The organism is Sorangium sp. So ce296, assembly GCF_051529605.1.
Classification (GTDB): Bacteria; Myxococcota_A; Polyangia; order Polyangiales; family Polyangiaceae; genus Sorangium; species Sorangium cellulosum_D.
Window position 1 is genome coordinate 402,605 of the sequence record NZ_CP150325.1, and the last position, 115,343, is coordinate 517,947.

Here is a 115,343-nt window from a genome sequence, read left to right on the forward strand (position 1 = left end):
CGCCCTGCGCGCCGGCGGCGACGACTTCCTGACGAAGCCCGTCCGCCCGTCGGAGCTCCTCGCGCGCGTGCAGGCCGCGCTGCGGCTGCGCCGGCTCGGCGCGGAGCTGCGCGAGCACGTCGAGCTCGTCCGCCAGCAGCGGGACGCGCTCATGCGCCTCCAGCTCCAGAAAGAGCAGCTCACGGCCTTCGTCGTCCACGACCTGAAGAACCCCGTGAGCAGCATGGACCTGCACGCGCAGTTCCTGCTCCGGGACCGCGCGCTCCCGGAGCCGGCGCGCGACTCCGCGCGGCAGATCCGCGATCAGGCGCGCTCCCTGCTGCGGCTCATCTACGACCTGCTCGACATCAGCAAGAGCGAGGAAGGGCGGCTCGCCCCCGAGCGCGCGCGCGTCGACCTCCGCGCGCTCGTCCACGAGGCGTTCGCCGCGCTCGACCTGCGCGCGAGCGCCGGGTCGATCGCGCTGCGCGAGACCATCGAGGCGCCCGCCGTCCAGGCCGACCCGGACCTGCTCCGCCGCACGCTCGAGAACCTCCTCGAGAACGCCATCCACCACGCCCCGGCCGGCACCGCGGTGACCGTGAGCGCCGCGAAGGACGGCGCCGCGGTGGAGATCCGCGTGGCGGACGCGGGGCCGGGCGTCCCCGCCGAGATGCGCGCGCGGGTGTTCGATCGCTTCGTCCAGCTCGGCGGCGGCGACGAGGCCGTCCACCGCTCCGGCCGCGGCCTCGGGCTCGCCTTCTGCAAGATGGCCGTCGAGGCGCACGGCGGGACCATCCGGATCGAGGACAACGCGCCCGGCGCCGTCTTCTGCGTGAGGCTCCCCGATGACCCGTGAACTCTCCTCCAGCGAACGCCCGTCTCCGCCCGACCAGGCGCACGGCGGGCCCGGCGCCCCAGCGCTCGACGACGGCACGTTCCGCCTGCTCATCGACGCGGCGCCCGACGCCATGGTGGTCGTCGACGAGCATGGGCGGATCGTGTTCGTCAACGTCCAGACCGAGCGGATGTTCGGCCATGCGCGCGGCGAGCTCGTCGGGCAGCCCATCGAGCTCCTCCTCCCGGAGCGATTCCGGGGGGCGCACGTGGGGAACCGCGCGGCGTTCACCGCCGCGCCCAGGGCCCGCCCGATGGGGTCGGGGCTGGAGCTGTTCGGGCGCCGGAGGGACGGCAGCGAGTTCCCGGTCGAGATCAGCCTCAGCCCGCTGACGACCGAGCGGGGCACGCTCGTCTCGAGCGCCATCCGCGACATCAGCGACCGCAAGCGGGTCGACCTCGCGATGCGGCGGCTGGCCGCGATCGTCGACTCGTCCGAGGACGCCATCATCGGCGAGGCGCTCGACGGGCGCGTCGTCAGCTGGAACCGGGGCGCGCAGGCGATCTTCGGCTACACCGCCGAGGAGATGATCGACCGGCCCCTCACCGTGCTCGCCCCGCCGGGGCGGGAGGGCGAGGTGCTGCGGACGCTCGAGCGGCTCAAGCGGGGCGAGCACATCGAGCACTTCGAGACGGTGCGCCGGCGCAAGGACGGCAGGGACATCGACGTCGCGATCACCGCCTCTCCGATCCACGACGCCCAGGGCAAGCTCGTCGGCACCTCGAAGGTGGCCCGCGACATCAGCGAGCGGAAGCGCCTGGAGGCCGAGGCGAAGCGCACGAGCGACCTCCTCAGGAGCGCGGTGGAGAGCTTCCAGGGCGCGTTCGCCGTGTTCGACGCGCAGGATCGGCTCGCGCTCTGCAACAGCGCGTACCGGCACTGGCTCGGCGCGCGGGTGAGCGGCCCGATCGTCGGCCGGAGCTACGGTGAGCTCATCGACGAGGGCATCGCCGCGGGGCTGTTCTCCCTCGGCGGCGAGCCGCCGGCCGCCTTCCGCGCGCGGCTCCTCGCCTATCACGCCGAGCCGGGCGGCACGCTGGATCTCTGCACGAGCGACGGGCGCAGCCTGCGCGCGACCGAGCGCCGGACGGCCGAGGGCGGGACCGTGTGCACCCTCTGGGACATGACCGGCGACGTGCAGCGCGCGGAGGAGCTCCGCAAGGCGCGGGCCCAGGCCGAGGCGGCCAGCTCCGCGAAGAGCGAGTTCCTCGCCTCGATGAGCCACGAGCTCCGCACGCCGCTCAACGCGGTCCTCGGCTTCGCGCAGCTCCTCCACCGCGACCGGAAGACGCCGCTCACCGACCGCCAGAAGGAGCGGATCGAGCATGTCCTGAAGGGCGGCGAGCACCTGCTCAAGCTGATCGACGACATCCTGGACCTCTCGCGCATCGAGGCCGGCCGCGTGACGGTGTCGATCGAGCCGGTGAACGTCCCCGAGGTGCTGGACGAGGTGAAGACGACGCTCGACCCGATGGCCCAGCGCGCCGGCATCGAGATCGCCCTCGCGCCCTTGCCCGCGGAGCTCCCGAAGATCACCGCGGATCGCACCCGCTTCGCGCAGATCCTCATGAACTACGGCTCGAACGCGATCAAGTACGGCCGGCGGGGGGGCCGCGCCACGATCGCGGTGTCGATGCCGGAGGGCGGCGTCGTGAGGATCTGCGTGGCGGACAACGGCATCGGCATCCCACGCGAGCAGCACGCGAAGATCTTCCAGCCCTTCCAGCGCGCCGGCCAGGAGACGGGGCCGATCGAGGGGACCGGGATCGGCCTCGCCATCACGAAGCGGCTCGCGGAGCTCATGGGCGGCGGCGTCGGCTTCAGCAGCGTGCCGGGCGAAGGCTCGGAGTTCTGGATCGAGCTCCCGGCGCACGAGGAAGCGCCGGAGAGCGCCGCCCCGGGCCAGGCGGACGCGCGCCTGGAGGCGTCGCCGCTCGCCGGGCCCGGCGGCGTCCGCCATTCGGTCCTCTACGTCGAAGACAACCCGTCGAACATCGCGTTCATGGAGGAGCTGATCTCCGAGTTCGAGCGCGTCCGCCTGATCACCGCGCCGAACGCCGAGATCGGCATCGAGCTCGCGCGGTCGCGGCGGCCCGAGGTCGTCATCATGGACATCAACCTCCCCGGGATGAGCGGCTACGAGGCCGCGCGCAAGCTCGAGGAGTGGCCGGAGACGCGCGACATCCCCGTGATCGCGCTCAGCGCGGCGGCGATGCCCCGGGACACCCGCCGCGCCGAGCAGGCGGGGTTCTACCGCTACCTGACCAAGCCGGTGCGGGTCGACGAGCTCACGGCCGTCCTCGAGGAGCTCCTCGTCCCCGGGGCGCGCTGACGGTGGCCGGATTTGAACATGAAGGCGGGAAGGCGGGAAGAACAGATCACTGTTCTTCCTGTCTTCCCGCCTTCATGTGAATCACTCCGGGGCCAACTGGGCCACCCCCCGGCGGCCGACGCCTATTTCAGGAACGCATCCCGGAGGTGCTTGTTCACATACGCCGGCTTCTCACGCATCAAGAAGTGCCCGCCATCCTGCACGTAATGGATCGTGTAGCGGCTGTACCAGGGTGTGACGAGGTCGGTCCAGGCGGAGGGGACCACGGGATCCCCCATGCCTTGCAGGAACGTCACGCGGCAGTCGGAGATGGTCCGGTCGAGCGGGGTCCAGGGCTGGCTCGTGATGGACAGGTTGGCGCGGTAGAAGTTGAAGCCGCCGTGGATGTTGCCGGGCTTCATGAAGTTGTCGACGTAGATCTCCAGCTCTTCCCCCTGGAAGAGACCCTTGTCGTGCGACCAGTGGTTCAGGAAGTGACGGAAGTAGGTGCGGCACGCGTCGCGGCTCGAGCCGACCAGCTCGACGGCCATGTCCAGCTGGTGGAACTGCGAGTACCACGACTCGGGGAAGTGGCCGGGGCTCAGGTATCGCCCCTCGAACCCCGGCGTGATGGGGTTGATGATCGCGGCCTGGATCACCTTATCGCGGTGCTTGCGCACGAATTTGTGCAGGACGAGCGCGGAGTAGTCGTGGCCCGCGAGGAGGGCCTGCTCGATGCCGAGGTGGTCGAGCAGCTGGGCGATGTCCTCCACGACGCGATCGAGGTGGAAGAGATCGATGCGCGAGAGATCCGGCTTCTCGGAGTCGCCGTAACCCCGCAGGTCGGGCACGATGACATCGAAGCTCTCGGCCAGGGGGCCGATGTTCTTGTGCCACTCCCACCAGAAGCCCGGCCAGCCGTGGAGCAGGATGAGCGGCCTCCCGCGCCCCTCGCGCACATAGTGCAGGCGGATATCCGCGAGCTGGGCGTGGTGGTGGGTGAAGTGTTCGGGGCGTCGCAACGTCATGATCCGCTCCTTTCGGGACAGGCGCGCTGGGGTCGCGCCGCAGCGTGGCAGGCGGCGGCCAGGAGACGCGAACGCGTTTCCGGGTGTCAAGGCCGCCCCGCCCGGCGCCAGCGCAGGGTCGGCTCATCGCCCCGTCCAGACGGCGAGGAGCGCGTACGCGATCGCCACGGCCTGGATGACCGTGAAGCTCAGGAGGCCGGCCGGCAGGAAGTCGAAGAAGCCGAACCGGATGGGCTTGCCGTCGAGGTCGCGCAGGTCGGCCCGCTCCGTGAGCGCCTGCGCGAGCGGGCCCGACGTCGCGGCGGTCAGGAAGAGCGAGCTGCCCGCGCAGACCGACAGGGCGAGGCCGACATAGACGGCGGGCCCGGGCACCCGCTCGGCGAGCGACTCGGCCACGTCGAGCAGCGCCGCCATGCTGGGGCCCGCCGAGAACAGCCCGGTCAGCACGCCGGCGAGGACGAGGAACGCGACGAGCTGGAGCGACGGCGCGACCGGCAGCCGCTCCAGCGAGCGCGAGACCTCCTCGAACAGGCCGGTGCGCCGCACCGCCGCCACCATCACGAAGAGCGAGAGGAGGAAGAGCACCGCCTCGATGTCGAGCCCCGCCCTCGCGAGCCGCTCGCCGAGCCTGCGCGCCATGAGCAGCGCCGCGCCGGTGCCGAGCCAGCACACGAGCTCCGGGCCGACGCCGAGCTCCGCGGGCAGGAACAGCCACGCGACCACCATCGCGGCGAGCGACGCGGCCGCCGGCACGAGGAGGCGCCGATCGGCGCGCACCCGCCGGTGCAGCGCCTCCATCGCCGCGCGCGTGAGCCGCGCCGAGACCGGATCGCGCGGCACGCCAGCGGCCGGGCGCACCACGGCGCCCACGACGAGGAGCAGGAGGGCGAGCGCGAAGAGCGTCGCCGGGGCGGCGCGCGAGAGGTAGGCCCCGAACGTCATGCTGCCCCGGCCGAGCAGCAGGATGGCCGGGAAGTCGCCGATCGGCGTGGCGGCCCCGCCGAGGTTGCAGGCGACGAGCAGGAGGCCGAGCAGCCAGGAGACGTACCGCTGCCGCGTGCCCATGAGCTTGAGCAGCACGTGCAGCACGGGCAGGACGAGCACGAGCGCCGTGAGGTTGTTGACGACGCCGCTCACGAGGTACATCGCGATCGAGAACACCAAGATGACGCGGAAGGGCTCGGCGCCGCTCAGCCGCGTCGCCGCGACGGCGAGGCGGTCGAAGAGCCGCGAGGCGGCGAGCAGCTGGGACAGGAGCCCCAGCGTCACGAGGATGACGAGCACGTCCCACGGCACCTCGGCGAGGAGGCGCTGCGTCGTCGCGACCCCCAGCAGCGTCGACGCGAGGGAGGCGAGGGCCGCGCCGCCCGTCACGATGAGCACGCGGCGCGACGGCAAGAGCGCCTGGAGCAAGAGCGCGCCGAGCAGGATGACGAGCAGCGCGGCCTGGGGCGCCGTCACGTCGCCTCGCGCGCGGGCGTGGGCGCGCGCGGGCGAGGCGACGCGACGGCCGCGGCGGCCCCGTGCCCAGGCGGCGCCGGCCGCACGAGGCACGAGAAATCGGCCGGGCTCGTCTCCACCATCCAGCGCGGGTACACCGTCATGGGCCGCCCGAGGATGTCCCAGCCGATCAGCGAGCGGAACTGGGTCCGCACGTCGGGGCCCGAGACGCGCAGCCACGAGGGGCTCACGTGCGCCGCGTGCCCGTCGGTGCCGTAGACGAAGGTGAGCAGCGCGCTCCTCCGCCCGGCCCAGCGGTGGAGCTCGGACAGCTCCACCGGCGTCATGAGCCCGTCGTAGTTCGCGAGCACCCGCCGGAAGTCGGGGTCGAGCCCGCCCCCGTCGGTGACGAGGCCCGCGTCGACGCCGGAGAGCCGCGGCACGAGCGCGTCGAGGCAGTCGGCCTCAAGCCCCACGACGAGCAACCGGGTCACGCCGCGGAGCGCGTCGAGGACGCCCGCGGGGTCGAGCGGCGCCTCGGCGCCGCCGGAGAGCCACTGCTCGGCGATGAAGTCGAGGACGGGGAACTCGCGCCCGAGCTGGTCGCGGGCCTCGCCGACGAGCGGTGCGCCGCCGGCCGCCATCAGCTCGCGCAGGAACAGCCGCGCCGCCGAGCGCATGCCCAGCTCGGCGGCCACCATCCGGAACGCCTGCCCGAGCGCCGGCGGCAGCGCCATCAGGCCGGCTCCACCCCGGCCCCGACGCGGGCGCGCCCAGCGCGCGCGAAGAGGGCGTCGAGCAGGCAGATCATGGCGGCGTTGGCGAGCGCGTGGTGCGGCGGGCCGTCGGTGAGGCAGTCGACGAGCGCGGCGAGCTCCGGCGAGCCCTTCGGGGCGAGGCGCGCCAGCGGCGCGAGCGGGATGGCCAGCGGGTAGTCGTGCTCGCTGCCGCGCGCGAGGTGCGGCGGCAGGCGGATCGGGACGGGCAGCGCCTCGCCGCGCGGCGCGCCGCCCTCGTCCGGGCCGAGCTCCTCGAGCAGGAGGCCGAGCAGGCAGAGCAGCGTGTAGCTCGCGCCGCGGTGATGGATGGGGCCCTCTCCCACGATGCACCGGACCACGAAGTCGCGCTCCTCCGCGTCGGGCATCCAGGGGGCGAGGAGCGCGTCGAGCCTGCCGGGGCGGATGAGCGCGGACACCGCAGACGAGGGCAACGGAGCGTGGCGCGGGCCATGGTCGCGAGGCGGTCGGGGCGGAGGCATGGGGGCACCTCAGCGTAGCTGCTCGGAACGGCCCGGATCCAGGCTTGATCGAGCGCGCCTCGCGCGCGAGGCGGCGCGGGCTCGACCACCGTGGCTCGCGACGGCGCCGCGAGATCGCCGTCCGGCGCGCTGCGAGGTGGATCCGGCCGCTACGCCCCGCTCGTCGGAGGCTCTCTTCACGCGGCAGGATCGCGCGGGGTCATGCGTACATCGGTGGTGTACACAACGCGCCTTCCGGGCGCGCGCCGCCCCGGCATCCAGAGATCGGGACGGCGTCCGGAGGCCGGCAGTCAACGAACGATCCCGTCGTACAACCGGCGCGACGAACGGCGTCGCCAAGTTCGCGGCCGAGCGGCCCGGGGCCGACATCGCCGACCGCTCAACACCGTGGCAGGGCCGACCTACATCGCGCCTTGAGCTCCTCCACGCGCCGTACACAGCGCGGCTTTGTCCCACGCAGAGCCCGCTCGTCGGCCGATATCCGATCTGCGGCGAGACCGATTTCACTCGACGAAACGGCGGGAGTTCAGCGTAGCGTGGCAGTATGACCCTGCGACGCGATCATGTCCTCTCCTGCACGACGCTCCTGCTCATCGCATGTGGACTGGCCGGGTGCGGCAAGGCCTCCACGAGGCCCGCGGCGGCGCCCGACGCCGCGGCCGCGCCCGACGCCGAGCCCGCGACGCTGACGCTCCGGCGCTCGGCGGACGACATCATCCTCGCGGCGAAGCTGCCGCCGGAGACGGCGCCGCGCGCGTCGCTCGAGATCCACCGCCTCGACGCCTACGCGGTGTGCAACGCGGCGCAGGCGCGCCTCTCCGCCAGCGTGAACGTGGACGCGAGCGCCAGCGCCGGGCCGAGCGCGCTCACGGTGTCGAGCCTCGTCATCGGCGGCCTGGGGCTCGCGGGCGGGATCACCACCACGGTGCTGGCCGCGGGGCTCGAGGCGCCGAAGGTCCCGGCGGGCACGCCGTCGCTCCCGGACGCGGAGCCCCCGGACGTGGAGGGCAAGACCGGCGTCATCGTGGCGGGCGTCCTCACCGGCGTCGTCGTCGTGGGCGCGGTGGTCGGCACGCTGCTGCTCGTCGGAGGCGACGACGACGACGACGACGGGCGCAAGGGCAAGCTCGACCTCGGCGCCGGCGGCCCGCGCCTGCGCGGGCTCCGCGACGCGATCCGCGATTTCGAGGTCTCGTGCCCGGACGAGCCCGCGGAGGACGCCCTCACGGCGTGCATCGACAAGGCGCGCGCCCTCCGGAGGACCTGCGCAGCGCGGTGATCCGCGGAGAGCGCGCCGCCGTCACCGGCTCCGGCGGAGCGGACGCCGCCCCGCGCGCGGGCGCGGCGGGGCTTCGGGCGCGGGGCGCGGCGGCGCGGGGCTCGGCGGCGCATCGCCCGGCGCCGCCGCGAGGCCCTCGAGGATGAGCCGCGCGCCGTAGCGGAACCGCGCGTCGAGATCGGCGTCGGCCATGTGCGGGAACGCCGCCGCGAGGTGCGGATACGCCCCGCGCGCCATCGCCTCCCGGAGGTGCGCCGGGTCGGCCTTGCCGCCGCCCGCCCCGCCGGCCGGGGTCATGGCCTGCTCTTCGAGCGTGAAGCCGATCGTGTAATAGACAAGCGTCCACGCCCCCCACGCGGCGGCGCGCGGCGACAGCCCGGCGTCGCCCAGCGCGCCGAGCAGCATGTCCGAGAACCGCAGCGTGTTCTCCTGCGTGACGTAGGTCCCCGCGAACACCCGCGCCCCGTCCCGGTGCGCGAGGAGCGCCTCACGGAGCCGCCCGGCCATCTCGGCCGCTCGCTCGCGCCACGTCGCCCCCTCCGGCGCGCGGGCAACGCAGCCCTCCAGCATCGCTTCCGCCATCGCGTCGAGCAGCTCCTGCTTGTTCTTGACGTGCCAGTACAGCGTCGCCGCCTGCACGTTCAGCTCCTGGCCGAGCCGGCGCATCGTCAGCGCGTCGAGCCCGACCTCGCCGAGCAGCCGCAGCGCCGTCGAAACCACCTGCTCGCGTGTCAGCCCCATGCCCGCACCCCGCTCTCCCCTTCCCCGGCTCCTCGGGCCCGGAAATCGGGCCAGCGCCTTGACTCTAACACCGTTCGAGTCACTCTAACAACGTTCAAGTCGTTGTTGGACGTGGAGGCTTCGATGGCGATGGATGCCGAGGTGGTGGTCGTGGGGGGAGGTCCGGTCGGCCTGATGCTGGCTTGCGAGCTCGCGCTCGCGCGGGTGCGGGTTCGGGTGCTGGAGCAGCGGCACGCGCGGATGCAGGAGTCGCGCGCGCTCACGCTGCACCCGAGGACGCTGGAGATCCTCGACCAGCGCGGGCTCGTGGATCGCTTCCTGCGCCGCGGCGCCCCGGTGCCGGCGGCGCACTTCGCGGTGCTCGAGCCGCGGCTCGATCTCTCGCGCCTCGATACGCGGCACCCGTACACGCTGTTCCTGCCGCAGGTCCAGACGGAGGAGCTCCTGGAGGAGCGGGCCCGCGAGCTCGGGGTCGAGGTCCTGCGCGGCCACGCGGTGGTCGAGGTCTCGCAGGACGAGGGGGGCGTGTCGCTAGAGGTCGAGGGCCCCGAGGGGCGCTACGGCGCGCGCGCCGGCTACGTCGCGGGCTGCGACGGGGCCGGGAGCTTGGTGCGGCGCTCGCTCGGCATCCGCTTCCCGGGCAGCGACGCGACGCGGACGGCCTTCCTCGGCGACGTCGAGCTCGCGGAGCGCCCCGCCCGGCCCGTCTCCCTCGCGGGCCCGGCCGGCGCCGTGCTCCTGGTGCCGCTCGGCGACGGGCTCCACCGCTTCGTCGTGCACGATCCGCTGCGGGCCCACGCCGACCGGTCCGAGCCGGTGACGCTGGACGAGCTGCGGGGCTCGGTGCGGCGGATCCTCGGGACGGACTTCGGCATGCGCGGCGCGCGCTGGCTGTCGCGGTTCGGCAACGCGACGCGGCTGGCCGAGCGGTACCGCCTCGGGCGCGCGCTCCTCGCGGGCGACGCCGCGCACATCCATTTTCCGATGGGCGGCCAGGGGCTCAACGTCGGTCTGCAGGACGCGATGAACCTCGGCTGGAAGCTCGCCGCCGCGGTCAAGGGCTGGGCGCCGCCCCACCTGCTCGACAGCTACCATGACGAGCGCCACCCCGTCGGCCGGGCGCTGTCGCGCAACACGGAGGCGCAAACGCAGCTCATGGATCTGTCGGATCCCGGCCTATCCCTCCGCGCGCTCATGAGCGACCTGCTCGCGATCGACGCCGTGAACCGGCGCCTCGCCGGGCAGATCAGCGCGCTCGACGTCGCGTATTCCCCCGCCGAGGGCGCGCCGGCGCACGCCTCGGTCGGCAGGCGGGCGCCCGACCGCGCCCTCGAGGCCGCGCGCGGCCCGGCGCGCCTCCACGCGCTGCTCCACGCGGGCCGTTTCGTGCTGCTCGACCTCGCCGGCGACGCCGATCTCCGGGCGGCGGGCGGGGCCTACCGCGATCGCGTCGACGTCGTCCAGGCAGCGATCGTCGATCCGCCGGGCGACCTCGCCGGCGTCGACGCCCTCCTGGTGCGGCCGGACGGGCACGTCGCCTGGGCGAGCGACGGGTCGGGGCGCGCGACGCGCCTCGACGAGCTGCGGGGCGCGCTCGCGTACTGGTGCGGCCACGCGTGAAGCGCCCTGACGCCGCGGCGCGTCTCTGCGCCTGGAAACCAGCGCAGGCCCGTCCGCGCGATCCCTCACTTCCCCGGCGCGAAGTTGAATAGACTGAAGAGACACGGATCACCCGCACGGCGGACGCGCGCGTGCCGCCCCGACGGCACCAGCGCTCGAGCCGCTCTATCGCGCGCCGCCGAGCCGCGCGCCCCCGAGGAGTGAATGAAGCGCATCCATCTGTTCGAGCTCGAAGACTTCAGCTGGTTTCCCGGGTGGATGCGGGCCTGCATGACACGCATGATCGTGACGGTGCACAAGGCGCTCGGATCGAGCGACGAGCTGGCGGAGCTGGTCGCCCGGGCGCTCCGTGAGTCGCGCTCCACGAGCATCGTCGACCTCTGCTCCGGGAGCGGGGGCCCGATGCTCGATGTCCTGGAGCGCCTGAACCAGAAGCCGGGGTTCGAGGGCGTCACGCTGACGCTCACCGATCTCTACCCCAACGCGGAGGCGGCGGCGCGCATCAACGCCCGGGAAGGCAGCAACGTGTCGTACCGGACGACCCCGCTCGACGCCACCGAGGTGGGCCGCGAGACGGCGGGGCTGAGGACCATGATCAGCAGCTTCCACCACATGAGACCGGAGAGCGCGAGAAAGATCCTGGAGACGGCCCAGAGGAGCAGACAGCCCATCTGCATCTTCGAGATCAGCGACAACAGCTATCCGGCGTTTCTCTGGTGGACCGCCCTGCCGGCCAACTTCCTGATGTGCCTCCTCATGACGCCGCTGGCGAGGCCCGTGACGGCGCGGCAGCTCGTCTTCACGTACCTCTTCCCGATCATCCCGCTGTGCTTCGCCTGGGACGGGGCGGTCTCGAACGCGAGGACCTACACGCTCGAGGACCTGGACGAGCTCTTGCGAGGGCTCGGGGACGAAGGGTACCGATGGGAAAAGGGGGTGATCGGCGGCAGGATGAAGAAGATCTACCTGCTCGGCATTCCCACCCAGGCCGCCGGCGACTGAGCCGCTCCGACGCGGACGAACCGGTATGTACCGGTCGTACGGCTAGCGGCGCTCGCTGGCGGGCGGCCAGCGGCGCCGCGTCCCTGTCGTGGAGGTCTGCGGCCGGGTTAAGGTCAGGCCCTGGTTCGCGTTCCGGATTGCCCCCTACTATCGACGTGCGGTCATCGATGTAACGTCGGATGCGCAACCGCGATTCGCCTGTCCGGTTGCGGAGGGGAGCACGATGACCGAAGCGAATGGATCGCTTGGTTCGCTGGACGATTTCATCGCCCACTCTACGGAGATGCTGTTCGTCGCGAGGGGCGACGGCGCGCTGTTGCGATGGAGCGAAGCGCTGGGCCAGGCCGTCGGACCTGCGCTCGCACAAGGGACCACGTTGACAGAGCTCTTCCACCCGGAGGACCGCCGCACGCTCACGACGCGCTGGGAGCAGGTCCGCGGGGGCGCCGCCCCCGTGGAGCTCCGCGGCCGCGTCCTGAGCGCGGAGCAGCGCTACAGGCCGCTCTCGTGCGTCGTGCGCGGCGCGCGCACGGACGGGCTGGTCTACGGCTCGTTCCGCGACGCGCCCCCCGGCGACGGCGCCCAGGGCGAGCTGGCCCGGCTGAGGGAACGGGACCGGATCCTCGGCGCGCTCATCAACGCCCTCCCGATAGCGGTGTGGGCCATCGACGCCGATGGCACGTACACCTACCACGACGGCAAGGGGCTCGCGGCCGCCGGTCATCGGCCTGGACAGCTCGTTGGACAGAACATCTTCGCGCTTTACGGCGACATGGCGGGCGGCATCGAGCGCGCGCTGGCCGGCGAGGCGGTGCACGGGCTGTCGGAGGTCCACGGCTGCGTGTGGGAGAGCTGGATGGTCCCGCTCTCCGAGGCCCCGGGGCGCGTCCGCTCCGTCGTCGGGTTCTCGCTCGACGTGACGGAGGGCCAGCGCGCGCACGAGGCCCTCCAGACGAAGCTCGACGTGATCGAGGCGCAGCAGCGGGTCATCCGGGAGCTCGCCGCGCCGATCATCGAGGTCTGGGACGGCGTGCTGGCGCTGCCCATGATCGGCGTCGTCGACAGCGCGAGGACGGCCGAGGCGATGGAGAGCCTGCTCGAGGCGATCTCGAATCGCTCGGCGCGCTTCGCGGTCCTGGATCTCACCGGCGTGCAGGTCGTGGACACGAAGGTGGCCGATCACCTGATCAAGCTCGTGAGGGCCATCCAGCTGCTCGGCGCCGAGGGGATCATCTGCGGCATTCGCCCGAACGTGGCGCAAACGATGGTGGCGCTGGGGCTCGACCTCAGCGCCATCGTGACCAAGGCCAACCTGCGGGCCGGCCTCACGCACTGCATGCAGCGGCTGAGCCGGCGCCCGTCGGCGCCGCGATCGAGCCCGTGACCTGCGCGCCGCCCCGCGGCGCCGCGTAGGGAGCGACACCAGCCCTGGCGCCGCGCGGACGCCCGGCGCCGCGGACGGCCGGGCGCCTGGGCTCAGAACAGCTCGATGTCGTCGAGCTCGAGGGACGCCGCCTGCCCCGCGGGCGTGCGCCAGATCAGGGCCATGACGTTCCCCGGGTCGAGCGCCGCCGGCGTGCCCCACCCCCGTTGCAGCAGCTCCGACCAGCGCACTTCCACGGTGATCCAATCGGATCCGGACCAGAGCTCGGTTCCATGGTAATCGAGGCAATTCGAGCAGTATCCGCCCTCGGGCACGGTGAGGACCGAGCTGACCTCGAAGCGGATCGGGTAGGACAGGGAGCGCATCTTGAAGCGGATGCCCTGGAAGCTCGCCACGTTGACCGACCACGGGTCGAAGTCGAGCATGACGCCGGCGCCCCACTCGGTGGGGATCGCCGGGGAGTAAACGCCGAGCGCCGTCCCGGTGCCGGGCCCTGCCGACGGGACCAGCTCGACGTACGGGATGGTCGCGTCGAGAATCGCCACCCACGGCCCGGTGAACGGCGGCGAGATGCCGGCGTACGGCGCGCCGCTTATGAAGTCTCCGTCATCGAAGCTCTCGATGAGGATGGCCGGCGTCGCGCAGAAGGGCAGCCACTGGCAGTCCGGATCGCTGCAATCCGCGAGCCCGTCCCCGTCGTCGTCGTAGCCGTTGCTGCACGCCGCGTCGGTGCTCTCGCCCCAAACCGTGCAGGCGGGCTGCCCCTGGCACTCCGGATCGCTGCAGTCCGCGTACCCGTCCCCGTCGTCGTCGTAGCCGTTGCTGCACGCCGCGTCGTTGTCCTCGCGCACCGGCTGGCAGTAGGGCTGCCACTGGCACTCCGGATCGCTGCAGTCCGCGTATCCGTCCCCGTCGTCGTCGTAGCCGTTGCTGCACGCCACGTCGGTGTTCTCGGGATAGGGCACGCAGACGGGCAGCCACTGGCAGTCCCAATCGCTGCAGTCCGTGTACCCGTCCCCGTCGTCGTCGTAGCCGTTGCTGCACGCCGCGTCGTTGTCCTCGCGCCATGACGCGCAGAAGGGCTGCCACTGGCAGTCCCAATCGCTGCAGTCCGTGTACCCGTCCCCGTCGTCGTCGTAGCCGTTGCTGCATGCCACGTCGGTGTCCTCGCGCAATGGCGCGCAGAAGGGCTGCCACTGGCAGTCCCAATCGTTGCAGTCCGTGTACCCGTCCCCGTCGTCGTCGTAGCCGTTGCTGCACGCCACGTCGGTGTCCTCGCTGAGCGCCGGCGTGTCGTCGACCCCGATGGCGATGTCGAGCGTCCCCTGGCCGACGGAGATGACATCGCCGTCCGACCGGAACTGAAACACGACCGTCGACGCCGCGCCTTCGTAGATATAGACCGGCGTCGGGTTCGGCGACGTCAGCGCCGCCTCGACCTGCTGGTAGCCGCCGCCGGTCCACCGCTCGAGGATCCAGCCGGGCTCGAGGTAGACGTCGTAGCGGCCGACCGGCAGCACCTCCGTGAGCACCGCCGTGTCGCCGTCTCCATGGACGAGCCGGTGCGTCGGACCGTAGAGGTTGAACCACGCCTGGGATAGGCGGTAGGTCGCGCCCGTGGCGCTCGTCCCGACCAGGGCGAGGCTGATCGAGCCAACGTCGGAAACCTGCTCGGCGACGTCCGGCGCCTCCGGTCCGCAGCCGACCGGGATCGTGAGCGCCGAAAGAACCGAGCAGACGAAGAGTTGTCGCAAGTATCTCATGATGACTTCGTATCAGAGACGCTCGCGCACGAAAAGCGCGTTCGGCGGACGCGCGACGACGGCGCGCGGCCGTCTCTCGTGCCGCGTGTCTCGTGCCGCGTGCCGCGCGAGCGATACGCTTCACGACCGGGGGAGAGCCTTCGCGACCGGGGAGAGCCGCTCCGTGTCGGAAAATGTCGCAAGACGTACGCCTCCACGTGGTCGGCCGCCGTCGCGCGAGGCCCCCCCCCCCGAGCGCGCAAGTCACGAGCTGCTTGGTCGCCCACGGCGGCCCGACCGTACACGCGCGGCCTCCAGGGCTGGCCGGAGCGCGGCGCGGCGCACCGGTCGCGGCACCAGGGACCCGCGGCCGCGCTACTTGACCGCCTGGTCGATGTAATAGCCCGCGTGCCCGCTCGGCACGCTCACCGACCCGCGCACCGGCACGAACGTCCCGGAAGGCACGATGTTCTTCGGGACGCCGTCGGCGAGGATCTGGTACCACGTGAGCCGGGTGAGGCCGCTCTGGTTCTTGGTGATCCGGAGGTAAACGTTGTCCTTTCGGTAAAGGGCTCCGCCGCTCACCGGGTCCGTCTGGAAGGTCTCCCAGGGCACCTCCCTGGGCAGCGCAAAGCTCTGCGGGCCGCGCTGCGAGGGCGGGTAGCTGTCGCCGCCGCTGTGGGTGAAGACGATGTTCTTGGTTCCGAGCGCCGAGAGGGCCGCCGGATCCACGTACCAATATTCGGTGTTCGCCGTGTAATTGCCCATGTTCGCGCCGCCGATGGCCAGCGCCCTCGCGAACGGGACCCCGCCGACGCTCAGCTTGAAGAGCCGCCAGGCCCTGCCGTCCGGATCCAGCTGCGGCGAGGCGACCTCGCCGACCTCCTCGGAGGCGCCCTCGTCCCCGAGGTAACAGCCGGGCGTGAAGAGGGAAGAACACGCGATGACGCTGAGCAGAACCGACCGCAGTTGCATAAACTGGTCTCCCCGGAGTGTTGCTGGCGCTTTCGCCGGCGCTCTGGCCGCCGCTTCGATCAACGCTCGTCGAAGCGCTGCGCGCAGCTCGCCTTTCGGCGCCAGCCGAGGAGCTCGATATAGAGGATGCCGGATCCGCGCTCAAAGCCAAAGCAGGAATGCCACCCCATGCCGCACCAGCTCCCGTGACGACGCGCTGCGCCGGCCGGCGCGATGCCCGGCCGCGGCCCCGGGCGGCTCGCCCCGGGGCCGCGCGCCGCCGTCGATCTCGTGCGGCGCGCGCAGGTCGCGGTGGATGCGTCACCCCACGGCGCGCTGGGCGCCGGCGGGGAGGCTCTCCCCGTGCCGCTGGGTCTCCCGCACGAAGCGCGCCCACTCCTCGTCGAAGGCGCGCGCCACGCTGGGGCGCGCCCGCAGGCGCGCCTGGTACGCGCGGAGCGCCGGCCAGGCCTTCAGGTCGACGGGCGTGACCGAGGACCAGTTGAGCACCGCGAAGAGGTAGGCGTCGGCGACCGAGAAGCGATCGAGCAGGAACTCCCGCCCTTCGAGCCGCCCCGCCACCCAGCCGAGGCGCGCGTCCGCCTTGGCGAGCGCGTAGCCCTTGACCTCGGCCGGGGCCGCCTTGTCGAGCAGCGGCACGTAGACCGCCTTGTGGAGCTCGGTGCCGATGAAGCAGAGCCACTGCTGGAGCCGCGCCCGGCCGAGCGGATCCCGCGGCGCGAGCCCGGCTTCCGGGGACCGGTCCGCGACGAGCTGCAGGATCGCCGCGTTCTCGGTGAGGATCTCGCCGCCCTCGATCTCGAGCGCGGGCACGAGCCCGAGCGGGTGGACGGCGCGGAAGTCCGCGCCGTCCTCGGTGCGCTTCGTCTTCGGGTCGACCTCGACGAACGAGGCCTCGACGCCGGCCTCGTAGAGCGCGATGCGCGTGGCGAGAGAGCATGCGAGCGGGGAGAAATAGAGCTTCATGAAGACCTCCTGACGGCGAGGAAGGTGCGCCTCGAGGGGCTGTGCGTCCAACGCATCGTCGTGATAGGATCTATGCGTGTCACGCATAACTTCTCTCCCCGCGCCCCCGGCCATCGGCCCGCGACCTCAGCTCGAGATCCGCGATCTGGAGCTCGCCGTCGCGCTCGCGGCCGCCGGGAGCACGGCGGGCGCGGCGTCCGCGATGCACATCACGCAGTCCGCCGTGAGCCGGGCGCTCGCCCAGGCGGAGGAGCGGGTCGGCGCGCGCCTGTTCGAGCGCACCGCGCGCGGGGTCACGCCGACCGCCGCGGGCGAGCGGCTCATCGCGGGCGCCGGGCTCATCCTCGCGCAGCTCCGGGAGCTCGAGCTGGAGGTGGCGGCGCCCGCGGCCCCGACGACGCGCGTCCGCCTCGTGTGCGAGTGCTACACGGCGTACCGCTGGCTGCCCTCGGCGATGGCGAGCCTCCGGCGCCGGCTGCCCCGCCTCGAGGTGGAGCTCGCGGTGGAGCACACCCAGGATCCGGTCGGCGCGCTGGTCCGGGGCGACATCGACGTCGCGCTGCTCACCACCGCCTCGTTGCCGGGCCCCCGCGAGGGGGGCGGCGCGCTCGCGGAGCGGCCGCTCTTCTCGGACGAGGTCGTGTTCGTGGTCTCGACCTCGCACCCGCTCGCCGGGCGGGGGTCGCTCACGCGCGACCACCTGCGGAAGGGCCCGCTCATCACGTCGAACACGCCGCCGGCCGAGGCGCGCTGGTTCATGAGCGCCGTCTTCGGGCGAAAGCGGCCCAGGCTCGAGTTCCTGCGCTTCCCGCTGACCGAGGCCGTCATCGACGCGGCGCGCGCCGGCATGGGCATCGCGGTCCTGTCGGAGTGGATGGCGCACGGCTATCTCGGGGACGGCGATCTGACGGTCAAGCGGCTCTCGTCCGGCCCGCTGCGCCGGCCATGGCGGATCGCCTGCCGGCGCGCGTCGGAGGACGCCGCCGAGCGCCTGAGCGCCGCGCTGGAGAGCTCGGCGCCGCGGCTCTACACCCGCGCCGGGTGAGCCGGCGAGCTGCTCCTCGGGACGTGCGGGGATGACGGAGTCGCCGAGCCAGGGCGCTGGGGGCCGGACGGACGGGTGAGGGCGTGCGGCGCGGGCGCCGCCGCCTCGGGCCGACGCAGAAAAAAAATCGACGGCCGTGTCGATCTCGCGTCCGCTCGTTCGTCGCGTCGACAAGGGCGAGGGCTCACGCCCGGTCGAGGCCGCGCCGAGCCCGGCTCGAGAAGGGAGACACGACGATGCGATTCATGATGCTGATGATCCCGAGGGGGTACGAGAGCGCGGCGCCGGGCACGATGCCGGACGCCAAGGCGGTCGCTGCGATGATGAGGTACAACGAATCCTTGCAGAAGGCGGGCGTGCTGCTCGCGCTCGACGGCCTCCACCCGCCCTCGATGGGCGCGCGCATCTCGTTCCCCGGAGGGAAGCCCCAGGTGGTCGACGGGCCTTTTGCCGAGGCGAAGGAGGTGCTCGGCGGCTACTGGATCATCCAGGTGAAATCGAGGGAAGAGGCGATCGCGTGGGCCTCGCGCTGCCCCGGCTCGGAAGACGCGATCATCGAGGTTCGCCAGGTCCAGGAGCTCGCGGACTTCCCCCCCGACGTCCAGGCCGTGGCCGGGCTCCCCGAGATGCTGGCGCAGCCGGCGCAGCGCATGGGGGCGTGACGCGTCGACCGCGGCGCGCCGGCGGGCGCTTGGGCGCTCGCCGGCCGACGTGACAGCGAGCGCCCAGCGCGCGGCCGGGATCAGCCGAGGCCGGTGTCCTCCGGCGTGCCCAGCATCAGATTCAGGTTCTGCACCGCCGCGCCGGAGGCGCCTTTGCCGAGGTTGTCGAGGCGCGCGACGACCAGGATCTGATCGGGCTTGCCGAACACGAAGACGTCGAGTCGGTTCGTGTCGTTGCACTCGAGGGCGCCCAGGTAGCCGTCGTCGAGCGCGCCCTGGCCGCCGAGCGGCATCATCCGGATGAACGGCTCGCCGGCATAGTACGACGCGTAGAGCTCGTGCACCGACGCGGGCGTCGCCGGTCGGCTCAGGGCGTCCACGAAGAGCGGGACCGAGACGAGCATGCCCTTGTAGAAATCGCCGACGACCGGCTGGAAGAGCGGCGCCCGCTCGAGCCCGGCGATCGCGCGCATCTCCGGCAGGTGCTTGTGCTGCAGGGTGAGCCCGTACGGGCGCGCGCTGCGGAGCTGCTCGCGGCGGGCCGGGTCGGCCTGCTCGTAGGCCTGGATCATCTTGCGCCCGCCGCCGCTGTAGCCGGTGAGCGAGTGAGCGACGACGCGGGCGTCCCTGGGCAGGAGCCCCTGGTCGACCAGCGGGACCACGAGCGCGAGGAACCCGGTCGCGTGGCACCCGGGGACGGCGACGCGCCGCGCGCGCCGGACGGCCTCGCGCTGCCCGGGGCGGAGCTCCGGAAAGCCGTACACCCAGCCGTCGGCGGTGCGGTGCGCGGTGCTCGGATCGATGACGCGCGTGCTCGGGTTCTCGATCATCCCGATGGACTCGCGGGCGGCGTCGTCGGGCAGGCACGTGATGAGCAGATCCGCCTCGTTGATCATCGCGCGGCGCGCCGCCGGGTCCTTGCGCCGCTCCGGATCGATCTCGAGCAGCTGGAGATCGCGGCGGCCCTGCAGCCGCTCGCGGATCTGGAGCCCCGTCGTCCCTTCCTGCCCGTCGATGAACACCCGATGCATGATGGGCATTTCCATACGCCGAGCGCGCCCCCGGGACCAGCGCTTCGCGCGCCCGAGGGGCGGCCGGATCGGCGCCTTTCGCGGATGCGCGCCGAGCTCCGGAGGCACCACGAGAGCTCACCCGCGCCCCGCCGGCCCTCCAGCGCACCCGCCGTCGTCGCACACCCCCTCGGGGCGCTCCCCGCGCGCCCTGGCGACGACCACCTGGATCAGCCCCACCGTCCAGCACATCGGGCATCCGCGCAGCGCCACGAGCGCGACGGGCAGCAGCGCGATCGACGCCCAGAGGAGATCCCGCGCGAGGAGCGCCGAGGCCGCGAGGGCCCCGAGGCCGATCACCCCGCGCGCGAGGTGCGCCGCGAGGCTCTTGCTCGCGAACATGCCCCTACCCTCCTCCGTTACGCGCGGGAGGCGCGGGTGGCGCGCCCTCCCGCCGGAGGACCTCCGCCCGGACGAGCTGCCGCGCCCGGTGGAGCCGGCTCTTCATGGCCGCCTCGCCGAGCCCGAGCATCCGGCACACCTCCTCGCCGGTCAGCCCCTCGACGTCGCGCAGCACGAGCACCTCGCGGTACGGCCGCTCCAGCGCGGCGATCGCCTCGTGCACCGCGCGCACGAGCCGCCAGCGCTCGAAGGCTGCCTGCGGGTCGAGCTCGCCCGAGGGCGCCGCGTCGGCGTCGTCCACCCGCTCGCCGAGCCGCGCGCGCTCCCGCGCGAACGGGCGCAGCATGCGCAGGCACGCGTTCCGGACCACCGTCATGAGCCACGAGAGGACGCCCGGGTCCCGCGCCACCTCGGGGCGGCGCGCGAGCTTCGCGAACGCCTCCTGGACGGCGTCGTCCGCGTCGAAGGCGTCGCGGCACACGCGCAGGCCGAAGCGGTACACGCGGTCGTGGTAGGCGCGCACGAGCAGCTCCAGCGCGCCGTCGTCGCCGCGCGCCGCCGCCGTGAGGACCGTATCGTGTGACGTCGACGCGTCCATCGAGCGCCTCAGCCCGGCCGGAGCCGGCAGGTGGACCTGCCGAGCAGAGCGTACCCGAGGCACGCGCCCGACAGCGCCGTGAACAGCAGGTACACGCCGATCAGACCGAGCGCGCCGAGGCGCGCCGCGAGCGGCAGCGGCGCCGCCCAGGCGCACGCCAGCAGGGCCAGCGCCGAAAGACCACGGAACAGGCGATCCATCTTTCCCACATTGCGTCTCATGCGCTCCTCCATCGTTCGCCCGGAGAAGCCCCGGCGCGGGGCGAAGGATTCAGGAAATCGTCACCGGCGCGAAGCTCGCCCCGTGGGCCGCGGGCGACGCGGTCGCCGGCGCGGCGCGTCGAGGCGGGTGGTACCATCGCGGCATGGCCGATGACCTGAGCAGGGACGTGCAGCTCCTCGATCGCGATCTCGTCGCCGTGCGGCGCGATCTGCACCGGCACCCCGAGCTCGGCTACACGGAGGTGCGCACGTCGCAGATCGTCGCGGAGCGGCTGCGCGGGCTCGGCCTGTCGGTGCGCACCGGCGTGGCCGGGACGGGCGTCATCGCCGACCTCGAGGGCGAGCGCGCCGGCGGCACCCTGCTGTTGCGCGCCGACATGGATGCGCTCCCGGTCGAGGAGCAATCGGGGCACGACTTCCCGTCCGAGACGAGGGGCGTGATGCACGCGTGCGGCCACGACGCCCACGTGAGCGCGCTGCTCGGCGCGGCCACGCTGCTCGCGGCGCGCCGGGATCGCATCGCCGGCAGGGTGCGCTTCCTCTTCCAGCCCGCGGAGGAGCTCGCGGGCGGCGCGCTGCAGATGATCGAGGCGGGGGCGCTCGACGGCGTCGATCAGGCGCTCGGCGCGCACGTGATCTCGCCCCTGCCGTTCGGGGTGGTGGCGACGCGCCCCGGGCCGTTCTTCGCGGGGATCGACACGTTCGAGATCGCCGTGGTCGGGAAGGCGGGCCACGGCGGGCTGCCGCACCTGTCGGTCGATCCGATCTACACGGCGGCGCAGGTCGTGACCGCGCTGCAGTCGATCGTCTCGCGCGAGACGAAGCCGGGCGAGCCGCTCGTCGTGAGCATCTCGGCCATCTCCGGCGGGAACGCGGCCAACGTCGTCGTGGAGCGCGTGGCGCTCCAGGGCACGGTGCGGTGGTTCTCGCAGGAGAGCCGGGAGCACGCGCTCGACCGCATCCAGGGGATCGCCTCGGGGGTGTGCTCGGCGCTGCGGGCCTCGTGCGACTTCAGGGTGCTGTCGAGCTCGCCCGTGACGGCCAACGCCGCGGCGCCCGTGGATCTGGTCGCCGCCGCGGCGCGGGCGACGCAGCGCGCGGAGGTCATGGATCCAGGGCCGCTCACGGTCAGCGAGGATTTCTCGGAGTTCACGAGCCGCGTTCCTGGATGCCTCTTCACGGTGGGAGCGGGCGGGCCGACCGCGGCGCCGCACCACCACCACGCGTTCGACCTCGATGAGCGCGCGATCGGGCTCATCGCGGAAATTTTCACCAGGGCGGCAATTTCCGCGCTCGGGCCGGAGTGACGCGGCCGGCATGCTGGCGGCCGCGATGACGAGAACGCTGCGGACCCTCCTCACGGCCCACCGCTTCACCCTCCTCCTGCTCGCCTCGATCGCCGCCGGCGCCGGGCTCGGCCTCGCGCTCGGCGAGCGCACGGCGGTGCTCAAGCCGCTCGGCGACCTCTTCCTCAACCTCCTGTTCACCCTCGTCGTGCCGCTGATCTTCTTCTCCATCTCCTCCGCGGTGGCGGGCATGGGCAGCCTGCGGCGCCTCGGGCGCATCGTGACCGCGATGCTCGGCGTCTTCGTCGCGACCGGCCTTGTCGCTTCGGCGCTGATGCTCGCCGCCGTCGCGCTCTACCCGCCCGCCGAGGGCCTGCAGGTGACGCTCCCCGGCAAGCCGGAGGTCGCGCCGGTCAGCCTCGGCGACCAGCTCGTGGGCGCGGTCAGCGTCCCCGACTTCGGCGACCTGCTCTCCCGCAGGAACGTGCTGCCGCTCATCGTGATGGCCTTCCTGGTCGGCCTCGGGACCACGGCCGCCGGCGAGCGCGGCCAGCCGGTCGCGCGCCTGCTCGCCTCGGCGAACGAGGTGATGCTCAAGCTCGTCGACTTCGTGATGTACTACGCGCCGATCGGCCTCGGCGCCTACTTCGCGCACCTCGTCGGCGCCTTCGGCCCGACGCTGCTCCAGTCGTACGTGCGCGCCGTCGGGCTCTTCTACCCGCTCGCCGCCGCGTACTTCTTCCTCGCCTTCACGCTCTACGCGTGGCTCGCCGGCCGCGGCCGCGGGGCGAGGGCGTTCTGGAAGAACATCCCCGCGCCAGCGCTCACCGCGCTCGCGACCTCGAGCAGCATGGCGGCCATCCCCGCGAACCTCGAGGCGGCGCGGCGCTCCCGGGTGCCGGACGACATCGCGGAGGTGGTCATCCCGATCGGCGCGACCATCCACATGGAGGGCTCGTGCCTCTCGGCGGTGCTCAAGACGGCGCTGCTGTTCGGCGCCTTCGGCCGCGAGCTCGGCGGAGCCGACACGTACCTGGCCGTGCTGGGGGTCGCGCTCCTGAGCGGCACCGTGATGAGCGGCGTCCCCGGCGGGGGATTCATCGGAGAGCTGGTGATCGTCTCGCTCTTCGGGTTTCCGATGGAGGCGCTGCCCATCATCTCCACCGTCGGCGCGCTCGTGGATCCGCCGGCCACGCTGGTCAACGCGGTCGGCGACAACGTGAGCAGCATGATGGTGGCCCGCCTCCTCGACGGCCCGGCCTGGCAAGAGCGGCAGGCGGACGCCGCGACGCCCGCGACGCCCGCAGGCGCCTGACCCGGTGCGCTCCGGGAGGCGCCGCTCACGCCCGAGCAGCCAGGGCGCTCTCGCGCGCGGCGCCCGAGGACCGGCGCCCCTCACCAGCCGGATTCGTCGTCCTCGCCCAGCACGCCGCCGATCAGCCCGGCGGCGCCGCCCGCGGCCGCGCCGCCGCCGCCTCCCAGCAGACCTCCGACGAGCGCGCCCTCGGCAGCCCCGCCGACGAGATCGCCCTCCGGCGACTCCTTCGCTTCCCGCTCGGCAGCCGGGGCTGGCGTCTCCTGCCGGGTTGCGGTCGTTGCGGTCTTCGCTGGCTGGTTCTTCTTCTGCGTCTTCATGGTGAGCCTGCGTGCAACCTCCGCACCAGCCGCGGCGGGCGCTCACCGGACGTGGAGGAAACGGCTCAGCCCGGTCGGTTGCGCATGAAGTCCGCCACCTCGCCGAAGCGCTGGTCGAGGAAGGCGTGGAGCGGCGCGGGCACGCCGAGCTCGGTCATCGCCGCGCGCATGCAGCGCAGCCACGCGTCGCGCATCGCCACATCGACCGGGACGCGGGCGTGGCGCATTCGCAGCCGCGGGTGGCCGTGCGCCGCGATGTAGTCCTGCGGCCCGCCCAGCCAGCCGATCAGGAAGAGCGCGAATCGGTCGCGGCTCTCCCGCGCGACCTGGCCGCGCTCATCGCACACGTGGAGGCGCGCGAGCGCCGGCTCGTCGCGGCCCATGAGGTCGTAGAAGCGCTCGACCAGCCGGCGCACCGCCGGCTCGCCGCCCAGCAGGGCGAAAGGGGTCTCGGACGCATCGACCATTCGCACGCCGTCTAGCGATCCGCCGCGGTGCCGTCAACGTGGGCCAGGTCGTCCGCTGCGACGTGGGTCGGGTCGCCCGCCCGGCCCGCGCTCGACGCGCTGGCGGCGCGCCGACGCCGGACGACGCGCGGGGGCCACTTTATGAAATGGTGGGCAGCGACATCGGCTGCCCGAGCATCGGACCGGCCATCTCGTCGAGCTCTCCCGGCCACGCGCCGAACGGGCTCGACGGCCGCGATCGGCGCGATGCTCTCGTGGCGTCGGGCCTTCCGCCCGAGGCCGCCGCGGGGAGGCGGCTGCCACCTGAGGGGTTTCGATGAACCGGGAGACTCTCGCTCCAGGGATGGTGTTCCAGGGCCGCTACGAGCTCCTCTCCGTGCTCCGGGAGAGCAGCCTCGGCACCGTCTACCGGGGGCGACGGATCGAGACCGGGCAGCCGATCGCCCTCAGGCTCATGCGCCTCGACCGCGGCGGCGACCCCGCAGATCCAGAAGACCTCGCGCGCTCCCTGCAAGAGATGTGTCGCTGCGCGCGGCTCCACCATCCCAGCATCGTCCGGCCCATCGACTGGGGGCAGGCGGACGAGGGGCACGTGTTCACGGTCAGCGAGCTCGTGCCCGGCCAGAGCCTGGCCGAGCAGCTGTCGCAGCAGGGCGCGCTCGAGCCGCAGGAGGCGCGGCACCTGATGCGGCAGGTCCTCGACGCGCTGGCCTGCGCGCACAGGCAGGGCATCGTCCACGGGGCGCTCCGGCCGACGCACGTGATGATCGTCCCCTCGACGGCGCGGCGGGACGCGCGCGTGCTCGATTTCGGCGTCGCCGCGGTCGCCGCGAGCCTGCGGAGCGGCCGGGGCGGAGGGCCCGCCTCGGGGACCGAGCCCCTGGGCTTGCTGGCGTATGCAGCCCCCGAGCAGATCTGGGGGCCCGCGCCGACGGCGCGCTCGGATCTGTACGCCTGGGCGCTCATGTTCCTCGAGTGCCTCACGGGCAGGCGCGCGGACCGGGCCAGCCCTCCGGACGGGGGCGATGTCCAGCAGCAGGGCCGTGGGCCGGTCCGGATCCCTCCTGCGCTCCTCGGGCACCCGGTCGGCGCGATCGTCCGGCGGGCGACGAACGAGGAGGCCGACGAGCGGCTCGTCACGGCCGAGGGCCTCCTGCGCGAGCTCGACGCCTGCGAGCCGGGCGGGCTCCGCCGCGCGGCCCTCGTCGACCTCGGCGTGCCCATCGGCGCGGAGACGGCGGAGAGCCCGGGCTCGGGGCCTCTGACGCGGCCTGCCGCGGGCGCGCTCCCCGAGGAGGTGGAGACGCCGGAGATGTCAGGGGCCACGCCGTCCGCGGAGGAGGCCCCGACGACGCCGGCGGATGCCCTGGCGACGCCGGCGGATGCCCTCGCGGCCTACGCGCCCCCGAACGTCGGCGACACCATCAAGCACTACGAGATCATCCGCAAGCTGGGCCAGGGCGGCATGGGGGTCGTGTTCCTGGCCCGCGACACGAGGCTCGGCCGCCTGGTCGCCATCAAGCTGCTCCGCGAGCACAGCAGGCAAGGCATCGGGCGCTTCCTCGCCGAGGCGCGCGCCACGGCGCGCTGCAGGCACGAGAACATCGTGGTCATCCATGAGGTGGACGAGATCCAGGGGCACCCCTACCTCGTGCTCGAATACGTCAAGGGCCGCACGCTGCGCGAGTGGATGTCGCAGCGCGAGCACCCGAGCGCGTCCGGATCGCCCATCGCGCACACGCCGCCCGGCCCGCTGTCGCCCAGCCTGGCCGTCGAGCTCATGATCCCGGTGGTCCGCGCGCTGGCCTGCGCGCACGAGCTCGGGATCGTGCACCGCGACCTCAAGCCGGAGAACATCCTCCTGGAGGACACCGGCTCCATCAAGGTGCTCGATTTCGGCATCGCCAAGCAGATCGAGGCCGAGCGGATCTCGATGTTCACGGGCGTGCGCATGGTGCTCGCCGGAGGGGCTCGGCCGAGCGCGCAGAGCACGATCCTGGGCACGCCCCGGTACATGTCCCCCGAGCAGCTGCGGGGCGGGGACATCGACGCCCGCTCCGACCTCTGGGCCGTGGGCATCATCCTCCACGAGCTGGTCACCGGGGCGCACCCGCTCGACCCGTTCTCGGCGGCGCGGCTCGTGGAGATCGTGAACCTCGAGCAGCCGATGCCCGCCGCCGGCGAGCGGCGCCCCGACGTCGGCCCGCTCGGCGCCCTCATCGACCGCTGCCTGAAGAAGCGCGCGGCCGAGCGCATCGGCTCGGCCAAGGAGGTCCTCGCCGAGCTCGAGGACCTCCTGCCGGGCCGAACGTCGCTCGCGCTGAGCGAGGACGAGAGCCCGTTCGCCGGCCTCGCCGCGTTCCAGGAGGCGGACGCCCCGCGCTTCTTCGGGCGCGATCGCGAGGTCGCCGCCCTGCTGACGCGGCTGCGCAACCAGCAGCTCGTCGCGGTCGCCGGGCCCTCGGGGGCGGGCAAATCGTCGTTCGTGCGCGCGGGCGTGATCCCGGCGTTGAAGCGCATGGGCGATCGCTGGGAAGCGTTCATCCTGCGCCCGGGGCACCGCCCGCTGTCCGCCCTCGTCGACGTGCTCGCGCAGGTCGCCGAGGCGGAGCCCGCCAGCGCGACGGGCTCGCCCGAGCTCCCCGACCACGACGAGCTCGTCGCCACGCTGCGCGCGCAGCCGGGCAGCCTGGGCGCCCGGCTGCGGGCGCGCTGCCGCCGGGTGGGGAAGCGGCACCGCATCCTGCTCTTCGTCGATCAGTTCGAGGAGCTCTACACGCTCGGCGCCGCCGCCGAGGCGCGGGCGGCGTTCATCGCGTGCCTCACGGGCGCGGCCGACGACGCCTCCTCGCCGCTGCGCGTCCTGCTCGCCATCCGCTCGGACTTCCTCGATCGCATCGCCGACGACCACCACTTCATGACCGAGGTGACCCGCGGGCTCTCGTTCCTCCCCTCCATGGGTCGCGACTGCCTGCGCGAGGCCCTGATGCGGCCCACCGAGGCGGCCGGCCACCGGTTCGAGACCCCGGCCATGGTCGAGCACATGCTGAGCACGCTGGAGAGCACCCGGAGCCCCTTGCCGCTCCTGCAGTTCACGGCCGCGAAGCTGTGGGAGGCGCGCGATCGGGAGCGCCGGATCTTGACGCGGGAGAGCTACGAGCGGCTCGGCGGCGTGGCCGGCGCCCTGTCCGCCCACGCGGACGCGGTGCTCTCGGCGCTGCCGCCCCACGAGCAGCGGCTGGCCCGGGCGGTGCTCCTGCGCCTGGTGACGCCCGAGCGCACGCGCGCCGTCGTGCGCCTGGAGGAGCTCCGCGAGCTCGCGCGGGACGGTCAGAGCGACGCCGCCCAGGCGATCGCGCAGGTGGTCCAGCACCTCGCCGCCGCGCGGCTGCTGCTCATCGAGCCCGGCGGCGAGCGCGAGGGCACGACCGTGGAGCTGGTGCACGAATCGCTGATCGAGCGATGGGCGAAGCTCGGGCAGTGGCTCGCCGAGAGCGAGCAGGACGCGGGGTTCCTGGCCCGGCTGCGCGCCGCGGCCGAGCCATGGGACGCGAGCGGGCAGGCCGAGGGGCTGCTCTGGCGCGATCGTGCGGCGAACGACGCCCGAGCGTGGTACGAGCGCCGCCGCGCCGAGCACGGGGCCGAGTGGCGCGCCGGGCTCGGCCGGCGCGAGGAGCGCTATCTCCTGGCCGTCGTGGCCCATTGCGAGCGGGCGCGCCGCCTGCGCCGGCGGCTCACCACGGGCGTGATCGCCGCGCTCACCGCGTTCGCGGTCACGGTGTCGTACCTGGCGGTCCGCGCCGACCAGCAGGCCGCGCGCGCCGATCGGGAGGCCCTGCGCGCGCGCAACGCCACCCGCGTGGCCGCGGCGCGCGAGCTGCAGGCCGACCCCACGAGCGTGCTCGCGATCCTGCGCGAGGTCGAGCCGCGCGACGAGCCGCGGGGGTGGGCCGTCCTCGCGCGCTGGGCGCTGTACAGCAGGCTCGCTCGCGCGGTGCTCGTCCACCCGGACGGGGTGCTGGACGCGGACTATAGCCCTGACGGCAAGCGCATCGTCACCGCGTCGGCCGACAGGGCCGCGCGGGTGTGGAACGCCGACGGCACCGGCGAGCCCATCGTCCTCCGCGGCCACACCGATCCCGTCTACTCCGCGGCGTTCAGCCCCGACGGCAAGCGCGTCGTCACCGGGGCGCAGGACCGGACCGCGCGCGTGTGGAACGCCGACGGCACCGGCGAGCCCCTCGTCCTCCACGGCCACGACGCCTGGGTCCTTTCGGCGGCGTTCAGCCCCGACGGCGAGCGCATCGTCACCGCGTCGGCCGACCGGACCGCGCGGGTGTGGCGCGCCGACGGCGCCGGCGAGCCCATCGTCCTCCGCGGCCACACCGATCAGGTCTATTCGGCGGCGTTCAGCCCCGATGGCGAGCGCATCGTCACCGGGGCGCAGGATCGGACCGCGCGCGTGTGGCGCGCCGACGGCGCCGGCGAGCCCATCGTCCTCCGCGGCCACGACGATCGGGTCTACTCCGCGGCGTTCAGCCCCGATGGCAAGCGCATCGTCACCGCGTCCTGGGACAGGACGGTGCGGGTGTGGAACGCCGACGGCACCGGCGAGCCCCTCGTCCTCCGCGGCCACACCGATCGAATCTACGGGGTGGCGTTCAGCCCCGATGGCAAGCGCATCGCCACCGCGTCGCAGGACGAGACCGCGCGGGTGTGGAACGCCGACGGCACGGGGGATCCGTTCGTCCTCCGCGGTCACGACGATCAGGTCTATTCCGTGGCGTTCAGCCCGGATGGCCATCACCTCGTCACCGCGTCGCACGACAGGACCGCGCGGGTGTGGAACGTCGACGACACCGGCGAGCCCCTCGTCCTCCGCGGCCACACGGATCGCGTCTACGGGGTGGCGTTCGGCCCCGATGGCCGGCGCGTCGCCTCCGCGTCGCTCGACAGGACGGTGCGGGTGTGGAACGCCGACGGCACGGGCGAGCCGATCGTCCTCCGGGGTCACGACGACGAGGTCAACTCGGTCGCGTTCAGCCCCGACGGCCAGCGCATCGTCAGCGGGTCCGCCGACAAGACCGTGCGGGTGTGGCGCGCCGACGGCGCCGGCGAGCCCCTCGTCCTCCGCGGTCACGGCGATCAGGTCTACGCGGCGGTGTTCAGCCCCGACGGCCAGCGCATCGTCAGCGGGTCCTGGGACCGGACCCTGCGCGTGTGGCGCGCCGACGGCGCTGGCGAGCCCCTCGTCCTCCGCGGCCACGAGGATCGGGTCTACGCGGCGGCGTTCAGCCCCGACGGCCAGCGCATCGTCTCCGGATCGTCGGACAACACCGCTCGGGTGTGGCGCGCCGACGGCGCCGGCGAGCCGACGGTCTTGCGTGGTCACGACGGCGGCATCAACGCGGTGGCGTTCAGCCCCGATGGCCGGCGCGTCGCCACCGCGTCCTGGGACCGGACCGCGCGGGTGTGGCGCGCCGACGGCGCCGGCGAGCCGCTCGTCCTCCGCGGCCACGAGCACTGGGTGCTCGGGGTGGCGTTCAGCCCCGACGGCACGCGCATCGCCACCGGATCGCAGGACGACACCGTGCGGGTGTGGCACGCCGACGGCGCGGGCGAGCCGCTGGTGCTCCGCGCCTCCGATGCGCCGATCAACGCCGTGGCGTTCAGCCCGGATGGCCAGCGCATCGTCGCCGCGGCGGACGACAGGGTGGTGCGGGTGTGGACCGACCTCGAGGAGCTCCGCAGCGTCGACGACCCGAAGCTGTGGGCCGCGACCACCTACTGCATGCCGGTCGACCGGAGGATGGAGCTATTGCGCGTGCCCGAGGCCGCCGCCAGGGCCAGCCGGGAGGCGTGCGTGCGCCGCGTCGAGGCGGCGCGCGCGGCCGCCGGGAGGCCCTGGTGACGCGATCCACGCGCTTTCCACGGGCTCGTTCACGAGCTCGAGACGAGCGTTCTGACGAGAAAGCTCGGCTCCTCTCCGCCTCCCTTCTCACGAATGAACTTGAGCGCTTTTCCGAGGGGGTTCGCTGCGGCCATCTCTCCTCGAAAGAAGCACCTGTATTTGAGCGGCAGCGTTCCTTGGCCTGCGACGTCATGGAACCATGCGCCTCCGTTCGACGCACCGACCGCGGCGCCTGCGAGCGCGCCGAGCTCCAAGACGGCGGTCCAGAAGGCCGCGACATCCTCCTCCTCTTCGGGGAACCCCGATCTGGCCATCTCCAGCTCCAGCAGCTCGAGGGCTCGAAGAGGTTCGGGCACGGGCGAGTCTTCCACGAGCTCACGGGCCACGAGCTCGCGGGCGAGCTCCTGCATCGCGCCGTTGACGAGTCGATCGACCGCGCCCTCATCGATCGCGGCCTGGGGTAGGTCCTGGTCGAGGATCGCAGGGTCATCGCCGACCCAGAGCCGGGCGCCGCACGCCGCGACGGCATCGCGGAGAAACGCAGGCGGCTCGTGCTGGCAATTGTAGAACAGCTCGAGCTCGCCATAGGCTCGACGCGGGTTGAGGCACCGGATCAGCGCAATGATGGTCGAGAGGGCTGGTCGTGCCGAGCTCTCGGCTGCCGTTCGGTGGTCGGTCTGAATCGCACGCGCACGACCGTCCTTCGGTTCGAGCTCCACGTCGATGCGATCTAGCGAGATGTACATAGGCTGGGTTCCTACGAGAAGGTTGCCTTCGGCTGGGCCGCGACAGCCTCCACGGCTCGGAAGTCGCGAACGCTCCTGCCAACAAGGGTCTCGGCGGTCGCCCGCGCGTCGATGACGCCAGGGATGTGCCGCAGCGCTGACGCGACGCGCTCGGAGAAGGCATCGAGATCCCGCGCGGCGAGGCGCACCGCACGCTGCAGGATCTCTGGCTCAACGACGAACTCTCTTGGACGAGCGGGTATGCCGTGTTCGGATTCTTCCCGAATGTGAAGCATCGGGGCGTCATACCAGGCCGTTAACCATGGGTGACCGATCCAGAGCGTCTCGGGGGTTTCGGCCGATCGATGGGCGGCTGTCCGCCAATTTTCGAGATCGCCCAGATCCCCACAACAGGTCGGTAACAAGAGGACCTCGACGTCGTGGATGAGCGCGAGGCCACCGCTGAGGGCGCCGACCTCGTCGTCAGCTGGAACGCTGTCGCCGAGGTGTGCACGCAGGACCGTGATCAGCGCGTCCTGGGACGTCAGCGCATCGATCGCGACGAACCACGAGCCGGGCACGATGGGGTCAACACCGTCCAGGCCGCCCGCACCAAGGCAGGCCCGCCAGTAGCTCTCGCTCTCTGTTGCCGTCCACGGCCCCGAGCTCGGATAGGGCGCCGAACCGAAGCGGCCGGGCTCGAGCTCCACGACGGGCATCAGACGAAGCGCGTCCGTCGTGACGCGAATGTCAGGCTGCTCCCCGGAGAGGCATCGGGCCATGTCCACCATCGTTCTCGTCCGCCCTATGACCGGGCTTCTGCCGCGGTGCGAAGTACCGCCGGCAGCAAGCCCTTATCGGATAGAATTCTCGATCCGCTCGGCAACGTCACGACCGAAGTCGTCGACGCCTGGCGAAACGGAAAGAGCGCTACACATTTCACGTTCGTCGAGCACGACTTGGAGCGCAGACGCGGGCTCATCCGCAAACAACCCCTATAGCCACATCCGTCAATCGTCAGGAGAGCACTTCGGCGGCGGTCTTCGCCCCAAGGACGTTATCGATCCAGCGGTCGAGGATCGCGATGTCCGTGCATGCCTGGATGCGCGCGCTCTCGTTCTCGCTGAGCACGATCCCTGCACGCGCGAGCAGCCGCAACAGCGTATCCCTCTTGCCCTTGAGCTCGCCCTCACGGATGCCCTCGAGCTTGCCCTCACGCATGCCCTCACGGATGCCCTCGAGCTTGCCCTCACGCATGCCCTCGAGCTTGCCGCGATCGATGAGCTTCTGCACGAACGGGGGAAACGTCGCCTCGCCTTCGATCTGCCGTTCCATGACCAACGCCTCCAGAGCCTGCCGCATCGGCTCACGCAACGCGTTCCAGATGAGCTGAAAGTAGACCATCGCGTGCTCCTGGTCGAGCGGGCCAAGGGCAGCGAGCGCCGCCAGGACCACGGCGGGTCCGTTCGGCCCGTTGCCGTGCGCCACCGCCGAGAGCACGGCGAGCTCCGCCTCCGCCTCGCCCGGATCGGTGATCTCGGGGACGACGGCCGGGCCGAGCACCAGGGGCGCGACGTGGCCGAGGCCCAGGCCGAGGTCGATGCTCTCCGCCGCCCAGGCAGCCACGCCGGCGTCCGGCGCGACCACGAGCACGACCGTGCGGCAGCGCTTCCTGGCGCGCACGACCGTGACGTACGTCGGCCACGAGAACTTCTTGTTCGCATCCATGTCGCGCTGGACCTCGACGACGATCGCCAGCACGATCGTGCCGCTCGCGTCTCGAAGCTCGAGCACCAGGTCAGCGCGGAACTCCACGGGGAGGAGCTGGTCGAGCGACGACTCGACCACCGCGGCGGCGACGTGCGGCGGCACCTCGACGTGAAAGAGCGTCGCGAGCAAGCGGGGCGCGAGCGCCGGCCGGTCACGGAACATCTCGACGAGGGCGTTGTGCTCGAGCGTCGGCATGACGCTCGGCCTCGAGCACGCGGCATGCCGACGCGAAACAGCGGGAAAACCCGGGGAGAAAGCCAGCTCGGGGGGTGACGGCGCCATGGCGGAGCTGGCGGCGACCACGCCCCCTCCACGGCACGACGGCGCAACGTCACAATCAACTGTGCTGCTCGACATACCTCGGCGTTTTCGCATGCAGGCAGCGAACCGGCCCGCACTCGGCGAGCCGTCGCCCGGAGATCAGCTGAGCACGAGGTAGGAGTCGCCGAACTCGTGGCAGAGATACCCCGCCTGCTCGGCGTACGCGTTGGCGCGGTGGAGCAGCGGGGCCGGCGCGAACGCCTCGAGGAGCCGGAAATGGCTCTCGGTCGGGTCGTGCACGCCGGTCAGGAGCCCGTCCACCACCCGCGGCCGGAAGCCAGGGTGGAGGACCAGATCGGTGACGCCCGAGCCGGCCCGGAGCTCACCGCCGTTCTGGGCGGCGCAGCCCTCCAGGGCGCGCGTCACCGTCGTGCCCACCGCGACCACCCGGCGCCCGCTCGTCTTGGCCTCGCGCACGGCCGCCACCGTCTCCTCCGGGATCTCGAAGCGCTCCGGCAACGGGAGCAGCGCGTCGAGCGCCGGCTCGCCGGTCGACGAGATCCCGGCCGCGTGCGTCAGCGAGGCGACGCGCACGCCGCGGCGGATCAGCTCGATCAAGAGCCCCCACACGAGCGGCCGTCCCGCCGACGGGAGCTCGGCGCAGAGCGGCCGGCTCGCGTAGCGCGTCTGCGTGTGCCAGAGCTCGAGCGGCGCCGCGACGTACGCGTACTGGATCGGCCGCCCCCTCCGGTAGAGCGCCGACCAGAGCGGCGCGCCCCGCTCGCGGAAGGCGATCTCGACGAGGCGCGGCGAGGCCGGCGACACCCGCTCGACCGCGGCCGACAGGTCGTCGCCGAACGTCACCGCGTCGCCCGGGCCGAGCGCGGGCGGCGGCGGGCGATCCTCGGTGCGCGTGCGCCAGTCGCCCGCGCCGAACAGGAGGGCCGCGTAGCGCCCCTCGGACAGCTCGCCGATGAGGCGCACCTCCACCGCCGCGCCGCCCCCGGTCGCGCCGTGGAGCGACGCCGGCAGCGTGGCGCCGTCGTTCACGACCAGGAGATCGCCCGGATCGAGGAGCGCGGGCAGATCCGCGATGCGCCCGTCGCGCAGGCACCCGAGGCGGGGATCCACGTGGAGGAGCCGCTCCTCGAGGGGGTTCTCGCGAGGCCAGGCGGCGGGGCTCATGGCGCCTCCTCGAAGCGCGCGGCCTCGACGCGCGCGCCGCTCGGCACCTCGCCGGCGCGGCCGATGAGGGCGACGATGCGCCTCGCCACGTCCGCGGGGTCGGCCAGCGCGCTCGGATCGGCGTCGGGGATCGCCTCGGCGTGCATCCGCGTGTTCATCTCGCCGGGATCCACCGCGTAGAAGGCGACGCCCGTGCCCTCGAGCTCGGCGGCCCAGGTGCGGCTGAGGTGATCGAGCGCCGCCTTCGAGGCGCCGTACGCGCCCCACCGCGGGTAGGCGTTCACGGCCGCGTCCGAGCTGATGTGGACGACCACCCCGCGCCGCCGCAGCGCCATCGCGCCCGCGATCACCTTGGTGAGGCGGAACGGGCCGACCACGTTGACCTCGAGCACGCGGCCGAGATCCTCGCACTCGGTGTCGAGCAGGATCGGCAGCGGCGTCCTGCCGAGCGTGCTCGCGTTGTGGACGAGCAGATCGATGGGACCGACCAGCGCCGCCGCCGCGCCGGCGATCGCGTGGGTCTGGCCCTTGTCGCCGATGTCCGCCGCGAGCGCGTGCGCCACCCCGCCCTGCGCGGCGATCTCGGCCGCCACGGCCTCGAGCGGCGCGCGCTCGCGCGCGACCAGGACCACCTTCGCGCCCCTCCGGGCGAGCTCCCGCGCGAGCGCGGCGCCCAGCCCGCGGCTCGCCCCGGTGACCAGCGCCGCGCGCGGCGCGAACGGCGCGCCCCGCGCGGCGTGGGCGTCCCGCGCGGCGTCGGCGAGAGACGGCTGGGAGATGCCTCCAGCCTGGATCAGCGACTCACTTCCGGTCGACTCGTCGTTCATGGTGCTTCCTCCTCGCCCAGAGCCTAATCTGCGCTGACCCATAATTTGGAGCCACCTCCAGTATCTTGGAATCGTGCTAATCTCCGGTCATGGATCAGGACGCGGAGCTCGCCGGACGGCTCGCGAAGAACATCAAGCAGCTGCGCGAGGCCCGCGGGCTCACGCAGCAGCAGCTGGCCAAGCTCGCCGGCGTGCCCCGGGCGACGTGGGCGCACCTCGAGTCCGGCGCGGCGAACCCGACGCTCGGCGTGCTCCACCGCGCCGCCGCCGCGCTCCAGGTCTCGATCGAGGAGATGCTCTCCGCGCCCCGCGCCACGTGCCAGCTCTACGCGCGCGACGCGCTGCCCACGCGCTCCCCCGGCCAGGCGCTCGTCCGCAAGCTCCTGCCGGATCCGATCCCGGGCATGGAGATGGATCGCATCGAGATCCCCCCGGGCGGGCGCATGACGGGCGTCCCGCACACCCCCGGCACCCGCGAGTACCTGACGTGCGAGTCGGGGGAGCTCCAGCTCGTGGTCAGCGGCGAGCGGTTCACGCTCGGCGCCGGCGACGTCGCGGTGTTCCGCGGCGATCAGCGCCACTCGTACCACAACCCCGGCAAGCAGCAGGCGGTCGGCTACTCGGTCGTGGTGCTCGCGCGGGTGCTCTGACCGGGGCGCGCCGCCCGCCGCGCTGCCGGCGGAGCGCGCGCCTTGCTACGCTGGGCGACCCGTCGCATGCGGCTCCGCGATCTCTTCCTCGTCGACCCCTGCCTCCCGCTGCCGGGCGCGGGCGCCTCGGGGCGAGGCGCGGCGCCCGCTCCGGGCGATCTCGCCGGCGTCCTCGTTCCACCCAGCCTCGGCGCGCCGCTCCTCCGCGCGCTCCGGCGGCTCACCGCGGCCCTCGACGAGGGGCGGGCGGCGCCCCTGCCCTTTCTCTGGATCGCGGGACCTCCTGGTTCGGGCAAGTCCACGCTCCTCCGGCTGCTCCTGACCGGCCTGCACAGCGCACCTCCGCCGGGCGGCCTCCTCCCCGGCGCCGCGCGCAGCCCGCGCGATCTCGCCCCCGAGCTCCGCGATGCCCTCGGCGCGCTGCGCGCGCGCATCGACGGGGCGAGCGTCGTCGTCAGCGCCGCGCGCGAAGGGGCGCGAGGCGCGTCGCTGCACGCCGTGGTCCTCCAGCAGCTGAAGGAGCGCCTCGGAGAGCCCACGGAGCGGCGCAGGGAGCTCTCCGTCAAGGATGCCGTCGAGGAGATCTTCGCCCTCCTCCGCCTGCGCGCGCCGGAGAAGACGCTGAGCCTCGGTATCGACGATGTCGACGCGCTCGCCGCCGCGGACGACGCCGGGCGGCGCAACGTCGTCTCGTTCCTCTCCCACCTCGCCCAGCGCCTCAAGTCGCGGGCCTGGCTCGTCGCGACCGCCCGCGACGACGGCCGCGAGCCCGAGGACCTCGGGCCGCTCGAGGCGCTCTTTCCAGCCGATCTCCGCCTCCGCCTCGATCGCTCCCTGCCGGACGTCCTCCGCCTCGGCGCGCTCGCCAAGCGGCCGCCCGCCGAGGCCGCCCTCCGCGATCTCTTCCGGCAGCGCGCCGCGGATCTCGTCCAGCACGCCCGCGCCTCGGCGTCGCTCACCGAGGACGAGCTCGTCGCCTCCTGGCCGCTGCTTCCCGAGGTGATCGACCTCCTCATCCGGACCGCGTCGGCCCTGCGCGCGAGCGCCGCGCCGGGCGGTGAAGCCCCGCTCTCCGTGCCCGGCTGGGTCGGCGAGATCCTCCGCGCCGAGGGCCTCCGCGACGCGCCGCTCGACCGCTGCGTCCCGCTCGACGCCGCCTTCGACGCGGCGCGCGCCGCGCTCGATCCCGCGGTCCTCGCCGCGGTGGCGCGGATCGACGACCTCCCGGAGCTCGACGGGCAGCGCCCGCTCGTCTCGCGCGTCGCGCGCGCGGTCGCCTTGCTCGAGCTCTCCGCGGACGCGGCCCCCGTCACGCCGTCCGGGATCGCGCGATCGCTCTACGGCGGCCCTCGGGAGAGCGTCCCCGTCGCGGCCGTGAGCGCCTGCCTCGCGGCGCTCGAGGCCGCGCGCCTCGCCGGGCTCACCGAGCGCCGCGGGGCCCAGCTCCTCACCGCGTCCTTCGAGCCGTGGCGCCGCGAGCGGGACGACTTCACCGTGACCTTCGAGCACACGAGCGAGCTGATACGCGAGCTGCTCGGCGAGCTCCTCCACGGCCTCGTCGTCCCCCGCCTCGAGGGGCGGTCAGCGCCGCTGCGCGCGTGGTACTCGGACGGCAAGCGCCAGCACGACACACCGCTGCTCCGGCCTCCGGGGGACGCCGCGCTCGGGCTCGACCTCCGCTACCTCCCGATGTACCGCAGATCCGACGCGGAGTGGCGCGACCGCAGCGGGCGCCCGCCGCTCGCCGGGCGGCTCATCTGGGTCGCCGCGGGCGACCCGGACTGCGCGCGCGATCTCTCGATCGATCTGCTCCGCGCGCGCCGGATGATCCGGCGGGCCGAGCGCCGCGCGCCCTCGCAGCGCGAGGATCTCCGCCTCTTGCAGCTCGAGCAGGCCCGGGACATCGACCTGGCGCGCCGGATGCGCGAGGCGGTGACTCGCGAGTTCATGGCTGGCTCCTTCTATTATCGCGGCGAGCCGTGGCCGGCGGCAGAGCTCGGCGCGGGGTGGGGAGAGGCCGCCCTCGCGGCGCTCGCGCGCGCGTCGCTCGCGCACGCGGCGCACGCGGGCCGCTCGACGGCGGCCGCCGGCGAGCGGCTCACCCAGGGAGGGGAGCCGCCGTGAATCCGTGTTGACGGTCCGGATACCGGCCGATATCGTCTGGATTTGCGGACAGGGCTCGTCCTGGCGCCGTCTTCGATCCCACGTTGGACTGCAACCACCGCGCCGGGGTGTCTGGCGCCCAGGGACCTGCGATGGCCATGAAGGATGTCGTCTCCATCAGCTCCAGCGTCCTGCCCGAGGCCGCCCGCGTGCTCGGCGTGCGAGGCACCGAGGGCATCTCGCGGCCGTATTGCTTCGAGATCTACCTCGCGCTCACCAGCGACGACAGCCGTGACATCGACATGGCCGACACGATCGGCGCCAAGGCCACGTTGACGCTCGATCGCGACGACGACGACACGCCGCCCTTCGTCTTCCACGGCATCCTGTCCACGCTCGAGCTCGTGCAGGAGACCTACAGCCGCGCGCTCTTCCGCGCCACGCTCGTCCCGCACCTCTGGCAGCTCACCCTCACCCAGCACAGCCGCATCTTCACCGATCAGACGATCCCCGACATCATCAAGGCGATCCTCGAGGACGGCGGGCTGCTGCCGGAGGACTACGAGCTCAGGCTCTACGGCGATTACAAGCCGCACGAGCACGTCTGCCAGTACCGCGAGAGCCACCTCGACTTCATCTCACGCTGGATGGAGCGCGAGGGGCTTTATTACTACTTCGAGCACGAAGGCAGCTCCGAGAAGCTCATCATCACCGACAAGTCCTCCGCCCACGGCCCCATCGAGCGGACGCCGGTCCGGTATCACCCGGTCTCGGACACCGATGTCGTCGCCGGGGCGTCGCTCTCGTCGTTCCTCTGCCGGCACACCGCGCTCCCGGCGCGGGTCAAGCTCCGCGACTACGATTACGCGCGGCCGCTGCTCGACGTCTCCGGGAGCGCGCCGGTCTCCATGACGGGCATCGGCGAGATCAACCAGCATGCCGGCCGCTTCTTCACCCCCGAGGAGGGCGCGCGGCTCGCGAAGATCCGCGCCGAGGAGCTGCTCGCGCGGCAGGTCGTGGCCCAAGGCGGCGGCACCGCCCCCTTCTTTCGCCCCGGATACCTGTTCGAGCTCGAGGACCACCCGCGCGGCGCCCTCAACGCGAAATACCTCATCACCCAGACCGAGCACGTCGCGATCGCGGCCGGCGGCGGAGCGGAGATCAAGAAGCTGCTCGGCGTCGAGTCCGACGACGTGTACCGGATGGAGTTCAAGGCCATCCCGGCCGGCGTCCAGTACCGCGCCGAGAGCCGCACCCCGTGGCCGCGCATCTACGGCTTCGAGAACGGGACCATCGACGGCGAGGCCGAGAGCGAGTACGCGCAGGTCGACGACCACGGCCGCTACGCCGTCAAGTTCGAGTTCGACGAGAGCCCCCTCAAGGACGGCAAGGCCTCCACCTGGGTCCGCATGCTCCAGCCCCACGGCGGCGGCGTCGAAGGGTGGCACTTCCCCCTCCGCAAGGGCGTCGAGGTCCTCTTCACCTTCCTCGGCGGCGACCCCGATCTCCCGGTCATCGCCGGCGTCGTCCCGAACGCGCTCAACCCGAGCCCCGTCACGTCCCAGAACCGCACGACCAACATCATCCAGACCGGCGGCCGCAACCGCCTCGAGCTCGAGGACCAGGACGGCGGCCAGCGCGTCACCCTCTCCACGCCCACGAAGAACACCTTCATCCGGATGGGCGCGCCCAACGACGACAGCAACCTGTACCTGAACACCGACGGGATGACGTACTTGTACATCGGAGAGGACCTCGATCTCTGGACCGTCGGCCACAAGAAGGAATGGGTCGACCAGAGCTCGACCGAGTGGATCGTCGGCCCCTTCAGGACGGTCGTCGACAACCTCGTCACGGAGACCTACAAGGACAAGCAGGTGACCACCGTCGCGAAGGGGCGCGAGGAGACCGTCACCACGGGCGGCTACAAGCTCACGGTCAGCGCCGGGGGCGCCACCGTCGACATCACGGACCCGAGCACGTTCAAGGTGCACGGCACCCTGCTCGAGGAGGTCGACGGGGCGCTCACCCAGACGTACAAGGCCGGCGTCACCCAGAACGTCACCGGCGCCGTCAACCAGACCATCAGCCTCGACTACAACCTCACGTGCAACAAGATGAACGTCACCAACAAGGGTGACGAGATCCTCACCACGCTGGGCTCCTTCATCGGCACCACCATCTCCGCCACCTCGGAGACCACCGTCGGCATCAAGAACGAGAACCTGATCGGCGGGAAGATCGAGTCGGTCGTCGGCCTGAAGTTCGAGGCCCTGCTCGCCGCCAACATCGAGATCCACGTCGGCCCGCACGTCGAGATCAAGACCGCCGACATCAAGGCCAAGGCCGCGGAGATCCGCACCAAGGCCCTCGAGCTCTGGGCGACCCACGGCCCCACCATCAAGCAGGCCGCGCTCGATCTCGCCATCGCGGCCGCGCACATCCGTCTATGAAGACCGTCAAGCCGATGCGGCTGGGCCTCCTGTACAAGGTCTTCGAGCTCGACCGCCGCTTCTATTTCGTCACCACCCTGCTCGTCTTCTTCCCCCTCTCGTCCCCCTCCACGCTCCTGCCAGAGATCAACCTCTGGAAGATGGTCGGCGAGGAGCTCGGGAAAGAGGGCGTGCTCGACATGTGCATGCCGAAGCCGCGCGGCGAGGTCCTCCTGAGCGCCCGGGGCTACCCGCCCGGAGGCCGCCCGGCCCCCGCGTGCTCCGCCCGCGTCAGGCTCGGCGCGATCGACAAGACCCTTTACCTGGTCGGCGAGCGGCGCTGGACGCGCGGCGTCGCGTCGGATCCGGCGCCGTTCACCGAGATGCCGATCCGGTACGAGAACGCGTTCGGCGGCGAGGGGTTCGCGAAGAACCCGGTCGGCAAGGGGTTCGCCCCGGTCCGCGGCGAGCAGGGCGAGGTCCACCTCCTGCCCAACGTCGAGGATCCGGACCGACTCGTGCGCTCGCCGAGGGACCGCCCCGATCCGGCCGGCTTCGACGCGCTCGACTTCATGTGGCCGCAGCGCTTCTCGAAGATCGGCACCTACGACGAGGCGTGGCTCAAGGACGGGTTCCCGGGGCTCGCGAAGGACACGGATCTCGGGTTCTTCAACACGGCCCCGGACGACCAGCAGATCGAGGGGTACTTCCGCGGAGACGAGCCGTTCTCGCTCGAGAACATGCACCCCACGGAGCCGCGCATCGAGTCCGCGCTCCCCGGCGTGGCCACCCGCTGCTTCATCCGGCAGAAGACCGACGCCGGCGACGAGCTCCGCGAGATCGCGACCCGCCTCGACACGGTGCGCTTCTTCCCGCACCGCGAGCGCGGCATCCTGATCTTCCGGGGCCTCACCGAGATCGCCGAAGACGACGCGTCCGACGTGCTGGAGATCATCGTCGGCTGCGAGTCGCTGGCGTCGCCGAAGCCCGCGAGCCATTACCGCGACGTGCTGGCGCGGCGCCTCGACAAGAAGGACGGCCACCTGCTCGCGCTGCGCGACGGCGACCTGATGCCGCCCGAGCCGGCCAGCAAGCCGAAGATCGCGGATGACAAGATAGGCGACGTGGGCGACCTGCTCGCGCGGGAAGACCTGCTCCAGAAGAACCAGCGCCGGCGGGCTGAGAAGGAGCTCGAGCGGCTGCGGGGGGAGCTCCGGGCGCTCGGCCTCGATCCGGACGAGCACATCCCCGCCGCGCTGCCCCCGGAGGAGCCCGCGCCCGACCTGGACGAGCTCCCAGCGTACGTCGAGCGCGCCATGGCCGACGTCGAGAAGCTGAAGAGCGAGGCCGAGGACCGGCGCAAGGCGTCCGAGGCGCAGGCCCGGGAGGCGCTGGCGGCGCAGGGGCTCGATTACGACGCGCTCGTCGAGGAGCAGAAGAAGAAGGCCGGCGGGCCGCCTCGGTTCTCGGCGAAGGCCGAGCTCGAGCGGCTCAAGGACATCCTCGTCATGGCGCGGAACGGCGGCGTCGCGCTGCCCGACGTCGAGGCCAAGCTGGCCGATCCGGAGCTCGAGCAGAAGCTCCTCCTGCAAGAGCAGAAGATGAACGAGGCCTACCGGCGTTATACGCAGCACTTCCCTCCCGCCGCGCGCCTCGACCCGGCCGGCTCCGCGCGCCTCCGCGACGCGCTGCTCGCCGGCCGCCAGGCGGGCGAGCGGTTCGACGCCCGCGACTTCACCGGGGTCGACCTCTCCGGGGTGGATCTGCGGGGCGCGGACCTCTCCGGCATCTTCCTCGAGGCCGCGAGCCTCGCGGGCGCGAACCTCGCGGGCGCGAACCTCAGCGACGCCGTCCTCGCGCGGTGCGACCTCTCCGGGGCCGACCTCACCGGCGCGAAGCTCGCGGGCGCGAACCTCGGCGAGGCCGATCTGAGCGACGCGCAGGCGGCCGGCGCGGATTGCACCGGGGCGGTCTTCGCCAGGACCAACCTCTCGCGCGCGAGCTTCCGCGGCGCCCGGCTGAAGGGCGCCGACCTCTCCGAGGCGCTCGTCGCCGGAGCCGACTTCCAGCAAGCCTCGGCGCCCGAGCTCATCTTCCTCCGGAACGACCTCACCGGGATCAACCTCCGCGGCGCGGATCTCACCAAGTGCAATTTCATCGAGGTCACCGTCGAAGGCGTGGACTTCACCGGCGCCACGCTGAAGTCCGCCCTGTTCGTCACCTCGAAGGGCAACCGCGCCAATTTCCGGGGCGCCATGCTCGAGAACCTCCGGATCGTCGTCGACTCCTGCTTCGAGGGCGCCGATCTGCGGGGCGCCAACCTGACGGCCGCCAACCTGCGCGGCACGAAGCTCGCCGGCGCCGACTTCACCGGCGCGCTCCTCAAGGGCGCGGATCTCAGCGAGTGCGACCTGCGCGGCGCCAGGCTGCACCACGCGGAGGCGCGCGAGTCGAGGCTCGTCAAGGCGGACCTGAGCCAGGCCGCCCTGACGGGCGCCAACCTCATCTACGCGCTCCTCCAGAAGGCGAACCTCCGCGGCGCCGACCTCCGGGGCGCCAACCTGTTTCGCGCCGATCTCGCGCGGGTCGAAGGCGACCGCGCGACAAACCTCGACGACGCGCACGTCAACCAGGCTCGGGTCGTGCAAGGGGGCGCCCGTGGACAGGGATGAGCTCGTCGCGCTGGTGCGGGGCGGCGAGGTCCTGGAGAAGGTCAGCCTCGCCGGCATGGACCTGACCGGCGCAGATCTCTCGGGGTGCATCTTCGAGCGCGTCGACCTGCACGGCGCGAAGCTCTCGGGGGCGCGCCTCAAGGAGTCGGTGCTGATGGAGTGCGATCTGCGCGGCGCGGATCTCACCGGCGCCAACCTGCATCACCTCGTCATGGACAAGGGCCGCCTCGCCGGGGCCGACCTCACCGGCGCCACGATGATCGCCGCGAAGCTCGTCGACGTCGACCTCACCTCGGCCGTGCTCGCCGGCGCCAACCTCGTCATCGCCGCCCTGGTCAAGCCGATCCTGGTCGGCGCCGACCTCTCCAGGACCAACCTGGATCGGGCCAGCATCGTCGACGCGAGCCTCCAGGGCACGAGCTTCGCGGGCGCGCACCTCAAGCAGACCGTCCTGATGAAGGCCGACCTCACGGGCGCCGTCCTCGCGGGCGCCCGGCTCGAGAACGCGATCTTGATGCAAAGCAAGCTCTCGGGCATGGATCTCTCGGGGATGGATCTCACGCTCACGCAGTTCATGGACGCCGATCTCGAGGCCACGAGCTTCCGGGGCGCGACGCTCGTCCAGTGCAACTTCAAGGGCGCGAACCTCACCGGCGCGGACCTCACCGGCGCGACCGCCCAGAACGCCGTCTTCGTCCAGGCGAACCTCACGCGCGCCTCCCTGCGGCGGGCCCTCCTGCGCCAGTCGCTGTTCGTCGAGGCCACGCTCTCCTCCACGAACGCGGCCTCGGCCGACCTGCAGCAGTGCGTCTTCACGCGGGCCGCGTGCGCTGGCGCCGTCTTCGCCGGCGCGGATCTCACGTACGCCGACTTCTCCTACGCCGACGTCTCGGGCGCCGATTTCTCCGGGGCGACGCTCTTCCGGGCGCGGTACCACAAGGTCGAGGAGGAGGGCGCCGTCTGGACGAGCCGCGCCGCCGCGCTCGGCGACGACGAGGCGCTGGCAGAGGCGGAAGCGTTCAAGTCCCCCCACTGAGCGTGTGACGATCGGATGAGCAGGACATCGATGCAGAATCTGGCACGGAAGCTCGAGAGCACGGAGACGTTCCAGGAGACCGGGCGGGTCGTCGGCGCGGGCGCGGGCGGCTTCGTCGTCCGCGCGGGCACGGGCGAGCACGAGGCGCAGCGCGCGGTGAGCTGCCTCGTCGAGCCCGAGGTCGGCGACGTCGTGCTCCTCGCCAGGTCCGAGCGCGGCAAGAGCTATGTCCTGGCGGTCCTGGAGCGCGCGCCGGGGGCGGCCGCGCGCGTCGTGCACGACGGCGACATCGAGCTCCAGCTGCGGCGAGGTCGCTTCCGGGTCGCCGCGCAGGAGGGCATCGATCTCGCGTCGGGCAAGGACGTCTCGGTCGCGTCCGCCGGCGTCCGGGTCAACACCGTCGAAGGCAACGTCGTCTTCCAGCGCCTCTCCTGCTTCGGGGCGGCGGTCCACGCCGAGGTGGAGAAGGCCAAGATGGTCTTCACCAGCCTTGAGACGGTGGTCGAGCGGCTCACGCAGAAGCTCAAGAGGTCGTATCGCCTCATCGAGCAGTTCGACCACGTGCGCGCCGATCGCATCGACTACGCCGCGAAGCAGACGGCGAGCCTGCGGGGCGAGAACACGCTGGTCACCGCCGAGGAGCTGGTCAAGCTCGACGGCGAGCAGATCCACCTCGGATAGGAGGCGCTGCCATGTTCGCGAACTCTCAGATGATGGGCCTGGATCTCGGGTTCCCCGACGTCTGCCTCACGCCGACGCCGGCGCCGGTCCCCATTCCTTATCCGAACATCGCGGCCGGCCCGATGGGCGTCCCCGCGGCGTACAACATCCTGTTCATGGGCACCCCGGCGCACAACATGGCGACGACGGTCCCGCTGACGAACGGCGACAACACCGGGATCAACATGGGGGTGGCGTCCGGGATGGTCATGGGCCCGAGCCGCCATCTCACGGGCGCGTTCACGTGCCTGATCGGCGGCATCCCCGCGACGAGGATGACCAGCATGAGCCTGCAAAACTCCACGAACTGCCCGGGGATGCGGCTCGTCCCGAGCCAGGTCAAGGTGCTGCTCCTGGCGCCCTGAGGAGGCCTGTCATGATCATCGCCGGCGTCCTCCTCGCGCTCCTCGGCCTGCTGTTCGGCGCGGCGTCGGTGTCCGACGGCGCGTATGCGGTCCTCTCGGCGCACCTCGGCAAGAACCGAGCGGCGCTCGGCCAGGTCGCGTTCTTCTGCCTGCTCATGGGCGCAATCCTCTTCTTCTGGGGCAAGGTCAACGCGCGGACCGCGCGCATCCGGGCGTCGGGGCTCCCTGGCAAGGCGCTCATCACGAAGTTCGACGACACGGGCGTGACGACCAACCGGGATCCGGTGGTGACGCTCCACCTGCACGTGATGCTCGAGAACCGCGAGCCGTACACGGCCGTCATCCGGCACAGCGTGCCGCGGCTGCGGGTGGGGCAGCTGACGAGCAAGGAGCCGGTCGCGGTGAAGGTGGATCCGGAGGACCCGAAGCGGATCGTGATCGAGTGGGATCAGTGAGGGCAGCGCTCCCTTCGCCGGGCCCGCGCCGCGCACGCGAGCAGCGCGAGCGCCGCTCCCCCGAGGGCCGCCGCGCCGCCCGGGCCGCGCTCGCCGGCGGCGCGGCAGCTGCAGCCGCGCACCGCGGCGTCCTCGTCGTCGTCGCCATCGCCAGCGCCCCCGCCGCCGCTGCCCGGCTCCATCCCTGAATCGCACGTTCCCCCGGGATAGACGTCCTGCTCCGTCCACTCCGGCTCGGACGGCCGCGAAGAGCTCGGCTGCGCCGTCTCCGGATCCTTCCTGTAGAAGCAAGGCCTGCAGGCGTGCACGGCCTCGCCGGCGACGTTCCCGGCCGCATCCATCGCCGTGGCCCGGAAGCAGAGCGCCGTCGGGGCGTCGACGCCGGCGAGCACGTCCACGGTCTGATGGATGGCCATGGTCACCGACGCGTCGGTCGTGAGCCGGCTCGTCGAGAACACCGGCTCCGTGAAGCTGACGTCCCGGAACGCCTCGACCGTGTAGATCACGGGGGACTCGCCGGTCCCCGCGGCCTCGCCCTCGGCCGTGACCCACCACGCGAGGTGGCTGTGCGACTCGCAGCTCCCGCTGCTCGGCGTGGCGTCGGCGTAGTCGTAGAGGTCGAACGAGAGCCCGCTCGGCGTCGGCGGCGCCTCCGTGTCCGCGGCGCCGGCCGTGAGCTCGATCCGCGTCGCCTCGCACCCCTCGTCCGGGCAGAAGCTGCCCTCGATCACGATCGCCTGCCCCTCGCCGGGCGGCGGCTCGATCCGCGCGACGAGGTCGTACCCCGCCGCGGGCACGTCCGGCGCGGCCACGAGGCGCGCCGGCTCGGCGTCGACCGTCACCGACACGGCGTCCAGCGAGAGGGCGTGGCCGGCGAAGAAGAGCGCGGCGTTCCCCGGGGTCGTCGCGCCGCTCGCCGGGAAGACCTCCGTCACGCCCGGATACGGCATGCCGCACGCGCCCGCGCTGGCCTCCATCGCGAGGAAAGAGGCCAGCGCCGCGAGGATCCCAGCAGTCCACGAACCATGGTTCATGACGCCAGGGTATCAAGGCCGCAGATGGAGGAAGATGAGAAGCACGAGCCTGGCGCAACCCGGTCGATTCCTCGAGATGGGCGCCGTCCCGCCGTCCGGCGGGGCTGCTTCCGGCGGGCCGGCTGCCCAGCACGGGCGGATGCATCGCGAGACACCGAGGAGAAGCCCGGGAACAGCCCGGCAGAGCATCCGCCGAGCTGTTCAAGGCCCCGCGAGCTGTTAGGTCCGGCAACACAGCTGGCCAAACTCAGCGCGACGCAGGCGACGAGATCGCGAGCGCAAGCGCTCCGACCTCTGCGATTCGAACGCGACCGCTACCAGTTCGTTCCCCAGCACACATCGCGAGAGCTGCCCAGGCCGCGGTCTCTGCAGTATTCTGCCGCAGTCGCAGTGCACGAGCCATACGGGATGGCGCTCTGCGATCCGACATTGTACCAGGAGCTGCCGTTGCCACACCTGGTCAAGCACCACTGATACCTCTTCGGAGCCCAGCCTTCGCAAGTCCATGCAGCCTGCTCGGCTGTGCCAACCTCCTCATCAACAGCCTCGCTGCCCATGACATCTCCAGCATCTGTCTCAGCAACACACCCCGCAGCCGCCACACACACGCAGACCATCAATCCATAAATGCATCGCATAATCAATCCTCCTCCGTTGCCCAGCACCACTCAGCGAACAGCACAGCTAGCGATCCGTATTGACATTGAATCCCCATAGCCCCGACCAAGCTCGCATCGCCCAGATGCCAGAGCATCGTTGAGCGTCAACCCGAAGGGCTCACCATGCGAGAACTCATCGCGAGCGCCCGATCGGCAACGCCGAACCTGGCGGCGCCCACACATAAAATACCGCTTGTGGTGGCACTTCGGGCGGCAGCATCTCGCGTGGCCGCCCAGCGCGACATTCCGAATCGGCTCACCTATATGGACATTCGTCCCATGTGCTACAGCACTTGGCACGTCGCCCACATCGACGAGCTGATCGGGCGTGGTCGAGGCGACGTGTACGATGCCGCAGAGCGGCATCGCTCATGTCTCCTTTCTCCCGCTTCCTGAAGGAATCTTGCTCGAAGGTGACAGAAAATCGTCAGGTGCCCCGCAGCGCCGCCCGCATCCGGCCGGGGTACCGATGGCCAGGGCCGCTCGGGCGCCGAGGGCGGGACGCTCCAGCTCGGCGATTGCCGAGGGCGGGACGCTCCAGCTCGGCGATTGTCCGTCCCTGCGCGAGCGCGAGCCTCTCGCCGAGGCTCAAGGCGCTCCGTTTCCGGCACCCCGACGAGGCGACGCGACGCTGAACTACCTCGCCAGCCTATGCCGGTGGCGAGCACAGCCTAGCCCAGGGCGCCGTCGGCCCTCGCCGGTAGCGAGCTCGAGCGCTTGACGGTGTACGCTCGTTGAATGGCATGGCACGCGCGCCGCCCTACGCCAGGAGAGTTCTGCACCGGGATACCCGGCGTGGGTCACGCGACGCGCGCTGCGGCGGCAATGGTGGGGGGCCTGCTCGGGCTTCCCACACGCGGTCGCATCTGTTACGGTACAGTTATGACCCGTGATGGGTGGAGAGCCCAATTCCCGGACACTTCGTGGGACATGGTCACCCGTGCTGGACATCCGTTCACCAAAGAGGGGATGAACGCCCTGAATGAGCTCTGTCGACGCTACAGATCGCCCATTCGCAGTTTCGTCAGAGCGTCCGGCTTCTCTGCCGAAGATGCTGAGGATATGACGCAGGGCTTCCTGCAGCAACTCTCAGCGAGCAACGATATAGCCGTTGTAGATCCCTCACGCGGCAGGTTCCGCAATTGGCTATGTAGATGCATCAAGAATTACGTAGCAAACGAGCGCGATCGAATTCGCGCTCAAAAACGCGGCGGGGGCTGCTTGCACGAGCACATCGACGCGAGTGGGCTTGAACCGATAGCTCGCTCGCTGCCTTCCAACACGCCTTCCGCGGAAGAAATCTACGAACACACGTTCACGATAAGCTTTATCGATCGGGTACTCGCTCAGCTTCAGCAATATTACCATGAAAATGGAGAAGGCAAGCTATTCGACGCGCTTAGACCGCGGCTCGTAGATGATGACGCTCCTGAGCACAAGCACGTCGCCCACACGCTAGGGATGAGCGTCGACGCAACAAAAACAGCGTTATCGCGGATGCGCTCCCGGTTCAAGCAATTCGCTCGACGAGAGGCCCGCAGCCTCGTCAATCACGAGAGCGAGGTCGACGACGAGCTCAAGTCCATGATGGCGAGCTTACAACTTGTCAAGCAATAAAAATGTAGTCGACCCATGTAGCGCCACCTGAGAAGCCATTGACGGATGTCGGCGATGCCACCCACATGTCGTTTATGCGGCAAAAACATCCCCCCCGACGCGCCAGGCGGATTGTGCCCCCATTGCATCATCAATAGATGCCTCGACGGGTCCGACGGAGTGTACGATTCTGACGATGCGCCGGACAGCATCGATCAGTACAGGTTGGAGGGTGAGCTTGGCCGCGGCGGCATGGGCATCGTATATCGCGCGCTCGATTCGCTCTCCGGCCGCGCCGTGGCGCTGAAGATAATCCGCGACCGTTCGTTCGCCAGCAGAGGCGCGCGAAAGAGGTTCGAGAACGAGATTCGTGCCCAATGCACGTTCGAGCACCCGAACATCGTCAAGGTTTATCATGTCGGTGTACATGATGGCTCTATGTACTTCACGATGCAGCTTATGGCAGCAAAGACGCTGGCCGAGCGCCGGGCAGACTTCAAGGACCCGCGAGACGCGGCGCGTCTCCTGGAAAAGTTGGCGCTCGCTGTCCATGCATGCCACGAGCGGAACATCCTGCATCGTGATCTGAAGCCATCGAACATTCTGTTCGATGAGAACGGAGAGCCACATCTCGCCGATTTCGGGATCGCCAAGCGCTTGGACACGGACAGTGGCACCGCTACGGGCATGATTGTGGGCACCCCATGCTACATGGCACCGGAGCAGGCAAATGGGCGTTCCAACCAGATCGGCGCGGCAGCGGACGTTTGGAGCCTCGGCGTGATCCTTTACGAGCTGCTCGTCGGGCGAACGCCGTTTGCAGGGGAGGCCACCGAGGTACTGCGACGCTGTAGGGACGAGGAGCCGCCTTCGCCCGTCAAAAGCCGAAAGGATCTGCCGCGAGATCTGAGCGCTATCTGCGTGACGTGCCTGCGCAACGAACCGACGCTCCGATACCCATCCGCTGCGGCGCTGGCCGCCGACCTGAGGCGCTGGCTCGATGGCAAACCGACCCTGGCGCGACCGTGCAGTCTCCCGCGACGCATACTCCGCTGGTGCGGCCGGCACCGAACAGTCCTCGGCGTCGTCGGCGCCTTCGCGCTCATGGCTTCGGCGAGGTTCAGACTAACTCACGCTCAGACACAGGAACAAGCGCGCTCGGCCGCACTGACGAACAACGCCATCATCGCAGAGGTCATGGCGGACTCGCTGCGAGCGGAGATCGCATCGCACGTCCGCATCGTTAGAGCCATCGCGAATGAGGCTCTCCCACGCTGGCTGCTGCTAGACATGGACTGGAGAGGCCTCGAGAGCTATTGCCAGGATCAGCAATCGCTGTATGGATTCAGCGCCTTATCCGTGTTGGATGAAGAGGGGACATTGAGGGCCGAGTGGCCTCCTCCACCGCCGTCGCGCAGGAGCGCGAACCACGCGTGGCGCGATTACTTCCGCGGTGCTCACGAGCTCGCCGCAGCCGAGGCGCAGGATGTGTATGTATCCAGAGCCTTCAGGCAGTTACCTGGGCGAGACTTTGTACTCGCAATTTCAGCGCCTCTTCGCCATGAGGACGGCTCGTTCCTCGGCGTCGTAGCGGCGACCATATCCGTCGAATCTAGCTTCGACATCCTCAGACGAATCCGTTATTGTAGCGCCACGCTCGTGTCGCTTCGCGACCGCGACTCGGACACCGCGGATCCTCCTTCGCCACACGACGAACACGCGTTCCTGATTCATAATGGCGTGAACCACAGCCAAGTGTTTCCTTCGGGCCAAAACGGGAAGCTGCGCATGCTGAGGTCACGACTCCACTCATCCGAAGCGCATCCAGAATTCATGGACATCGTCGAGACCGACAGTGAGTACGTGGATCCGTTGGAAGGCTCGACAGAAGATCGGTGGCTTGCGGCATTCGCGCCGGTGGGAGGTACGAATCTTATCGTGATCATTCAGACCCGCCGGGATGCGCGCGCTCATGTTGAGGAGTGACCTCGCAAACCAACGCGAGCCTGTCGGCGATGGGCTGCGCGACGTCAGCACGCTTGCCTGTAAACGACGATTCTTGCCAATGTGAACGGTCGTGCCGAGACGGAGCCAGCGGTCCCGTGGCGTTGGACCCCACCGGCATGCGAAGAGACGGTTTCTCGCGCCTCTGCCAGTGTTCACGCTGAGCGGAGAGCACGGCTGGAACGCCGGCCTACCCGGCCGCCGGCGCCGCTTCCGCCCGGTGCCTGACGTAGTGCTCGACGGCCTCGGGCAAGGTTGGCAACGTCGCGCGGCGGCGGCTGTGGAGCCCCCCCTGGCGGGGCAGATTCGCCCGGAGGCCCAGGGTGTGCGCCGGACACGCGTGCACCGCGCGCGAGGGCAGACCGAACGCGTCGCACATCATCTTCGCCCACGAGGCGAAGCTCAGGACGCCGTCGTTCGCCAGGTGCCAGATGCCCTCGGCTTGGTCGATCGCGAGATCCAGGCACGTGTGCGCCAGGTGCGGCAGGTACGTGGGCGACACGAAGAGGTCGTCCGCGGCGTGGAACGGCTCCCCGCGCTTCACCGCCGACAGCGCGAGCGCGGCGAAGCTGCGCGCCTCGAACGGACCGAACAGGCTGCCCGTGCGGACGACCAGCGCGCCCGGCAGCGCGTCGAGCACGCCCCTCTCCCCCAGCGCCTGCGCCTCGCCGAACGCGTTGATGGGCGCGACCGGATCATCCTCGACGTAGGGGTCGGGCTTGCTCCCGTCGAACACGAAGGCCGACGAGAACATCAAGAGCCGCGCGCCGTGGCGCCGGCACGCCCCCGCAAGGAGGATCGGCCCCACCACGTTGGCGCGGCGGCACGCCTCGATCTCGTCCTCGGCGTCGTGCACGCGCGTGTAGCCCGCCGCGTTGATCACGAGCCACGGGTCGACCTCGTCGATCGCGCGCTCCAGGGCCGGCGCGTCCGCGATGTCGAGCTCGCCCCGCGTCATGGCCCGGACGTGGAGGCCGCGCTCCTCGCACGCGCGCGCCACCGCCGCGCCGAGCGACCCGCCCGCGCCCGTGATCAGGATCGGGCGCTCGCGCGGCCGGCAGATGCTCCGCGTCGTCGATCGCGGCGCCCCGTAGAGCAGCCGCTCGTCGCGCCGCCACCAGCCCGGCGCCCCGGCGAGCGGGTGCTCGGTCCGGCCGGTGGACGCGAGCTCCTTCGCGACCGCCGCGAGCGCCGTGGGCCGTGGCGCGGGCCCGCGCACGTCGAAGACCCCCGGCTCGTAGTGGCCGCGCGCCTGGGTGACCAGGCTGTCCCAGTCGTACGCCCCGAAGGCGGACCACAGCGTCACCGCCCGCACGTCGGCGCCCTCCGCCCGGGCCGCGCGCGCGCCCTCCCACGCCTCGGCAAGCCAGCGGATCTGCTCCTCCGGCGTGCACCCGAGGTGGACCTCGGTGATCGCGATCGGCGTCGCGTACCGCCGCCACACGTCGCGCAACACCGCGTGGTGGCCGAAGATCCCCTCCTCCCGGACGCGCACCGCCTCCACGTCGGCGTACGCGTCGCGCCCGTTGCCGCCGTGCGTCCACGAGGGGTAGCGCTCGACGCGGTGATCGAGGAACCGATCGCTCGTCAGGTAGTAGTTCACGCCGATCACGTCCGGCGGGCACGGCTCCGCCGCGAGCCGCGCGAGCTCCTCGTCGCTCACGCCGCAGTCGCGGAGGTGCTGGCGCAGCGGGTGCGCGGCGTCGACGCGCCCGTACAGCAGATCGAGGCTCAGCCAGCGCCGGTGGTTCTCGAACTCCGCCTGGTAGGCGAGCCGGGGCGTGCTGGCGATCGCGCCGAAGTCCTCCGTCTGCACGAGCCGCGCGTCCGGGCGCACCCGCCGGATCGCGCGCATCGCGGCCGCGGTGGCGCGCGTCTCCACGAGCAGCGCGCGCATGAGGGAGGCCGAGTCCCGGCGGTGCGGGTACCAGTGCCCGTAGAGCGCGCTGAAGCGCGCGGTCGTGAGCGGCTCGTTCACCGGCGTGAAGTCGCGCACCCACGGGTAGCGCTCCGCCACGGCGCCGGCGAACTCCGCGAGGCCGCTCGCGAAGCTGTCCTCCATCAGGCTGGTCCACGGCGGCCCGCTGCCGTGGTGGACCAGCCCGACGATCACGTCGATGCCGAGCTCCCGCAGCCGGTGGAGGCGCTCGTCTGCCCAGGAAAAATCGGCGCTCCGCGGGCCGTCCGGGGCCGTGCGCTCCCAGAGGACCGGGTACCGGACGGCGGTGACCCCGAGCTCCGCGAGCAGGTCCAGGTCGGTGATGCGGCCGTGGTGGCCCGTGCGCTCCAGCTGGTCGAAGTACTGGTCGCCGACGCGGTTGACCGTGCACTCGACGCCGGCCCAGAGCGCGATCCCGGCGCGCTCGCTCACGGGGTCACCCCTCCCACCAGCACCGTCGCGTGCCGGCCCGGCGTTCGCCCGTAGGCCTCGACGACGGCCCGGCCCACCTGTGCCGCGCAGCCGCGCTTCACCAGGGCCACGATCGAGCCGCCGAAGCCGCCGCCGGTCAGCCGGGCGCCGAAGACGTCCGGCTGCGCCCGCGCGCTCTCCACCAGCGCGTCGACCGCCGGCACCGACACCTCGAAGTCGTCGCGCATCGACCGGTGCGACGCGTCGAAGAGCTCGCCCAAACGGCCGAGATCCCCGGCGCGGAGCGCGGCCACGGCGGCGAGCACCCGGGCGTTCTCGGTCACGACGTGGCGCGCGCGCCGGTCGAGCGGCGCCGGCAGCGACGCGATGCGCTGCTCGGCGGCCGCGTCGACGTCCCGGAGCTGCGGCACGCCGAGCAGGGCCGCGGCGCGCTCGCACTCCGCGCGCCGCGTCTTGTAGTCGCCGCTCGCGTGCTGGTGCGCCACCCCCGAGTTCACGACGAGCAGCTCGGCCTCGGCGGGCAGCGGGATGCGCTCGAACGCGAGGGTCCTCGTGTCGATGAACAGCGCCGTGTGCTCGTCGGCGAGGCTCGCGGCCATCTGATCCATGTTCCCGACGGGCGCGCCCACGAAGTCGTGCTCCGCCGCGTGGGCGATCCGGGCGATCTCCACGTCGTCGATGGAGAGGTCGAGCATCGCCCGCAAGGCGCGGGCGAGCGCCACGAGCAGCGAGGCGCTCGACGACAGGCCGCTGCCGAGCGGCACCGACGACGCTATCCTCGCGTCGAAGCCCGGGATCGACGCGCCCCGGCCGCAGAGGACCGCGGTGATGCCCTGCACGTAGTCGAGCCACAGGCCGCGGCGCGCCTCCTCGCCGGCGCGGAACGAGAGCGGGGCGCCGCCGTCCACGTTCTCGCTCGCGACCTGGACGAGCCCGTCGTCCCGCGGCGCGATCTCGATGCGCGTCTTCTGCGGGATCGCCGTCGGCAGCACGTACCCGCCGCTGTAATCGGTGTGCTCGCCGATCAGGTTCACGCGCCCCGGCGCCTCGGCCGCGAGCTTCGCCGGGCGGCCGAAGACGGCCTCGAAGCCCGGCCCGCGCGCGGTCATCGCGGCGCACCCATGTCCACGAGCCCGGGCATGTCCGCAAAGGCCGGCATGTCCGCGAGCCCCCCGTCGCTCAGCGTCGAGGGCGTCTCGTTCGGGCCGACGAACGGGATCCCCTGCGTCGCCGCCGCCATCTTGTGGAGCGGGAACTTCGGCGTGCGGTCGGCGTGGAGCAGGCCGTTCGCCTCCTGGTACGTGTCGGCGAACTGCGTGTAACAGAAGCCGGCGAGCAGCTCGAGGGAGTTGATCACCTTCATGAGCTTCGTGTAGCGCTCGGCGAACTCCTCCGACGTCCTGCACGCGGAGTACCCCCACGTGCCGCCGTCGCCGCCGCCGGGCGCGATCGCGATCCCGCCGAACTCCGACAGCACGATCGCGGTCTCGTGGCTGACCGACGGGTCGAGCACGAGGGCGCGTCCCCCGGGCCTCTCCCGCTTCAGCAGCTTGGGCACGACGTCGTGCGCGAAGTAGCGGCGCGCGATGCGCTCGGGCGACGGATCGTAGTCGTGGATCCCGATGATGTCGGTCGCCACGCTCTCCCACCCGTCGTTGCCGATGACCGGCCTCGTGTAGTCCATCGACCTCGTGAGGTGATAGAGCGCCTGCACGTAGTGCCGCTCGTTCGGGTTGTCCGGCAGGTTCGGGACGCCCCACGACTCGTTGAACGGCACCCACGCGACGATGCACGGGTGGCTGATGTCCCGCCGGATCGCCTCGAGCCACTGCCGCGCGAGCCGCTCGATCGACTTGCGCGTGTGCCGGTAGGCGCTCGGCATCTCCTCCCACACGAGCAGTCCGAGCCTATCGGCCCAGTAGAGGTACCGCGGATCCTCGATCTTCTGGTGCTTCCGCGCGCCGTTGAAGCCCATCTGCTTCGTGAGCTCGACGTCGCGGCGCAGCGCCTCGTCGTCGGGCGCGGTGATCCCGGTCCCCTCCCAGTAGCCCTGGTCGAGCACCATCCTGAGGACGTACGCCCGCCCGTTCAGGAGGAAGCGGTCCCCGCGGACGGCCACCGAGCGCAGCGCCGTGTAGCTCTTCACGCGGTCGATCGTCATCCCGGACTGGTCGTAGAGGACGATGTCGGCCTCGATCAGCGTCGGGCGCTCGGGGCACCACAGGAGCTCGTTGCGGAAGTCGTCGATGCCTGGGTCGGAGAGCGTGATGCGCCGGTGGACCTCCCCGGCCACGACCGTGTACTGGTCGTTCGCGATCGTCATGTCGCCGACGCGCAGCCGCACGCCGACGCGCGCGCCCTCCACCGGCGCGTTGGCGACGCGGACCTCGACCGCGATCTCCCAGCGCTCGAGGTTCGGGGTCCACCGGAGGTACTCGACGCGCATGCGCGGCACGCGCTCGATCCACACCGTCTGCCAGATCCCCGTGGTCCGCGGGTACCAGATGGAGTGAGGCTCGAGCTTCCAGTCCTGCTTGCCGCGCGGCTTCGCGAGGTCGTTCGGATCGTCGTGGGCCTGCACCACGATCGTGACGCTCTCGCGCCCCTTCACGTGCTCGGTGATGTCGAGCTCGAACGGCGTGTAGCCGCCCTCGTGCTCGCCGGCGAAGCTGCCCTCGATCCACACCCTGGCCAGGTAGTCCACGGCGCCGAAGTGCAGGATGAGCCGCTCGGCGGGGTCGAGCTCCGGCACCTTGACCTGGCGCCTGTACCAGCAGGCCTTGAAGAAGCCGGTCTCGCCGACCCCGCTCCGCGGCGTCTCCGGGGCGAACGGCACCTCGATCGTCCTGTCGAAGCGCGCGTCGGCCGGCGAGCTCCACTCGGCCCGGGGATCGAGGGCGAACTCCCACGCCCCGTTCAGCGAGGTCCAGCCCTCTCGCCGGAGCAGCGGGCGCGGGTAGCCGCGGGCAGCGCCGCTGTCGGCCGGCGGCGGCACCGAACCTGGGATACCGATCTGTGCAAGGTGCTGTCGAGGCATGGGTCCGTTAGGCGGCGACGGTCACCGCTGCTCCGTCGAGCTTGGCTTCGCGGATGTGGTCGAAGGTGGCGAGCGCCTGACCCACGACCTGGTCCATGTTGTAGTACCGGTACGTCGCGAGCCGCCCGACGAAATGCACGTTCGGCGTCGCGTCGGCGAGGGCCTTGTACTTCCGGTAGATCTCCGCGTTCTCGGGCCGCGGCACCGGGTAATAGGGGTCGCCCTCGGCCCTCGGGAACTCGTACACGATGCTCGTCTTCGGGTGCTGCTGCCCCGTGAGGTACTTGAACTCCGTGATGCGGGTATACGCGTGCTCGTTCGGGTAGTTGACGACCGCGCCCGGCTGGAAGGTCTCCTTGTCATGCGTCTCGAACTTGAACTCCAGGGAGCGGTAAGGGAGCTTCCCGTAGCGGAAGTCGAAGAAGGAGTCTACCGGGCCCGTGTAGATCATCTCCTTGAAGCTCACCTCGTTCATGATGTCGCGGTAATCTGTGTTCAGGAGAATCCGGATCTTCTTGTGATCCAGCATGTTCTCGAACATCCGCGTGTAGCCGCGCAGCGGCATGGCCTGGAACTCGTCCGTGAAGTACCGGGAGTCGTAGTTCGTGCGCGCCGGCACGCGCGAGGCGACCGAGGCGTCGAGCTCCGACGGGTCGAGCCCCCACTGCTTGCGCGTGTAGTTGCGGAAGAACTTCTCGTAGAGCTCCCGGCCCACCTTGCTGACGACCGCGTCCTCGGAGGTGCGGCAGTGCTTGATCGGCTCGGCGACGCGGGCGAAGAACGCCTCGACCTCGGCGGGCGAGTAGTTGGTCCCGTAGAGGGCGTTGACCGTATCCACGTTGATCGGGAACGGGACGAGCTTGTCGTCGACGTGCGCGAGCACGCGGTGCTCGTACGGGCGCCACTCCGTGAACTGCGACAGGTAGCGGAAGATCCGCGGCGACGCGGTGTGGAAGATGTGGGGGCCGTACTTGTGGATGAGGACCCCGGCGTCATCGTGGTAGTCGTACGCGTTGCCGCCGATGTGCGGACGCTTGTCGCACAGGAGGACCGACTTGCTCATCTGCGAGGCAAGGCGCTCGGCGAGCACGCTGCCAGCGAACCCAGCACCTACGATCAGAGTGTCGAACACGGTACGTTCCCTTCCGCCCGGACAGCCGCCGGACGCTTGGATTGGAGTGCGTCAGCGATGAGCTTCGACATCGAGCGCCACGTCTTGTCCCACGACGTCGCGCTCACCATCTCGTCCGCGATCGCGATGTGCTCCTCGCGCGGCCCCGCGAGCGCTGCGAGGGCCGCGGCGACGAACGTGGAGGCGTCGGCGATGTGCACCGCCTTCTTCTCGCCGTAGGGCGTGACCACGTCACGGATGGCGGTGGAGACGACCGGCTTGCCCGCGGCGAGGTACTCGAGCGTCTTCGTCGGGCTGATGAACCGGGTCGCCTCGTTGAGCGCGAACGGCATGAGTGCGACGTCCCAGCCGCCGAGGTAGGCCGGAAGATCCTGATATGACTTCTGGCCGAGCCAGTGGATGTTCGGCAGCCGGGGCAGCGTGGCCGGGTCGATCTTCACGACCGGCCCGAGCATGACGAGCTGGAAGTCGGGGCGCTCCTTGGCCACGCGGGCGACGAGCTCGACGTCGAGCCGCTCGTCGAGGACGCCGAAGAACCCGAGCCGCGGCCTCGGGATGTCGCGCTGGTCGTCCGGGTCCGCGGCGTGCTCGCGCGCCCTCGCGAAGTGGGCCGCGTCGACGCTGCTCGGGAAGGCGTGCACCGACGGGTGCTGGGCGCGCTTCGCCTCGTAGAGGCTCTGGCCGCCGGTGAACACGAGATCGGCGCGCGCGAAGAGCTCGCGCTCCCGCTCCCGGAGGATCGGCGGGGCGCCGCGGAAGGCGGAGAGCTCATCCATGCAGTCGTAGACGACGAGCGACGGCTCCACGTCCGCGGCGATCGGCAGCGACATCGGCGTGTAGAACCACAGGATCGGCTGCCGGATGTCCTGCTCCCGCACGAAGGAGTTGAGCAGGCGGCGCTGCTGCGCGAGGGCCTCCTCCTGCTCGGTGCCGTGGCGGAGGTGGGGGACGACGACGGTGAGATTGGCCTCGATGTGCCTCGCCTCGAGCCTCGGGGGCCCGTCCTCGAACACGGGCTCTTCGACGAAGTAAACCCGCCTCTCCTGCGCGAAGCGGCTCATCAGATGGTTCGGTCGCTGGAAGACGAAGTTCCAGCGCAGGTGCGACAAACAGATGAGATCGGGCCCGACCTGCTTCATCTTGTCTCCGATTTCTGTGAATTGAGAACGTACCGCGCCGGCTTTTAGCAATTCACGGGCCGACGACGGGATGAAGCCATTGACGGGGACATCGCGGCCGGGCCGAGCGGCCGCCGTGAAACGCGCGGCAATCCGCTACATGGGCTGGGCAGAGCGCTGAACATCGAAGTACGCTCGCCGGCGCCATGATCGCTGGACGCGAGAACCGGCGAACTTGCCACAGATGAGACAAAATGCGCCGCGTTCGGGCGTTTCCTGTGGGGCCTTCACAAAAAATGCAACCTGCGCCGCGCCCTTCGACGCGCCTCCGGGCGCGAGCGCAGGGTCGTAGATGCACGATGCTTGCCGGAGCGCTCGGGAGTGCCCCTCATGCAGCGGAGCTAAGGAGAGATCCGGATACGAGCTAGGGTATCGCCTGATCGACCACCGCAGTGCGGCCGCGTTTCGTGAGCGCGCGCGGCCGGGTCCTCGACAGGGCGGATGAGAAATGCGCTCGAGTTGAAGGAATGAACCTCGCTCCCGACTTCGCGTCGAGCGACGCGCTTACCGCTCGTCGGGCGCCATCCACTTGTGCTCGACGTTCGGGCGCCAGGCGGCGAGCAGCCCCAGGAGCGCCTCGGCGTCGCTCTCGACCTGGAGCATCGCGCGGTGGCCCGGCTTGAGGAACCGCTCGACCACCACGTGATCCAGAAAGGCGATCAGCGGCCGGTAATACCCGGCGACGTCGAGCAGCCCGACCGGCTTCTCCTGAGACCCGAGCTGCGTCCAGGTCCACACCTCGAACAGCTCCTCCAGCGTCCCGATGCCCCCCGGCAGGGCGATGAAGGCGTCGGAGAGCGCGGCCATCTTCGCCTTGCGCTCGTGCATCGTCTCGACCACGTGGAGCTCCGTCAGGCCCCGGTGCTCGATCTCGCGCTGGTTGAGGAAGTGGGGGATGACGCCGATCGCCTCCCCGCCGGCCGCGAGCACCGCGTCGGCGACCGCGCCCATGAGCCCCACGTGGCCGCCCCCGTACACGAGCCCGATCCCTCGCGCGGCCAGGAGCTCCCCGACCTGAACGGCCGCCGCGCGGTAGGCCGGCGACGCGCCGGCGCTCGACCCGCAATAGACGCAGATCCTTGAGAGTTTCCTCATCGCCCGAGCCTACGCCGGCGGGCGGGCTCGTTCCAGGGCCGCCCGCTTCGCGGCGTCGCCCACGCTGCGTAGCCTGGCCGCCCGCTGCGTAGCCTGGCCGCCCGCTGCGTAGCCTGGCCGCCCGCTGCGTAGCCTGGCCGCCCGCTGCGCGGCCAGGCACCGCGCGGGCAGCGCGGTGCCGTGGCCGGCCGCTCACTCCTTGTCGAGCTTGCCGACGAGGCTCAGCGTGAAGAACGCGCCCATGTACTTGAAGTGCGGGCGCACCTGCATGTCGACCTTGTACCAGCCGGCGTTGCCCGGCACCTCGGTCACGATGATCCTCGCCTTGCGGAGCGGCCGGCGCCCGCGGGTCGCGGCGGAGACGACGTCCTGATCGGCGACGTACTGGCCGATCCACTCGTTCAGCTCCCTCTCGAGGTCGGCGCGCTCCTTCCACGTCCCGATCTGCTCGCGCTGCAGCACCTTCAGGTAGTGCGCGATGCGGCACATGATGAACATGTACGGCAGCTGCGTCCCGAGCCGGTAGTTCATCTCGGCCGCCCTGCCCTCCTCGCTCTGCCCGTAGAACTTGGGCTTCTGCGCCGAGTTCGCCGAGAAGAAGCAGGCGTTGTCCGAGTCCTTGCGGAACGTGAGCCCGATGAAGCCCTCCTCGGACAGCTCGAACTCGCGCCGCTCGGTGAGCATGATCTCGGTCGGGATCTTGGTCTGGATCTCGCCCATCGCCTCGTACTGATGAAGCGGCAGGTTCTCCACCGCGCCGCCCGCCTGCGGGCCGATGATGTTCGGACACCAGCGGTACTTGGCGAAGCTGTCGGCGAGCCGGGTGGCGAAGGCGTACGTCGCGTTGCCCCAGCAGTACGCGTCGTGCTTGCCGACCACGTCCTCTTCGTAGTTGAACGCCTTCACCGGGACGGTGTTGGCGCCGAAGGGCAGGCGGAGCAGGAAGCGCGGCATCACGAGGCCGACGTAGCGCGAGTCCTCGGTCTCGCGGAACGCGTTCCACTTCGTGTACTGCGGCCCCTCGAAGAGCGCCTTCAGGTCCTTCAGGTTGGGCAGCCCGATGAAGTCCTTGAGCCCGAAGAACTGCGCGCCCGCCGCCGCGATGAACGGCGCGTGCGACATCGCCGCGACGGCGGCGCACTTCTGGAGCAGCGCGATGTCCTGGGGGCCGGGGCCGAACTCGTAGTTCGCGATGATCGCGCCGACCGGCTTGCCGCCGAACTGGCCGAACTCCGCCGAGTAGACGAGCTTGTACAGGCCGCTCTTCGGCACCTCGGGGGCGTCCTCGAAATCGGCGAGGAGGTCCTCCTTGGAGCAGTTGAGCATCTCGACCTTGACGTTCTCGCGAAAGTCGCAGCGGTCGATGACGAACTTGAGGCCGCGCCAGGCGGACTCGAGCTTCTGGAAGCTGGGGTGGTGGAGGATCTCGTCGATCTGCCGCGAGAGCTTGACGTCGATCTCCGCGATCAGCGCGTCGACGAAGGCCTTGTCGACCTTCTCACCCTCGCGCCGCGGGGCGACGAGCTCCGAGATGAAGGCCTGCACGCCCCGCTTGGCGATCTCGTACCCCTCGTCGCCGGGCGTCATCTTCGTCTCGGCGAGGATCTCGTCGAGCAGCGACCCTCCCTCCAGGGTCTGGACGCCTGCGCTCCCCGCGGCCTGTGTCTCCGTCGCCATCGCTCACTCCCCTTCCTTGTCGAGCCCGAGCTCGCTCACGATCTTGTTGCGCTGAGCCGGGTCGCTCAGGATCTGCTGAATCTTGTTGCGGAACGCCTTCTCGTTCCCGAGCGGCCCCTTGAGGGCCGTCAGCGCGGCGCGCAGGTCGAGGAGCTTCTTGAGCTCCGGCACCTGGGTCGCGATGGCCTCGGGCTCCATGTCGCTCAGCCGGCGGAACTTGAGGTTGACCGTGAGCTCGCTGTTCTCCTGCTCGGACAGGACGTCCTTGACGTTGAAGGTGAGCGCGAGCTTCTGCTCGCTCATGACCTTCTGGAAGTTGTCCTTGTCCACGTTGATCGGCTTGCGGTCCTCGAGGGGCCGCGGATCCGGCCGCTGCGTGTAGTCGCCGAGCATCAGCATCTTCAGCGGCAGCTCGACGTCCTCCTTCGCGTTCCCCGTGGCCGGCTTGTACGTGATGTTCACGCGCTCCTTCGGCGCGACCGATCCCTCTTTCATCGCAGGCTCCTTTCCCCGTCAGCAGCGGGCGGAGCGCCCGCAGGCCGTACGAGCATAGACCAAAACCCCGGCCCCCCGGGCAAGCTTCTCGGCGCGACGCGCATCCGCCTTCTCATCGTCCTCGGCCTCGGCCCCCTCGCCCCCGTCTCGCCCCCCCGTCAGGCCCCTCAGACCCCCAGCGAAAGTTTCAGGGCGAGCGCAGCGTCGAGCTGGCAGACGCGCTCGAAGCAGAGCACCTCCTTCGCCCTGGCCTCGGGGGTGGCGTCGTCGCGCTCGTTCAGGGCCCGGTAGCATGTATGGAGCGCGGCGTAGAGCTCCGCGCAGAGATCCGGCTGCCAGGTGGTGAGTCGGTGGTGCTCGACGATGTGCTCCAGCGCCTCGAGCTGCGCGCGCGCCACGAGGAACTGGGACAGATCGATGTTGATCTGCGCCATCGCGAGCCGCACGCGGAAGCGGTCCAGCGCCGACGGAGCGGCGGCCGCCGCCTTCTCGAGGAGGACCATCGCGTCGACGGGCTGCTCGTTCGCGACGAGCCCGCGGGCCTCGGAGAGCGGCTTGTCGAGGTAGCTCCGCGGCCTCGCGGGGGCGCCGGCGCCCCCCGAGCCGAAGGCGGCCGCCACGTCGTTCGAGAGCCAGGTCTGCGTCTCGGCGTCCGCGAACGGCGTGCCGTCGTTGAACTTGAGCGTCGCCAGGAGCGGCGCGCGGAGCATGAGGACACCCATCTCGACGAGCACGGCCCGCCGGGCGTCGGCGTAGTCGTCGCCGAGCTGCTCGAGCGCGTTCGCCGCGTACCGGTGCGGATCGAGCCAGAGGGGGTAGCTCTGCGCGTACTCGTCGACGAGCGGCAGGATGTCGGCGAACGCCCTCTGGCTCGTCAGCGCCGGGAGCGCCCGCTGCACGTGATCGGGCGGCGGCGGGACCCCGGTGGTGCTGTTCGGGGATCCGGCCCCGGGGTCGTCGAGGATGTCGATCCAGAGCCCGATGCGGAGGACGCGGTACGCGGCCGCGCGCTTCGGGTTCGTCGCCCGGAGCGCGTCGCCCGCGCGCGCGATCAGGGGCGCGCAGCGGCCGAGGACGGTGAGCGCGGAGTCCTCGTCGACGATCGCCTCCAGGCTGAGCCCCGGGCTGCTCGTGACGACGACCTGCGGCGGCGGCGGCGGCGGCGCCGGCGGCGGGGTGACGATCACCGGGGTGGCCGCCGGCGCCTGGACGATCGCCGCCTCGGCCGCCTTCGGCGGCGGCGGGGGTGGCGGCGGCGGGGGTGGCGGCGGCGGCGGCGCCTCGGCGGGGAGGCTCGCGACGACGCTGCGGATCGCGCTCCGGAGCTGGCCGAAGCCGCCGTAGGCGTCGCCGAGCCGGTTGCTGAGGTCGGCGTCGAGGGCGCGGCTCACCTGGTCGATGGCGTTCACCACGTCGCGCTCCGCGGCGGAGGGCGTCACGCCGGCGAGCGTCGAGGCCGCGATGTCGCCGAACCAGGCGCACAGGTTGCCGCGCGCCTTGGGCCGCCGGAGCGCGGGGTACATCGTGTCCCAGAACGCGTCGTTCAGCTCCTGCACGAGCACGAGCCCGTCGAGCAGGCCGGGGAGCCTGTCGAGCTGCGCCTTCGCCGCCGCGTAGTACAGTGCGACGCGGAAGTCCTTGGACTTCTCGCTCAGGATCTCGTCGGCGCCGGTCACGACGCGGGACCAGTCGACCTTGCCGCCCGCGAGCGACTGCAGCTTATCGACCTCGTTCTTGAGGGCCTCGAACGCCTCGTCGTAGGTGACGTCGGCGCCGACGCCGCCGTCGATGGGAGCGAACAGCGTCTCGATCCGCGCTTTGGATTTCTGGATGGCGTCTTCAGCGGCCATGGGGCGCGAAGGATATCAAGACGTCCCGAGCGTGGACGGCGAATCGGCGGGCATCGATGGCGGCGCGCCGGAGCGGCGGCGCACGCGGCGGATCGGGGGTCGTGGGCTCGGGCACGGGCTCAGCCGAGGGCCTCCAGGAAGCTGTCGAGCGACAGGTCGGTGCGGGCGACGAGGGCGTCGAGCTCCGGCCCGAGCGCGTGTCGGGAAACGTGCTCTTCGACCGGCGGGGGTCCGCAGAGGTCGGCGATGTGCTCGGCCTGGGTGGTGGGGGCGATCATCTCGCGGAACGAGCCCACGTGGGGGGGGCCGAGGTGGAGGAGCAGGGTGCGCTGGGGCGTCCAGAACGCGTTCATCAGCGTGCGTCCCCATTTCGACAGGCGGAGGGTCATGTCCATCCACACGGCGGCGGCGTAGGCGTCGCCTGCGCCGAGCGGCAGCCGGAGCGCGAGCCCTGTCCTGGGGAGCTCCTGGCCGCGGAACGGCATCACCGAGTCGAGGATGTTCTGCAGCACCCAGAAGCGGCTCGCGTCGGTGCCGAAGCCTGCGTCCCAGAGCGCCTTCATCGGCTGGGTCTTGAGCCAGGCGCGGTAGGCGGCGTTCGACGCGTCCGGGTCGTCGAGCGACGGCGGCGCGATCTGGGAGACGCGGTGGAGGAAGGCGTCGACGGGCATGGACCGGCCGTTCGTCGCGGCGTCGTGGGCGGCGGCGAGGAGCGGGAACAGCGTGATGGGGAGCGACGGCCCTGCGGCGAGGAGCTGGTCGTAGTCGTACGAGCCGAACACGACGATCGGGTAGAGCCGGCCGGCGTTGTCGCCGCTCGCGGCCCATGCGCCCACGAGCCCGCGGGCGGGCGGCTCGTCGCCCTTCGGGTCGCCGTGGAAGACGAAGAGGCCCAGCGCCGGCTGGTAATACGCATCGAAATGGGGGCCCATGGCGCGCCGGGCGAAATCGATGGACGCGCCCAGCCATCGGTCGAAGGCGGCGAGCTCTTCGCCTCCTGCGTTCAGCCGGATGAAGTCGCCCGTGGCGGGCAGCTTGCCGAAGCAGCCGATCTGCGGCGGAGCGGCTGGGCCCTTCTTGCGGCGCCAGAACATGACGGCCTGGGAGTGAACCACGAACTGCTCACCGAGCGCTACCACCTTCCCGGTTGGTCGTGGTCGCAGCGGGAGCGTGCGGGGAGGGGGCCGCGCGCGCGGGGGGCGGCGGGGCCCCCTCCCGCGAACTCGCGCCTTGTGGTGGCTATGGCCACACGTACGGATCCGCCGAGATCAGGAGCGATTCGCTTCGCCGCGGGCCGGCGCTCGGATTCGCGGGGCCCTACCCCGCCGCCCCCCGCGCGCGCGGCCCCCTCCCCGCACGCTCCGTTCCGGCCGGCAGGCCCAGGACGATCGCGTCAACCCCCGCGCCAGCGATCGCCGACCGCCCCTCTCTTCTCTTCCCCGCCACAAAGAGCCGGCGGGGAGGGGGTGTCGTGCGGGGGGCCGGCGGGGTAGGGCCCCGCGAATCCGAGCGCCGGCCCGCATCGCAGCGCCCACCTCACAGCCCAGCTCCCCCGTCCCCACGGCCATAGCCACCAAAAGGCGCGAGTTCGCGGGAGGGGCCCCCGCCGGCCCCCCGCACGACACCCCCTCCCCGCCGGCTCCGTTGCTGTCCGGATCACCCTTTGCCGAAGCGATCACCGATGCTGGGCGGGCAGTTGGTCGCCCGGAAGAAGCTCGCCGGGAACGGATGGTTCCCGCGGGTCGGCCGGATCTCCATGGTGACGGTCACGGGCGGAGCGGTCATCTGCCAGGTCACCGTGAAGAGCGCGTCGTTGTCTTTCTGGGCGGTCGTGGTCCCGGCCTCGAACAGCCGGAAGATCCCCCAGGGCCCTTCGCGCACGAGCTCTTCGTCGAGCCCGCCTGCGCCGCGCACCTGGATCCTCGCGCCCTTCGCGCCCTCTCCGGGCCAGTTGAAGGTGTGCCAGAACTCCTTCTCGTTGCGATAGAGCCTCTTCTGGCCGTCGACCTCGAAGACCACCTCGCTCACGATGGGGCTGACCGTCTTCATGTTGATGTGGAAGACGACCTTGGGCCCCTCGGCGCCGCCGCCCCCGAAGAGCGCGTCGGTGATCTCGTCCGAGCGCCTCAGGCAGTTGTACAGGTTCGCGTTGAACGGCGTGAACGGCTTCGCCGCCTGCGGCTGCCCCGACAGGTGCGACTTCGGGAAGTACTCGTGCCCGACCTGGTAGTGGAAGCCCTTCAGGTACGTCTCGTAGAAGCCCCAGAGCACGCCGTCCTTCGGCTTGAAGAAGGCCATCGCGTCCTCGAGCGAGGCGTCGCGGGAGGAGGCGAGGTTGAACGGGTACCGGTCCTTGATCTTGTCGCGGTAGTGCGGCCAGACCTCGACCTCCCAGATGCCGCTCGCCGCGCCGCCGGCGCGCCGCACGACCGCCTTGTACGCCTGCCGGAGGGGGTTCATGAGGAGCGGCTCCATCAGCCGCTGCCCGGTCTGGTCCATCGAGAGCAGGAGCGTCTGGGTCTCTTTCACCGCGTCCTGGAACGCCTCCGTCGCCCTCGAGGTGTCCGTGTCCGGCGGCCCGTCCTCGACGACGCTCATCTCCCCGGCGAGCCGCTCGAGGTGGCCGACGTACTGGCCCAGCTTGGGCGGAGGCGGCGGGGGCTGCCCTTCCTCCGCCGGCGCCGCCGGCACCCCGAAGCCCGCCATCGACTCGAACTTGTCGGGCACCGGGTCGTAGTGCTCGCGCCCGCCCTGCCCCGGGAGCATCGAGCCGATCTGCACGTTCGTCCGCCGCTCGACCCGCTGCGCGAACATGTCCTTGGCCCTGTCGATGATGCCGCCGTCCGCGGTGAGCACGTTCGGCTTCTCCACCGGGAACTGCGTCTCGTCGTGGAGCCGCTGGAGCAGCCGCCGGTAGGGCCAGTCGGGCGTGGAGAGGACCCGGAACTCGTGGATCGCGTCCCGGTTCGTCTTCGGGATGTCGACCTGGATGTCGCGGAAGAACGCCTCCCACTGCGCGATGTACGCGTTGTCGTAGTCCTGCCGGACGCGGTCGAGCTCCTTCTGGATCTGGTCGCCGCTCCGCTTCTCGTCGTTCGACAGCGGGAGCACCCAGAGCTCGCGCTCGAGCTTCTTCCTCCCCTCCTTGAGCGACTCGAGCACCTGCGCGTGCCCCTTGGCCGTGTAGGGCCCCTCCACCTTGAACCAGGGCCCGCCCCGGTTCTTCTGCGCGCTGTGGATGACGGTCAGCACCTCGGGCCGGTCCGCGAACATCTCGTCCAGGGACACCGGCGGGTACTTCAGGTTCTCCGGCGTGTTCGGCCCCGACTCGTCGTACTTCTGGTCGATCAGGCTCGTCACGAACTGGTCGTAGTAGCGCTTCGTCGGGTCGACCCGCAGGAGATCGGCCCGCGCCCTCGCGATGAGCGGATCGTTCAGCTCCTCGGCCTCGAGCTTGTTGCGCCTCACGAGGTCGATGTAATAGGCGACGTGCGGCGTGAGCCGCTCCTTGAGGTCGCTCTCGGGCATGTCGGTGAACGGCTTCAGGATGTCGGCCCAGACCTGGACCAGCCGGCCGGTCTGCCACCGCGCCGCCTGCTCATCCATGTGTTCCTGGAAGCCCTTGCCGAGCAGGAGGTAGCTGCGCAGGGCGTTGTAGCCGTCCAGGAACTCCCCGTCGCGCACCCGCTCGAGCTTCGCCTCGAGCTGCGCCTTCGCCGGGCCGACGAACCCCTGCTTCAGGCTCTTGATGTACTGCCCCATCGTCGGGGGGAAGAGCTTGTCGCCCTGGAACATGAACCAGCCGTGGTCGAGGGGCGTGTTCTCGACGTACTGATCGAGCTTCCCCACGTGCCCCTGCAGCCGGTCGAGCTTGTCGATGTTCGCGGGCACGTTCGGCGGGGCGCCGCTCCGCCCGGACCAGTCCACGAACGCGATCTCGTCCGAGATGCGCCTCGTCTCGGCGACGAGCGCCTTGTTGTTGAAGTACGAGATCACCGCCGGGAGCAGGAACAGGAGGGCGACGAACGCCGCCACCGCCGCCACCAGGATCCGCTGCAAGCGGCGCCGCCGGAGCTCGGCCTCGCTGCGCGCCGCGAGATCCTGATCGGGGAAGACGACGTTCGTGAAGACGTCGTGCAGGAAGAAGCTCTTCGACTCCTTCGGGAGCGCCGCCTCCTCCTCGCCCTCGCCGAGCGCCGCGCGCAGCCCGAACGCCCGACCCATCGCCCCGACCACGCGATCGAGCGGCCGCCCCTCCTGGACGCCGCTCGTGAAGTAGAACCCGCGCAGGATCGGCGCGGGGGCCGCGCCGGCCCCGGGCGCGAACGCCGCCGCGATGAAGTCCGAGAGGTTGCGCTTCACCGCCGCGAACTCGAGCGGGAACTGGTAGGCCTTCTCCTTCACGTCGCGGCTCCGCTCGCCGATGAGCCGCTTCGTCAGGCGGGCGTGGAGCCGCTCGATGAGCACGTCGAACTCGCGATCGAAGATCTTGCCGGGCTCGGACTTGCCCTCGTCGAGCCGCACGGTGGCGCCCCAGGCCTGGGCGCGCTCGCTCTTCTTCAGGTCGCCGAAGTACTCGGTGAAGCCCGCCACGAGATCGGTTTTCGTGAAGAGCACGTAGACCGGCAGGGTCATGTGCAGCGTCCGCTGCATCTCGTCGATGCGCGCGCGGATCTTCTTGCCGGTCTGGTCGATCTGGTCGTCGCTCGCGTCGAGCAGCTCGCTCATGCTCACCGCGACGATGACGCCGTTGAGCGGCTTGTGCTCGCGGTACTGGAGCAGGAGCTCGAGGAACGCCATCCACTCGTCGTGGTCGTCGCTCTCGGTCGTGTACCGGCCGGCGGTGTCGAGGAGGATCGCCTCGTTCGTGAACCACCACTCGCAGTTGCGGGTGCCGCCGACGCCGCGCACGCCGGTGCGCTCCGGGTCGATGTACGGGAACACGAGCCCCGAGTGGCGGAGCGCGGTGGTCTTGCCGGCGCCGGGCGGGCCGACCATCACGTACCAGGGCAGGACGTACAGCGCGTCGGCGCCCCGCCGGCCGCCGCCGAGCTTCGAGGCCTTCAGCGCGGCGATGCCCTCCTGCATCTGCCGGCTCAGCTCCTGGATCTCGGCGCGCCGCTCCGGCTTCGCGTTGATCACCTGCTCCTGCGCCTGCTGCGCGATCGCCTTCTCGAGCGCCCGCGCGGCGCGCGCCGCCCGGATCCGCCGGTAGATCGCGAGCCCCGCCAGCAGCAAGAGGACGGCCGCCGTCGCCGCGATCGGGATCTCGATCGGCAGCACCTCGGCCCCCTCCCCTCCCGCGGGGCGCAGCATGAACCATACTCCCCACACGGCGGCGAGGAACAGGGCGCTCAGGATCCACAGCCACATCGGAAGTCTCCCTCGGGAACAACAGAGGACGGGCGGAGTCGCCTAGGTCCCTGTGCTGATCAGCTTCTTGATCTGGTCGGCCACGCCCTCCGCGTCCGAGGCCACGACGAGCCGGAGCACGATGACCACGAGGACGGCCAGCACGAGCAGGCCGAGCGCGATCGCCAGGTAGGGCAGCTCGCGGCGCACCGCGCCGGCGCCCCCGTCCTTGCGCTCCGCGTTCGGCGCGAGGACGTCCCCGCCGCCCTCGGCGACGGCGACGTAGTTGCCCACACCCTCGATGACCGCGCCGAGGCCCTCCTGCTGCCGGAGACGATATTTCCCCTGGAAGCCGAGGGCCAAGCACAGGAAGTAGATTTGCGCGACGTGGTTTCTGCCGCGCTGGCCGTAGAGGTTGTCGAGGTTCGTGAAGAACCCGTCGCCGGCCGTGTTCAGCTGGAAGAACTGGAACTGCAGCGGGTTCTGGAGCCACTGCGTCCTGCCGGGCCAGTTCGAGTTGAAGATCACCTCGTCGGCGAAGGCCGCGAGCGCGAACTTCGCGTCGATCATGTCCTGCTCGGGGATGCGGGCCTCCCGCCCGTTCTGCATCATCGTGTCGAACAGGCCGAGGACGCGCCGCTGGAGGATGTCCGGCGCCGGCAGGTCGCGCGAGTTCCTGAGCTGCAGGATCAGCGACAGCACGTCGGAGCAAACAAAGTACATCGTCTGCGAGAGGCTCATGGGCTCCTCACCCGGATGGGGCGGCCAGGCACGATCACTTCCCCGTCGGGACCCCGATCAGCCGGAGGTCGACCTTCTGCGGTTCGATAGGCTGGTAGATGGCGATCGTGCCAGAGCCGAGGATGTCGTTCCAGTAATCGCCGGACTGGTTGACGCGGAGGTAGACGAGCCCCGGCTTGACCGGGATCGCGCCCGGCGGCCGGTACTCGATGGCGACGTTCACGCCGGGCGTCGCGGAGTGCAGGATGTGCCCGATCTGCGTCCACGAGCCGATCTTGAGCAGGCGCGGGAGCCGCTCGCGCAGCGTGGCCTCGTCCGTGCCCTTCGCCTCGAGGAACATCTCGTGGGTGCGCGGCACCTTCGGGTCATCGAACCTGCCGAGGTACATGCCGTCCTCGCGCTTCTCGAGCGGCACGATGATGAACTGGTCCGTGACGACCCCGCTGATGAGCGCGACCGCCCGATCGAACATCGGGTCGAGGACGCCCTCCAGGTCGAGGTAGTTGAACTTGGGGATCGTCGTCGGGTCGCTGTCGGCCGCCGAGAAGGTGCAGAGCTCGCCGATGAGCGAGCCGATGACGACGAAGCACTGCTCCGGGTGCGCGCGGCCGTGGTCGACGAGGTGCGACACGACCGGGATGTACGAGTTCAGGGTGTGGAGCAGCCAGAACTTCGTGAGGTCGGAGGCCTGGAAGTCGACCGACGCCGCGGTGCGCATGCGCCGCCCCTCGACGAGCGACTTCTGCTTGCCGACCAGCGCCGACAGCACCCGCCGGAGGCCGGACATGATGTGGTCGGACGAGTTGATGCGGAGGACCGACGGGATGAAGCTCTTCCGGAGGACGATCGCGCCGGAGCGGTCGCGGGTGAGCTGCGCGATGCGCACGGTCTGGTACGCGTCGCGCGGCTCGGTGCCGAAGATGAGCCGCAGGTTGGTGCGGGCCCAGGTGACCGACGTGTCGTTGCGCCCGGAGTTCACGTCCGGGACCGTCGCCTGGGACGCCACGAACCGCTGGGCCGGCCCCGCCTTCGCCGGGTCGAGGCTGATGTTCGCCGCGGTCTCGCGCAGGTTCGGGATGCCGAGGTAGACGTCGAGCTCCTGCAGCGCGGCCGGGAAGGCGCCCTCGAGCGGCCGCGCCTCGACCTGGTCCTCGCCGCGATCGCCGATGAAGAACGGCGTCCCGTCGGGGAAGACGCCGTGGCACTTGACCACCTTGAACTGCCCGGCCGAGAGCGCCCGCTCGTCGAACTGCGCGGACGTGATGCCCCAGTCGTAGCCCACGACCGCGTGGAGGCGCGCGTGGAGCAGCGTCTCGTGGTAGACGTCCGACTGCTGCAGATGCTGAGGGGTCATGAAGAGCCCCTCGGTCCAGACAGGCTTACGCGGGTGGATCATGTCGCCCGTCCAGTCTTATCAGATGTGCCGCGCAGCGCGGCGCGAAAGCTGGCCGCGCGCGTGGCGCCGCGACGCCGGACCGCGCGCGTCGCGCCATCACGCCGCGCCGCGCGCGCCGCGCCGCTCGCCGCTCCCGCGAGCGATCGAGCACCGCATCGAGGACGACCGGGGCGCACCATGGGCCGCTACCGCCTCGGCGCGGACGGCGCCTCCGGCGCGGCCGCCTTCTTCGGCAGGTTGAGCCGCCGCACGGCGGTCGCGTTGGGGAACATCGACTCGTCCATCTCGACCCCGTTGTCGATCTTTGTCGAGTCGATGAAGAACGCGACCCGCGGGTCGGCCACGGGCGGCCCCGCGTCGCTCTCGCGCCCGCCGCACTGGGCCTCTCCGGGCGGCAGCGGGAACTCGTAGAACGTCTTCCAGCTGCTCCCCTTCGGGCTGTGGAACAGGGCGGCGCCGACGAGGTGGCTCGCGTCCGGCAGGCGCTCGAATTTCACCTCGACGAGGTCGTTCGGGAAGACCTCGACCTCGTCGACCTTGGCGAGGTCGTCCTCGAGCGTCTCCTTGTCCCGGAGCAGGATCTGATCGTACGTCGCGTTCTCCATGCGCGCGCTGCTCTTCAGCTGGTAGAGCCGCACGACGACGGGCCGCGGGTTGCCGTTCTCGTTGGGGTTGATGTTGTCGGACGCGTAGATCGACAGCGTCACGATCTGGACGTCGCACGGCTCGGGGGCGGCGGGCGGCGGCGCGGGGGACGTGCAGCCCGCCACCGCGGCGGGCAGGCCGGCGAACACGGCGGCGAGCGTCGCCGCCGCGACCAGAGCGGCGGCCCTCCCCGGTGCCGCCCCGCGGAGGAGCGACGCCGGCCCGGGTCGAGGCGCCGGCCTGCGCGGCGGGCCCTCCCCCGCGGGGGAGGGCGAACGCGGCTCCCCGAGCCACATCGAACGCTGTAGGAGCTTGGCGAACGCGACCATGCTCCGCCCAATTTATGCGGAGTCTCACGGCCCGTACAACTTTCGGTGCGCGGGTGCGGTCGATTAGTCCGAGAACGACACCGTGAAGTTCTTCTCGGCGTCGACCCCGATCTGGAGCCGCTTCGGGAGCGGGCCCTCCGCCATCTTCTCGAGGACGGCGACCGAGAGCTGCGGCAGGAGCGACGCCCGGAGGATGTGATCGATGTTGCGCGCGCCCGTGTCGACCTCGGTGCAGCGCGCGGCGATCGTGTCGACGAGCGCGTCCGAGTACGACGCCTCGATCCGCTGGCTCTTGCGCAGGCGATCGACGAGCGCGTCCAGCTTGAGCCGCGTGATCTCGCCGAGCGCGTCGGGCGAGATCGGCAGGTACGGCACCGTCGTCATGCGGGCGAGCAGCGCCGGCTTGAAGTGCGCCGAGAGCGTCGGCTTGATCGCCTCGACCACCTCCTTGATGAACTCGCCGTCGGCGTCGAGCCGCCGCGCCGGGTCCTCTTCGCGCGCGGCGATCGTCATGTTCGTGATCTTGTCGGTCGCGAGGTTGCTCGTCAGGATGATGACCGTGTTCTTGAAGTCGACGAGCCGCCCCTCGCCGTCGCTCAGCATGCCCTTGTCGAACACCTGGTAGAACAGGTTCAGCACGTCGGGATCGGCCTTCTCGACCTCGTCGAGGAGCACGACCGTGTAGGGCCGCTGGCGCACGGCCTCGGTGAGCATGCCGCCCTCGCCGTAGCCGACGTAGCCGGGCGGCGAGCCGATGAGCCGGGAGACCGTGTGCTTCTCCTGGAACTCGGACATGTTGATGACGGTCATCATCCGCTCGCCGCCGAACATGAGGTCGGCGATGCCGAGCGCGGTCTCGGTCTTGCCGACGCCGCTCGGCCCGACGAGCAGGAACACGCCCTGCGGCGTGCTCAGCGGCTTCAGGCCCGCGCGCGCGCTCCGGAGCTCCTTCGAGATGGTCACGATGCCGTGCGTCTGCCCCTTGATCCGCCGGGTCAGCCGGTCCTCCATCTCGAGGAGCGCCTTCACGTCGTCCTGGACCATCTTGCCGACGGGGATGCCCGTCCACGCCGCCACGACGCTCGCCACCATGGCCTCGTCGACGTCCGGCCGGATCAGCGGCACCTCGCCCTGGCTCTGCTTGAGCTCGTCGAGGGCCTTCACCACCTCGCGGCGGGCGGCGTCGCGCTCCTCGTTCGACTTCGCCTCGTCCATCTTCTTGCGGGCGTCGATGACCTTCTGCGTGCCGGCCGTCTCCTTCGCGTAGGCGGCGCGCACCTCCTCGAGCTCGGCCTTCGCCTTGGCGAGGCGGTCCTTGAGCTCGGCGACCCGCTCGGCGTCGATGTGCACGCCCTTGTCCCGATCGCGCTCGAGCGCCTTGAGCTCGGTCTCGGTGTTCACGATGAGGATCTCGGCGTCCTCGACCGCGGCGGGGCGCTGCTGCAGCGCGACCTTCACCCGCGCCGCGCACGTGTCGAGCAGGTCGACCGCCTTGTCCGGCAGCTGCCTGCCGGTCAGGTAGCGCGCCGAGAGCCGCACGGCGGCGGTCACCGCCTCGTCCTGGATGATGACGTTGTGGGCCTGCTCGAACTTCGGCCGGAGCCCGCGGAGCATCACGACGGCGGCCGGCTCGCTCGGCTCGTCGACCTTGACGGGCTGGAAGCGCCGCTCCAGCGCCGCGTCCTTCTCGAAGTACTTCTTGTACTCGCTCCACGTCGTGGCCGCGATCGTGCGGAGCTCGCCGCGGGCGAGCGCCGGCTTGAGCAGGTTGGCCGCGTCGCCGCCGCCCTGCTGGCCGCCCGCGCCGATGAGCGTGTGCGCCTCGTCGATGAAGAGGATGATCGGCTTCGGCGACCCCTTCACCTCGGCGATCACCTGCTTCATGCGGTTCTCGAACTCGCCCTTCACGCCGGCGCCCGCCTGGAGCAGGCCCATGTCGAGCCCGAGGATGTCGACCCCTTGCAGGAGCGGCGGCACCTTCGGGTTCTCCGGCGTGCTCTCGACGATGAGCAGCGCGAGCCCCTCGACGAGCGCCGTCTTGCCGACGCCCGCGTCGCCGACGATGATCGGGTTATTCTTGCGGCGCCGCGCGAGGATGTCGATGACCTGCCGGATCTCCCGCTCGCGGCCGAAGATCGGATCGATCTGCCCCGCGCGCGCCTTGCCGGTGTAGTCGACGCAGAACTTCGCCAGGGCCGAGTCGGGCCCGGCGCTCGCCATGCCGGCCGGCAGCTTCCCCGCCCCGGGCGCGCCCGCGGACGCCGCGGCGGCCTCGGCCTCCTCCTTCGAGCCGGAGACGATCTTGGAGAGATTGGTCTTGAGATCGTCTTTCGAGATGCCCTCGAGGTAAGCGCCGATGCCGCTCACCGAGTACCGGGTCGGCTGCTGGACGAGGCGCTGGAAGAGCACGCCGCTCCGCACCCGCTGGTAGCCATACTCCATGGATCCGACGAGATAGGCGTCCTGCATCCACTCGAGCATCGTCGGAGAGAGCACCGGCCTGCCGGCGTTGCCCTTCCTCAGCTCCTCCAGGCTGCGCTGGAGCGCGGCGCGGAGGTGCGACGGGTCGAGATCATAGTGGGATACGAGAAACGCGATGTCGGAGTTCGCGTCGTCGAGCAGCGCGAGGAGCAGGTGCTCGAGCGTGACCTCGTAGTGGCGCGCGTTGACACACTGGCCAATCGCCGCCTCGAGGGCTGAAGTGCAGTTCTTGGTGAGTCGCTTGACGATGGCCTTGGTGTCGACGAGCTGCATGCGAGGCATGCTAACCGAGGCGCGCCCTCGTCCGAAAGCGCCGTCGTCAGCCGCGCCCCTTGGGCTTCTTCTCCGCGGCCTCCGGGGCGCGGCCCTCGCCCCCGCCGGCCTCTCCGCGCTCCCGCGCGGCCGGCCTCGCCCCGCCGCGGGCCGCCTCGACGCGCGGCGCGGCGCCCCGCGACGCCGCCGCCCCGTCTTGGGCCCGCTCGTCCTTCGCCTGCGCGACGGCCGCCTCGCTCGAGGCGACGCGGTCCACCATGTCGGGCCGTATCCGCAGCTTTAGCAGGGCGCCGACGCGGAGCTTCTGGTCCGCGTCAATCCCGTTATCGCGCGCGACGTCCTCGACGTCGATGACGAATTGCCGCGCCACGCCGATCAGCGTATCGCCGGGCCCGACGCGGTAGAGCATCACCTCGCGCGCAGCTCGCCCCGCGCGCGCGGTCCGCGATCGCGCCGGGGCATACGCCGCGTCGTCGTCGTCGGACGGGCTCTCCGCGCCGCCGTCGAGCGAGGCCACCGGGTCGCGCATCGAGCGCCGCTTGCCGCTCGCGGGCCGGTCGTCGCCGTCCGCCGGGTCCGCCGCCCGCCGCCGCGCGGGCTTCGGGAGCAGCGAGAGCAGGCTCTCGTCGTCGAGGCTCCTCCGCCGCGGCGCGAAGTCGCGCCCGCCGAGCAGGTCGACCGGATCGAGGATCGACGCGTCGTCCGTCGCGAGCTGCTCCGCGGAGAGCATCGCGGGCAGGGCCGCCTGCGCCCGCGCCAGCGTGTCCGACGGGATCATCACGATGAAGTCCCCCCGGCCGGGCGGCACGCGGTCCCCGAGGATGTCGGGGTTCAGCGACCGCAGCGTCGACGTCGCGACGCCCGCGGCCTTCGCCAGGGTCTTGAGCGGCGTCCCCGGGGGCGCCGCGATCTCGGCGGCGTCGAGCGGCCGGCTCACCTCGACCTGATCGAACCCGAACCGCTCCAGGTTGTTCGCCACGATCGCCGCCGCCCCGATCTTCGGCACGTAGGCGGCCGTCTCCGAGGGGATCGCCTGCTGGCGCGCCAGCTCGTTGAAGTCGGACGTGCCGTACCGATCGATGCGGTCGAGCAGCTGCTCGTAGCCCATGTTGTAGGCCGCGAGCGCGAGATCCCAGCTGCCGAAGCGCATGTAGAGATCGCGCAGGTGGTGGGCCGCGGCCTGCGTGGCGAGGCGCGGGTTCTTGCGCTGGTCGAGGTGCCGCGTCTGCTGCAGCCCGTACACCTCCCCCGTGGCGGGCATGAACTGCCAGAGCCCGACGGCGCCCGCCGGCGACTTCGCCCGCGAGTCGAAGCCGCTCTCGATCATGGCGACCCAGATGAGATCCTCCGGCAGCCGCCGATCGCGGAGCTCGGCCTGGACCATCTCCTGGTAGCGCCCGCTCCGCTTCAGCCACGTCTCGAACATCCCCCGGCCGCGGTCGGTCCGCGTGAAGAAGCGGACGTACTTCAGGGTGCGGCGCGACACGGAGAGCCGGAGGTCCGGCAGCTGCAGCTTCGAGAGCGCCTCGGCGCCGGGCGCGTCGAGGTCGTCCGCGTCGTCGGCGTAGCTGCCCTCGGCGGAGAACGCGCGCGGCGGCCGCGAGAAGCTCGGCCGATCCACCTCGCAGGACGCGCCCTCCCGCGCGTCGCGCCCCGCGGCGTCGCGCAGCCGGAGCAGCTCCCGCGACTCGCTCCCCGGCGGCAGCGCCGGCGCGTCGACCCCGCGCGCCGGCGGCGCGTCGACCCCGCGCACCGGCGCGGCGGCGAGCGCCGCGACCGGCGCCCCGGCCCGCGCTCCGCCCAGCTGGTAGGTCGACACCGCCGAGTGGACCGACGAGATCGCCGACTGGGGCGCCGCCATCCCGACCCCGTAGCCAAACGCCAGGGCGGAGACCATGGGAGGGATCTTATGGACGAGGCTCATGTGTGGTTTAAGGTCGCACCATGTAGGCAAGCCCGTCAAGAAAGCGACCGGCTTGCTTTCGCCGTGCGCTGCGGGCTGGTGGGCGGACCGCGCGTCGGCGGGATGGCGGCGCGGAGAGGCGTCAGGCACTCCCGTGCGGCGGAGCGGGTCTGCTAGTCTGCACCCATGCCGGCGGCGCTCTCGGCCCGCGTGTCCGACACCCAGGCCAACCAAAGCTTCGAAGCTTCGTTCGAGCGCTTCCCTGTCCGGATCGGCAGGAACCAGCTGAACGACCTTCACATCGACCGGCCGTACATCTCCCAGTTCCATGCGGCGGTGGACGTGCGCGATCGCCGGATCCTCGTCCGCGACCTCGGCTCGACCAACGGGACGATGTTCGCCGGGCACCGGCTGGCGCGCGACACCTCGGTGGACGTGAGCAGCCAGCCGGAGATCACGATCGGCCCGATCCAGATCCGGCTGGCGATCGTCGAGGCGCCGCTGAAGTCGGAGAGCCCGAGCGACGGCACGCTGCTCGGCACGGGCGGCGAGAACCTCTCCGCGCTGCTCCACCCGCAGAAGCGCGCCGCGCCCGGCGGCGAGGACCCGTACCTGCGCCAGGTGGTGCCGTACCTGGAGGCGTACCGGACCGCGTGGGGCGCGGTGTACCGGATGATCTGGGATCACCTCGCGCGCCTCCCGCCCGACGCGCGCCAGAGCTACCTGCGCCGGCTGGGCGAGGAGCACCCGAGCGTGCTCGCGGAGCGTGATTTCCAGAAGATCTCCCAGTACTACGGCGTGGACTACCGCACGCTCGGCGAGCTGGCGCCGGCGAACGCCGCGTTCGCTGCGCTGTCCGAGCTCGCGGGCGCCCTCGCGCCCGGCGCGAAGCCCCCGGACGACGTGGCGGGCATCGTCAACTTCGCGCGGCGGCTCCGCGACACGATGGAGGTCTTCCTGAAGTGCTTCGTGAGCTTGCGCGACGGCTACCAGGAGTTCGAGGCCGAGGTGCTGGCCCGCGATCGCTCCGCGGAGACGGACAACGTCGCGAACGCGAAGGACGCGAAGGAGCTCGGCACGGTCCTGCTCACGCCGGTCGGCGGGCCGGAGGCCGCGCGGCACCTCCACGAGATCTTCGTCGATGTCATGAGCCACCAGATCGCGCTCCTGAACGGCGTGATGGGGGGCGTGAGGTCGCTGCTCGTGAAGCTCGCGCCGAAGACGCTCGAAGAGAAGCTCGAGCGCGAGGGCAAGAAAGGCGGGCTGTTCTCCAGCAAGTACGAGGAGCTCTGGAAGCTCTACGAGCGCCGCCACGGCGACTACTCGGGGGAGGACAAGGAGACGTTTCGGGAAATATTTGGCGAGCAGTTCTCTCGGGCGTACGCTGCGACCGCCGGAGAGGACTACGGGTCAGCCGGCGAGTCGGGAGGCAGGAGCATCGTCCGCTTCCCCGTCTCTGGGAATTCGAACAAACGGTAGCGCCCCAAAACGGCGGGGCTTCGCGCGGCGCGCCGCGCCTTGAGCTCGCCGCCCTTCGCCGGTGGCGCGGCCGAACGCGAGGCGCCGTTCATGCGAATCAGGGAGAAAGTCGTAGCAGCAGGTTGTCTTTCGGTGGCCGCGTGCCTCCTCGCCCCGCGCGAGGCGGCCGCGGAGGCGGTGCGCGATAAGGGCTGGGCCACGGTCTCGGACGTGAGCCTCGCGCTGGGCTCCTCGGTCGTCTTCCTGATGCCGCGCGTTTATTACAGCGATCCCGAGGCCACGGTCGGCTGGAAGGGGCGCTGGCATTTCTCGGTCCTGGCGCCCGCGATGACGATGACCGCGCTGACGCTGCTCGTGGATCTGCCGATCAAGGACGCGATCGAGTCGACGCGCCCCGGATGCGGGATCGAGGAGACGAAGACGGCGCTGCCCGACTCGGGCTGCGAGTCCTTCGGCGGCCCTTCGACGCATGCGTTCGCCTCGTGGGGCGCGACGGGCGCGGGCACCGGCATCTTCCTGGTCGACACGTTCCGGTACTCGTCGGGTCGCTTCAACGCCGGCGGTTTCATCGGCAATGTCGCCTTCCCCCTCACCGCCTCGGTCGTGACCACGATCGCGCGCGGCGTCGCCCCGGAAGGCACGCGGCCGCACGAGAACGCCGGTCAGATCGCGATCGGCGGCGTCACCGGCTTCCTGAGCGGCCTCGCCGTCGGCACCGCCTACGCGATGTTCCAGCGTCCGAACTGCGGTTACGGCAACGCGCTGTTCTGCTGGTAGCCGCCGCAGCTCGCCGGCGAGCCCACTCGCCGGCGAGCCCTCCGCGCCGGCGGGCGCCCCTCCCCGTCACGACGGCAATTTTCCTCTCTGGCCGTCCTCCGAGCCGATCCACGCGCGGCTCGTCCGCGCCCTGCGCGTGCGAGCCGCGCGTCCTGCGAGCTCGGCGGGCCACCGCCGCCCCCCCGGCGTTCCCCCCCTGGCGCCGCCGCTGCAGTTCTAGTCCTGTCCGACGACGCGCTCCCAGAGCGGATCGTTCGACGAGAAGAGCGTATCCCGCTCCACCCGGAGGAACCGCTGGAACTCGACGCGGCGGAGCTCGCGATCGCTGTCGCGGTTGCTGTCGTCGTACTTCACGATCTTCACGCGCACCTGCTCGAGCAGCTGGATGCCGTTCGGTTTGTAGGACACGTCGGTGCGCAGCACGTAGCGCGCATAGAGCCCGCGCTCGGTGACGGAGGGCACCACGGCGGTCCGTTCCAGGTCGACGGAGGCCGCCTCGATCAGGCGTCCTCGTCGCGCCAGGTAGAAGTGGGCCCGTTGCCGGCAGTCGTCGGGATCCGGGCAGCTCTTCGTCTCGGCGACGACGAGGTTGTCGTTGCCGAGGCGCACCGGGGACAGCTTGGTCCCCTTGCCGGGCGCGCGGAAGCTGCCGACGCCGTAGACGTCGGCCCGGTCGCCCGCCGCGCGCACGAGCGCCACGAGGCCGCCCTCGTCGCCGTTCTCGAACTTGAGGACGCGCACCCAGATGGCGCGCAGCCCTTCTGGCCCGGAGCGGATCTCGACCTCGTCCGGATCGATCTTGCGCGGCCAGCCGGATTTGGAGACGCCGCCGCGCAGCGTCTCGTTGGCGAACACGTAGTGCCCGGTGCAGTCGACGTCGGTCGGCCCGAGCCCTCGCTCCTCGTTGTAAGCGGGGACGACGACCCCCAGCCACTGGTCGTGATCGAGGGTACGGACGGCCGCCTTGTTGCCCGCCGCGCGCCGCGCGGGCGGAAGCTGGGTCGTGCAGACCGGAATCGGGTTCTGCTTGCGTGTCTGCAGCTCGCCGTGCGGCTGCTCGGGGTACGCTCCGCAGCCCGAGAGGGCGGCGGCGAGCCCCAGGCCGGCGACGGAGCCGAAGCGAACGATGTTCACGCGTCCTTCGTATCATGCAAGGCGTCGCCGAGGCGAGTTCGCGACCGAACGCCCTGGCCGGCCACGCTGGCCGGCCGCTCCGGCTGGCCGGCCAGCCCTGTTGGCCGGCCAGCCCTGTTGGCCGGCCAGGCCACCTTGTTCTCCATGTCGGCGGTCGTGCCCACCGTCGGATCGAGCCGTTGCGCCGCGCATCGTCACGTCGCCCACAACCTCCGCAACGGGCTCGACACACGAGCGCCGCCCTATCGACGCGGTGGCCCAGCGGACGGAATATTGCGGCCATCGAGAACATCGAGAACCAAGAAACCTGCAAGCGTCGGCTGCCCTGGGACACAAAAGTCTTGACGCTCCCATATAGGGAGTTACCTTCTGGGCTCCCTGGGATGAACAGGGATAGAGATACGATGAGAGTCGTATCTCTCAGGCTCTTACTCCCGATGGGACGAACCGTCTGCCAGCGCGCAATGGGGCGTAGACTGAGCCCAGGCGGCGAGACCTTGAAGGAAGAGGCAATTGACCATGGCGTTGCAAGCTCATCTCACCTTGGAGGGTGTCACGCAGGGCCCGATTCACGGCTCGGTCACCCAGGCTAAGCGCGAGAACACGATCGCCGTCATCTCCGTGCAGCATCAGGTCGTGAGCCCGCGCGATCCGGCGACCGGGTTGCCCAGCGGCAAGCGGCAGCACAAGCCCTTCGTGATCACGAAGGAGCTCGATAAGGCGACCCCGCTCCTCTACAACGCCCTGGTCAACAACGAGAGCATCAAGACGTGGGAGCTCAAGTTCTACACGCCGGGCGCGAAGGCGATCAACAACGACGGTAAGGAGAAGAACCACTACACCGTCAAGCTCACGAACGCGACGGTCGCGAGCATCGACTTCCACATGGAGAACACCCGGCGGGACGCGCAGACGCCGGAGTACGAGAAGGTCGCCTTCACGTACCAGAAGATCGAGTGGTCGTACGACGACGGCAGCGGCGCCCGCCAGGCGGACGACGACTGGGAGACGCCGAACCAGTAGCCCCTAGCCTCCGGCTTCGGGTCTCGTCGCGCCGGGCGGCCTTCGGGTCGCCCGGTCGCGTTTGTGGTCCTGGAGATCGAGCCGGCCGGGAGGCCGCTCGAATTCAGGCATGGCGATACGGCGTCCTCGGATCAGAATGTTGGCATGCCCCTCAACGCCTACCTCAGACTCGTCGGCGCAAAACAAGGGGAAGTCAGGGGTTCCGTCACCCAGAAGGGGCGAGAAGGTAGCATCCTGGTCACGGAGGTGTTCCACTCGCTGGTGGGACCGCGCGACCCGGTGACCGGCCGCCCGACGGGCAAGCGGATGCACAAGCCCTTCATCGTCACGAAGGACCTCGACCGGTCCACCCCGCTCCTCCTCAGCATGCTCAGCCACAACGAGAGCATCCCCCGCTGGGAGCTCCAGTTCTACCGGTCGGTCGCGATCGGCATCGAGAAGCCGGTCTTCACGGTCCAGCTCACGAACGCGACCATCTCGAGCATCCAGTTCCACATGCTCAACGTGCGGCACCCGTCGCAAGCGCGCGTGCCCGAGCAGGAGGAGGTCGCGTTCACGTACCAGAAGGTGCTCTGGACCTGGAACGACGGCGGCCTCTCGGCCGAGGACGACTGGCTCACCCCGCGCTGAAACGCCGGGCTTCCGCTCGAGGCGCGAGCTGATCTACGATCCGCGCCGTGGCCGGCCCATCGCTCCTCACCCGCATCCAGCACGCGGCCGACCCGCACTCGACGGAGCGGCACACCTACCGGGATCACGACCTCGAGTCGGCCATCCTGACGCACCTCGGGCACATGCTGAACACCCGCCAGGGCAGCTCGCTGACCTGCCCGGACTACGGCCTCATGGAGGTCTCCGAGGTGCTGCACGAGTTCCCCGAGGCGATCGGCCTGGTGCAGCGCTCGCTCAAGAACTGCATCCAGGCCTACGAGCCGCGGCTGAAGAACGTGCAGGTCCGGCACCTGCGCAGCGACTCGGTGCTGCAGTCGATGATCCTCGAGTTCGAGATCACCGCGCAGATCCAGTTCCCCGACGGCCGGCGCCAGGCGCTCCGGCTCGGCGCCGCGGTGGACCAGAGCGGCAACGTCCGGATGACGTAGCTTCTGTCCGGCGGCCGAGCTCACGGCGGTTGACACGCTTCGGCCCAGGCGGTCGACTGGCGGTGGCGAGAGGATGTTCAACAAGTACTACCAGGACGAGCTCACCTACCTGAGGGACCTGGGGCGGGAGTTCGCCGCGGCCTACCCCGGGATCGCGCCCATGCTCGCGGAGCGCGGCGGCGACCCCGACGTCGAGCGCCTGCTCGAGGGCGTCGCCTTCCTGACGGGCAAGATCCGCCAGAAGCTCGACGACGAGCTCCCCGAGGTGATCCACTCGGTCGCGTCGCTGCTCTTTCCGCACTACCTCCGTCAGATCCCGGCGACGTCGATCATCGAGTTCACGCCGCTGCCGAACGTCGTGCGCGAGAGGCTCGTCGTGGCCCGGCACGCGGAGGTCGGGTCGGTGCCGGTCGACGGCGTCTCGTGCCGGTTCCGCACCACGCAGGACGTCGAGCTCGTCCCGCTCGCGGTGGAGGACGTGCGCGTCGACACGGGCGCGCAGCTCGCGCAGACGCTCCGCATCGAGCTCCGCCTGACCGGCGGCGCCGCGCTCGCGGGCCTGTCGCTCTCGTCGCTCCGCTTCTACATCCACGGCGAGCGCCGGCTCCAGGACGACCTCCGCCTCTGGGTCGGCGCGCACGTCGACACCGTCGCGCTCGCCGCCGTCGACGCGTCCGGGCGCGACACGACGATCGCGTCGCTCCCGGGGCGCGCCGTGCGGCTCACCGGCTTCACCGACGAAGAGGCGCTGATCCCGTATCCCAAGACGGTCTACCCGGGCTTCCGGCTCTTGCAGGAGTTCTTCACGCTCCCGCAGAAGTTCGCGTTCTTCGAGGTGACCGGCCTCCAGGCGCTCTCGGCGGAGCGGATCTCCGACCGGTTCGCGATCTTGCTGCAGTTCAGGGACGGGCTCCCGCCGGGGACCCGCGTCAGCCGGGAGAACCTCCGGCTGTTCTGCTCGCCGGTCGTGAACCTGTTCGAACACACGAGCGATCCGATCAAGCCCGAGGCCACCAAGCACGAGTACCTGTGCCGCCCGGCCGGCGCGACGCCCGCGGCCTTCGAGATCCACAGCATCGACAAGGTCGTCGGGATCGCCCGCCGCACGAGCCAGCGCGTCGAGATCCCCTCGTTCTTCAGCTTCCAGCACGAGCTCGATCCCGAGGCCGCCGCGCGGACGATCTTCTACCAGACGCACCTCCGCCCGGCCGCGATCGGCGACGGCATCGACATGTACCTGTCGTTCGGCTCGCCGCAGGACGCGGGGGCGCTCCCCGAGTTCGACGTGATCAGCATCGAGGCGACGAGCACGAACCGCCGCCTGCCGGCGCAGCTGAAGCTCGGCGATCTGCGGGTGCCGACGGCGACCTCCCCCGCGGTGGCGAGCTTCACGAACCTCACGGGCGTCACCGCGCCGCTCCCGCCGCCGATCGGGCGCGAGCTGCAGTGGCGCGTGCTGGCCCACATGGCGATGAGCTACCGCTCGATCACCGATCTCGAGGTGCTCCGGGCGACCGTCGATCTCTACAACTTCCAGGCGATCGTCGATCGCCAGGCGGCGCGCGCGAACCAGCTCCGCCTGGCCGCGATGAAGTCGATCCGGGTGCGGCCGACCGACCGGCTGTACCGGGGCGCGCCGGTGCGCGGCGTCGCGGTCGACGTCGAGCTCGACGAGGGCGGGTTCGTCGGCGAGGGCGAGATGTACCTGTTCGCGAGCATCCTCAACGAGATGCTCGGGTCCTACGTCTCGTTGAACTCGTTCACGCAGCTGACGGTCACCGGCACGAACACACGCGTGGTGCACAAATGGGAGCCGAAGAGCGGCAGCCTGACGCTGATCTGAGGGCGGCCGCGCCGAGGGGCGCCGCGGCCGCCGACCCCGCGGCGCTGGAGGCGCTCCGGCGCTTCGCGGAGACCGCGCCGCGCTTCTCGTACTACCGCCTCGTCTACCTGCTCGAGCGGCTCTTCCCCGCCGCGCCGCCGGTGGGCCAGCTCGGGCCGGTGCAGGACGAGCGCATCCGGCTGCGCGGCGATCCGTCGCTCGTCTTCGCGTCGAGCGACGTGAGCGAGCTCGCGCCGGTCAAGTACGCGGACGGGGTCCAGCGGGCGCGGGTCTCGACCACGTTCCTCGGCCTGTACGGCTCGGTGTCGCCGCTGCCGGCGTACTTCATCGAGCAGATCGCGCTGGCCGACTACCAGGGCGGGCCGCAGCCGGTCCGCGAGCTCCTCGACGTCCTCCACCACCGGCTCCTGTCGCTGCTCTACCGCGCGTGGACCAAGTACCGGCTGCCCGTCACGTACCGCAAGCAGGGCGCCGATCCGTTCTCGCGCCGGATGCTCTGCGCGGTCGGCCTCGACGGGTTCCGCGACTACGAGACGCCGCTCGACCGCTTCTTCTTCCTCCGGTACGCGCCGATCCTCGCCTCGAAGTCGCGCTCGGCGCGGAACCTCGAGACGGTGCTCTCCGAGATGCTCGGGGACATCGGCGTGAAGATCGAGCAGTTCGTCGGCCACTGGACGAAGATCGAGAAGCCGTTCAGGAACAAGCTCGGCGTGATGAACCACCAGCTCGGCGAGAGCCTGACGCTGGGGCGCTACGTGTTCGACGGGTCGGGCCGCTACAAGGTCGTGCTCGGGCCGGTCGGCTACGACGAGTACCTCTCGTTCCTGCCCGGCGGCCAGCGTCAGGAGCTCGTCCGCGGCATCATCGAGACGTTCACGCCGGGCATCCACGACGTGATGCTCGAGATCCACGTGGACACGGAGGAGGCGCCGCGGTTCCAGCTCGGCTCGCCGCGCGCCTCGACGCTCAAGCGCACCGCGTGGATCGGCGGCTCCGCGGCGGAGCGGCTCGTGATCACGATCCCCCTCGACGACAAGCACCTCGCGGGCGGCGACGACGAGGACGACGAGGATCGGGGCGAGCCCCCGCCGATGTGACGGGGGCGCGCGGCGGGCGCTCAGTACACGGTGAGGCTCTGCAGCGCGGCCGTGATCTCGTCGGCGTTCGCGTCGATGTTCTCGTGGTGCACGATCTGCACGAGCAGGACGCGGCGGGGGCTCCGGACGAGGATCTCGTGGGCGAAGGCCTCGGACACGGGCTTCGAGGGGATCTTCGCCTTGACGAGGTAGCTGCGCCCCTGCGTGTTCGCGGTGGCCACCGGGGCGCGGCCGGAGAGGATCTCCGCGCCCTGCTCCTCCAGGTCGGCCTCGTAGCGCTTGAGCACGTCGGGCCACGGGTCCTCGGGGCTGTCGATGCGCTCGTAGATCGAGAACAGGAACTGGCGCGGGGACTGGTACGTGATGAAGCGGCGCTCGGGCGTGTAGTCGGCGCCGCCGACGTTCCAGTCCATCGGGCGGCTGATGCGGACGTCGCCGTTCATGAGGCCCACGCCGATCCGGCGCGGCACCCGGTCGGTGGCCGGCGCGTCGAGCGGCGGGAAGTACACCTCGAAGCTCTGGTCCTTGCTCAGCAGCCCGCTGGCGCCGTGGAGATAGAAGACTTCGTCCTGCCTGGGGGCGGCGGGCGACCCGCCGCAGCCGGCGAGCAGCGCGATCATGGCCGCGGCGGCGCAGGCCGCTCCGGCGCGCCCCGCGGCGGCCGCGAGCCCTGCGCGGAGGGCGGGGACGTGCGCGAGCATCGGCGTTCCGAGGTGCCTCATCGGGCGAACTTTAGGCCAGCGGGGGCGCGCCAGCCAAATGTTCGCAGAGGAGTTTGCCCTCGGGGCGTCCGGCATTGAATGATTGCCCGGCCCGGGCAGCGCTGCGCCCGCCGATCGAGGCGACGCCCCAGGTGCCGCGAGAGAGCCATGTCGAACGAAAGCAAACCGAGCCGCAAGGGCGCGCCCGCCGGAGCACCGGCGGCGAGCGCGCCGAGCCCCCCCTTCCGCAGGAGCCCCGCCCACGGACGTCCGGCGCCGAGCCGCGCGCCAGGGCGCCCCGCGCTCGCGGCGGCGTTCGCGCTTTCGCTGGGGCTCCCGGCGTGCAGCGGCATCGACGCCGGCGTGGAGTACCCGGGCGATCTGCCCGAGATCGACAGGTACCTCTTGACGCCCGAGAACGGCCGCGAGCCGCCGCTCACGCTCGGGAAGTTCAAGGTGGGCCCCGAGACGTGCCAGGGCGTCGACACGCACCCGGTGACGCAGAAGCTCGCGCCCGACGACCTCACGCGCTTCCTGTCGGCGCAGGGCGCCGGGAGCATCGCCCCGAAGCAGGCGAGGTCGAACCTGTACTGGTTCGACTTCCCTTCGAGCGACAAGTCGTTCGTCCGGCTGCGCCTTGCGGTGCTCGAGGATTCGGAGCGCGCGACGAAGGACCTCCACGACGCGGTGCTGCAGCACGGGCCCGGCTGGTGGGGCGTCCGCCGCTCGAACCTCGCCGTGCTGGCGCCCAAGGCGAGCCTGCGGGAGGCGATGGCGTTCGCGATCAAGTACAAGCTCGTCTGCTGGGGGGTGTTCACGTACGCGGGCAACGACGACGCGTACGTGGTCCCCGGGCCCTACGCCGAGCTCTGAGGCGAGCCGACCGCGGACGCGAGGCCGAGGCGCCCCCCGGCGCCGCCGTGCCTTGGCGACCTCTGCGGATCTGGCCCACCTGCGGGGAGTCCGCGTAGACTGCGCCCATGCGCCGTTACGTCTTGTTCGCCGCCGCCGTCGCTCCGCTCCTCGTGGCCGCAGCCGTCACCGTGCCCGGCTGCGGCGAGGAGTTCGAGAACATCTGCGCGTTCCTCAGGGATCAGAACAGCTGCTACGCGACCTTTCACGACGACATCAACGACAGGTGCGGCGCTCCGGGCGCGGGGAATGGGCCGAAAGGCAGCTTCGCGACCCGTGAGAAGCTCGACGTGTGCTTCCTCGAGGGTGGCGGGCAGGTCATCTTCGATCCGCCGCTCGACATCGCGGCGTTCCCCCCGACGAGCGTCTCGTTCAAGCGCATCGACGCCCAGGCGCAGGAGTGCGGATCGTTCACGTACGCTGGGGAGTTCACCTACTCCGTGACGATCAATCCTTGCGGTGAGCCCGAGAACGCCGGGGGCGCCGGGGGCACCGGCGGCAGCGCCATGCTCCCGCAGTGCGAGGATGGCAGCGGCAATAACGAGGGTGGCGGCAGCGACGGTGGCGGCGGCAGCGGCGCCGGCGGCAGCGGCAGCGGCAGCAGCGCCGAGGTTCTCAGCGTGCACGGCGGGACTGTCTCGATCACGACACCGGAGGGCCGGGACATCCTCGATGTGAGCTGCGCCGACGGGACGTCGCACCATTTCAACCGGATCGACGCCGCCGAACGGGAGTGCGGCGGCTTCGATCAACTGCTGCCGAGGGCGGTGCTCGAGTCGAGCGCTGGCCTTCAGCCTCCGCCGAAGGCTGACCTGACGGACGCTGAGGAGGTGGAGAAGTACGCCGGATTCATCAGCTTCCGCGTCCACTACCCGCCGATCGATCCGGAGACCGACAATGAAGGTATCGTGAAGGAGACGCCCGCCGCGGTGGTCGAGTACTTCAATTGCCTGATCCCACCGGCCGCGCCGCTCTGCTCCAACGGCGAGAAGGATGGCCTGGAAACCGACATCGATTGCGGCGGCACTCTCTGCGGTAAGCCCTGCGGGGATGGGCAGTCCTGCGTCGCCAACACGGACTGCACGTCCGGGATATGTGACGTCGACCCGATGACCCGCTTCAAGGTGTGCCAGGCGGCCCCGGCCGGCGAAGGCGGGGCAGGCGGCACCGACGGCACCGGTGGCGCAGGCGGCACGGGCGGACAGTGAGCTCCGTGGAGGGCTGGGCCTGCGACGCAGCGCCCAGCCCCGCTCCGCTCACGCCACCAGCACCTTCACGACGAACGTCGTGCTCCCGAGCCGCAGCCGGTCGTTGTCGCGCAGCTGCCGGCGCTCGCCCTGCCCGAGGCGCTGCTCGTTGACGAAGGTGCCGTTGCGCGAGCCGTCGTCCTCGATGAAGACCTGGCCCGTCGTCGGGTCGGCGTGGAGCGACGCATGCCGCGACGAGGCGCTCGCGTCGGGCAGCCCAATCTCCGTCGTCGGATCCGCCCCGGCGCGCCCCACCTGGGTGCGCCCGCTATAGATCGGCCAGAAGCTGCCCCCCGGGTCGTTCTGGAACGTCACGAGGAAGCCGACGAGCACGCGTGACGGCTGCCCCGGGACCGGCTGCACCGCCGCCGGCACCGCGCCCTGCACCAGCGGCGGCGCGACGATCGCCGGCGCCCTTCCCTGCGCCGCCGCAGGCACCCCGGCCTGCACCAGCGGCGGCGGCGCCATCCCCCCGGCCTGCACCAGCGGCGGCGGCGCCACCCCCCCGCCCTGCACCAGCGGCGGCGGCGCCACCGCCCCGGCCTGCACCAGCGGCGGCGGCGCCACCCCCCCGCCCTGCACCAGCGGCGGCGGCGCCACCATCCCCGGCGTCGCCGTCGGCACGACCATCGGCGGCTGCGCGACGATCTGCGGGGGCGTGCCGAAGACCGGCGCCGGCGACGCGGCCGGCTGCCCCATCGCGCCGCCCATCGACGCGCCGGGCACGATGCCCGGGATCGGCGACGCCAGCGGCGGCTGGGCGGGCATGACGCCCGGCTGGTTCATCGGAGGCGACGATGGCTGCGACGTGAGCCCCGCCGAAGGAGCCGCGCGCGCCCATGGAGAGACCGGGAACGGAGAGTCCACGCCGCTCGAGAAGGGGACGCCTCCCGGCGACGCCGCGAGACCACCCCCCACCCCGACCTGAGGAGGAGGCGGGTACGCCCCCTGCGCGCCGCCCACGGCGCCGTACCCCTGCGGCGCCGCACCGCCGTACCCGGAGGCGACCGATTGCCCCGGATAGCCCGGCGGGCCAGGCGGAGCGTAGGCGCCCGCGCCCCCCTGCACCGGCGGCGGAGGCGCGACCGGACCGGAGGCTGAAGGCGCAGCACCCGCCACGCTCGCGCCGCACATCGTGCAGGCAGCGTCGGTTTCCTTGAGCATCCACGCGCAGTTCGGGCACGGCCTCATGCGACCACGAGGCTACCGATTCGCTTGACATCCGTCGAGACGAAAGCCGGCGGCAAGCGCGCGCACGCCCGCGGCTCCCGGCGCGGCGCGCGACGAGCCGCTCGCCCCTCTTGACGAAAGGGTTGACGAAAAAGGCGCCGCGCATCCAAGCCGCGCGGCGCCTCGCAGACCGACCGCAGAGCGATCGCCCCCGGATCAGTTGCTCGCGATCGAGCTCTTCTCCGACTTCTCCAGGTCCTTCTTCTCGCCGTCCTTCGACTCCTCGGTCGCGGGCGCGGGCTCGGGCATCCGCTCGAGCGCCGCCTCGAGGACCTGCTCCATCCGGCTGACGAAGAAGAACTGCAGCTCGTCCACGACCTCCTTCGGGACCTCCTCGAGATCCGCCCGGTTGCGCTCGGGGACGATGATGCGCTTGATGCCGGCGCGGTGCGCCGCCAGCACCTTCTCCTTCAGGCCGCCGATCGGGAGCACCCGACCGCGGAGCGTGATCTCGCCCGTCATCGCGACGTCGTGGCGGACCTTGACCCCGGTGAGGAGCGAGACGAGCGCCGTGAACATCGTCACGCCCGCGCTCGGCCCGTCCTTGGGCATCGCGCCGGCGGGGATGTGGATGTGCAGGTCGCTCTTCTCGAGGAAGTCCTTCGCGATGCCGTACCTCGCCGCGTTGCTGCGCACGAAGGACAGCGCCGCCTGCGCCGACTCCTTCATCACGTCGCCGAGCTGGCCGGTCAGCTGGAGCTTGCCCGTGCCGTACATCCGCGTCGCCTCGATGAAGAGGATCTCGCCGCCGACGCTCGTCCACGCGAGGCCCGTCGCGACGCCGCTCTCGGCGGTGCGCTCGGCGACCTCGCTCGTGTACTTCGCCGGGCCGAGGAACTCGTGCAGGTCGTCCTCGTTGTCGACGCGCCGCTTCTGCGTGTCGCCCTCCGCGACCTTCACCGCCACGCCGCGGATGACGCCCGCGATCTGCCGCTCGAGCGAGCGGACGCCGGCCTCGCGCGTGTAGTGATCGATGATCTCCTCCAGCGCCTTGTCGGTGACCTCGAGCTGGTCGGTCGTCAGCCCGTGCTCGGACAGCTGCTTCGGGAGCAGGTGCTGCCGCGCGATCGCGAGCTTCTCCTTCCGCGTGTAGCCCGGGATCTCGAGGATCTCCATGCGGTCGCGGAGGGGCGGCGGGATCGGATCGGCCACGTTCGCGGTCGCGACGAACATCACGTGCGACAGGTCGTACGGGATCTCCAGGTAGTGATCCGCGAACGTGTTGTTCTGCTCCGGGTCGAGCACCTCGAGCAGCGCCGCGGAGGGGTCGCCCCGGAAGTCGTGCCCGATCTTGTCGACCTCATCCATCATGAAGACCGGGTTGATCGTCCCCGACTTCTTCATGCCCTGGATGATCTGGCCGGGCAGCGCGCCGACGTAGGTGCGCCGGTGGCCGCGGATCGCCGCCTCGTCGTGCACGCCGCCGAGCGAGACGCGGTGGAACTTGCGGCCGAGGGCGCGCGCGATGCTCCGGCCGAGCGACGTCTTGCCGACGCCGGGCGGCCCGAGCAAGCAGAGGATCGGGCCCTTCTTGTCCTGCTTCAGCTTGCGGACCGCGAGGTACTCGAGGATGCGCTTCTTGACCTTCTCCAGGCCGTAGTGGTCCTCGTCGAGCACCTTGCGGACGCTGCCGATGTCCAGGTTGTCCTGCGTCGACTGCGTCCACGGCACGTCCAGGATCCAGTCGAGGTACGTCCGCACCACGGTGTACTCGGCCGACCCGACCTGCATCGTCCGCAGCCGCTTCAGCTGCTTCTTCGCGACGGTCTCCGCCTCGGTCGGCAGGTTCGCCTTCGCGATGCGATCCTCGAGCCCGTCGAGGTCGCCCTGATCGCCGTCGTCCTCGCCGAGCTCCTCCTTGATGGCCTTGAGCTGCTGGCGGAGCACGTACTCGCGCTGGTTCTTGCCCATCTCCTCCTTGATCTGGGAGTTGATGCGCTCGCGCATCTTCAGGATCTCCAGCTGCCGCGTGAGCAGCCGGAGCACCTTGCGGATGCGCTCCTTCACGTCGATCGTCTCGATGAGCTGCGCCTTCTCCTCGACCGGCGCGTCGAGGTTCGCCGCGACGAGGTCGGCGAGCGCGCCCGGCGCCTGGATCGAGTCGATGAGCGAGCCCGCCTCGCGCGGGAGCTCGGGCATCAGCTGGATGACCTGCTTCGCGATGTCGCGCAGGCTCATCGCGAGCGCCTCGGCCTCGACGTCCTCCGTCGCCGGCTCATCCATGCGGCGGATCTTGGCGCGCAGGTACGGCGTGTGGGCGGTGACGGTGTCGAGCCGGATCCGCGTGAGGCCCTGCAGGATTAGCGAGTAGTTGCCCGAGCTGTGCTTGAGCGCCTTCAGCACCCGCGCGGCGCAGCCCATGGGGTACAGATCCTCGGCGCCGGGATCGTCGGTCGACGGATCGCGCTGGGCAAAGATCGCGATGACCGGGCCGGGAAGGTTGTCGACATCCTCGACCAGCGCGACCGACTTCTCGCGGCCGACATCGAAGGGCGCAACGGCGCCCGGGAACAGGACCGCATTGCGGATCGGCAGAACCGGCAGCTCGTCGCCGAAGACGACCTCTTCCTCGGAGCGCGGCGGCATCGGCGGGTTCTTTTTCTCGGACATGGCGATCTCCTCTAGGCACCCGACCGGGGGAGGTAAACCCCTTCATCAACCTGACGCCGGGTCGCGCGGCGGGCGCGCGCCCCGGTCATCCTGGCTTGCATCCAGACGGATGCGAACGGTGCGACGCGGAGCCCTGCTGGCAGCTCTGGTGGAAGACAGCCCGCGAGGCTACGGGAACTCACCATAGACACGGCGCATGCCGCGTGCCACAGCCCTGGCCATTTTTTTGAATGGGGATATTCTGCGGGTCAGCTCCGACCTGCAGCGCTCGCTTGTCGGGCGGCGCGGCGACGCGGCGCAGGGCCCACCGCGGCGCCTACCGCGTCGCCCACCGCGTCGCCCACCGCGTCAGACGAGAGGCGCATCGTCTCCCCACCGTCCCCCGCCGTCGCGCCGCGACGCGGGCTCGGCCGCGGCGGCGCCCGGCGCGGAGCGACACCGGAGCCCTCGCGAACGATGATCGATCCCCTGCTCGGCCTCGGCGCGCTCGCCCTCGCGATGCTCAGCCTGCCAGCGGCGCCGTCCCTCGATCCGGGGCCCAGCCCGGCGTGCCCGCCGGACATGCGGCTCGTCACCGGCACCCACCATGACGACGTCCAGCATGTCTGCGTCGAGCCGGTCAAGAGCGGCAAGGCGACCCACTGCTTCGCCTACTGGGAGGGGATCACCGCAGAGGAGGGGCCGACGACCGAGATCGCGGTGTGCATGGATCAGTTCGAGGCGCCGAACCAGCGGGGGGCGAAGCCGCTCGTCATGCAGTCGTTCGAGATGGCGACCGCGTGGTGCGCGGCGCGCGGCAAGCGGGTGTGCGCCGAGCAGGAGTGGGAGCTCGCGTGCGAGGGCCCCGAGCGGCGCCCGCTCGTCTACGGCTGGCGCGTGGACAGGGCCGTCTGCAACAGCGGCAAGGCGTGGCGGCCGGTCGACGAGCGGAAGCTCGGCGCCTCCGGCGACGTCGCGCGGCGCGAGGTGGAGCGGCTCTGGCAAGGCGCCCCGAGCGGCTCGTACCCCGGGTGCGCCTCGTCGTTCGGCATCTTCGACATGATGGGCAACGTCGAGGAGTGGGTCGCGTCGCGCCGCGGCCGGCGGTGGCCGGGCGCGCTCATGGGCGGCTTCTGGGCCAAGCCGTGGACGGGCTGCCGCGGGACGAACGACGCGCACGACCCGAAGTTCGTGTTCTACGAGACCGGCTTCCGCTGCTGCGCCGATCCGCGCGGCGCAGCGGCGCGCGGGAAGGACGACGACGCCGGGCGGCCGGCGGCGCCGCCCTGAGCCACGTCCGCGCGGCGGCGTCGGCGCGATCGCGATGAAGAAGGCGGCCGTGCCGGGCGCCGCTCCTGCTAGAAGCTAGGGCGTGCGCGCGCTCTTCTTCGGTACCCCCGCCATCGCCGTGCCCTCGCTCGAGGCGCTCGCGTCGATCGCGGACGTCGTCGGCGTCGTCTGCCAGCCCGACCGGCCGGCCGGTCGCGGGCTCGAGCTCAAGGCGCCGCCGGTCAAGGTGAAGGCCGGAGAGCTCGGCCTGCCCGTGGTGCAGCCCGAGAAGATCCGCACGCCCGAGTTCGCCGCGTGGGTGAAGGACGCCGCCGCGGACGTCGCGCTCGTGATCGCCTACGGGCGCATCCTGCCGAAGGCGGTGCTCGATGGGCCGCGGCGCGGCTGCATGAACCTGCACGCGTCGATCCTGCCGCGCTACCGCGGCGCCGCGCCGATCACCTGGGCGATCGCCGGGGGCGAGGCCGAGACGGGCGTCTCGCTGATGCAGATGGACGAGGGCATGGACACGGGGCCGGTCTACGCGATCCATCGCATCCCGATCGGCCCCGACACGACCGCCGACGAGCTCGCGGTCGATCTCGGGGCGCTCGCGGCGCGCGTCGTGCGCGAGGACCTCCGCCGCGCCGTGGACGGCGAGCTCCAGGCGACGCCGCAGGATCACGAGGCGGCGACGCACGCGCCGCTCCTCAAGAAAGAGGACGGGCGCATCCGCTGGGACCGGAGCGCCCGGCAGATCCACGACCACATCCGGGGGATGACCTCGTGGCCAGGCGCCTTCACGACGATCGAGGGCAAGGCGCTCAAGGTGCTCGCCGCGCGCGTCGAGCGCGAGGCCGACCGCGACGGGGCGCCGCCGGGGACCGTGGTGATGGCCGGCCGCAACATCGTGATCGTCGCCTGCGGCGACGGCGCGATCCAGATCCTGCGGGCGCAGGCCGAGGGGCGGAAGCCGCTCGCGGCCGCGGATCTCGTCGCCGGGCGGACGCTGCAGACGGGGATGGTGCTCGGCCGCTGAGCGGCGCGCGGCGCGCAGCTGACCTCGCCCGCGCTACGGCCCGGCCGGGTGCCAGATCGTCTTCAGCTCGACGAACCGCTCGATCCAGCGCGGGGACGTCGCCGCCCGCTCGTCGAACCACTCCGCCTCGCCGAGCGAGCGGGACCGCACCCGCTTGACGCTGGCGGCGGCCGCCTCCTCGAGGCGCTTCGCCAGGGCCGCGTCCACGCCGTGCAGATCGAGCGCGGCGACCTCCATGTGCGCGGCGAGGTGCGGCAGCACCTCGGCAAGCTGGCCGGTGAGGAGGTTGACGACGCCGCCCGGGAGATCGCTCGTGGCGAGCGCCTCGGCGAAGACGAGGGCGGTGCGCGGATCCGCCTCGCTGGCGAGCACGACGCAGGTGTTGCCGGCGGTGATCACCGGCAGGAGCGCGCCCGCGAGGCCGAGGAGCGCGGGGCGCGGCGGCGCCGCGATGACGACGACCCCCATCGGCTCGGGCACCGTGAAGGTGAAGTGCGGGCCGGACACGGGGTTCAGGCTCGCGAAGAGGCTCTGGTACTTGTCGGCCCAGCCCGCGTACGCGACGGCGCGATCGATCGACGCGAGGACCTCGCGCTCGGCGGCGCCGGCGTCAAGGCCGCCGCGCTCGAGCGAGGCCGCGAGCTCCGCGCGCCGCGCCTCGAGCATCTCGGCGAGGCGGTAGAGGATCTGCCCGCGGTTGTAGGCCGAGCGCGACGACCAGCCGCCGAGCGCGCCGGCCGCCGCGACCACCGCGTCGCGCCCGTCCTTGCGCGAGGCGCGCGGGATGTTCTCGACCGCGCCCGCGCCGCCGTGATCGCGCACCTGCGTGTACCTCCCCGACTCCGAGCGCACGAACGCGCCGCCCACGAACATCTTGTACGCCTTGCGCACGCCGACGCGCGCGCCCGCCTCGCCGTTGCCGAGCGCCATCAGTCCACCTCGAGGTAGGCGAGCAGCCCCTGGCGCCCGCCCTCGCGGCCGAAGCCGCTCTCCTTGTAGCCGCCGAACGGGGAGCTGGGGTCGAACTTGTTGAAGGTGTTCGCCCAGACGACGCCGGCGCGGAGCCGCTGCGCGACCCAGAAGCTCTTCGAGCCCTTGCCCGTCCAGACGCCGGCCGACAGCCCGTACATCGTGTTGTTCGCCTTCTCGATCGCCTCCTCGGGCGTGCGGAAGGTCAGGATCGAGAGCACCGGGCCGAAGATCTCCTCGCGCGCGATCCGGTGCGACTGCGCGACGCCCGTGAACAGCGTCGGCGCGAACCAGTAGCCGCGCTCCGGGAGCGCGCAGCTCACCGAGAAGCGCGCGGCCCCCTCGCGCTCGCCCGCGGCCACGAGCTCCTGGATCTTCTCGAGCTGCGCCCGCGAGTTGATGGCGCCAACGTCCGTGTTCTTGTCGAGCGGATCGCCGACGCGCAGGGTCGCCATGCGCTCGCGCAGCTTGACGAGCAGGGCGTCGTGGACGCTCTCCTCGACGAGCAGGCGCGAGCCCGCGCAGCAGACGTGGCCCTGGTTGAAGAAGATGCCGCCGATGATCCCCTCGACCGCCTGATCGAGCGGCGCGTCCTCGAAGACGATGTTCGCGGCCTTGCCGCCGAGCTCCAGCGTGAGCCGCTTGCCGGTGCCGGCGAGCGCGCGCTGGATGCGCTTGCCGACCTCGGTCGAGCCGGTGAACGCGACCTTGTCGACGCCGGGGTGGCCGACGACCGCGGCGCCCGTCGCGCCCGCGCCCGTGACCACGTTGACGACGCCGGGCGGCAGGTCCGCCTCCTCGATGATCTTCGCGAGGAGCAGCGACGTGAGCGGCGTCGTCTCGGCGGGCTTGAGGACGCACGTGTTGCCCGCCGCGAGCGCGGGCGCGAGCTTCCACGCCGCCATGAGGAGCGGGAAGTTCCACGGGATCACCTGCCCCGCGACGCCGAGCGGCCGCGGGTCCCGCCCGGGGAAGGCGTGCTCGAGCTTGTCGGCCCAGCCCGAGTAGTAGAAGAAGTGCGCGGCCGCGAGCGGGAGGTCGACGTCGCGAGACTCCTTGATGGGCTTGCCCCCGTCGAGCGACTCGACGACCGCGAGCTCGCGCGACTTCTCCTGGAGGGCGCGGGCGATGCGGTAGATGTACTTGCCGCGATCGAGCGGGCGCAGGCGCGACCAGTGCTTCTCGTACGCGGCCCGGGCCGCCTGCACGGCGAGGTCGACGTCGCGCTCGGAGGCCTCGGCGAACTCGCAGAGCTTCTCCTCGGTCGACGGGCTGACGCTGTCGAGGTAGCGGCCCGACTCCGGGGCGCGCCACGCGCCGCCGATGAAGAGGTCGTACCGCGGCGCGATCTTCACGTGGTCGCGCCCCTCGGGCGCCGGCGCGTAGCGCCACGCGTCGCCGAACACGACGGCCGCCTCGCGCGCGGGGCTCGCGTCGCGCGCGGCGCGCTCCACGCCAGACTCCCGGGGCGCGCCCCCGTCGCCGCCTGCCGCGGCGGTGCTCCTGTCGCTCATGCCGCGCACTCTACGCCGGCGGCCGCGCGTTGAACATCGGCCCCGGCCACGCCGCGCGACGCCAGGCCGCGCGCGCGCCCCGACCGCGCGCGGTCAGTCCTTGCTGAAATAGTCGCCGCCCTGGTAGGCGCCGGTCCGCTCCTTCTCGAGCTGCATGAGCACGTCGTTGAGGAGCGTGGACGCGCCGAAGCGGAACAGGTCGCTCGTGAGCCAGGCGTCGCCGAGGGTCTCCTTGACCAGCACGAGGTAGTGCAGCGCCTGCTTCGCCGTCCGGATGCCGCCGGCCGGCTTCATCCCGACGCGCTGGCCGGTCGCGTGCGCGTGATCGCGGATCGCCTCGAGCATCACCAGCGTCACCGCGGGCGTGGCCGCCGGGGTGACCTTCCCGGTCGAGGTCTTGATGAAGTCGGCGCCGGCGAGCATCGCGATGCGGCTCGCCTTGCGGACGCGGTCGTAGCTCCCGAGCTCGCCGGTCTCCAGGATCACCTTGAGGTGCGCGCGCCCGCACGCCTCCTTGGTCGCGGCGATCTCGTCGTACACGGCGTTGACCTCGCCGGCGAGCATCGCGCCGCGGTCGATCACCATGTCGATCTCGTCGGCGCCGAGCTCGACCGCCTGGCGCACGTCGGCGAGCTTGACCTCGAGCGTCGACAGCCCGCTCGGGAAGGCGGTCGCCACACTCGCCACCTTGACCGTCGAGCCCGCGACCGCTCGCCTGGCGACGGGCACGAGCTTCGGATAGACGCACACCGCCGCACACGGAGGGATGTCCGCGCGCTCGTGAGGGCGAAGCGCCTTCTGGCAGAGCTGCTCGACTTTTCCGGGCGAGTCTTTTCCCTCGAGGGTGGTGAGGTCCATCATGGAGATGGCGAGCTTGAGGCCGGCGACCTTGGCCGGGCCCTTGATGCTTCGTTTGCCGAGCCCGGCGGCACGCTCTTCCACCATGACCTTATCCACGGTAGGCGAAGAGAAATCGGGGTAGGTGATTCCCCTGCCCTGGCGCACCGCGCCGGGGGCGGCGCCGCTGCCGTTTCCGTAGATCGCCATCGGCCTGGTCTCCTGTCGGCGCAACGTACCAGAAGCGTCGGATCGATCCTACCGAGTGCGTGCTAACGTGGCGCTCTGATGAAGAGACGCTTCCCGACTGCCCTCGTTTTTGTCGTTGTTGCTGTCGTCTTTGCCTTTGTCTCGCTGCTCGCGTGTGGCGCGGCCGAGCGACCCGACGGTGGACAGGGGCTCCTCCCGGTCGGCGCGACGGCGCCCGACGTGTTCGCCGCCGATCAGAACGGCGCGATCCAGCGGCTGTCCGACCAGCGGGGTCGCGCCGTGGTCGTGTACTTCTATCCGAAGGACGGGACGCCGGGCTGCACGGAGGAGGCGTGCGCGTTCCGCGACGCGTGGGATCGCTTCAAGCAGGCCAACGTGCAGATCTTCGGCGTCTCCCCCGACACGCGCGAGTCGCACGAGGCGTTCGCGACCGAGCACAGGCTGCCGTTCCCCATCCTCGTCGACACCGACCAGACGTGGGCCAACGCGTTCGGCGTGCCGACGCGGCTCGGGTCGATGGCGCGCGTGACGTTCCTGATCGATCCCGACGGCAAGGTCGCGAAGGTCTACCCGGACGTCGATCCCGGCGTGCACGCCGACGAGGTGCTGAAGGACGCCGCGCAGCTCACGGGCGCCGCGCTCCCGGCGGCGCCCGCGGCGTCGGCGAGCGCCGCGCCGGCCGGGTCCGACGCCGCGGCGCCGGGCGCTGCGGGCGCGCCGCCTGCGGCGGCGGGATCGGCCGCGCCGGTGGCGACGGGGACGATGCTTCCCCCGGCAGCTCCTGCGGCGCCGCCTGCGAAGCGGTGACGGCGCCGGGCGCGCGGCGCGCGCGGGGGGTTGACGTGGGCGCCTGCACGCGAGAGCACGCGCGTGGTGAGTAGGACGTCCGAAATTTGGAAGACCAACGGTCTGGAGCTGTGCGTCCATCGCTTTCGCGACGACGCCGCGCGGCCGTCCGGCCTCACGCTGCTCTTGCTCCACGGCTTCCTCGACGCGGGGAGCACGTGGGATCTCGTGGCCGAGCCGCTCGCGCGGGCGGGGCACGACGTGATCGCGCCCGACCTCCGCGGCTTCGGCCGGAGCGGCCGCGTCGGCGCGGGCAGCTACTACTACTTCCCCGACTACATCGCCGACGTCGCGGCGCTCGTCGACGCGCTCGCGCCGGCGCGGCTCGGCGTGGTGGGCCACTCGATGGGCGGCGCGGTCGCGGTGTACTACGCGGGCGCGAGCCCCGGCCGCGTCGAGCGCCTGGCGCTGCTCGAGGGCCTGGGGCCGCCGGCGCGCGGGCCCGACGTCGCCGTCGCGCGCATGGAGACGTGGCTGCGCGAGATGAAGGGGCTCGATCGGGCGCCGCGGCGGCTCGCGTCGATGCAGGACGCGATCGCGCGGCTCGCGGCGCATCACCCGCGCGTGCCGCTCGACGTGCTCGCGACGCGCGCGCCGCTGCTCACGCGCGAGGAGCCCGGCGGCGGGCTCGCGTGGGCGTACGATCCGATGCACCGGACGACGTCGCCGCTCTGGTTCCAGGCGGAGGCGTTCGCGGCGTTCCTGGAGCGCATCGCGTGCCCGACGCTGGTCGTGAGCGGCGGGCCGACCGGGTGGCGCCCGCCGGACGAGGCGGCGCGGGTGGCGAAGCTCGCGCGCGCGGAGCACGTCGATCTGCCGGACGCCGGGCACATGATGCACTGGTCGGCGGCGGCGGAGCTCTCGGAGCGGCTGGGCGAGTTCTTCGCGAGGGGGAGCGCCGGCGACGCGGCGGGCCCGAGGAGCGGGGAAGCAGAGGCGAGGACGAGGACAGCGGGCGCAGCGGCGGCGGGCGGCGGGCGGGACCGGGCTGACGGGGGGCGCGAATAAAAGAGCTTGACTCGGTAGGACGAGTGGGTAATCTGCGCGCCTCCTCGACGCGAGGCGTGCCACCTTAGCTCAGTGGTAGAGCAACGGTTTCGTAAACCGTAGGTCTCGGGTTCAAGTCCCGAAGGTGGCTCCAAAAAAAGAACAGCGAGCATCCCCGCTCCCCAGCGGATGCGGCTCGTTGACTAGCCGGATGTCGCCGGCGCCGGGCGCTCTGGGCAACATCGCGAGAGGGCGTGTCGCGCAGCGCGACGAAGCTCACCCTCAAGGGTCGCTGAGGTCGTCGCAGTCCGCGAGCTCCCCTCCGCCGGGCGATCTTCCCGCGCGTCGCCATCGCCCTGCCGGCGACCTGCCGCCGCTGCTCGAACGGGCACCGGCAGACGGTGCGCGCGACCGAGCCTCGCGCGCGGCCGAGGCACTTCTGGTCGGCCTGCGCCGCGAGCAGCGCCTCGGGGGTGACGTCCGGCAGGCCGAGCGCGCCGGCGTCCTCTGCGAGCAACGCCGCGCCGTCGTCCACGATGCCCGCGTGTAGCCGTGCAGCGCCTCGCGCAGCCGCGCCGCCAACCTCCAGCGCGGATTCAGCAGCAACGCGCCGGGCGCGCGCCCGCTACCGCGCCGGGCGCGATCCTGCTCATCCGCCGCGACGCGCGTTTGAGACGCTCCGGCGGTGTCGGCGGAGATCCGGGAGGCCTCGGCCCACGTTCCCCTTCAGGGGAGGGGTGTCGCGTCCACGCGACGGACAATGAGCCACCCGCCGTGACGTGCGGCCCGCTCCACCGTGACATGTCACGGTGCGCTGGGTGACATGTCACGGGGCCGCGCCGTGACATGTCACCCAGCGCAGGGCGAAATGACCGTCAAAATCTTTCAGCGCTCCCGGATCCGTCGTGCGTTTGAGCTGGCGCGCTCGTTGCACTGCCCCCTGAGCGGTACTCTTTATCTGACCCGCTGCATCGCTGGATCGTAATCCAGCGGAAGACGGGCGGTCCCGGGTAAAGCGTATCCCGCGATGATCCCGATGCTGCAGGCGGAGGCTCCCTCCGACCGAGCATGTCGGAAGCATCGATGTGGCCGCGTTCGAAGGCCAGCGATGTGGCCCACGGGCTTCGGTGACGAGCCCTGTGTGTCGCTCTGCGCGCCGCGAGCAGCGGAGAAGAAGAACAACCACTCAGGACGAAGGCGAGAACCCCAATGACGGACATCAAGGATTCGAAAGGTTGCCGCGGGATGGTAGGAGCTGGGCTCGTGTGGGCTCGCACGGGCGCAGCCGGCGCGCTGCTCGCTCTGGCAGGCTCGGCGTGCGTCGCCGCAGGTCCGAGCGCCGACCTCTCCGACGAGCCGCTCGGGACCCACGCGGAAGAGATCCGCGCCGGCACGGAGGGCGGCGGAGTCGGCGCCGTGGAGATCGGAAACGGGACTGAGGGATTCTGCACGGGAACGCTGATCGGTCGACACATGGTCCTCACCGCGGCTCACTGCTTTGACCACCTGCTCAACACGGCGCTGATCGGGTCTGTGAACGTCTCGGTATCCTACGCGCGCACCGGGACCACCTGGAGCTGCATGACAGGCACCCCCTCGAACGGCAAATGCTCGACGAACCGCAGTGTCTGGGTGCGACGCCTGCAGCACGGATGGGACGCGCAAGCCGACATGGCCGTCGTCTTCACCCAGGTTGCGGGTGGCGCGTTCCAGAACGTGACGGCCAGCGACGCCGCCGATGGCATCTACGCAGGGTACCTCGGCTCCACGGAGCCCTATACGCTCTACGGGCGGGGCTACTACCACTACAATGGCACGGGCGAAGATGTCATGCGCTTCATGAATGATTCGTTGAACTGGGTAGGTGCCGAGCACTTCGTCACGGACGCGGACGACATCCGAGTCTGCGAAGGCGACTCGGGCGGCCCCTATTTCCTCAGGAACACCAACTGGATCTTCGGCATCCATTCCAACTCGGAGAAGCCGGGTGACGATCACTGCGCCGAGGTCGGCGGCAAGGCGCGAGGCATGCGGATCTCCAGCACCCGGATGAGCCAGATCAACAACTTCCGCAGCCTCGAAGGGCTTCCGGCGTGCACGCCGCAATCGAGCGCATTCCCTGACTACTGGGTCTGCCAGTGAGCGCTCGCTGACGTCGCGCTTCCGCGCCGATATCCAGATCGCGCGGCGCCGCTTCGGGCCTGCCGCCCACGCCCCGGGTTGAGCCCGACGAGCTCACGTCAGCGCCGCGCGCCGCCTCGCGCAGCCTCTCGCCCTCGACCTCCAGCACAGCATCAGCAACATCGCGACGAGCGCGACATGGCCGTCGTCTTCACCGCGGCCATCGGCGGCACGTCCAGCAACGTGACTGCCAGCGACGCCGCCGGTCAACGCCCGGCCGCGGCCGCGGCGGTGGCCGCGGCGAGCCGCCGGAAATGCTCGATGCCGAGGAGGTTGCACAGGGTCTCCAGGTGCTGCCGGCGCGCCCTGTTCTCGTCCAGCAGGCGCGCGGCGAGCTCGTGCCCGAGCAGATCCACGGCGATGCTGTCTCGCGAGACGAGGACGTCGCGCGCGTAGTCGTGGAGCGGCCCCGCGACCATATCGGCGCGCATGGCGTCCACCGAGCGGCGCCGCTTGGCCGAGCGGCCCCGCCACGCGGTCGCCGCTCGCCAGAGCTCGCCCGTGACATAGAGCAGATCGCGCGCGACCATGCGCCCGAGCCCGGGCCCCTGGAGCCGGAGCAGGGCGTTGTCGTTCACGAGGATGCCGCGCGCGGGCGGCAAGAAGCGGCGCACGATGGCGTCGTGCAAGCCCGCGTGCATGCCTATCGGGGAGGGCAGGCTGAACGCCAGCCGCACGACGGACGGGCTCGCGTACGGGCTGAAGCTCCTCCACCAGGAGAAGCGCGACGTGAGCGCGCCCCAGCGGCCATACCGCTCGAAGAGGTAAAACTGATCGAGCACGTCGTGCACGTCGGGCGAGCGCCGGAACATCGCCTCGACCACCGCCTGGGTGCGCTCGCGGACGGCGGCCGGATGCTCGGGCGAGCGGAAGCCTGGCGCGGCCAGGCGGCGCCACTTCCGGGCGAGGAAGGCCGCGACGTCGCCGGCGCCGGCGCCGGCCACCCGCCGGTACTGGCCGGGGCGAGCATAGTAGTAGCCACGGAAGATCTCGCCCCCTCCCCCGTCGAAGCCCAGCGGGCGCTCGTCGTCCCAGCTCGGATACCTGTCGATGGCGCGCTTTGCGCTGGAGTCGCCGTTCATGTGGAACGCGATGAGATCCGCGTGACGGCTGAAGTCATCGTGGATGGGCAGATCCAGCTCGCGGTGCTCGTGCCGCACGCCCGAGAGGGCGGCGATGCGCCCGGCCACGCGCACGTCGAGGCTGTCGGGCGCGCCCGAGGTCTTGGCGACGATGCGCTCCGCCGGCACGACCGACGCGACGAGCGCGAAGACGGCGCGGCTGTCGATGCCCGCGGTCAGGTCGGCCCGGACCGTGTCGAAGCCCGCCGCGGCGAAGCGCGTGCTCTCGCGCATCGTGTCGACCATCTGGTCGATTCGCTCGCTGACCGCGGCCCCGTCGCGGGCGTCGACGCGGCCCTCGAACAGCCCGAGCGGCGCGGCGAGCCGCTCCAGGCGGCCGCCCCGCAGGCGCAGCCAGTGCGAGGGCTCGCACGGCTCGACGCGCGCGAGCAGCGGCCGCCCGCCGATGGACCAGTCGGCGGCGACGATCGAGCACGCCGAGGCGTGATCGATCTCGACGGGGCACGCCCCGGTCGCCACGAGCGCGATGTCGTGGGGAGAGACGTAGAGGACCCCGTCCGCGTGCAGGGTGCGCAGCGCCCGGCGGCCGAGCAGGTCCGAGATCACCGCGACCGTGCGCTCCGCGCGGTCGACGACCACGGCGGAGAAGTTGCCGTCGAGCGCGGCCACCGCGCCCCCGCCGCCCGACTTATAGGCGCGGAGGACGGCGCTCGCGGGCGACGCCCTGGACTCGCCCTGCAGATCGCCGAACACCAGCACGGCGTGCGTGTCGGTGACCACCTGATCGAGCAGGTCGAGCCGCGGCCGCGGCTCCGGCGCGAGGAGCGCCCACCCGCCGCCCACCTCCGGCAAGACCTCCAGCGCGATCCGGGGCTCCGGGCCCACGGAGGGCATCCGCTCGCCGATGAGGAGCGCCGTGCGGCGGAGAAACGCGGCGGGATCGCGATCGCTCGCGTCCGGCAGGTTGAAGGCGGCGATGAACGAAAACAAGATATTCTCCCGTGACCTGTGATCCCCGTCCAGAAGAGCGGGTGATGGAGCGCGGCGGCGATGAGCGCTTCGCGCGCGATGAGCGCCAGCGGCGGAGAGCGCGCTGGCGCGCGCGAATCTAGCCGGAGCTCCCCCAGCGCCGCAAGCGCCTGAGCGCGCTCTGCCGACCCGGGGCAGGCCGCGCGGGCGGGGCCTGCCGCCTCGCAGACGTCGAGGTTTGCCGGGCGCGCGCCGCGCGGCGTCGCCCATGAGCGCCGCGCGCGCTCTGCGGCGAGACCATCCTCCACCCGACGCTGGAAACCTGTGCGCCCGCCACGGGGTGACACGCGGCCTTCGACCACGTGCCATGTGCCACGTGCCTCGTGCCTCGTGCCTTGTGACACCGTGCCACGTGCCGCCATGCGCGGGGTCGCAAAAGCGGGCGAGCTTCGGCTCGCCGGCCGTCTCACCGCGCTCTGCGGGAGGCGCGCTCGCAGTGGCACGGCCGCTGCTTTCGCGGTGCGCTGCTGCGAAGGGGCCGCCTTCACGTCACAGCCCGCCGGCAGGCCCAGAGAAGGAGACCGATGCGTCACTGGTTAATATTGCTTGGATCCATCGTCCTGGTCGGCGTTCCAATCACCGCCGATGCGCAGAGCGCTCAATGCAGAGGCGAAGCTCAGCTCTTTGCCGTCTCGCGGTATCGCGAAACGGCAAATGAACCGTCGATCTTCGTGTACGACGGCGACCACTCCTTCAACGTGCGCGGCGACGATTACGGCGAGCCCTATTACGCCACGGCCATCACGTTCGCCAACATCGACGACGATCCGGACCTCGAGCTCATCGCGGGGCGCAACGCGCGCAGTTGCGTGCTGGGCTGCGACGTCCAGCCGCGCCTCGTCGTGTACGACGACAAAAACAACGAGTTCAAGCAGATCGCGACGCTGGGCGAGTGGGACACGAGCAAGGGCGTGACTGCCCTGGCAGCGGGCGATCTGGACGGCGATGGCAAGGACGAGGTCGTCGTCGGCTTGAACGAAGCGACCGACGACGTGGCGGCCAGGGTGCTGATCCTGGATGACTTCACCCGTGACGGCGGGCCCCCCCATTTCCAGACGATCCTCGAGCGGCGCTTGAACCCGGAATGGGGGCCGGACTACTACGTGACGGGGCTCGACGTGCGCGACATCAACGGAGACGGTCGCGCCGAGATCGCCATCTCCAGGGACGGCCCGTGCGGTGTCTTCTGCGGGGGCCTCGGGCTCCGCGTCGAGGTCGCGAAGCTGGATAGCAGCGGCGAGCTCACCACCGTCTTCAGCGCGGGGGAGAGCGTGTTCGGCAGTGACACTCTCGTGCTCGGGGTCAAGTTCCTCGACTTCGACGGCGACGGCAAGGGGGACCTCGCGGCGATCGCGGAAGGAGATCACGGCGACCAGCGCGTGTTCGTCTTCCCCGGCGCGCACGACCAGATCTTCATGCCGATCGACTTCGGCGCTCCTTTCGACCCCGGCAGCAGCAACTGGGACGGCGACCTCCAGGCCATCTCCATCAGCTCCGGGTACATGAACGATGATCAACGGGAAGAGCTGGTGATCGGGCGGAGCCCGGGTGACAAGCGCTCGAAGCTGGTGATCTACAGCAAGAACGCCGACGGGAGCATCTCCGAGACCACCCGCGGTCAGGAGTGGGGCGAGGACGTCGGCGCGAACGCGGTCGCCGTCATCGACACGGATATGGATGGCCGGGGCGAGCTCGTGTTCGGGCGCACCGACAGCCCGAACCCGAGGTGGGGCGTCTACGACGACCTCGACACAGGCGTTGCCTACCGGAGAGGGGGTACCAGCGACTGGTCCGAGGACGAGGACTACTACATCACCGACATCGCCGTCGGCGACAAGGTGTGCATCATCCAAGGCGAGTCGCACCCCATCCCCGACTCGATCGCGGACGCCAACGACGAGATGGACGACCGCTTCCAGAAGCTGCTGCGGGTGTGGATGCGCACGTTCGAAGGCAACTTCAGAAACTTCGGAAGCTGGGATAGGGCGGCCATCACGGGCTTCCGCCGCATCGCCGCGGGGCTCGCGGCGCTCGTCCACCTGCCCCCGGGGGACGCTCTCAGGCCGCCGGACTGCTTCCCGCAGTACGTCGAGGACTGGCTCCTCGAGAACGCGCACATGCATGACGACGTCGGCTCGAAGGCGGACTTCGATTTTCATCTCATGGGCGCGATGACGCTGCTGAACGCGTTCGGGGACACGCCGCTGCTCACAGACGCGTCCGTCAAGGCGCTCCTCCAGTACACGAGGCTGACCCCGGCGGGTTGTGAATCCTTCCTCCAGTACGAGAACAACACCTACCCGCCCGGCCGTTACGAGCTTTTTTGCACACCCCAAATCCCGTACGCCGGGGACAGGGTGCGCAAGCTGGTGTACGAAGCGCCACTCACGGATTTGTTGGGCTTCCACGTCTCCGTTCCCGAGACGGAGAACCACGTCCTCATGATCAACACCTGGATCTATCTGGCGAACCAGTGGATCCGCAACAATCCACGGCAAGATCCGGACATCCAGGCCCTTTACGACCGGAGCCCGGAGAAGTACGTCAACGACGGCACGGAGCTCGAGCAAGCGCTGCTCGCCATCCTCGGACGGATCACGAAGAACGGCTTCTTCGAGACCAACGCGCGCCCGTACCAGGGCCTCGCGCTGCGCGCCTTGATGCAGCTCGCGGGAAACGCCGAAGGCAAGAAGGTGCGAACCGCCGCACGCAACGCCGTGGACTACACGGCCGCCATGGTCGCCTTCCAGTCCTACCACGGCAAGCGCTATGCCCCGATGCGACGTCAATGGGAGTACAAGGACCGGCTGGAGCTGTACACCGCCGACTACCCGCCGATCATGTTCGGTATCCTGACGGGCGTGTATTCGTTCAACGATGATCCGGACTGCCCGAAGACGGCTCGCAACTGCATGTGGTGGAACGGCGGAGATCAGTACAGGGGGTTCGCCCTCGACGCCGCGCTCAGCGGCTACCAGGTGCCGGAGCTGATCCACCACTTCATGCTGAAGCCGGACAACGAACAGCCCGGGTTCGGCGCGTACACGCGCGCCGCGGCGCGCTACTCCACGGAGATGTACCGGATCCACGGGCCGGCGCGCTACCCGGCGCCCAACGTGATGGGCGACCCGGACCTCGACGCCATCGCGCGTGACCTGAGCAACAACCCAGAAGAGTGGCCGCTCGGGACGACCGGGTCATGGCGATACGAGCCCGCGGCCGAGCACTACTTCTCCACGAGCAGCTTCCTGAACAGCTCCGGCGGCAGGCACCAGCACTTCGTCAACGCGGGGCTGGAACCTCACGAGCAGTTCTTCGAGCCTGCGGACAAGGTGCATACGCACGACTTCGTCGCGAAGCCGAGCGTGCTGCTGCTCCCGGACGATCAAAGCAACTGGGGTGTGCCCGAGGCCCAGCGCTTCACGCCGATGATGAGGGGGAACGGCTATACCTCGAACAACGGGCCCGTGTACAAGAACGTCACGCTGGGCTTCGATCCCAATGCAGATTGGCCTGCGCAGACGCCGGATGGCTGGGGCTCTACCGACGTCGTCATGCTCGACAACGGGTCGAGGGCCAAGGTGATCACCAAGCCGGACGGCAACCTGCACGTCGTCCTGGTCTCCTTCCCCGTCATGCACGGCGGTCTGTGGGAGGTCGTCCCTGGTCACTGGGGCTCAGGCACCGAGGAGGTGGGCGTCCCGGCCGCGGAGGTCCTGAGCGCGGTCGTGTCCAGGAACGCCGGCCTGACGGCGCAGGGCAACATGCTCCCCTACAAGACGGTGGTGAGCGACGAGCGGCTCGACATCGGCATCTCGGAGGAGGAGTCCCTGATGTGGATTGACAAGATCGGTGGCCTCTCCGCGGGCGCGGTCGACCCGCAGGAGCCGCAGGAAGTCATCGATTTCCCGCTGCTCTTGGTCCAGCAGGTCGACGCGGACTACCAGTTCACGAACGTCGAGTACGTGCGCGCCATGGGCGACGGGCTCGTCACAATCCACAACCCGCACCTGAACTCGACGTTGATCCTCGACTCGAGGGACCACCAGAACCCGGACCGCGACGGGGACCTGCCCAGCCAGGTCCGGTTCGACGGGAGCTGGCTGCCCGCCCAGCCCGGCTCCGCCGCGCACAACGCCGACGGCAGCGGCTTCACCATCACCCCGAACGGCGCTGGCAGCGCCCGCATCCACCGCGAGTACCCGCGCGAGGGGACGAGCTGGACGCCGGGGTCGGTGCGGTTCTCCGTCGCGGTCACCGGCAACCCGACCCGCAGCGCCCGGCTGAAGGTCACGCTGAGCGCGGCCTCGACCGGCACCGTCCAGCTCGGCTCGACCGTGGTGCTCGCCGACGTCCTGACGGCGGGTGAGACGGACGTGCTCTTCAACGTCCCTGCCGCGACGCTGGCGGCGCTCCAGCAGACGCAGGAGCCGGTCACCCTCGCCATCGACGTCGCGGGCGCTGCCGGCGCCATCGTGGACATCAAGTCGCTGCGGGCCAAGACCTATCGCACCACGTCGCCCGGCCAGGCCCTCGTCGGCCGCTGGGACGACCCCTGGACGACCACGGCCAGCAACTCGATGAGCCCGGTCGCGACCGTGGGCGAGACGTCGCAGCGGGTGTGCTCCTCGGGCTCCCGCACGCTCGAGAGCCCGCCCTTCACCCCGAAGGACTTCACCTGGATCTCTCGCCACCTCGCGCTCGACGTCCGGATCCCCACCGGCCTGCCGAACCCGGCATGGCAGGGCTCCGTGCAGCTCTACTACCATGATCGGCCCGAGGACACCGTGTCCCAGTTCGCCGGGCAGTTCGATCTGACCGGTTATCCCGCGGGCGAGTGGGTCACGGCGCACTTCACGCTCCCCGAGCCGGTCTTCGCCGCCCTCCAGGAGACCGACCGCGGCTCCACCCTGCAGGTCTCGCTCATGGCCGACGCGGCGAACGGCGACTGCTTTCAGTTCGACAACGTGCGGTTCATGGGGGGGCTCCAGTGGAACGGGACGATGAGCTTGCCCGCGAACGACGGGCCGTTCGTGCCGGTCACCACCCTCGATCGCATCTTCGGCTTCGAGACCGAGGACGCCTGGCACGTCGTGCAGGGGACCTCGGCGAGCCTCGTCGAGTCGCCGAGCCAGCCGGAGGCGAAGGCGCTGTCGGTCGCGGTCTCGAACTACACCGTCATCGAGAGCACGTCGTTCCCGACCAGCGAGCTCGCCTCGTTCGGTCCGACGCTGAAGCTCCAGGTGGTGTTGCCGCCTCCGGTCAACCCCGGCTGGTCGGGCGATGCCTCGATGTTCCTGAAGTGCATGGGAGCGAACATGTCGCACCAGGAGGTCGCGACGAACACGGTCCCGCTGCCGCAGGGCTCGGGCTCCCACGTCGTCAGCTTCACCGTGCCTCCGGCGGGTCTCGCGCTCCTCGCCCAGGACAACGAGTGCCAGCTCCGGCTCGTGCTCAACGCCCCCACGAACGCAGGCACCTACGTGGTCGACCACCTGCGCTTCTCCTTCTGACACCACCGCCCGCAGGGCCGCGCGACCCCGCGCGGCCCTGCCGGCCTCGCGCGCTGCGCGGCGAGGCCATCGCCACGCGTCACTCACCTGGAGTCACCAGCGCGTCAGCGTGCTGCGGCTGGCCGGAGAAGCCGTCGGCTGATCCCGACGGCGCCTCACCCCCTCACGGTTCCAATCACGGCGACGGCGAGAAGCGCCACCAGACAGAGCACCAGCACCCCGACAACGACGATCCCCCAGCGCTTCCGCGAAGACATCGCGCGCGCTGTCATCGCGCCAGCGCCACCCCTCGCCTCCTTCCAGGGCTCCGTCCTCGCCAATCGCTCGCCTGCTGCCGCGCCCGCCATGATCGCGGCCGCCCCGTGCCACTTCTCCGTGCTCGCCGGCGTGCCCTCCCCAGGCCCAGCCGCGGCGGCCCCTTCCCACCGCTCCGTGCTCGCCAGCGTGCCCTCCCCTGGCCCAGCCGCAGCGGCCCCTTCCCACCGCTCGGTGCTCGCCAGCGGGCTCTTCCCCGCCTCGCCCGCCGCCGCCGCCGCCGCCCCGGCTCCCTGCCCCGCCGTCTCGACGCCCGCTGCCCCGCCCTCCGCCGGCAGCGCCGGCGAACGCGGCCGCTCCCCGGCCGCATCGCCCCCGGTTCCGGTCCCCTTCCCCGCGCTCGCCCCGCCCAGCCCCCACGCCGGCTCCACCCTGAACCGCTGCGCCATCGCCAGCCTGCTCCGCGCATCCGCGCCCGCCGCCGCGCCTCCCGCCACCGCGCCTCCCACCGGCAGCGCCACCCGCTGCTCCGCCTTCGCCCCTTCCTCCCCCCGACCCGTCCCCCCGCGCTCGCGGATCGCCCGCGCCCGCGCCGCGTCCCCCGCCTCGCTCAGCAGCTGCCGCGCGCTCGCGTCTTCCAGCGCCCGCTCCGCCGGCACCACCGCCCGCGCCACCTCGCGCAGCGCCGCCGCGAGCTCCGCCGCCCGCGCGAACCGCTCCTCCGGCCGCTTCGCGAGGCACGCGGCCACCGCCCGCCACAGCGCCTCCGGGCACGACGGCAGCACCTCCGGCAAGGGCGTCGCCGCGAGGTGCACGTGCGCAGCCAGGATCTCGGTCTCCCCGATCCCCGACGCCTCGTCGAGCACCGCATACGGGTGCGCGCCCGCCAGCATCTCGTAGATCACCACGCCGAGCGCATACAGGTCCGCGCGCCCGTCCACGGCGCGCCCGGCGATCTGCTCGGGCGCCATGTAACGTGACGTCCCGACCACGGTCCCCTGCCGCGTCAGCCCGGAGACGCGCGCGTCCTTCGCCACGCCGAAGTCGAGCAGCCGCGCGCGCACGCCGTCGCTCACCAGGATGTTCTCGGGCTTCACGTCGCGGTGCACGAGCTCGGCCTCGTGCGCCGTCGAGAGCGCGTCCGCGATCTGGATGGCGTAGTGGAGCGCGCGCACCGGATCGAGCCGCGCGCCGCCGGCGAGCATCCGCCGCAGCGGGACGCCGGAGACGCGCTCCATCACCATGAAGAGCCGCCCGTCCGCCGCCCTGCCGGCGTCGTACAGCCGCACGAGGTTCGGGTGCGCGACCCGCGCGGCGAGCCTCGTCTCCCGCAGGAAGCGCTCCGCGTAGCGCGCCTCCCCCGCGAGCCCGCGGTGGATGATCTTGATCGCGACCGGCCGCTCCAGCGCCGTGTCGAGCGCGGCCCAGACCTCGCCCATCCCGCCGCGCCCGAGGAGGCACTCGATCAGGAAGCGCCCCTGGAAGAGCGCCCCGGGGGCGGGCAGATCATCGGCGCTCGCCACCCCGCGACACCCCACCTCGCAGCACGCCACGCCGCAACGCCCCGGCCATCTCGCTTCTCTATCCTTGTTGACCTCCGCCGGGAACGGTAGCTTCGAGGGAAGAAATCGCGCCTCCGGCCGGCGCACGCAGCGCCGGCGAGCGGCGCGAGGCACCTGTCTCATGTCGAGCCCGCGCCCCGAACCCGACGACGACGGCGATCCGATCCTCGAGGCCCGCGTCGCGCGCGCCGTCGCCCCCTACGCCGATCTCCTGCCCGCGGAGGATCTCGAAGCGCTGCGCGCGCTGACCGCGCGGTTCCTCGCGACGCACCCGGTCGCCGCCCCGCTCGTCGACCGGCTCCGCCCGCGCGCGCCGCCCGCGTCGAGCGGCGAGGTCGACAGGCGCGACCCCACGGCGCTGGCCGAGGCGGCGCTGCGGCTCGCGGAGAAGGCGAGCGCCGTCCGAGGGGGCGGGCGAGGGCGCCCCCGATGAGCCACGGCGACCGGGCGGCGAGGCCGCTGAGCCCCGACCAGCAGGCGCTCGTCGCGCAGGCCGTGCCCCTCGCCGAGCAGCTCTGCGACCACTTCCTCCGGCGCACGCGGGCGCGCTACGTGGCCGACGACCTCCGCTCGGCCGCGTTCCAGGCGCTGCACGAGGCCGCGCTCGGCTACGACCCCGCCCGCGGCGTCCCCTTCCCGGCCTACGCATGGCGGCGCATCGACGGCGCGCTCTCGGACGCGCTGAGGCAGGAGTCGAAGCACTGGCGCGCCGCCCGCGACGACGCGTACGACGCCGCCGAGGCGGTGCACGACGCGAGCGACGTCCTCGCCGACGGCGACGCCGAGACCAGCGCGCAGGTCGACGGGATGGCCGACGAGGTCGCCGCCGCCGCGGTGCTCGGCCTGGCCGGCCGCGCGCTGCGGGCGCCGGGCGAGGAGGGCGAGCGGCTCCGCGCCACGTACGGCCGCGCGATCCGCGCGGCGGAGGCCGCGCTGTCGGGGCTCAAAGACGAGGAGCGGCGGGTCCTCGTGCTCCACCACGTCGAGGAGCGGACCTGGCAGGCGATCGGCGCGGCGCTCGGCTGCTCGGAGCGGACCGCGAAGCGGCGCGGGGCGGAGGCGCGGAAGCGGTTCGCCGAGGCGCTGCGGGCGGAGCGGGAGGGCGCGCAGGGCGGCGCGAGCGCGACGGAGCGGGCGGGGATCGCCGGCGAGGCATCGGGATGAGCTCCGGAGCTCCCGCGGCAGCTCGATGGCGCCCGCTCCTGCTATGCTGAAGCTGTCGAGGAGACCATGACGGACCAGAGCCTGCTCGAACGCATCACCGCCCAGGCCGAGATCATGGACGGAAAGCCAGTGGTGCGCGGCACTCGCCTCACAGTACCGTTCCTCTTGGGTTTGCTCGCCCACGGTGCCACCGTGGACGAGATCCTCGAGGAGTACGAGGGCCTGACCCGCGAAGACATCCAGGCCTGCCTGCTCTTTGCCAGCCGCTCCCTGGAGCAGACGTCGTTCCTGCCGAGCGTGCGGGAAGCGATCTGAGTGCGGTTCCTCGTCGATGAGTGCACCGGACCGCGCGTAGCGAGCTGGCTGCGCGACCAGCAGCACGACGTCTTCTCGGTTTACGAAGGCGCCCGCGGCCTGGACGACGCCAGCGTGCTTGCAATGGCTGTCCGTGAGAACCGGATCCTGATCACCAACGACACGGACTTCGGGGAGCGCGTGTTCCGCTCCCGCCAGCCGCATCGCGGCGTGGTCTTGCTTCGGCTCGCAGACGAGCGCAGCGCCAGCAAGATCGCCGCCTTGCAGCGCCTCCTGGCACAGCATGCTGCCGAGCTGGCCGGCGCGTTCGTCGTGGTGGGGGAGGCATCGATCCGCATCGTCCGCCCGTAACGTTGCTCAAGCGGCTCCCTATGGGGTTAGCTCGTCGCGGGCCGGAAGCCGAAGCGCTTCACCGCCGCCCTGCCCGCAGGTGGAATGCATGCAGGGCGGCGCGTTCGGTCCGGCTCAGGCGGGACGCTCGCTCACCTCCTCCGGGCCCGCCGTCCTCCCCGGCTCCTCCCCGCCGCCGCTCCCGCCGCTCTCCCCGCCCTCGTCCCCCTCGCCGCCCCGCGGCGCCTCCTTCTGCGACCGGCCCACGTTCGGCCGGCCCGCCGCGAGCTCTTCGCACGCTGTGCGCGCGTGAGGTACGCTCGGGGCATGGATGACGCCCAGGCACGGCGGCTCGCGCGGGCAGGTTGGCAAACGCGGATTTTCCGGAACGATCCGGAAGGCGAAGCCGACGCAGACGCCCGCTTCTGGGCGCGGATGTCGCCGGCCGATCGCGTCCTCGCCGCGTGGGCGCTGAGCCAGGAGATGCATGCCCTTGCCCACCCCGATGCTCCCCCCGCTGAGCCCGGACTTTCGCGATCTATTGTAAGAGTTATCCGCGGCTGAGGCGCGCTTCCTCATCGTCGGCGGGTACGCGGTCGCGCTCCATGGCCGCCCGCGGGCGACGAAGGATCTCGACGTCTGGGTGGATGCGACCAAAGACAATGCGCCGCGTGTCATGACGGCTCTCAGGGCCTTCGGCGCGCCTCTCCAGGGTCTCGTCGAGAGCGACCTCGAGACGCCGGGCGTAGGTTTGCAGATCGGCATTCCTCCGCAGCGCATCGATGTGCTCACCCACACGAGTGGGCTCCGATTCGATGAGGCGTGGTCCAACCGCATCGAGGTCGCCATCGCGCCGGACCTCCTCTGCCCGTTCCTCGGCCTCGCCGATCTGCTGCGCAACAAGCGCGCGGCAGGAAGACCGCAGGATCTCGCCGATGTGGCTGCGCTTGAAGCCGCAAAGGCCAAGGCGCAAGACGGGTGAACCTCCGTCTGGATGACGAGGCGCTGCAGGCGCGAGCCCGGAGACGCTCCACCGCCGCCCTGCCCGCAGGTGGAATGCATGCAGGGCGGCGCGCTCGCTCCGGCTCAGGCGGGGCGCTCGCTCACCTCCTCCGGGCCCGCCGTCCCCCCCGGCTCCTCCCCGCCGCCGCTCTCGCCGCTCTCCCCGCCGTCGTCCCCCTCGCCGCCCCTCGGCGCCTCCTTCCGCGACCGGCCCACGTTCGGCCGGCCCGCTGCGAACAGCGACGGGAACCGCTCCTGCGCGCGCGCGTTCTTCCGCCACAGCCACAGCCCTGCCGCCCGCACCTCGTCGTAGCGCTGGCAGAGCAGCGTCCAGACCCGCACGTAGCGGTCGTAGGCCTCGCGGGCCTTCGGCGTCAGCGCCGTCGAAAGCTTCTGGATCATCGCGCCGGCCAGCTCCCGCGCGCGCGCCGCGTCGCCGGCCCGGTAGAGCTTGCTGTCCGCCTTCACCACGTCGGCGCAGAGCTCGTAGATCCGCGCGTAGCCAAGCAGATCGTTCGCGAGATCGCGGTGCCCCGTGCCCGGCCGGAGGCGGTCGAGCTCCGGCTTGATCGCGGGATCGTCGCCGAGCTGGTACTCGCACAGGGCCTGCATCCGCGCCTCGACCTCCATCGCCTCGGTGACGAGCGCGATCGGCAGCCGCGCGTCCGTCGCGAGCGCGCCGGCGGCCCGCGCCTCGGCGAGCGCGTGGAGCGCGGCGAAGCACGCGAGCTCGAGCTCGTCGAGGTGCGAGAGGTCGAACTCCTCCCGGGGCAGCCGGGCGAAGCGCGCCCGCACGTCGGGCGAGGACACGAAGCCGACGACGCCGAGGGCCGCATACGTGGCCGCCTCGACATCCATCCTCACCGTGACGAGCTCGGCCTCGGCGAGGCCGTCGAGCGCCGGGGCGAGCGCCTCGAGCGCCTTCTTCCCGGCCAGCGGCGTGTAGATGGGCGGGGCGTACGGCGGCTCCCCGGAGGCCACGGCGGTCAGGGAGCGCTTCTTCGTCTTCATCGCAGCAGGCATATCTCTCCTCCTGGAATCTCCTCGAACAGGGAGGCTGTCGGTTGAGCTCGACCCGAGCCGCCGCCTCGCCGCGCGCGCGGCGCGGGCGGACGATGGACCAGGGTCAACGGGACGGAGCGCGCCGCGAGAGCGGCGATCCGTCGCGCGGCGTGCTTCTGTCCCGTCGACGAGATCAATCGGGAGCGCGACCCCGATCGGGTCACGGAAATCGACCAGGGACGCCGTCGTTTTCTTGTTCTTGTCCTGCTCGGAGCCGGCAGCTTCGAGAGATCCGCCGGCGCGAGAAAAAGCCGGCAAGTTTGTCCGCCGTCCGCCGCGGCGGTCCAGCTGAGGTTCGATTCAGCTCGCGGCTGCCGGCACCCCGCGGGTTGAAAATCAATTCTCCCCGGAGCCTCTCGACAGCCTCCGGGTTGAATTTCAATTCTCCCGGAGGCTCTCGACACCCTCCGGGTTGAAAATCAATTCTCCCCGGAGCCTCTCGACAGCCTCCAGGTTGAATTTCAAATCAATTCTCCCCGGAGCCTCTCGACAGCCGCCGGCTACATCGTCAGCACCAGCTTGCCCACCGTCTTGCCCGACTCGATCGCCCGGTGCGCGTCCGCGGCCCGCTCCAGCGGGAACGTCGCCACCGGCGGCGCCGCGATGCGCCCCTCCTCCACCCAGCCCGCGAGCCGGTCCATCGCCTCGCGCAGGATCTCCGCCTTGTGGAACAGGTACGAGAGGTTGAACGCCAGCACGCTCTTGTTGTCGTTGCAGAGATCGAGCGGGTTGAAGC

General features: G+C 71.2%; 89 protein-coding genes and 1 tRNA gene (2 of these 90 running past the window's edge). 43 read left to right on the plus strand and 47 right to left on the minus strand.

The features are described from left to right. On the plus strand, positions 1 to 838 hold the 3' portion of the coding sequence (locus tag WME98_RS01610; protein ID WP_437949657.1) for a hybrid sensor histidine kinase/response regulator. Its footprint begins 266 nt before the window's first position; 838 of the gene's 1,104 nt are visible here — the last part of the coding sequence; its start codon lies off the left edge, out of view; it ends in the stop codon at positions 836 to 838. After that, positions 828 to 3,209 carry a PAS domain-containing hybrid sensor histidine kinase/response regulator gene (locus WME98_RS01615; RefSeq protein WP_437949658.1) on the plus strand — a complete coding sequence of 794 codons (2,382 nt, stop codon included), beginning with the start codon at positions 828 to 830 and terminating at the stop codon, positions 3,207 to 3,209. Before WME98_RS01610 ends, WME98_RS01615 begins: the two co-directional genes overlap by 11 nt. Positions 3,210 to 3,331: 122 nt before the next feature. Here WME98_RS01615 and WME98_RS01620 read toward each other — a convergent pair whose 3' ends face one another. The 4 genes from WME98_RS01620 to WME98_RS01635 all read right to left on the minus strand — a co-directional run bounded on the left by WME98_RS01620 (position 3,332) and on the right by WME98_RS01635 (position 6,851). Next, positions 3,332 to 4,216, minus strand: a complete 885-nt coding sequence (locus WME98_RS01620) for an alpha/beta fold hydrolase (protein ID WP_437949659.1) — start codon at positions 4,214 to 4,216, stop codon at positions 3,332 to 3,334. Positions 4,217 to 4,339: 123 nt separating this feature from the next. Beyond that, positions 4,340 to 5,677 carry an SLC13 family permease gene (locus tag WME98_RS01625; protein ID WP_437949660.1) on the minus strand — a complete coding sequence of 446 codons (1,338 nt, stop codon included), beginning with the start codon at positions 5,675 to 5,677 and terminating at the stop codon, positions 4,340 to 4,342. Then, entirely contained in the window at positions 5,674 to 6,393 is a 720-nt protein-coding gene (locus WME98_RS01630; RefSeq protein WP_437949661.1) for a hypothetical protein, read from the minus strand. Before WME98_RS01630 ends, WME98_RS01625 begins: the two co-directional genes overlap by 4 nt. Beyond that, positions 6,393 to 6,851 (minus strand): hypothetical protein, encoded by a 459-nt coding sequence (locus WME98_RS01635; protein ID WP_061627361.1) that lies wholly within the window; start codon positions 6,849 to 6,851, stop codon positions 6,393 to 6,395. Before WME98_RS01635 ends, WME98_RS01630 begins: the two co-directional genes overlap by 1 nt. A 607-nt stretch (positions 6,852 to 7,458) precedes the next feature. On the opposite strand from WME98_RS01635, the gene WME98_RS01640 reads away from it, so the two are divergent. After that, positions 7,459 to 8,193, plus strand: a complete 735-nt coding sequence (locus tag WME98_RS01640) for a transcriptional regulator (RefSeq protein ID WP_437949662.1) — start codon at positions 7,459 to 7,461, stop codon at positions 8,191 to 8,193. A gap of 21 nt (positions 8,194 to 8,214) precedes the next feature. Here WME98_RS01640 and WME98_RS01645 read toward each other — a convergent pair whose 3' ends face one another. Beyond that, a complete protein-coding gene (locus WME98_RS01645; RefSeq protein ID WP_437949663.1) occupies positions 8,215 to 8,934 on the minus strand; it encodes a TetR/AcrR family transcriptional regulator C-terminal domain-containing protein in 720 nt (239 codons plus the stop codon). Positions 8,935 to 9,063: 129 nt separating this feature from the next. Between WME98_RS01645 and WME98_RS01650 the strand changes: the two genes are divergently transcribed. The 3 genes from WME98_RS01650 (at position 9,064) to WME98_RS01660 (ending at position 12,940) form a co-directional block, all read left to right on the plus strand. Further along, the gene (locus WME98_RS01650; RefSeq protein WP_437953946.1) at positions 9,064 to 10,554 is read left to right on the plus strand and encodes a monooxygenase; all 1,491 of its coding nucleotides are present in this window, start codon (positions 9,064 to 9,066) and stop codon (positions 10,552 to 10,554) included. 204 nt (positions 10,555 to 10,758) lie between these two features. Then, positions 10,759 to 11,556: a hypothetical protein gene (locus WME98_RS01655; protein WP_437949664.1), complete on the plus strand. Its 798-nt coding sequence runs from the start codon at positions 10,759 to 10,761 to the stop codon at positions 11,554 to 11,556. Positions 11,557 to 11,779: 223 nt separating this feature from the next. Continuing rightward, positions 11,780 to 12,940 carry an STAS domain-containing protein gene (locus WME98_RS01660; RefSeq protein WP_437949665.1) on the plus strand — a complete coding sequence of 387 codons (1,161 nt, stop codon included), beginning with the start codon at positions 11,780 to 11,782 and terminating at the stop codon, positions 12,938 to 12,940. 92 nt (positions 12,941 to 13,032) lie between these two features. Here WME98_RS01660 and WME98_RS01665 read toward each other — a convergent pair whose 3' ends face one another. The 3 genes from WME98_RS01665 to WME98_RS01675 form a co-directional block, all read right to left on the minus strand. Beyond that, positions 13,033 to 14,703, minus strand: coding sequence for a hypothetical protein (locus WME98_RS01665; RefSeq protein WP_437949666.1), 1,671 nt, complete (start codon positions 14,701 to 14,703; stop codon positions 13,033 to 13,035). A gap of 354 nt (positions 14,704 to 15,057) precedes the next feature. After that, on the minus strand, positions 15,058 to 15,657 hold the full coding sequence (locus WME98_RS01670) for a hypothetical protein (protein ID WP_437949667.1): 600 nt from the start codon (positions 15,655 to 15,657) through the stop codon (positions 15,058 to 15,060). A 300-nt stretch (positions 15,658 to 15,957) separates the two neighbouring features. Then, positions 15,958 to 16,623 (minus strand): glutathione S-transferase N-terminal domain-containing protein, encoded by a 666-nt coding sequence (locus WME98_RS01675; protein WP_437949668.1) that lies wholly within the window; start codon positions 16,621 to 16,623, stop codon positions 15,958 to 15,960. 76 nt (positions 16,624 to 16,699) lie between these two features. Here WME98_RS01675 and WME98_RS01680 point away from each other — a divergent pair, with 76 nt between their 5' ends. Then, complete coding sequence (locus tag WME98_RS01680; RefSeq protein WP_437331832.1) at positions 16,700 to 17,668, plus strand: LysR family transcriptional regulator; 969 nt, start codon at positions 16,700 to 16,702, stop codon at positions 17,666 to 17,668. 236 nt (positions 17,669 to 17,904) lie between these two features. Next, a complete protein-coding gene (locus tag WME98_RS01685; RefSeq protein ID WP_061625572.1) occupies positions 17,905 to 18,330 on the plus strand; it encodes a YciI family protein in 426 nt (141 codons plus the stop codon). An 80-nt stretch (positions 18,331 to 18,410) separates the two neighbouring features. On the opposite strand, the gene argC is transcribed toward WME98_RS01685, so the two are convergent. The 4 genes from argC to WME98_RS01705 form a co-directional block, all read right to left on the minus strand. After that, positions 18,411 to 19,364, minus strand: a complete 954-nt coding sequence (argC, locus tag WME98_RS01690; protein ID WP_437953947.1) for an N-acetyl-gamma-glutamyl-phosphate reductase — start codon at positions 19,362 to 19,364, stop codon at positions 18,411 to 18,413. Positions 19,365 to 19,478: 114 nt separating this feature from the next. Further along, positions 19,479 to 19,742 (minus strand): hypothetical protein, encoded by a 264-nt coding sequence (locus WME98_RS01695; RefSeq protein ID WP_437949669.1) that lies wholly within the window; start codon positions 19,740 to 19,742, stop codon positions 19,479 to 19,481. Positions 19,743 to 19,746: 4 nt separating this feature from the next. Then, a complete protein-coding gene (locus WME98_RS01700) occupies positions 19,747 to 20,340 on the minus strand; it encodes an RNA polymerase sigma factor (protein WP_061625570.1) in 594 nt (197 codons plus the stop codon). A gap of 8 nt (positions 20,341 to 20,348) precedes the next feature. Further along, positions 20,349 to 20,561: a YgaP family membrane protein gene (locus WME98_RS01705; RefSeq protein ID WP_437949670.1), complete on the minus strand. Its 213-nt coding sequence runs from the start codon at positions 20,559 to 20,561 to the stop codon at positions 20,349 to 20,351. 143 nt (positions 20,562 to 20,704) lie between these two features. Between WME98_RS01705 and WME98_RS01710 the strand changes: the two genes are divergently transcribed. Both WME98_RS01710 and WME98_RS01715 read left to right on the plus strand, forming a co-directional pair. Next, entirely contained in the window at positions 20,705 to 21,868 is a 1,164-nt protein-coding gene (locus WME98_RS01710) for a M20 metallopeptidase family protein (protein ID WP_437949671.1), read from the plus strand. 25 nt (positions 21,869 to 21,893) lie between these two features. After that, positions 21,894 to 23,162: a dicarboxylate/amino acid:cation symporter gene (locus tag WME98_RS01715; protein ID WP_437949672.1), complete on the plus strand. Its 1,269-nt coding sequence runs from the start codon at positions 21,894 to 21,896 to the stop codon at positions 23,160 to 23,162. An 80-nt stretch (positions 23,163 to 23,242) separates the two neighbouring features. Here the strand turns inward: WME98_RS01715 and WME98_RS01720 are convergent, their stop codons facing one another. Beyond that, positions 23,243 to 23,482, minus strand: a complete 240-nt coding sequence (locus WME98_RS01720) for a hypothetical protein (protein WP_437949673.1) — start codon at positions 23,480 to 23,482, stop codon at positions 23,243 to 23,245. Positions 23,483 to 23,547: 65 nt separating this feature from the next. Beyond that, entirely contained in the window at positions 23,548 to 23,949 is a 402-nt protein-coding gene (locus WME98_RS01725) for a group II truncated hemoglobin (RefSeq protein ID WP_020737951.1), read from the minus strand. Positions 23,950 to 24,265: 316 nt separating this feature from the next. On the opposite strand from WME98_RS01725, the gene WME98_RS01730 reads away from it, so the two are divergent. Beyond that, entirely contained in the window at positions 24,266 to 29,860 is a 5,595-nt protein-coding gene (locus tag WME98_RS01730) for an nSTAND1 domain-containing NTPase (protein ID WP_437949674.1), read from the plus strand. A gap of 29 nt (positions 29,861 to 29,889) precedes the next feature. On the opposite strand, the gene WME98_RS01735 is transcribed toward WME98_RS01730, so the two are convergent. The 5 genes from WME98_RS01735 to WME98_RS01755 form a co-directional block, all read right to left on the minus strand. Beyond that, complete coding sequence (locus WME98_RS01735) at positions 29,890 to 30,270, minus strand: hypothetical protein (RefSeq protein WP_437949675.1); 381 nt, start codon at positions 30,268 to 30,270, stop codon at positions 29,890 to 29,892. Positions 30,271 to 30,617: 347 nt separating this feature from the next. After that, positions 30,618 to 31,376 (minus strand): hypothetical protein, encoded by a 759-nt coding sequence (locus WME98_RS01740; protein WP_437949676.1) that lies wholly within the window; start codon positions 31,374 to 31,376, stop codon positions 30,618 to 30,620. Between the two features lie 226 nt (positions 31,377 to 31,602). Further along, a complete protein-coding gene (locus WME98_RS01745) occupies positions 31,603 to 32,550 on the minus strand; it encodes a hypothetical protein (protein WP_437949677.1) in 948 nt (315 codons plus the stop codon). A 225-nt stretch (positions 32,551 to 32,775) separates the two neighbouring features. Continuing rightward, a complete protein-coding gene (locus WME98_RS01750) occupies positions 32,776 to 33,801 on the minus strand; it encodes an S-adenosylmethionine:tRNA ribosyltransferase-isomerase (RefSeq protein ID WP_437949678.1) in 1,026 nt (341 codons plus the stop codon). Then, the gene (locus tag WME98_RS01755; protein WP_437949679.1) at positions 33,798 to 34,628 is read right to left on the minus strand and encodes an SDR family NAD(P)-dependent oxidoreductase; all 831 of its coding nucleotides are present in this window, start codon (positions 34,626 to 34,628) and stop codon (positions 33,798 to 33,800) included. Before WME98_RS01755 ends, WME98_RS01750 begins: the two co-directional genes overlap by 4 nt. Before the next feature lie 89 nt (positions 34,629 to 34,717). Between WME98_RS01755 and WME98_RS01760 the strand changes: the two genes are divergently transcribed. From WME98_RS01760 to WME98_RS01795, 8 genes are all read left to right on the plus strand, one after another. Then, positions 34,718 to 35,278, plus strand: a complete 561-nt coding sequence (locus WME98_RS01760) for a helix-turn-helix domain-containing protein (RefSeq protein ID WP_437331850.1) — start codon at positions 34,718 to 34,720, stop codon at positions 35,276 to 35,278. Between the two features lie 66 nt (positions 35,279 to 35,344). Continuing rightward, positions 35,345 to 37,402 carry an AAA family ATPase gene (locus tag WME98_RS01765; RefSeq protein WP_437949680.1) on the plus strand — a complete coding sequence of 686 codons (2,058 nt, stop codon included), beginning with the start codon at positions 35,345 to 35,347 and terminating at the stop codon, positions 37,400 to 37,402. 131 nt (positions 37,403 to 37,533) lie between these two features. Continuing rightward, positions 37,534 to 39,834 (plus strand): type VI secretion system Vgr family protein, encoded by a 2,301-nt coding sequence (locus WME98_RS01770; protein ID WP_437949681.1) that lies wholly within the window; start codon positions 37,534 to 37,536, stop codon positions 39,832 to 39,834. Beyond that, on the plus strand, positions 39,831 to 42,485 hold the full coding sequence (locus tag WME98_RS01775; RefSeq protein WP_437949682.1) for a DUF2169 domain-containing protein: 2,655 nt from the start codon (positions 39,831 to 39,833) through the stop codon (positions 42,483 to 42,485). The genes WME98_RS01770 and WME98_RS01775 overlap by 4 nt, the downstream gene beginning before the upstream one ends. Further along, positions 42,472 to 43,521, plus strand: coding sequence for a pentapeptide repeat-containing protein (locus WME98_RS01780; protein WP_437331854.1), 1,050 nt, complete (start codon positions 42,472 to 42,474; stop codon positions 43,519 to 43,521). Before WME98_RS01775 ends, WME98_RS01780 begins: the two co-directional genes overlap by 14 nt. A 30-nt stretch (positions 43,522 to 43,551) precedes the next feature. After that, positions 43,552 to 44,202 (plus strand): DUF3540 domain-containing protein, encoded by a 651-nt coding sequence (locus WME98_RS01785; protein WP_437949683.1) that lies wholly within the window; start codon positions 43,552 to 43,554, stop codon positions 44,200 to 44,202. Positions 44,203 to 44,213: 11 nt separating this feature from the next. Continuing rightward, entirely contained in the window at positions 44,214 to 44,606 is a 393-nt protein-coding gene (locus WME98_RS01790) for a DUF4150 domain-containing protein (protein ID WP_437331856.1), read from the plus strand. An 11-nt stretch (positions 44,607 to 44,617) separates the two neighbouring features. Next, positions 44,618 to 45,061, plus strand: a complete 444-nt coding sequence (locus WME98_RS01795; RefSeq protein WP_061622820.1) for a hypothetical protein — start codon at positions 44,618 to 44,620, stop codon at positions 45,059 to 45,061. Here WME98_RS01795 and WME98_RS01800 read toward each other — a convergent pair. After that, the gene (locus tag WME98_RS01800; protein ID WP_437949684.1) at positions 45,055 to 46,095 is read right to left on the minus strand and encodes a hypothetical protein; all 1,041 of its coding nucleotides are present in this window, start codon (positions 46,093 to 46,095) and stop codon (positions 45,055 to 45,057) included. The two genes, WME98_RS01795 and WME98_RS01800, sit on opposite strands and share 7 nt — an antisense overlap. Before the next feature lie 1,589 nt (positions 46,096 to 47,684). Between WME98_RS01800 and WME98_RS01805 the strand changes: the two genes are divergently transcribed. Both WME98_RS01805 and WME98_RS01810 read left to right on the plus strand, forming a co-directional pair. Further along, positions 47,685 to 48,371, plus strand: a complete 687-nt coding sequence (locus WME98_RS01805) for an RNA polymerase sigma factor (protein WP_437949685.1) — start codon at positions 47,685 to 47,687, stop codon at positions 48,369 to 48,371. A 159-nt stretch (positions 48,372 to 48,530) separates the two neighbouring features. Next, complete coding sequence (locus WME98_RS01810) at positions 48,531 to 50,336, plus strand: serine/threonine protein kinase (RefSeq protein WP_437949686.1); 1,806 nt, start codon at positions 48,531 to 48,533, stop codon at positions 50,334 to 50,336. Positions 50,337 to 50,544: 208 nt separating this feature from the next. Here WME98_RS01810 and WME98_RS01815 read toward each other — a convergent pair whose 3' ends face one another. The 16 genes from WME98_RS01815 to WME98_RS01890 form a co-directional block, all read right to left on the minus strand. Then, positions 50,545 to 52,725: a family 1 glycosylhydrolase gene (locus WME98_RS01815; RefSeq protein ID WP_437949687.1), complete on the minus strand. Its 2,181-nt coding sequence runs from the start codon at positions 52,723 to 52,725 to the stop codon at positions 50,545 to 50,547. Then, positions 52,722 to 53,834, minus strand: coding sequence for a galactokinase (gene galK / locus WME98_RS01820; RefSeq protein WP_437949688.1), 1,113 nt, complete (start codon positions 53,832 to 53,834; stop codon positions 52,722 to 52,724). Before galK ends, WME98_RS01815 begins: the two co-directional genes overlap by 4 nt. Continuing rightward, positions 53,831 to 55,720 (minus strand): glycoside hydrolase family 2 protein, encoded by a 1,890-nt coding sequence (locus WME98_RS01825; protein ID WP_437949689.1) that lies wholly within the window; start codon positions 55,718 to 55,720, stop codon positions 53,831 to 53,833. Before WME98_RS01825 ends, galK begins: the two co-directional genes overlap by 4 nt. A 49-nt stretch (positions 55,721 to 55,769) precedes the next feature. Then, positions 55,770 to 56,894 carry a UDP-galactopyranose mutase gene (gene glf / locus WME98_RS01830; protein ID WP_437949690.1) on the minus strand — a complete coding sequence of 375 codons (1,125 nt, stop codon included), beginning with the start codon at positions 56,892 to 56,894 and terminating at the stop codon, positions 55,770 to 55,772. Then, a complete protein-coding gene (locus WME98_RS01835; RefSeq protein WP_437949691.1) occupies positions 56,879 to 58,033 on the minus strand; it encodes a glycosyltransferase family 1 protein in 1,155 nt (384 codons plus the stop codon). The genes glf and WME98_RS01835 overlap by 16 nt, the downstream gene beginning before the upstream one ends. A gap of 543 nt (positions 58,034 to 58,576) precedes the next feature. Beyond that, the gene (locus tag WME98_RS01840) at positions 58,577 to 59,167 is read right to left on the minus strand and encodes a TIGR00730 family Rossman fold protein (protein ID WP_437949692.1); all 591 of its coding nucleotides are present in this window, start codon (positions 59,165 to 59,167) and stop codon (positions 58,577 to 58,579) included. A 192-nt stretch (positions 59,168 to 59,359) separates the two neighbouring features. Next, on the minus strand, positions 59,360 to 60,844 hold the full coding sequence (gene tssC / locus WME98_RS01845; protein WP_437949693.1) for a type VI secretion system contractile sheath large subunit: 1,485 nt from the start codon (positions 60,842 to 60,844) through the stop codon (positions 59,360 to 59,362). 3 nt (positions 60,845 to 60,847) lie between these two features. Then, the gene (gene tssB / locus WME98_RS01850; RefSeq protein WP_020737970.1) at positions 60,848 to 61,339 is read right to left on the minus strand and encodes a type VI secretion system contractile sheath small subunit; all 492 of its coding nucleotides are present in this window, start codon (positions 61,337 to 61,339) and stop codon (positions 60,848 to 60,850) included. 167 nt (positions 61,340 to 61,506) lie between these two features. Continuing rightward, positions 61,507 to 63,189, minus strand: coding sequence for a type VI secretion system protein TssA (gene tssA, locus WME98_RS01855; RefSeq protein ID WP_437949694.1), 1,683 nt, complete (start codon positions 63,187 to 63,189; stop codon positions 61,507 to 61,509). 119 nt (positions 63,190 to 63,308) lie between these two features. Then, on the minus strand, positions 63,309 to 64,328 hold the full coding sequence (tagF, locus tag WME98_RS01860) for a type VI secretion system-associated protein TagF (RefSeq protein WP_437331866.1): 1,020 nt from the start codon (positions 64,326 to 64,328) through the stop codon (positions 63,309 to 63,311). A 517-nt stretch (positions 64,329 to 64,845) separates the two neighbouring features. Beyond that, positions 64,846 to 68,562, minus strand: a complete 3,717-nt coding sequence (tssM, locus tag WME98_RS01865; protein WP_437949695.1) for a type VI secretion system membrane subunit TssM — start codon at positions 68,560 to 68,562, stop codon at positions 64,846 to 64,848. A 42-nt stretch (positions 68,563 to 68,604) separates the two neighbouring features. Further along, positions 68,605 to 69,282, minus strand: coding sequence for a DotU family type IV/VI secretion system protein (locus WME98_RS01870; RefSeq protein WP_020737975.1), 678 nt, complete (start codon positions 69,280 to 69,282; stop codon positions 68,605 to 68,607). A gap of 34 nt (positions 69,283 to 69,316) precedes the next feature. Then, positions 69,317 to 70,636: a type VI secretion system baseplate subunit TssK gene (gene tssK / locus WME98_RS01875; protein ID WP_437949696.1), complete on the minus strand. Its 1,320-nt coding sequence runs from the start codon at positions 70,634 to 70,636 to the stop codon at positions 69,317 to 69,319. Positions 70,637 to 70,863: 227 nt separating this feature from the next. Further along, the gene (gene tssJ / locus WME98_RS01880) at positions 70,864 to 71,472 is read right to left on the minus strand and encodes a type VI secretion system lipoprotein TssJ (protein WP_437949697.1); all 609 of its coding nucleotides are present in this window, start codon (positions 71,470 to 71,472) and stop codon (positions 70,864 to 70,866) included. A gap of 243 nt (positions 71,473 to 71,715) precedes the next feature. Then, complete coding sequence (gene tssH / locus WME98_RS01885) at positions 71,716 to 74,415, minus strand: type VI secretion system ATPase TssH (protein ID WP_437949698.1); 2,700 nt, start codon at positions 74,413 to 74,415, stop codon at positions 71,716 to 71,718. A gap of 37 nt (positions 74,416 to 74,452) precedes the next feature. Beyond that, positions 74,453 to 76,303 (minus strand): transglycosylase SLT domain-containing protein, encoded by a 1,851-nt coding sequence (locus WME98_RS01890; RefSeq protein ID WP_437949699.1) that lies wholly within the window; start codon positions 76,301 to 76,303, stop codon positions 74,453 to 74,455. A gap of 192 nt (positions 76,304 to 76,495) precedes the next feature. Here WME98_RS01890 and WME98_RS01895 point away from each other — a divergent pair, with 192 nt between their 5' ends. Together WME98_RS01895 and WME98_RS01900 are read left to right on the plus strand one after the other, a co-directional pair. After that, the gene (locus WME98_RS01895) at positions 76,496 to 77,788 is read left to right on the plus strand and encodes a type VI secretion system-associated FHA domain protein (protein WP_437949700.1); all 1,293 of its coding nucleotides are present in this window, start codon (positions 76,496 to 76,498) and stop codon (positions 77,786 to 77,788) included. Between the two features lie 132 nt (positions 77,789 to 77,920). Next, positions 77,921 to 78,565: a hypothetical protein gene (locus tag WME98_RS01900; RefSeq protein WP_437331871.1), complete on the plus strand. Its 645-nt coding sequence runs from the start codon at positions 77,921 to 77,923 to the stop codon at positions 78,563 to 78,565. Positions 78,566 to 78,781: 216 nt separating this feature from the next. Here the strand turns inward: WME98_RS01900 and WME98_RS01905 are convergent, their stop codons facing one another. Next, positions 78,782 to 79,699 carry a hypothetical protein gene (locus tag WME98_RS01905; protein ID WP_437949701.1) on the minus strand — a complete coding sequence of 306 codons (918 nt, stop codon included), beginning with the start codon at positions 79,697 to 79,699 and terminating at the stop codon, positions 78,782 to 78,784. A gap of 519 nt (positions 79,700 to 80,218) precedes the next feature. Between WME98_RS01905 and WME98_RS01910 the strand changes: the two genes are divergently transcribed. The 5 genes from WME98_RS01910 (at position 80,219) to tssG (ending at position 84,762) form a co-directional block, all read left to right on the plus strand. Further along, complete coding sequence (locus WME98_RS01910; RefSeq protein WP_437313263.1) at positions 80,219 to 80,722, plus strand: Hcp family type VI secretion system effector; 504 nt, start codon at positions 80,219 to 80,221, stop codon at positions 80,720 to 80,722. Positions 80,723 to 80,866: 144 nt separating this feature from the next. Beyond that, entirely contained in the window at positions 80,867 to 81,352 is a 486-nt protein-coding gene (gene tssD / locus WME98_RS01915; protein ID WP_061622431.1) for a type VI secretion system tube protein TssD, read from the plus strand. Between the two features lie 47 nt (positions 81,353 to 81,399). Beyond that, positions 81,400 to 81,822: a type VI secretion system baseplate subunit TssE gene (tssE, locus tag WME98_RS01920; RefSeq protein ID WP_061622427.1), complete on the plus strand. Its 423-nt coding sequence runs from the start codon at positions 81,400 to 81,402 to the stop codon at positions 81,820 to 81,822. A gap of 73 nt (positions 81,823 to 81,895) precedes the next feature. Further along, a complete protein-coding gene (gene tssF / locus WME98_RS01925) occupies positions 81,896 to 83,665 on the plus strand; it encodes a type VI secretion system baseplate subunit TssF (protein WP_437331873.1) in 1,770 nt (589 codons plus the stop codon). Further along, complete coding sequence (gene tssG / locus WME98_RS01930; RefSeq protein WP_437949702.1) at positions 83,629 to 84,762, plus strand: type VI secretion system baseplate subunit TssG; 1,134 nt, start codon at positions 83,629 to 83,631, stop codon at positions 84,760 to 84,762. Before tssF ends, tssG begins: the two co-directional genes overlap by 37 nt. A gap of 20 nt (positions 84,763 to 84,782) precedes the next feature. On the opposite strand, the gene WME98_RS01935 is transcribed toward tssG, so the two are convergent. Next, positions 84,783 to 85,484, minus strand: coding sequence for a hypothetical protein (locus WME98_RS01935; RefSeq protein WP_437331875.1), 702 nt, complete (start codon positions 85,482 to 85,484; stop codon positions 84,783 to 84,785). A gap of 147 nt (positions 85,485 to 85,631) precedes the next feature. Here WME98_RS01935 and WME98_RS01940 point away from each other — a divergent pair, with 147 nt between their 5' ends. Continuing rightward, complete coding sequence (locus tag WME98_RS01940) at positions 85,632 to 86,336, plus strand: hypothetical protein (RefSeq protein ID WP_437949703.1); 705 nt, start codon at positions 85,632 to 85,634, stop codon at positions 86,334 to 86,336. A 107-nt stretch (positions 86,337 to 86,443) separates the two neighbouring features. Next, positions 86,444 to 87,583, plus strand: a complete 1,140-nt coding sequence (locus WME98_RS01945; protein WP_437949704.1) for a hypothetical protein — start codon at positions 86,444 to 86,446, stop codon at positions 87,581 to 87,583. 48 nt (positions 87,584 to 87,631) lie between these two features. On the opposite strand, the gene WME98_RS01950 is transcribed toward WME98_RS01945, so the two are convergent. Both WME98_RS01950 and lon read right to left on the minus strand, forming a co-directional pair. Beyond that, positions 87,632 to 88,786 carry an FHA domain-containing protein gene (locus tag WME98_RS01950; protein ID WP_437949705.1) on the minus strand — a complete coding sequence of 385 codons (1,155 nt, stop codon included), beginning with the start codon at positions 88,784 to 88,786 and terminating at the stop codon, positions 87,632 to 87,634. Positions 88,787 to 89,008: 222 nt separating this feature from the next. After that, the gene (gene lon, locus WME98_RS01955) at positions 89,009 to 91,462 is read right to left on the minus strand and encodes an endopeptidase La (RefSeq protein ID WP_437331879.1); all 2,454 of its coding nucleotides are present in this window, start codon (positions 91,460 to 91,462) and stop codon (positions 89,009 to 89,011) included. 456 nt (positions 91,463 to 91,918) lie between these two features. Between lon and WME98_RS01960 the strand changes: the two genes are divergently transcribed. After that, positions 91,919 to 92,731, plus strand: a complete 813-nt coding sequence (locus WME98_RS01960) for a formylglycine-generating enzyme family protein (RefSeq protein ID WP_437949706.1) — start codon at positions 91,919 to 91,921, stop codon at positions 92,729 to 92,731. Between the two features lie 82 nt (positions 92,732 to 92,813). Further along, positions 92,814 to 93,749 (plus strand): methionyl-tRNA formyltransferase, encoded by a 936-nt coding sequence (gene fmt, locus WME98_RS01965; protein WP_437949707.1) that lies wholly within the window; start codon positions 92,814 to 92,816, stop codon positions 93,747 to 93,749. Between the two features lie 33 nt (positions 93,750 to 93,782). On the opposite strand, the gene WME98_RS01970 is transcribed toward fmt, so the two are convergent. From WME98_RS01970 to deoC, 3 genes are all read right to left on the minus strand, one after another. Then, complete coding sequence (locus tag WME98_RS01970) at positions 93,783 to 94,679, minus strand: aldehyde dehydrogenase family protein (protein WP_437949708.1); 897 nt, start codon at positions 94,677 to 94,679, stop codon at positions 93,783 to 93,785. Continuing rightward, a complete protein-coding gene (locus WME98_RS01975) occupies positions 94,679 to 96,232 on the minus strand; it encodes an aldehyde dehydrogenase family protein (protein ID WP_437949709.1) in 1,554 nt (517 codons plus the stop codon). The genes WME98_RS01970 and WME98_RS01975 overlap by 1 nt, the downstream gene beginning before the upstream one ends. A gap of 93 nt (positions 96,233 to 96,325) precedes the next feature. Continuing rightward, on the minus strand, positions 96,326 to 97,279 hold the full coding sequence (gene deoC / locus WME98_RS01980; RefSeq protein ID WP_437331884.1) for a deoxyribose-phosphate aldolase: 954 nt from the start codon (positions 97,277 to 97,279) through the stop codon (positions 96,326 to 96,328). Between the two features lie 78 nt (positions 97,280 to 97,357). Here deoC and WME98_RS01985 point away from each other — a divergent pair, with 78 nt between their 5' ends. The 4 genes from WME98_RS01985 to WME98_RS02000 all read left to right on the plus strand — a co-directional run bounded on the left by WME98_RS01985 (position 97,358) and on the right by WME98_RS02000 (position 101,254). Then, entirely contained in the window at positions 97,358 to 98,086 is a 729-nt protein-coding gene (locus tag WME98_RS01985) for a peroxiredoxin (protein ID WP_437949710.1), read from the plus strand. Positions 98,087 to 98,152: 66 nt separating this feature from the next. Beyond that, positions 98,153 to 99,133, plus strand: a complete 981-nt coding sequence (locus WME98_RS01990; protein WP_437949711.1) for an alpha/beta fold hydrolase — start codon at positions 98,153 to 98,155, stop codon at positions 99,131 to 99,133. A gap of 58 nt (positions 99,134 to 99,191) precedes the next feature. Continuing rightward, a tRNA-Thr gene (locus tag WME98_RS01995) sits at positions 99,192 to 99,266 on the plus strand. Between the two features lie 1,055 nt (positions 99,267 to 100,321). Next, positions 100,322 to 101,254: a trypsin-like serine peptidase gene (locus tag WME98_RS02000; RefSeq protein ID WP_437949712.1), complete on the plus strand. Its 933-nt coding sequence runs from the start codon at positions 100,322 to 100,324 to the stop codon at positions 101,252 to 101,254. Positions 101,255 to 101,499: 245 nt separating this feature from the next. Here the strand turns inward: WME98_RS02000 and WME98_RS02005 are convergent, their stop codons facing one another. Further along, positions 101,500 to 103,365, minus strand: coding sequence for a hypothetical protein (locus tag WME98_RS02005; RefSeq protein WP_437949713.1), 1,866 nt, complete (start codon positions 103,363 to 103,365; stop codon positions 101,500 to 101,502). Positions 103,366 to 104,075: 710 nt separating this feature from the next. Here WME98_RS02005 and WME98_RS02010 point away from each other — a divergent pair. Then, positions 104,076 to 108,917 (plus strand): FG-GAP repeat domain-containing protein, encoded by a 4,842-nt coding sequence (locus WME98_RS02010; protein WP_437949714.1) that lies wholly within the window; start codon positions 104,076 to 104,078, stop codon positions 108,915 to 108,917. Positions 108,918 to 109,072: 155 nt separating this feature from the next. Here WME98_RS02010 and WME98_RS02015 read toward each other — a convergent pair whose 3' ends face one another. Beyond that, on the minus strand, positions 109,073 to 110,695 hold the full coding sequence (locus tag WME98_RS02015) for a serine/threonine-protein kinase (RefSeq protein WP_437949715.1): 1,623 nt from the start codon (positions 110,693 to 110,695) through the stop codon (positions 109,073 to 109,075). A gap of 160 nt (positions 110,696 to 110,855) precedes the next feature. Between WME98_RS02015 and WME98_RS02020 the strand changes: the two genes are divergently transcribed. From WME98_RS02020 to WME98_RS02045, 6 genes are all read left to right on the plus strand, one after another. Next, positions 110,856 to 111,167 carry a hypothetical protein gene (locus WME98_RS02020; RefSeq protein ID WP_437949716.1) on the plus strand — a complete coding sequence of 104 codons (312 nt, stop codon included), beginning with the start codon at positions 110,856 to 110,858 and terminating at the stop codon, positions 111,165 to 111,167. Then, positions 111,164 to 111,898, plus strand: coding sequence for a sigma-70 family RNA polymerase sigma factor (locus WME98_RS02025; protein ID WP_437949717.1), 735 nt, complete (start codon positions 111,164 to 111,166; stop codon positions 111,896 to 111,898). Before WME98_RS02020 ends, WME98_RS02025 begins: the two co-directional genes overlap by 4 nt. A gap of 66 nt (positions 111,899 to 111,964) precedes the next feature. Beyond that, positions 111,965 to 112,213: a DUF433 domain-containing protein gene (locus WME98_RS02030; protein WP_044988931.1), complete on the plus strand. Its 249-nt coding sequence runs from the start codon at positions 111,965 to 111,967 to the stop codon at positions 112,211 to 112,213. Beyond that, positions 112,214 to 112,564, plus strand: coding sequence for a DUF5615 family PIN-like protein (locus WME98_RS02035; RefSeq protein ID WP_437949718.1), 351 nt, complete (start codon positions 112,214 to 112,216; stop codon positions 112,562 to 112,564). A gap of 306 nt (positions 112,565 to 112,870) precedes the next feature. Continuing rightward, a complete protein-coding gene (locus tag WME98_RS02040; protein WP_437949719.1) occupies positions 112,871 to 113,107 on the plus strand; it encodes a hypothetical protein in 237 nt (78 codons plus the stop codon). Positions 113,108 to 113,120: 13 nt separating this feature from the next. Continuing rightward, complete coding sequence (locus tag WME98_RS02045; RefSeq protein ID WP_437953948.1) at positions 113,121 to 113,525, plus strand: hypothetical protein; 405 nt, start codon at positions 113,121 to 113,123, stop codon at positions 113,523 to 113,525. 104 nt (positions 113,526 to 113,629) lie between these two features. Here the strand turns inward: WME98_RS02045 and WME98_RS02050 are convergent, their stop codons facing one another. Both WME98_RS02050 and WME98_RS02055 read right to left on the minus strand, forming a co-directional pair. Then, positions 113,630 to 114,568 (minus strand): hypothetical protein, encoded by a 939-nt coding sequence (locus WME98_RS02050; RefSeq protein ID WP_437949720.1) that lies wholly within the window; start codon positions 114,566 to 114,568, stop codon positions 113,630 to 113,632. 539 nt (positions 114,569 to 115,107) lie between these two features. Further along, positions 115,108 to 115,343, minus strand: partial view of a synaptic vesicle VAT-1 family membrane protein gene (locus tag WME98_RS02055; RefSeq protein ID WP_437949721.1) — the final stretch only. Its footprint extends 796 nt past the window's final position; the window shows 236 of its 1,032 coding nt (coding positions 797-1,032); its start codon lies beyond the right edge, outside the window; its stop codon occupies positions 115,108 to 115,110.

Excerpts from the sequence above, each read along its gene's own strand:
- tssC (WP_437949693.1), bottom strand. The coding sequence starts at position 60,844 with ATGGCGACGGAGACACAGGCCGCGGGGAGCGCAGGCGTCCAGACCCTG.
- WME98_RS01805 (WP_437949685.1), top strand. The coding sequence starts at position 47,685 with ATGGTCACCCGTGCTGGACATCCGTTCACCAAAGAGGGGATGAACGCC.
- WME98_RS01790 (WP_437331856.1), top strand. The coding sequence starts at position 44,214 with ATGTTCGCGAACTCTCAGATGATGGGCCTGGATCTCGGGTTCCCCGAC.
- tssK (WP_437949696.1), bottom strand. The coding sequence starts at position 70,636 with ATGACCCCTCAGCATCTGCAGCAGTCGGACGTCTACCACGAGACGCTG.
- WME98_RS01735 (WP_437949675.1), bottom strand. The coding sequence starts at position 30,270 with ATGCAGGAGCTCGCCCGCGAGCTCGTGGCCCGTGAGCTCGTGGAAGAC.
- WME98_RS01630 (WP_437949661.1), bottom strand. The coding sequence starts at position 6,393 with ATGGCGCTGCCGCCGGCGCTCGGGCAGGCGTTCCGGATGGTGGCCGCC.
- WME98_RS01745 (WP_437949677.1), bottom strand. The coding sequence starts at position 32,550 with ATGCCGACGCTCGAGCACAACGCCCTCGTCGAGATGTTCCGTGACCGG.
- WME98_RS01870 (WP_020737975.1), bottom strand. The coding sequence starts at position 69,282 with ATGAGCCTCTCGCAGACGATGTACTTTGTTTGCTCCGACGTGCTGTCG.
- WME98_RS01940 (WP_437949703.1), top strand. The coding sequence starts at position 85,632 with ATGTCGAACGAAAGCAAACCGAGCCGCAAGGGCGCGCCCGCCGGAGCA.
- WME98_RS01890 (WP_437949699.1), bottom strand. The coding sequence starts at position 76,303 with ATGGTCTCCGCCCTGGCGTTTGGCTACGGGGTCGGGATGGCGGCGCCC.
- WME98_RS01665 (WP_437949666.1), bottom strand. The coding sequence starts at position 14,703 with ATGAGATACTTGCGACAACTCTTCGTCTGCTCGGTTCTTTCGGCGCTC.
- tssH (WP_437949698.1), bottom strand. The coding sequence starts at position 74,415 with ATGCCTCGCATGCAGCTCGTCGACACCAAGGCCATCGTCAAGCGACTC.
- WME98_RS01720 (WP_437949673.1), bottom strand. The coding sequence starts at position 23,482 with ATGAAGACGCAGAAGAAGAACCAGCCAGCGAAGACCGCAACGACCGCA.
- WME98_RS01725 (WP_020737951.1), bottom strand. The coding sequence starts at position 23,949 with ATGGTCGATGCGTCCGAGACCCCTTTCGCCCTGCTGGGCGGCGAGCCG.
- WME98_RS01645 (WP_437949663.1), bottom strand. The coding sequence starts at position 8,934 with ATGGGGCTGACACGCGAGCAGGTGGTTTCGACGGCGCTGCGGCTGCTC.
- WME98_RS01700 (WP_061625570.1), bottom strand. The coding sequence starts at position 20,340 with ATGGACGCGTCGACGTCACACGATACGGTCCTCACGGCGGCGGCGCGC.
- WME98_RS01750 (WP_437949678.1), bottom strand. The coding sequence starts at position 33,801 with ATGAGCCCCGCCGCCTGGCCTCGCGAGAACCCCCTCGAGGAGCGGCTC.
- WME98_RS01760 (WP_437331850.1), top strand. The coding sequence starts at position 34,718 with ATGGATCAGGACGCGGAGCTCGCCGGACGGCTCGCGAAGAACATCAAG.
- WME98_RS02030 (WP_044988931.1), top strand. The coding sequence starts at position 111,965 with ATGACGGACCAGAGCCTGCTCGAACGCATCACCGCCCAGGCCGAGATC.
- WME98_RS01710 (WP_437949671.1), top strand. The coding sequence starts at position 20,705 with ATGGCCGATGACCTGAGCAGGGACGTGCAGCTCCTCGATCGCGATCTC.
- WME98_RS01835 (WP_437949691.1), bottom strand. The coding sequence starts at position 58,033 with ATGAAGCAGGTCGGGCCCGATCTCATCTGTTTGTCGCACCTGCGCTGG.
- WME98_RS01705 (WP_437949670.1), bottom strand. The coding sequence starts at position 20,561 with ATGAGACGCAATGTGGGAAAGATGGATCGCCTGTTCCGTGGTCTTTCG.
- tssF (WP_437331873.1), top strand. The coding sequence starts at position 81,896 with ATGTTCAACAAGTACTACCAGGACGAGCTCACCTACCTGAGGGACCTG.
- tssG (WP_437949702.1), top strand. The coding sequence starts at position 83,629 with ATGGGAGCCGAAGAGCGGCAGCCTGACGCTGATCTGAGGGCGGCCGCG.
- WME98_RS01935 (WP_437331875.1), bottom strand. The coding sequence starts at position 85,484 with ATGAGGCACCTCGGAACGCCGATGCTCGCGCACGTCCCCGCCCTCCGC.
- galK (WP_437949688.1), bottom strand. The coding sequence starts at position 53,834 with ATGACCGCGCGCGGGCCGGGCTTCGAGGCCGTCTTCGGCCGCCCGGCG.
- WME98_RS01800 (WP_437949684.1), bottom strand. The coding sequence starts at position 46,095 with ATGAACCATGGTTCGTGGACTGCTGGGATCCTCGCGGCGCTGGCCTCT.
- WME98_RS01960 (WP_437949706.1), top strand. The coding sequence starts at position 91,919 with ATGATCGATCCCCTGCTCGGCCTCGGCGCGCTCGCCCTCGCGATGCTC.
- WME98_RS01650 (WP_437953946.1), top strand. The coding sequence starts at position 9,064 with ATGGATGCCGAGGTGGTGGTCGTGGGGGGAGGTCCGGTCGGCCTGATG.
- WME98_RS01715 (WP_437949672.1), top strand. The coding sequence starts at position 21,894 with ATGACGAGAACGCTGCGGACCCTCCTCACGGCCCACCGCTTCACCCTC.
- WME98_RS01765 (WP_437949680.1), top strand. The coding sequence starts at position 35,345 with ATGCGGCTCCGCGATCTCTTCCTCGTCGACCCCTGCCTCCCGCTGCCG.
- tssD (WP_061622431.1), top strand. The coding sequence starts at position 80,867 with ATGCCCCTCAACGCCTACCTCAGACTCGTCGGCGCAAAACAAGGGGAA.
- WME98_RS01655 (WP_437949664.1), top strand. The coding sequence starts at position 10,759 with ATGAAGCGCATCCATCTGTTCGAGCTCGAAGACTTCAGCTGGTTTCCC.
- WME98_RS01770 (WP_437949681.1), top strand. The coding sequence starts at position 37,534 with ATGGCCATGAAGGATGTCGTCTCCATCAGCTCCAGCGTCCTGCCCGAG.
- WME98_RS01740 (WP_437949676.1), bottom strand. The coding sequence starts at position 31,376 with ATGGTGGACATGGCCCGATGCCTCTCCGGGGAGCAGCCTGACATTCGC.
- WME98_RS01950 (WP_437949705.1), bottom strand. The coding sequence starts at position 88,786 with ATGCTCAAGGAAACCGACGCTGCCTGCACGATGTGCGGCGCGAGCGTG.
- WME98_RS02000 (WP_437949712.1), top strand. The coding sequence starts at position 100,322 with ATGACGGACATCAAGGATTCGAAAGGTTGCCGCGGGATGGTAGGAGCT.
- WME98_RS01730 (WP_437949674.1), top strand. The coding sequence starts at position 24,266 with ATGAACCGGGAGACTCTCGCTCCAGGGATGGTGTTCCAGGGCCGCTAC.
- WME98_RS01660 (WP_437949665.1), top strand. The coding sequence starts at position 11,780 with ATGACCGAAGCGAATGGATCGCTTGGTTCGCTGGACGATTTCATCGCC.
- WME98_RS01840 (WP_437949692.1), bottom strand. The coding sequence starts at position 59,167 with ATGAGGAAACTCTCAAGGATCTGCGTCTATTGCGGGTCGAGCGCCGGC.
- WME98_RS01975 (WP_437949709.1), bottom strand. The coding sequence starts at position 96,232 with ATGAGCGACAGGAGCACCGCCGCGGCAGGCGGCGACGGGGGCGCGCCC.
- WME98_RS01755 (WP_437949679.1), bottom strand. The coding sequence starts at position 34,628 with ATGAACGACGAGTCGACCGGAAGTGAGTCGCTGATCCAGGCTGGAGGC.
- WME98_RS01895 (WP_437949700.1), top strand. The coding sequence starts at position 76,496 with ATGCCGGCGGCGCTCTCGGCCCGCGTGTCCGACACCCAGGCCAACCAA.
- WME98_RS01985 (WP_437949710.1), top strand. The coding sequence starts at position 97,358 with ATGAAGAGACGCTTCCCGACTGCCCTCGTTTTTGTCGTTGTTGCTGTC.
- WME98_RS01910 (WP_437313263.1), top strand. The coding sequence starts at position 80,219 with ATGGCGTTGCAAGCTCATCTCACCTTGGAGGGTGTCACGCAGGGCCCG.
- WME98_RS02025 (WP_437949717.1), top strand. The coding sequence starts at position 111,164 with ATGAGCCACGGCGACCGGGCGGCGAGGCCGCTGAGCCCCGACCAGCAG.
- WME98_RS02040 (WP_437949719.1), top strand. The coding sequence starts at position 112,871 with ATGGATGACGCCCAGGCACGGCGGCTCGCGCGGGCAGGTTGGCAAACG.
- WME98_RS01620 (WP_437949659.1), bottom strand. The coding sequence starts at position 4,216 with ATGACGTTGCGACGCCCCGAACACTTCACCCACCACCACGCCCAGCTC.
- WME98_RS01615 (WP_437949658.1), top strand. The coding sequence starts at position 828 with ATGACCCGTGAACTCTCCTCCAGCGAACGCCCGTCTCCGCCCGACCAG.
- WME98_RS02020 (WP_437949716.1), top strand. The coding sequence starts at position 110,856 with ATGTCGAGCCCGCGCCCCGAACCCGACGACGACGGCGATCCGATCCTC.
- WME98_RS01945 (WP_437949704.1), top strand. The coding sequence starts at position 86,444 with ATGCGCCGTTACGTCTTGTTCGCCGCCGCCGTCGCTCCGCTCCTCGTG.
- WME98_RS01695 (WP_437949669.1), bottom strand. The coding sequence starts at position 19,742 with ATGTTCGCGAGCAAGAGCCTCGCGGCGCACCTCGCGCGCGGGGTGATC.
- lon (WP_437331879.1), bottom strand. The coding sequence starts at position 91,462 with ATGTCCGAGAAAAAGAACCCGCCGATGCCGCCGCGCTCCGAGGAAGAG.
- tssB (WP_020737970.1), bottom strand. The coding sequence starts at position 61,339 with ATGAAAGAGGGATCGGTCGCGCCGAAGGAGCGCGTGAACATCACGTAC.
- WME98_RS01970 (WP_437949708.1), bottom strand. The coding sequence starts at position 94,679 with ATGGCGCTCGGCAACGGCGAGGCGGGCGCGCGCGTCGGCGTGCGCAAG.
- WME98_RS01685 (WP_061625572.1), top strand. The coding sequence starts at position 17,905 with ATGCGATTCATGATGCTGATGATCCCGAGGGGGTACGAGAGCGCGGCG.
- tssA (WP_437949694.1), bottom strand. The coding sequence starts at position 63,189 with ATGGCCGCTGAAGACGCCATCCAGAAATCCAAAGCGCGGATCGAGACG.
- WME98_RS01795 (WP_061622820.1), top strand. The coding sequence starts at position 44,618 with ATGATCATCGCCGGCGTCCTCCTCGCGCTCCTCGGCCTGCTGTTCGGC.
- WME98_RS01785 (WP_437949683.1), top strand. The coding sequence starts at position 43,552 with ATGCAGAATCTGGCACGGAAGCTCGAGAGCACGGAGACGTTCCAGGAG.
- WME98_RS01640 (WP_437949662.1), top strand. The coding sequence starts at position 7,459 with ATGACCCTGCGACGCGATCATGTCCTCTCCTGCACGACGCTCCTGCTC.
- WME98_RS02050 (WP_437949720.1), bottom strand. The coding sequence starts at position 114,568 with ATGCCTGCTGCGATGAAGACGAAGAAGCGCTCCCTGACCGCCGTGGCC.
- WME98_RS01675 (WP_437949668.1), bottom strand. The coding sequence starts at position 16,623 with ATGAAGCTCTATTTCTCCCCGCTCGCATGCTCTCTCGCCACGCGCATC.
- deoC (WP_437331884.1), bottom strand. The coding sequence starts at position 97,279 with ATGGCGATCTACGGAAACGGCAGCGGCGCCGCCCCCGGCGCGGTGCGC.
- tssM (WP_437949695.1), bottom strand. The coding sequence starts at position 68,562 with ATGTGGCTGTGGATCCTGAGCGCCCTGTTCCTCGCCGCCGTGTGGGGA.
- WME98_RS01775 (WP_437949682.1), top strand. The coding sequence starts at position 39,831 with ATGAAGACCGTCAAGCCGATGCGGCTGGGCCTCCTGTACAAGGTCTTC.
- WME98_RS01670 (WP_437949667.1), bottom strand. The coding sequence starts at position 15,657 with ATGCAACTGCGGTCGGTTCTGCTCAGCGTCATCGCGTGTTCTTCCCTC.